Below are 112,599 nucleotides of genomic sequence, written 5' to 3'. Positions count from 1 at the left end.
CTCCACCTCGTGCACGAACGCCACGTCCAGCTGCCCGGCGGCCGTCATCCGCAGCAGCGCGTTGGCCGAGACGTCGACCACCAGCGACGTCTCCGTCTCCGGTGCGCGCAGGTGCAGCCGCCGCAGCCACCCCGGCAGGGCCCGGCTCGCCGTGGAGCCGATCCGCAGCCGCGGCCCTTGCGCCGCTGCCCGCGCCTCGGCGACCAGCGCGGCCATGTCCGCGAGCAGCGGCCGCGCCCGCCCGAGCACGGTGCGCCCGAAAGGCGTCGGCCGGCAGCCGGTCCGCTCGCGCAGGAACAGCTCGCCCTCCAGGGCCCGTTCGATCCGCCGCAGTTGCGTCGTCAGGGAGGGCTGGCTCACGCCGAGTTCCCGGGCGGCCTTGTGCAGGCTGCCGGCGTCCGCGATGGCACACAGCGCGCGCAGGTGCCTCACCTCGAGCTCCATGACCCGAGGGTAGGCGGGCCCGGGGGGCCCGCACCAGCCGCCGATAGCCGCCCGAATCCCGCCATTCTCCCGCTAGTTGACCAAGGTCTGTCCTGGCGCAACCCGCCCGATAACCCGGCGCTATCGGGTTCTGACATCATCCCCCGGCCCCTTCGGCTCCCGCAGACTCCGGTACCGGACGACCCATCCACCCCCCACCGCACCGGCTGAGTAGGAGCCCCCCACATGCGCCACTCCCGCAGGACCATGCTGTCCGCCGCCACCGTCGGCCTCGGCGTCGCCGCCGCCCTCGGCGGTGTCGTCCCCAGCGCCGGAGCCGCGACCACCGCCGCGGCCGGCACTCCGGCGAGCTACGCCGCGTACGAGCGCTCCCAGGAGAACGACGCCGCCACCCGGGCCTTCTTCGAGGCCGTGAAGCGCTCGGTCGCCGAGCAGAAGGCCGCGAACCCGGGCCTGCTCTCCGTCACCGTCACGTACAACACCCGCAGCGCGCCGAGCTTCCGTACGCAGATAGCCAACTCCACCCGCATCTGGAACAGCTCGGTCAACAACGTCAAGCTCCAGGAGGTGTCCTCCGGCGGGAACTTCTCCTACCGCGAGGGCAACGACTCACGGGGTTCGTACGCGAGCACGGACGGGCACGGCCGGGGTTACATCTTCCTGGACTACCGGCAGAACCAGCAGTACAACTCCACCCGCGTGACGGCGCACGAGACCGGGCACGTGCTGGGCCTGCCGGACCACTACTCGGGCCCGTGCAGCGAGCTGATGTCGGGCGGCGGCCCGGGCACCTCGTGCCAGAACGCCACCCCGAACAGCACCGAGCGGGCGCGCGTCGACCAGCTGTGGGCCAACGGCCTGGCCTCGGGCCTGGACGCCAAGAACTAAGACCCCGCGGGTACGCAGAGGACGCAGTCCGGGTTCCGGCAGGGACCCGGACTCCACTCGGGCACGAAGATCCCGAGGGACTTGCGCCTTCTGACCACCGTCTCCACGGGACGTCCGCAGGCCGGGCACACGTGCTGCTCGTGCCCGGCCCGCGGGGCGACCGTCTCGTGCTCCTCGTTCTGCTGCTCTTCACCGGCCATACCTCCACGGTAGGCCGGTTCTCCGCGTTCTGACGGGGGAAGAGCCGCCGGGCGGGTCAGCGCTTGACGTCGTACGAGGTGATGACCTGGCCGCCGCCGAGGGCGGTGCAGCCCGTCAGCACCAGGTCACGTACCCCGAAGCCGGCCCGGGACATCGGCATGCCGGTCCCGACGACGACCGGGTAGGTCTTGACGATGTACTCGTCGATCTCGTCCACCAGCTGGGCCGCGAGGTCGGCGCCGCCGCACAGCCAGATGCCGAGGCCGTCCCGCGCCTTCAGCTCGCGCACCTGGGCGGCGAGGTCGCCGCTGATCAGCCGCACCTGCGGGTCCGGCGACTCCGTGAGGCTGCGCGAGACGACGTACTGCTCGCGCATGTGCCCGTAGGGGCTGGTCATGCCCACCTCGAGGCCGGGCTCGTAGGTGTTGCGGCCCATGATCACCGTGTCGAAGCGCTTGGGCGCGGCGTCCTCGACGCCGAACTGCTTGCGGCCGGGGCCCGCGATCGTCTCCGGGTACTCGGCAGCCAGGTGCCCGATGAACTCCGGGTCCAGGTAGGCGTAGATGAAATCGGCATCGCCGTCCGGGGCCCCGATGAAGCCGTCGACGGTGGTGGCGATGAAGTACGTCAGCTTGCGCAAGCGATTCTCTTCCGTCCGGGAGTGCCGCCGCTCCGGGGCACGTCGATGAAAGTACTTCACTTGCAGTACTTTGCCAACCCCCCTTTGCTCGGAGCCGGCCCTCACCCCTGCGGCTTGCGCCACATCGGCCACATCAGGGGCCCCTCCGGAAGCCGCACCGCCTCGCCCGTGAACGCGAAGCCCAGCCGTTCGTACAGTCCCCTGCTGCGCTCGCTGCTCGCCTCCAGGTACGCGGGGACGCCGTCCCGGTCGCAGCGCTCCAGCACCGGACGGATCAGTTCGGTGCCCAGCCCCTCGCCCTGCCGGCCGGGCGCGACCGCGATCATCAGCAGGTACTCGTGCTCCTCGGCGGTGGGGTGTACCTCCCCCGTCAGCCGCCCGACCAGTTCGCACCGCTCGTTGTCCGGGTCGGCCACCGCGCGCATCTTCGCCGGCACGTCGTCCTCGGCGGCCTCGCCCTCCGGCTCGCCCGCCGGGATCCGCAGCCACAGCGCGGCCGCCGAGCCGTCCGCCGCGTAGTCGATCCGGCCCTCGGCCAGCGCGACGTCCACGAACACGCCGAGGAACCTGCCGTGCACGGCGGCCCGGTGCTCCGGGTCCGGGAAGACCCAGCTGCTCACCGGGTCGTTGCGGAAGGCCTCGTCCAACAGGCGCGCGACCGCGTCCCGGTCCGACTGATCCGCCTGACGTATCTCCAGCACCACGGGTCTTGCCCTTCACTCACGAGTCAACTACCGCGAGTGATCCTAGAGTTGCCCGCACCGGATCTCACGGGCCGCCCGCGAAAAGGCCCGTTCCGGCGCCCCGCAGCGCCGGAACAGGCCCTTCCGCGGCCCCGCGCGGGGGGCGGCCCGCTATTTCGTGCGCCGCGTGACGAACTCCGCGAGCGCCAGCAGCCCGCCCGCCGCGGCCAGGTCCGGCACCGCCCGGGACAGCTCCTGCACCGCGCGGCCCATCCGGTCGGCCGCGTGGGCCTGCGCCCAGTCGCGCCCGCCGGCCCGCTCGACCGCCCGGGCGGCCCGGGACACGTCGTCCTCCGCCAGGGGGCCCGCGTACAGGAGCGCGAGCTCCTCCCCCGCCTCGGTGCCCGAGGTGAGGGCGGCCACGACCGGGAGGGACTTCTTCCGGGCGAGCAGGTCGGCCCCGACAGGCTTGCCGGTGTGCCCGGGGTCGCCCCAGATGCCGATCAGGTCGTCGATCAGCTGGAAGGCCAGCCCCGCCTCCCGCCCGAAGGCGTCCATCGCCTCGACCTCCTCCGGCCCGGCCCCCGCGTACAGCGCGCCCAGCGCGCACGCGCAGCCCAGCAGGGCCCCGGTCTTGGCGGTCGCCATGGTCAGGCACTCGTCGAGCGAGACGTGCGCCCGTTCCTCGAACGCGCAGTCCGCCTGCTGCCCCTCGCACAGCTCGACGACGCAGGCCGCGAGCCGGGCTGAGGCCGCCGCCGAGGCCGGGTGCGGGTCCTCGGCGAGCAGCCGCAGCGCGAGGGCCATCATGGCGTCGCCGGCGAGGATCGCGTCCGGCATCCCGAAGACGGTCCAGGCGGTGGGCCGGCCGCGGCGCCGGACGTCCCGGTCGATGATGTCGTCGTGCAGCAGCGTGAAGTTGTGCGCCAGCTCCACGGCGGCCGCCGCCCGCACGGCGTCGCCTGCGGCGTCCCGCGACGCGCCGAGGGCCCGCGCCGAGGCGAGCACGAGCGCCGGCCGGATGGCCTTGCCGGCGCCGTCCGCCGCCGGGCTGCCGTCCTCGCGCGCCCAGCCGAAGTGGTACGCCGCCACCCGGCGCATCGCACCGGGCAGGCTCTCGACGGCCCGGCGCAGCTCCGGGTTGACCGTTTCTCTCGTGTCTTCCAGCAGGGCCGCCGCTTCCTGCCCCTCGCCCGTGACGACGGCGTTGGCGGTCATCAGCGCCAGCGGCCGATCTCGACGTTCTCCAGGACGCCGAGGGCGTCCGGCACCAGGACGGCGGCGGAGAAGTAGGCGGTGACGAGGTAGGAGATGATCGCCTGCTCGTTGATCCCCATGAAGCGCACGGACAGGCTCGGCTCGATCTCGTCCGGGATCCCGGGCTGGTGGAGGCCGATCACGCCCTGCTCGTCCTCGCCGGTGCGCATGCACAGGATGGAGGTCGTCCGGGCGTCGCTGATCGGGATCTTGCTGGAGGGGAAGATCGGCACGCCCCGCCAGGACGGCACCTTGTGCCCGGCGACCTCGACCGCCTCCGGGTACAGGCCGCGCTTGTTGCACTCGCGGCCGAACGCGGCGATGGCCTTGGGGTGGGCGAGGAACATCTTGGAGCCGCGCCTCATGCTGAGCAGCTGGTCCATGTCGTCGGGGCTGGGGGCGCCGTCGTGGGGCTGGATGCGCTGGTCGTAGTCGGCGTTGTGGAGCAGGCCGAACGCGGGGTTGTTGAGCATCTCGTGCTCCTGGCGCTCCCGCAGCGCCTCGACCGTCAGCCGCAGCTGCTGCTCGGTCTGGTTCATCGGGTGGTTGTAGAGGTCGGCGACGCGGGTGTGCACGCGCAGGACCGTTTGTGCAAGGGAGAGTTCGTACTCGCGCGGCCGGGGTTCGTAGTCGACGAAGGTGCCGGGGAGCACGGCCTCGCCGACGTGGCCCGCGGACAGGTCGATCGCGGCCTCGCCGTGGGAGTTGGTGCGCTGCTCGGGCTGGGTCCGTACGTCGTCCACGTGCGCCCGCAGCGAGTCGACCCGGTCGGCGAGCAGCTGGAAGTCCTGGCGGGACAGCACGAGCGCGGTACCGGGGGTGGCCGCGCGGGCGGTGTACTCCCAGATCGCCGCTTCGTCGGTGAGGGAGGAGTCGCCGAAGTACGCGCCGTCGGCGACGGTCCGCAGGACCGCGTCCTCCCCGTAGGGGCCGGGGCCGATGTGTTCGACGCGGCCGTGGGCGAGCAGGAAGACCTGGTCGGAGGGGCTGCCGAAGGAGGTGAGCTCCTCGCCGGCCTCGAAGTCGATCTGGCGGCAGCGCGCGGCGAGCTCGGTGAGGACTTCTTCGTCCCCGTAGTCGCGCAGCAGCGGCAGCTCACCGAGCTCGGCGGGGATGACCTGGACCTGGGAGCCGGTCTTGACGAACTCCACGATGCCGTTGCCGACGGAATGGCTGAGGCGGCGGTTGACCCGGTAGGTGCCGCCCTGCACCGAGACCCAGGGGAGCATCTTCAGCAGCCACCGCGAGGTGATCTCCTGCATCTGCGGCGCGGACTTGGTCGTGGTTGCCAAGTTCCGGGCGGCCGCGGTCCCGAGACTGCGTTGCGGTGTCCGGGATTCGGCTTCGGAACCTGCCTGGACCGACATGTCTTTCCTTTCGATCACTCCATGGTCTGCGGGACGGAAGCCTTCCAGCACCCCGTGTGACCGGACCACTACACAAAAGGGTGTGACTACTCCGTCCGGGGGATGGGAACCCTGAAAGGCCCAACGCATCGGACTTCCGCCCGCGGACCGGCCGGTTTCGGCCACCCGCTCTTAATTTGTATCTGCCATGCCAATTTCCTACGCTGCCCCCCATGCGGCTGACCCGATTCACCGACCTGGCGCTGCGCGTGCTCATGCGCCTGGCCGTCGAGGACACGGACCTCCCCACCACCCGCGAGGTCGCGGCGAGCATGGAGGTCCCGTACACCCACACCGCCAAGGTGGTGGCCAGGCTGCAGCATCTCGGGCTGGTCGAGGCGCGGCGCGGCCGCGGCGGCGGGCTCGCCCTCACCTCCGCCGGGCGCGCCGCGTCGGTCGGCGGGCTGGTGCGCGAGCTGGAGGGCGCGGGCGACGTCGTGGACTGCGACGGCGCGGCCCCCTGCCCGCTGCGCGGGTCCTGCGTGCTGCGCGGGGCGCTGCGCAGGGCGCAGGAGGCGTTCTTCGCCGCACTGGGCCCGGTCACCGTGAAGGAGCTGGTGGAGGCCCCCACGGGGCCCGTGCTCCTCGGTCTCACGAAGGCTGGCGGACGAGTGGCCGATTAGCCGCGCCCCCACCCCCTCCTTCGAACGGATTTCCGCATGACGGCGGGGCCGTCTCGAGCCCTTGAATACGACTCTGTCATGCCAATTAAGCGAGGAGCCCCCATGCTGTCCGAGAAGTCGACCGCGACCGTACGCGCCACCCTGCCCGCCGTCGGCGCCGCCATCGCGGACATCACGGAGCTCTTCTACGAGAAGCTCTTCGCGGCCCATCCGGCGCTGCTGCGGGACCTGTTCAACCGCGGCAACCAGAACGCCGGGCTCCAGAAGCAGGCCCTCGCCGGCTCCATCGCCGCCTTCGCCACCCAGCTCGTGGAGCACCCCGGCGTCCGCCCGGACGTGATGCTGGGCCGCATCGCCCACAAGCACGCCTCCCTCGGCGTGACCCGCGAGCAGTACGCGGTCGTCCACCGGCACCTCTTCGAGGCCATCGCGGAGGTCCTCGGCGAGGCCGTCACCCCGGAGGTGGCCGAGGCCTGGGACGAGGTCTACTGGCTGATGGCGAACGCCCTGAGCGCCATCGAGGAGAGGCTCTACGCCGAGCGGCAGGTCCTCGCCGGGGACGTCTGGCGGGAGTGGACGGTGGCCGCGCGGACCGAGGAGACGGCCGACTGCACCACCTTCCACCTCACCCCCGCCGACGGCACCCCCGCCCCCGGCTTCAGGCCCGGCCAGTACGTCTCGGTCCAGGTCGAACTGCCCGACGGTGCCCGCCAGATCCGCCAGTACAGCCTCTCCAGCGCCCCCGGATCCCCCGTCCGCACGATCACCGTCAAGCGCGTCCACGGCCCGGCCGCCGGCGGCGGCCCCGACGGCGAGGTCTCCCACCACCTCCACGCCCGGGTCCACGCCGGCGACACCCTGCGCGTCTCGGCGCCGTACGGCGACCTGGTCCTGCGCGACCACGCCTCGCCCGTCCTGCTCGCCTCGGCCGGCATCGGCTGCACCCCGATGCTGTCGATGCTGGAGCACCTGGCCGAGAGCGGGCACACCGCCCCGGTCACGGTGCTGCACGCCGACCGCTCCCCCGCCGACCACGCCCTGCGCTCGGACCACCGCGCCCTGACCCACAAGCTCTCCGACGCCACGGCCCGCTTCTGGTACGAGGCCGGAGCCGAGGCGGGCGACTCCACCGGCCTCCTCGACCTCACCGCCGTCCCGGTCGCCCCGGGCACCCGGGCCTACCTGTGCGGGCCGCTCCCCTTCATGCGGTCGGTCCGCGCCCAGCTGCTCGCCAAGGGCGTCCCGGCCGCCGACATCCACTACGAGGTCTTCGGCCCGGACCTGTGGCTGGCTTCGGCCTGACGGCTGGCCGAAAGACGCCCTAGCCGCGGAAGGGCCGCCTCCACTACACCGTTAAGTAATGGAATGAACACACACGGTGAAAGGAGGCGGTCATGGCCGCACCCATGTCCGCGGACCGCTTCATCCAGGCCCTGCGCGCCGAGGGCCTGACCGTCGTGGAGGTGGGCGCCTGGCGCACCCGCAACCGCAACCACAAGGGCCCCTGGGGGCCGGTCCACGGGGTGATGATCCACCACACCGTCACCCACGGCACCGCCTACACCGTGCAGCTCTGCCGCGACGGCGACTCCGCCCTCCCCGGCCCGCTGTGCCACGGCGTCATCACCAAGGACGGCCGGGTCCACCTCGTCGGCTACGGCCGCACCAACCACGCCGGCGCCGGCGACTCCGACGTCCTGGCCGCCGTCATCGCGGAGAAGCGCCTCCCGCCGGACCACCGCGCCGACACCGACGGCAACCGGTACTTCTACGGCTTCGAGTGCGAGAACCTCGGCGACGGCGACGACCCCTGGCCGCCGGTGCAGCTCGACGCCATCACCCGCGCGGCGGCCGCCGTCTGCCGCGTCCACGGCTGGGGCGCCCGCTCCGTGCTCGGCCACCGCGAATGGCAGCCCGGCAAGATCGACCCCGCCGGCTTCACCATGGACTGGCTCCGGGGCCGCGTCGCCGACCGGCTGAAGTGACGACAATGGTCGGGTGACCCGCCCCGAACTGCGCCCCCGCCCGCCGTCCCCCCTCGTCGAGGCGGCCGACGAGCGTTTCACCGCGCACGGGGTACGGCTCCTGCTCAAGCGCGACGACCTCGTCCACCCGGAGCTGCCCGGCAACAAGTGGCGCAAGCTCGCCCCCAACCTCCGGGCGGCCCTCGCGCAGGGCCACGACCGGATCGCCACCTTCGGCGGCGCCTACTCCAACCACCTCCGGGCCACGGCGGCCGCCGGCCGACTGCTCGGCCTGGGGACGGTCGGCATCGTCCGGGGCGACGAGCTGGCCGGCCGCCCCCTCAACGACTCCCTGGCCCGCTGCGCGGCGGACGGCATGCGGCTGCACTTCGCGACCCGCTCCGACTACCGCCGCAAGGCCGAGCCCGGGACCCGGGCCCGCCTCCTGGCCGCCGCCGGCGCGACGGGGGCGTACGTCGTCCCCGAGGGCGGCAGCAACGCCGCGGCCCTCACCGGCTGCGCCGAGCTGGGCCGCGAGCTGCGGGGCGTCTGCGACGTGGCGGCGGTGGCCTGCGGTACGGGAGGCACCCTGGCCGGCCTCGCGGCGGGGCTGGCCCCGGGCCAGCGGGCACTGGGCGTACCGGTGCTGGCCGGGGGCTTCCTGGGCGCGGAGATACGTTCCCTCCAGACCCTGGCCTTCGGCGGCCCGGCCGGCGACTGGTCCCTCGCGGAGGGCTTCGACCACGGCGGCTACGCCCGGGTCCCGGCGGCGCTCGACGCCTTCGCCGCCGACTTCGAGTCCCGGCACGGGGTCGCCGTGGAGCGGATCTACGTGGCGAAGCTGCTGTGGGCCCTCGCGGCGCTGACCGCGTCCGGGGCGTTCGCCCGCGGCACCACCCTGACGGCCGTCATCACGGGCAGCCCATAACCCCGGTCCTGCCCGCGCCTCAAACGCCTGCGGGGCTGGGTTGGGCACTCAACGGAGGGGTCGGGGGCGGGGTGGGGTGTCGTCCGGGACTAAAACGAGATGAATTCGGCGCGCCGTACCGCCCATCAGGCACACCCGGAACAGGCGCCGAACATCGAAGCCCGTCCCGGACGACACCCCACCCCGGGCCCGGCCCCGGCCCACGGCACCCCGCCACCCACCCCCCGCCCAACGGGCCAACACCGACACCCACACCCCGCCCGCCCAGGGCAAGGGTCAGGGCGACTTCTCCCGATACGCCGCCGCCTCCTCCAGGTCCAGGCGGCGCAGCAGCCCCCGCAGCATCTCGTCGTCGATCCGCCGCCGGTCCCGCAGCGTCACGAACACCTCCCGCTCCGCCTCGATCATCTCCCGCGCCAGCCGCCGGTAGACGTCGTCCGCCGACTCCCCCGTCACCGGGTTGACCTCCCCCAGCCGCTCCCACACCGCGTTGCGCCGCCGCTCCAGCACCGTCCGCAGCCGGTCCGCCAGCGGCGGCGGCAGGGTGCTGTTCGCCGGTTCCTCCAGCAGCTCCGCCAGCCGCTCCTCCGCCGCCCGCGAGGCCTCGCTCTGCGCCTGCGCCTCCGCCAGGGTCTCCGCCTGCGTGTCCCTCGGCGGCAGCTTCAGCACCCTGATCAGCGGCGGCAGCGTCAGCCCCTGCACCACCAGCGTCCCGATGACGGTCGTGAAGGTCAGGAACAGGATCAGGTTCCGGTGCGGCACGCCCATCGGCACGGAGAAGGCGATCGCCAGCGACACCACCCCCCGCATCCCGGCCCACCCCACGATCATCGGGGACTTCCAGTCGGTGTCGGGCTCCCGGTGCCGGATCCGCTCCGACACCCACCGCGGTACGAAGGTCGCCGGGAACACCCACACGAAGCGCGCCACCACCACCGCGAGGAACACCGCCACCGCGTACCAGGCCGCCGCCACCCCCTCGTACTCGTCCAGCCCCTTCAGCACCACCGGCAGCTGGAGCCCGATCAGCGCGAAGACCACCGACTCCAGCACGAAGGCGACCACCTTCCACACGGCCTCCTCCTGGAGCCGCGTCGCGAAGTCGACCTGCCAGTTGCGGTGCCCCAGGTACAGCGCCACGACCACCACCGCCAGCACCCCCGACGCGTGCACCCGCTCCGCCGCCGCGTACGCCACGAAGGGGATCAGCAGCGACAGCGTGTTCTGGAGCAGCGGTTCCCGCAGCCGCTTGCGCAGCTGGTGGATGGGGACCATCAGCAGCAGCCCGACGCCGACCCCGCCCACGGACGCCAGCAGGAACTCCACGATGCCGCCCGCCCAGCCGGCGCTCACCCCGACCGCGGCGGCCAGCGCCACGTTGTAGGCGGTGATGGCGGTGGCGTCGTTCACCAGGGACTCGCCCTGCAGGATGGTCGTCATCCGGTTCGGCAGGCCGAGCCTGCGCGCGATGGCCGTCGCCGCGACCGCGTCGGGCGGTGCGATGACCGCGCCCAGCACCAGCGCCACCGGCAGCGACAGCCCCGGCACCACCAGGTACGCCAGGTACCCGACGGCCAGCGTCGCGAAGAGCACGTAGCCCACCGACAGCAGCGCGACCGGCCGTACGTTCGCGCGCAGGTCCAGGTAGGAGCTGTCGACCGCGGCCGTGTGCAGCAGCGGCGGGAGCAGCAGCGGCAGCACGATGTGCGGGTCGAGGGCGTACGAGGGCACCCCCGGCACGTACGCCGCGATCAGCCCCGCGGCGACCAGCAGCAGGGGCGCGGGCACGGGTGTGCGCCGGGCCGCCCCCGCCACGGCGGCGCTCCCCGCCACCAGCGCCACCAGCGGCAATACCTCCATCGACGATCCACCCTCACCACATCGCGTACCCGCACCCTGGCCGTAACCTGGCCATCATGAGCGAGTGCACCCACGTTGCCGAACTGCCGCGCCCCGAGCCTGTCCCGCATGCGCTGACCTGCCCGGAATGTGAAGCGCTCGGGAGTCATCCCGTGCAGCTGCGGATGTGCCTGGGGTGCGGGTACGTGGGGTGCTGCGACTCGTCCCCGCACCGGCACGCCACCGCGCACCACCAGGAGACAGGGCACCCGGTGATGCGGAGCTTCGAGCCGGGCGAGACGTGGCGCTGGTGCTTCGTGGACGGCTCGATCGTCTGAGGCCCGCGGCTCGACCCCGTGTGGACGACACGTCGACCGTCGGAGGCCGACGGTTCGATCGTCCGGAGCGGGGTAGGTCAACCCTCCGCCGGTTCCCCCGATTTGGGCCCGCAGACCTCTAGCCACTGTGCGTACCCATGGACTTACCATGAGTCACCGCACGTGGCGGGTCGGCCCGGTCGCCCCCCAGTGGGCGCCACGAGGGGGTGCCGCGACACGATTGCCCGGATCGCGATAGCGTCACCGGCGAACAGAGCTCGTACCACCTTGGAGGTGAGGGTGTCCCAGATCGCAGGCGAGCCCGGGACCCAGGACTTCGTCGAAGTCCGGCTGCCGGCTGCGGGTGCCTACCTGTCTGTGCTGCGAACGGCCACGGCCGGTCTCGCGGCACGTTTGGACTTCACCCTCGACGAGATCGAGGACCTCCGCATCGCGGTGGACGAGGCCTGCGCGATCCTGCTCCAGCAGGCCGTGCCGGGCTCCGTCCTCAGCTGCGTCTTCCGGCTGATCGACGATTCGCTGGAAGTGACCGTCTCCGCCCCGACCACGGACGGGCGGGCGCCGGAGCGCGACACGTTCGCGTGGACGGTCCTGTCGGCGCTGGCCGGCAAGGTCGAGGCGACGGTCGAGGAGAACAGGACAGTGAGCATCAGCCTCTACAAACAGCGCGGCGCGGGGCCAGGCCCGGCGTGAGCGGCGGGGAGATCCCGGTGCGGGGCGGGGATCGGCCCCGGGTGAGGCACGAGGTCGACGGCGGCATCCCGGAGCAGCAGCACGCCCGGCCGCACCCGGCTGACGCGGATGCGGAAGACGGCTTTTTGGACTCGGCGGAGCGACGGGCGGGCCCTGTGAGCGAGAACCAGCACGACCAACCCCTGCCACCGGAGGCCGAGGCCCCGGAGGTGCCGGCGGTGCCCCTGGCGCTGCCGGATCCGCGGGACCGCAGCGGTGCGCGGGCCCTGTTCTTCGAGCTGCGCCGGCTGCCCGAGGGATCCCCGGAGCGGGCGGAGCTGCGCAACCGGCTGGTGCGGATGCACCTGCCGCTGGTCGAGCACCTGGCACGGCGCTTCCGCAACCGCGGCGAGCCGCTGGACGACCTCACGCAGGTCGCCACCATCGGCCTGATCAAGTCGGTGGACCGGTTCGACCCGGACCGCGGGGTCGAGTTCTCCACGTACGCCACCCCCACCGTCGTGGGTGAGATCAAGCGGCACTTCCGCGACAAGGGCTGGGCGGTACGGGTGCCCCGGCGCCTGCAGGAGCTGCGGCTCTCGCTCACCACGGCCACGGCGGAGCTGTCCCAGCAGCACGGCCGGTCCCCGACGGTGCACGAGCTGGCGGAGCGGCTGGGGATCTCCGAGGAGGAGGTGCTGGAAGGGCTGGAGTCGGCCAACGCCTACAGCACGCTCTCCCTCGACGTGCCGGACACCGACGACGAGTCGCCGGCGGTCGCCGACACCCTGGGCTCGGAGGACGAGGCGCTGGAGGGCGTCGAGTACCGCGAGTCGCTCAAGCCGCTGCTGGAGGGGCTGCCGCCGCGGGAGAAGCGGATCCTGCTGCTGCGCTTCTTCGGCAACATGACCCAGTCGCAGATCGCGCAGGAGGTCGGCATCTCGCAGATGCACGTCTCCCGGCTGCTGGCCCGCACCCTGGCGCAGCTGCGGGAGAAGCTCCTCGTCGAGGAGTAGGCCGGGTTCGGGCCGAGGGGTCGCGGGAGGGAGCGGGAGGCTATCGGGCCCGGTCCGCGGGCCCGATGCCCAGGGCCTCGGTCGCCGTCGGGTTCACCAGCAGTGCGGCGACGGCCACCGCGGCCACCGCCAGGGCCACGGCCGCGGCGGTCATCGCCCCGCCGGTGGTCCACAGGGTCCACGCCACCGGCAGCGCCATCAGCTGGGTGATCAGTGCCGGGCCGCGGCTCCAGCGGCGGCCCAGGCGCAGCCCGTTCGCCGCGATCAGCGGGAGCGCGGCGAGGGCGAGCAGGGTCAGCCCACCGGTCTCGGCCTGCTGCGGGGAGTCGGGGTCGCCGGCGATGCCGACGAACAGCAGGGAGACGCCGAGCCCGGCCAGGGCCAGGCCTTCGAGCGCGGTCAGTGCCGCGGCGGCGGTCAGCCGGCCCGGCAGCGCTGCGGGCTCGGGGGCGGCGGGGGCTTGGGCGGTCGGCTTCTTGCTCACCCCAGCAGGGTATCCCCGCGCCCTCGGGCCCGGACGGTACGGTCCGGTATGGGCGGCATGGAGAGGGGTGGGTACTCTGGCGCTCATGCGTGCACTTCTCGTGGCCAACCCAGCAGCGACGACGACCAGTGCGCGCACGCGCGACGTCCTCACCCACGCCCTGGCCAGCGAGATGAAGCTGGAGGCGGTGACCACGGAGTACCGGGGGCACGCCCGCGACCTGGGGCGCAGGGCCGCGCACGAGGGGGTCGACCTGGTGGTGGCCCTGGGTGGCGACGGCACCGTCAACGAGGTCGTGAACGGGCTGCTGCACGACGGCCCCGATCCGCAGGGGCTGCCGGGGCTGGCGGTGGTCCCGGGCGGGTCCACGAACGTGTTCGCCCGCGCGCTCGGGCTGCCGAACGACGCGGTCGAGGCGACGGGCGCCCTGCTGGACGCGCTGCGGGAGAAGCGCGAGCGGACGGTGGGCCTGGGGCTCGCGGCCGGCGTCCCGGGTACCGAGGACGAATCGGTTCCGGCGCGCTGGTTCACGTTCTGCGCGGGCTTCGGTTTCGACGCGGGCGTGGTGGGGCGGGTCGAGCAGCAGCGGGAGCGCGGCAAGCGTTCGACCCACGCGCTGTACGTGCGGCAGCTGATGCGCCAGTTCTGGGAGGAGCCCAACCGGCGGCACGGGACGATCACGCTGGAGCAGCCCGGCGCGGAGCCGGTGGCGGATCTGGTGCTGTCGATAGTCTGCAACACCTCCCCCTGGACGTACCTGGGCAACCGGCCCCTGTACGCCTCTCCGGAGGCGTCGTTCGATACCGCACTTGACGTATTGGCGCTCGACCGTTTGTCAACTCCGGCCGTCGCGCGCTACGCCACACAGCTCCTGACCTCGACTCCTGAGCGGGGCCCGCACGGCAAGCACGCGGTGTCTCTGCACGATCTGACCGACTTCACCTTGCATTCGAAGGTTCCGCTCCCTTTCCAGATGGACGGCGATCACCTCGGGCTGCGTACCAGCGTTCGGTTCACAGGCGTACGCCGTGCACTGCGTGTGATTGTGTGAGTGGAAGGGCCCAAAGTCCTTTCAGTCGAACGTTTACACGCCAGTCCACCCCCAGGAACTAGGGCTGTGACCTAGTAGACACCGACGAATCCAAAAAAACTTTCCGGAAGGGGTTGTATCCCCGTCCGAGGTTTGCGAATCTCTACATGGCGATCGGGACAGCCCGCACAACCCGGCACCCACACAGACCGCCAGAACCCCTCCACGAATCTTCGGACCGCACCAGGCGACTGGGCGTCGGCCCTTCCCTCACGGGGGGATTCGTGAAAGCGTTCACATTCACAAGCAACCTGTTCGCAATACAAGGAGATGGAGCAGCCATGGACTGGCGTCACAACGCCGTTTGCCGCGAGGAAGACCCGGAGCTCTTCTTCCCCATCGGCAACACCGGTCCTGCGCTGCTGCAGATCGAGGAAGCCAAGGCCGTCTGCCGCCGCTGCCCCGTCATGGAGCAGTGCCTGCAGTGGGCGCTCGAGTCCGGTCAGGACTCCGGCGTCTGGGGCGGTCTCAGCGAGGACGAGCGCCGCGCCATGAAGCGCCGCGCCGCCCGCAATCGGGCGCGCAACGCCACCGCCTGACATCGACTTTCGAGCCTCGAGCCGCAGCGCGTAGTACCCACACAAGCGCTCAGCAACGTGCTCTTGAGCCCCGGACCGGGAACCCCCGGTCCGGGGCTCAGTGCTGTGGGGGGCGCGGGCACCGACCGGCCCGTCACCCTCCGTGACGGGCCGTCGCGGCTACTTCTGCGGGCTGGCCGGGACGTCGAGGACGACCCGGGTGCCGCGCGGCTCGGCCCGGACCATGTCGAAGGTGCCGCCGAGCTCGCCCTCCACGAGGGTCCGTACGATCTGCAGCCCGAGGTTTCCGGCCCGCTGGGGGTCGAAGCCCTCCGGCAGGCCGGACCCGTCGTCCACCACGGTGATCAGCAGCCGGGAGTCGGCGCGGCCGGTGCCGGAGCGGCTCGCCGACACCTCGACGGTGCCGCCCTCCCCGTGGGTGAAGGCGTGCTCCAGGGCGTTCTGGAGGATCTCGGTCAGCACCATCGACAGCGGAGTGGCGACTTCCGCGTCGAGGATCCCGAAGCGGCCGAGGCGCCGGCACTCCACCTTGCCCGGCGAGATCTCGGCGACCATCGCGATCACGCGGTCGGCGATCTCGTCGAACTCGACCCGCTCGTCGAGGTTCTGGGAGAGGGTCTCGTGCACGATCGCGATCGAACCGACGCGGCGCACCGCCTCGTTGAGCGCCTCGCGGGCCTGGGGGGAATCCATCCGCCGGCCCTGGAGCCGCAGCAGGGCGGCCACGGTCTGGAGGTTGTTCTTCACCCGGTGGTGGATCTCCCGGATGGTCGCGTCCTTGGTGATGAGTTCACGTTCGCGACGGCGGAGTTCGGTGACGTCGCGGCACAGGACGAGGGAGCCGATGCGGGTGCCCTTGGGCTTGAGCGGGATGGCGCGCAGCTGGATGACCCCGCCGTTGCCCTCGACTTCGGTCTCGCGCGGGGCCCAGCCGCTGGCGAGCTTCACCAGCGCCTCGTCCACCGGGCCCCGGGAGGGGGCGAGTTCGGCGGTGGTGTTGCCCAGGTCCTGGCCGACCAGGTCGGCGGCGAGGCCGAGGCGGTGGTAGGCGGAGAGCGCGTTGGGCGACGCGTACGTCACCACGCCGTCGGCGTCGAGCCGGATCAGGCCGTCGCCGACGCGCGGGGAGGCGTCCATGTCGACCTGCTGGCCGGGGAAGGGGAAGGCACCCGCGGCGATCATCTGGGCGAGGTCGGAGGCCGACTGGAGGTAGGTCAGCTCCAGTCGGCTCGGTGTACGCACGGTGAGCAGGTTGGTGTTGCGGGCGATCACGCCCAGCACCCGGCCCTCGCGGCGGACGGGGATCGACTCGACGCGGACCGGTACCTCCTCGCGCCATTCCGGGTCGCCCTCGCGGACGATGCGGCCCTCGTCGAGGGCGGCGTCGAGGAGCGGGCGGCGGCCGCGGGGCACCAGGTGGCCGACCATGTCGTCCTGGTAGGAGGTGGGGCCGGTATTGGGCCGCATCTGCGCGACGGAGACGTACCGGGTGCCGTCGAGGGTGGGAACCCAGAGCACGAGGTCGGCGAAGGACAGGTCGGAGAGCAGCTGCCACTCCGAGACCAGCAGGTGGAGCCACTCCAGGTCGGTTTCACTGAGAGCGGTGTGCTGGCGTACGAGGTCGTTCATGGAGGGCACCTTGCGAGCGTACCCCGGGTACGGGGATGACTTTCCCCACGGCGAATACCCAGGAGTATCCAGGACGGCCACAGTCCGCGTACTGTTGGAGGAAGTGACGGGTCGGTAGGGCCCGCCATTGGATGGACAGGACAGATTGGTCTAGTCCACAATTGACTCAGACTTCCGCCCTCCCCGCACAGGAGGACGGAGCGAGGTTCCCGCGCGTTCTGCCCTGACCGCGCAGGCACCTCCCAACGGCCGCCGGGCACCGCACACCCTACGGCCGTGAGTACTCCGGGCTACGGTGCCGGGTGGGTTGAGGGTCCCGCCCTGCACCGTGGCCCAGAGGAATCCTTCTTGCGTGCGGATCTCCCCCCGCGGTGCGCGCACCGCCCGCGACTCCCGCCGCCCGCTCGCCGCGGCTCCGCCGCCCCGATCCGGCTCCCGGACATCACCCAGGCCTCCCGCGCCTCCGCTGCGCGCCCCTGCCGCGACCCCTTTGCGCGCGCCCTCTTCAGCGCCCTCTCCGGCCTGCCCCGTCCCGCCGGACCCCCCACCATGGAAGAGGGGCGGAAGGCCGCCTTCCGCAGGCGGGGCTCTGCTAGATTGGTCTATACCACAAGCGCCCCAACCCCTCCTCTCAGATCGGCAGGTCCAGCGTGGAAGTTGTCATCGTCCCGGACGCCAAGGCAGGCGGCGAGCTCATCGCGGAGGCCATGGCCGCCCTGCTCCGCCGCAAGCCCGACGCCCTGCTGGGCGTGGCGACCGGCTCCACCCCGCTGCCCGTCTACGAGGCCCTCGCCGCCAAGGTGGAGGCCGGCGCGGTCGACGCCTCCCGCGCCAGGATCTGCCAGCTCGACGAGTACGTCGGCCTGCCGGCCGGGCACCCCGAGTCCTACCGGGCGGTCGTGCTCCGCGAGGTCGTCGAGCCGCTGGGCCTGACCGAGGCCTCCTTCATGGGCCCCGACGGCTCCGCCGAGGACGTCCAGGCGGCCTGCGCGGCGTACGACCAGGCCCTCGCCGCCGCCGGCGGGGTCGACCTCCAGCTGCTGGGGATCGGCACCGACGGGCACATAGGCTTCAACGAGCCCTGCTCCTCGCTGGCCTCCCGCACCCGCATCAAGACGCTGACGGAGCAGACCCGCGTGGACAACGCGCGCTTCTTCGACGACGACATCGACCAGGTGCCGCACCACGTCATCACCCAGGGCATCGGCACCATCCTCGACGCCCGCCACCTGGTCCTGCTGGCCACCGGCGAGGGCAAGGCCGAGGCCGTGGCCCAGACCGTGGAGGGCCCGCTGTCCGCACTGGTGCCGGCCTCCGCCCTCCAGCTGCACCCGCACGCCACCGTCGTCGTGGACGAGGCGGCCGCCTCGAAGCTGAAGCTGGCCGACTACTTCCGCCACACCTACGCCGACAAGCCCGTCTGGCAGGGCCTCTAGCAGCCCCCGTACGCAGAGAAGGCCGGGCCCCCCTCCACGGGGGCCCGGCCTTCTCCCGTCCGCCTACCGCCCGGCGATGACCTCGGCGGCGGCCCGGCCGCACACGCGGGAGGCCCCGTGCGTGGCGATGTACAGCGCCCCGCGCGGCTCGGCGCGCGGCAGGCCCATCTCCACGACCACCGTGTCCGGCCTGGCCGCGACCAGCGCGTCGAGGATCCGCGTCATCCAGGGGTGGCGGTGCGCGTCGCGGACCACCGCGACGACCGTCCGGTCCCCCGCGGCCGCCAGCACGTCGGCGGCGGCGCAGCCCTCGGGGTAGACGCCCGCGACGGTCCCCGGCACCAGCTCGGCCAGCTCCGCGGCCACCCCCCACGGCGTCTCGTCGCCCACCGCGATGTTCGCGACGGGCGCGAGCGTGGCAACGTACGGCATGGACACCGCGGCCCGCCGGCCCGTGACGGCCAGTGCGCGGCGGGCCGCCGTGAGGCCGATGCCGGACGCGCCGCTCCCCTCCCGCGGCGCGTCCGGCCGGGACCGGCTGGTCCACTCGGCGAGGGCGCGCACCCGGGCGGCGGCGTCGACGAGCCGCTCCTCCGGGAGCACGCCCTCGCGTACGGCGGCGACCAGTGCGTCGCGCAGGCGCAGCACGGTCGCCTCGTCGGCGAGGCCTCCGCCGACGCAGATGGCGTCGGCGCCGGCGGCGATGGCGAGCACCGAGCCGCGCTCGATGCCGTACGTCCCGGCGATGGCGTTCATCTCCATGCCGTCGGTGACGATGAGGCCCTCGTAGCCGAGCTCCTTGCGCAGCAGGCCGGTGAGGATCTGCGGGCTGAGGGTGGCGGGGCGGGACGGGTCGAGGGCGGGCACCAGGATGTGGGCGCTCATCACGGCCTTGGTGCCGGCCTCGACGGCCGCCTTGAACGGGATCAGCTCGCGGGCCTGGAGGGTGTCCAGGTCCGCGTCGATGCGGGGCAGCGCGTGGTGCGAGTCGACGTTGGTGTCGCCGTGGCCCGGGAAGTGCTTGGTGCACGCGGCGACGCCGGCGGCCTGGAGCCCCTCGACGTACGCGGCGGTGTGCCGGGCGGCGAGCGCGGTGTCGGCGCCGAAGGAGCGGACGCCGATGACCGGGTTGTCGGGGTTGGAGTTGACGTCCGCGGACGGGGCCCAGTTGAGGTTGACCCCGCATTCGGCGAGGCGGCGGCCCAGCTCGCGGGCGACGTCGCGTGTCAGGGCGGTGTCGTCGACGGAGCCGAGCGCCAGGTTCCCGGGGAAGGAGGAGCCGCCGCGGACCTCCAGGCGGGTGACGTCGCCGCCCTCCTCGTCGATGGCGACGAGCACGTCGTCCCGTACGTCCCTCAGCTGCGCGGTGAGCGCGGCGAGCTGTTCGGGCGAGTCGATGTTGCGGCCGAACAGGCCGACCGAGGCCAGGCCTTCGCCGACCCGGCGCAGCAGCCAGGCGGGGGCGGTGGTGCCCTCGAAGCCGGGCTGGAGGACGGCGAGGGCGTCGCGGGTCAGGGCGTCGTCGGAACCGGACGCCGTGGCGCGGTGCGCAAGGACTGTCATGGGCCGTTATCCCTTCACGGCGCCGGCGGTCATGCCGCCGACGGCCTTGCGCTGGAGGAAGATGAAGATCACCAGGACCGGGAGGGCGAAGAGCGAGGAGGCGGCCATGGTGGCGCCCCAGTCGTTGCCGAAGGCGGTCTTGAACTGGGTCAGCCACAGCGGGAGGGTCTGCGCGGCCTTGTCCTTGTTGAGGATCAGGACCATCGCGAACTCGTTCCAGGCCGTGATGAACCCGAAGAGCGAGGTGGACATCAGCCCGGGGGCCAGCAGCGGGAAGATCACCTTGCGGAAGGCCTGGCCGCGGGTGCAGCCGTCGATCTGCGCGGCCTCCTCCAGGGTCACCGGGACGGCGGCGATGAAGCCGCGCAGGGTCCAGATGGTGAAGGGGAGGACCATCGCGAAGTAGATGGCGGTCAGCAGCGGGAGGCTGTTCAGCGTCTCGGCGTCGCGGGCGATCATGTACATCGCGATGACCATGACCTCCCAGGGGGCCATCTGGGCCATCATCACGCCGAGGACCAGGCCCTTGCGGCCCTTGAACTTCATCCGGGCGATGGCGAAGCTCGCTGCCAGGGCGACGAGCAGGGCCAGCAGGACGGCTCCGACGGTGACGACGATGCTGTTGGTGACGTACGTCCAGAAGAGGTCGACGCCGGTGGCCTTGGTGAAGTTGTCCAGGGTGGGGGTGAAGACGAAGACCGGGTCCTTGGTGAGGATCTCGCTGTTCGGCTTGAGGGCCGAGGAGAACATCCAGTAGACCGGGAAGACGAAGACGAGGGCGAGGAGCAGCGCGCCCAGGTTCTTGACGACGGCCGCGGGGCGCACCGGCCGGCGGGTGCGCAGCTGCTGCGCGGGCTTGTTCGGGGCGGTGGTCGTGCTCACTGCTCCTCCTCCTGCTTCAGGATCAGGCGGAAGTAGAAGGACATGACGACCACGAGGATCAGGATCGTCAGGACGGAGATCGCGGCGGCGAGGCCGTAGTGGGCCTGGCTCTGGCCCTCGACGTAGGCGAAGACGGGGAGGATCTCGGAGGCGCGGTCGGGGCCGCCCTTGTTCATCGCGTAGACCTGGGTGAAGGCCTTGAAGACCCAGATCACCTCGAGGAAGGTGGTGACCAGGAAGAACGGCTTGAGGTTGGGGAAGACGACCTTCCAGAAGGTCTGCCAGCCGTTGGCGCCGTCCATGCGGGCAGCCTCGTACAGCTCGGCGCCGACCGTGGTGAGACCGGCGTACATGTTGAGGGCGACGAAGGGGATCGAGCCCCAGACCACGAGGACGGTGACGATCGTCAGGGTGGACAGGCCGCTCTCGAACCAGTTGTGCTGCTCGTAGCCGGAGAAGCCGGCCGTGCGCATGACCCAGTTCATGATGCCGAACTGTTCGTCGAACAGCCAGTAGAAGACCTGCACGGAGGCGACGATGGGCATGGCCCAGGCCATCACCAGCGCCATCGACAGGACCAGGCGCATCCACTTGCCGAGCCGGTTCAGCAGGATGCCGACGAGGCTGCCGATCACCATGATCAGGACGACGTTGGCGAAGGTGAAGGCGAAGCTGCGGACGACGACGGTCCAGAAGGCGGAGTCGGTGAGCAGCTGGGTGTAGTTGGCGAAGCCCGCGAACGGGTACTTCCGCTGGATGAACTCGATCTTGTTGATGTCCTGGAAGGACAGGATCACGTTCTTGATCAGCGGGTACAGCAGGAGGACCGCGAGGGCGGCCACCGCCGGCAGCACCAGCAGGTAGGGCAGCCACCCCGAGGGGAGCGGCTTCCTGCCCCCGCGAGGAGGCGTGTCACCGGGGCCGGTCTTGGCGGCGGGCACCTCCGGCCGCCCGGCGGACGTGGGTGGTGCGTCCTGTGGAGCGCTGGTCGTCGCTCCCTGGGAGTGCACGGTCATGGCTTGGCTTCCTCGCGGTTGACTGTGGAGTCAAATGCGCGACCGGGGGCGCGGCGGGCGGCTGGGCGCCTGCCGCACCCCCCGGTGCGTTCACACTGCTGGGCTGTGCGGGACTGCGGGGCGGGGCTGTTACTTGTTGATGCGGTTCGCGATTTCCTTGTCCGCGTCCGCGCCCGCCTTGGCGGCGTCCTCACCCTTCAGGACCTTGGTCATGAACTCCTTGATGGGGTTCGGCTCGGTCTCGACGTTCGCCCAGCCCGCGGTCACCGGGGTGATCTTGCCGTTGAGGCCGGCCTTGGCCATGGCCTCGGCGAAGGAGCCCGCGGCCGGGGTGAAGTTGGCGCCGACCTGGTTGGGCAGCAGCGCGCCCTTGACCTCGGCGGCGTACTTGGTCATCTGGTCCTTGCCGGTGGCGAGGGCCAGCCACTCCTTGGCGAGCTCCTTGTTCTTGGAGCGCTCGGCCACGGCGAGGTTCGAGCCGCCGAGGAAGACGGTGCCGGACTTGTCGGCCGTCTTGCCCGGGATCGGGAAGTAGCCGAAGTCGGCTTCCTTGCCCGCGTCCTTCAGGGCCTTCTCGGCACCGCCGGCCTCCCAGCCGAGACCGATCCAGGAGGCGACGCCGCCCTTGGGGACGATGTCGGTGGACTGCTGCGGGGTGGCCTCGTCCTTGTCCTTGGGGGCGGTGGAGAAGGACTGGAGCTTCTTGTAGAAGTCCATCGCGGAGGCGGCCTGCGGGGTGGACAGCTGGCCCTTCCACTTGCCGCCGTCCTTGACGGCGAGGTCGCCGCCCTCGTCCCAGATGAAGCCGGCGAGGATGTACCAGCTCTGGCCGGGGAGGTAGATCGGCTGCGTGGACGGGTCGGCGGCCTTCAGCTTCTCCAGGCCGGCCACCCACTCGTCGCGGGTCTTCGGCGGGGTGACGCCGGCCTTCTCGAAGGCCTTCTTGTCGTAGACGACGACGCGGTTGGCGGCGTACCAGGGGGCGGAGTAGAGCTTGCCCTCGACCTCGGCCGAGGCGAGCATGCTCTTCTGCCAGGCGTCGGCGCCGAGCTTGGCCTTGTCCTTGGTCAGGTCGGCGAGGCCGCCGGTGACCGCGTAACCGGCGGTCTGGGTGTTGCCGAGCTCGAGGACGTCCGGCGGGGTGTTCTCGGAGAGGGCCGTGGTGACCTTCTCCTGGATGCCCGTCCACTTCTGCTCCTCGACCTTGACCGTGACACCGGGGTGCTTGGCCGAGAACTCCTGGTTGACCTGCTCGATCCACGCCTTGGGTGCGGAGCCGTCCATCACCCAGACGGTGATCTCCTTGGCGCCACCCGACGCGTCGGCCTTCGGCTTGTCGTCGCCGCCATTGCCGCACGCCGCGACTCCGACCATCATGCCCACGACACCGACCGCCGCAATGAGCTTGCGCTTCACGCCACCCTCCTCAGGGATGCTGCTGCACTTCCCTCGCCCGCCGCGGTGACGTACGTACCGAGTACTGACCGTCGGGCCGGGATCCGATCCATATTGGTGTAGACCAGTAACCGGGAGCTTGGCCTAGACCTTTAGGGGTGTCAAGGGTCTAATGAGCAGGCGCTCGGTCCGTTATCGGACCGACACCTGGGGGAGGGAGGAAGCCTGCCCTCCCGCCCGTGTCACCATGTGACCGCACATATCGGAGGAGCCGGTGACGGCAGCGAAACTGGAGTCGGGAAGGCGGGCGGCGATGGCCACCGAAGGGGCGACCACGGAGCCGGAAGGCGGGCCGGCCACTCGAACGGCACGTGTCCCCAAGTACTACCGACTCAAGCGGCACTTGCTCGACATGACCGAGACGCTCCCGCCGGGCACCCCCGTACCGCCGGAGCGCACGCTGGCGGCCGAGTTCGACACCTCCCGCACCACCGTCCGCCAGGCCCTCCAGGAGCTGGTGGTCGAGGGCCGGCTGGAACGCATCCAGGGCAAGGGCACCTTCGTCGCCAAGCCCAAGGTCTCCCAGCCGCTCCAACTCTCCTCCTACACCGAGGACATGCGGGCCCAGGGGCTGGAACCCACCTCCCAGCTCCTGGACATCGGCTACGTCACCGCCGACGACACCCTCGCCGGCCTGCTCAAGATCGCGACCGGCGGGCGGGTCCTGCGCATCGAGCGGCTGCGCCTGGCCAGCGGCGAGCCGATGGCCATCGAGACCACGCACCTGTCCGCCAAGCGCTTCCCCGCGCTGCGGCGTTCCCTCGTCAAGTACACCTCGCTGTACACCGCCCTGGCGGAGGTGTACGACGTGCGCCTCGCCGAGGCCGAGGAGACCATCGAGACCTCCCTCGCCACCCCGCGCGAGGCCGGGCTGCTCGGCACCGACGTCGGCCTGCCGATGCTGATGCTCTCCCGGCACTCGCTGGACGCCGACGGAGAACCGGTCGAATGGGTGCGATCGGTATATCGCGGCGACCGTTACAAGTTCGTAGCCCGTCTCCAGCGACCTGCTACGTGATCACCTGTTGACTGCCCCCGACCCTCGGTAGACGCTCGTACCGCTATACGGACGGGGGCTTACTTCCACCGGTCAAGCCCCCGTAGATTCCGTGCGCTTACGCAGGTGATCAACGAGGGGACGAGGATCATGCCGGAACCGGGAGCAACAGGGACAGAAGTGGCGAGTCAAGGCTCCGGGCCGGGCTCGCCGCCTCCGTCGGGCAGACTCACGCCGCAGTCGGTCGCCCTCTGGGTGGGCGTGGCCCTCGTCGGGGCCCTCGGCTGGGGCGTGCTGGCGCTGTCGCGCGGTGAGGAGATCTCGGCCGCCTGGCTGCTCGCCGCCGCGCTGGGCTCGTACGCCATCGGCTACCGCTTCTACGCGCGGTTCATCGCCCACCGCGTCCTGAAGGTCGACAAGACGCGGGCCACCCCCGCCGAACGCCTCGACAACGGTGTCGACTTCCACCCCACCGACCGGCGCGTGCTCTTCGGGCACCACTTCGCCGCCGTCGCCGGCGCCGGCCCGCTCGTCGGCCCGGTGCTCGCGGCACAGATGGGCTACCTGCCGGGCACCATCTGGATCGTCGCGGGCGTCATCTTCGCCGGCGCCGTCCAGGACATGGTGACCCTGTTCTTCTCCACCCGGCGCGACGGCCGTTCGCTCGGCCAGATGGCCCGCGACGAGATCGGCCCCGTCGGCGGGGCCGCCGCCCTCGTCGCCGTGTTCGTCATCATGGTCATCCTGCTGGCGGTGCTGGCGCTGGTCATCGTCAACGCCCTGGCGCACTCCCCCTGGGGTGTCTTCTCCATCGGCATGACCATCCCGATCGCCCTGTTCATGGGCGTCTACCTGCGCGTCCTGCGCCCGGGCCGGGTCACCGAGGTCTCCGTCATCGGCGTCGCGCTGCTCCTGCTCGCCATCGTCGCGGGCGGCTGGGTCGCCGACTCCTCCTGGGCGAGCACCTTCACCCTGGAGAAGGAGACGCTGGTCATCTGGATGATCGTGTACGGCTTCGTCGCCTCGGTGCTGCCCGTGTGGCTGCTGCTGGCCCCCCGTGACTACCTGTCGACCTTCATGAAGGTCGGCACCATCGCGCTGATGGCGATCGGCGTGGTCCTCGCGATGCCGACGCTGAAGATGCCCGCGGTCACCGACTTCGCCTCGCGCGGGGACGGCCCGGTCTTCGCCGGCTCCATGTTCCCCTTCGTCTTCATCACCATCGCCTGCGGGGCGCTGTCCGGCTTCCACGCCCTCGTCTCCTCGGGCACCACCCCGAAGATGATCCAGAAGGAGACCCAGGTCCGGGTCATCGGCTACGGGGCCATGCTCACCGAGTCCTTCGTGGCCGTCATGGCGGTGATCGCGGCGAGCATCATCGAGCCCGGCCTGTTCTTCGCGGTGAACTCCCCCGGCGGCGTCATCGGCACGACCGTCCAGACCGCCTCGGAGGCCGTGACGAACTTCGGCTTCGCCATCTCCCCCGACGCCCTCGCGCAGGCCGCGAAGGACGTCGAGGAGACCAGCCTGCTGTCCCGTACGGGCGGCGCGCCGACCTTCGCACTCGGGATGTCGGAGATCTTCTCGTCCGTCATCGGCGGCTCCGGGATGAAGGCGTTCTGGTACCACTTCGCCATCATGTTCGAGGCCCTGTTCATCCTGACCACCGTCGACGCGGGCACCCGCGTCGGCCGGTTCATGCTCCAGGACACCCTCGGCAACGTGCACAGGTCCTTCAAGGACGTCAGCTGGAAGCCGGGCGTCTGGCTGGCCAGCGCGGTCGTCGTCGGCGGCTGGGGCTACTTCCTGTGGGTCGGCGTCAAGGACCCGCTGGGCGGCATCAACCAGCTCTTCCCGCTGTTCGGCATCGCGAACCAGCTGCTGGCGGCGGTCGCGCTGGCCGTCTGCACCACCCTGCTGGTCAAGTCCGGGCGGCTCAAGTGGGCCTGGGTCACGGCCGTTCCGCTGGCCTGGGACGTGGCCGTCACCCTCACCGCCAGCTACCAGAAGGTCTTCTCCGAGGACGTGAAGGTCGGCTTCTTCGCGCAGCGCGACAAGTACCAGGCCGGCATCGACGCCGGGAAGGTGCTGCCGCCCGCCAAGAACATGGACGAGATGCACACCGTGGTCACCAACGCGACGGTCGACGGCGTCCTGTCGGTGCTGTTCGCGGTCCTGATCGTCATCGTGCTGCTGGACGCGGCCCGGACCTGCTTCCGGGCCGTCACCCACCCCGAGTCGGTGCGCCTGTCCGAGGTGCCGTGGACCGAGTCGAAGATCATCGCCCCGGCCGGGCTCATCGCGACGGCCGAGGAGAAGGCCGAGCTCGCGGCCGCCGGCCTCGACGGGGGCGGCGGCCGGGCCAAGGAGCCGGTCGCGTGAGCGGGGTGCGCGGGGCGCTGGCGAAGGCCCGGTTCTACGTACGGGAGTTCTCCGGCGAGGCCGCGTACGACCGGTACGTCGCGCACGCCCGCTCCCACGACCCGGGCGCCGAGGTCATGACCCGCCGCGCCTTCGAACGGGCCCGCACGGACGCCCGCGAGGCGGACCCCCGCGAGGGCTTCCGCTGCTGCTGAGCCCGTGCCGTGCGTACGGAGGGCCCCGCCACACCGGCGGGGCCCTTCGGCGTGGAAAAGGCCTTCGCCACACCGGTGCGGTCTCGCGCACACTCGGTGGCATGGACTTCGAGATCAGAACGGCCAGGACGGACGAGTACGAGCGGCTCGGCGAGGTCATCGGCGCGGCCTACACCGGGGACGGGCTGCTCGACCAGAACGAGGACGACACCTACCTGAACGTGCTGCGCGACGTCGCCGGTCGGGCCGGCGAGGGGGAGGTGCTCGTCGCCGTGCAGGACGGGCGGGTGCTCGGCGGGGTGACGTTCGCCGCACCCGGGAGCCCGCTCGCGGACGTGGCCGGCCCGCGCGAGGCCGAGTTCCGGATGCTCGCGGTGGCTCCCGAGGCGCGCGGCAAGGGCGTCGGGGAGGCCCTCGTACGGGCCTGCGCCGAGCGGGCCGGGGCGCTGGGGGTCACGGCCCTGGTGCTGTCCACGCAGCCGGCCATGCTGGGCGCCCGGCGGATCTACGAGCGGCTGGGCTTCGTACGGACTCCGGAGCTCGACTGGTCGCCGATCCCGGCCCTGAAACTGCTGACCTACCGTCTGGAGCTGTAGCCGCTCGGACACAACATGTGGGGGGTCGCGCATCGAGCGCCCCCCACATGTATGCTCATGCTCGCTGTCGCCGCAGGGGAATCCGGTGCGAATCCGGAACTGTCCCGCAACGGTATGAGAAGTCCGAGGACCTGCCGACAGTGCGCCCGGCTCGACCGAACCGGGTGCCGACACGTCCGGGTCTCGCGGTTGGGCCGGTGGACGCCGTGCGGTGTGACGCGTTCCGGCGCGCCCGCACGCGCCTCCCCGCGCCCCGAGCCGCCGACGACCGGGCCGAGTGAGGGAGAGCTCCCCCGTGACCATCGCGCCCGCCGCACCGCGCGCCGAGTCCGACCAGCCCACTGAGCGCAACGGATCCGGCGAAGGCCCGGGGGCCGCGCTGCTGCGTACTCTCACGGAGCTGACCGCCGACCTCCCCGACACCGACCCCGGCCGGGTCGCCGCCGCCGCCCTGCGCGGCCGCAGCGCCGCCGCCGACGAGGCCGAGCTGCGCGCCCTGGCCACCGAGGCCGCGGCCGGCCTGATCTCCGAGGACCCCGCCTACTCCCGCCTCGCCGCCCGCCTGCTGACGCTGGCCGTGGCCGACGAGGCCGCCGGCCAGGGCGCCACCTCCTTCGCCGAGTCCGTCGCCGTCGGCCACCGCGAGGGCCTGATCGCCGACCGCACCGCCGAATTCGTCGCCGCCCATGCCGCCCGCCTCGACGCCCTGGTCGACGACGCCCTCGCCGAGGGCGCGGACGACCGCTTCGGCTTCTTCGGCCTGCGCACCCTGCACAGCCGCTACCTGCTGCGCCACCCGATCACCCGCCAGGTGATCGAGACCCCGCAGCACTTCATGCTGCGCGTCGCCTGCGGCCTCGCCGCCGACGGGAGCGCCGCGGCCGTCGAGGAAGTGGCCTCGCTGTACCGGCTGATGAGCCGCCTCGACTACCTGCCGTCCTCCCCCACGCTCTTCAACTCCGGCACCCGCCACCCGCAGATGTCCTCCTGCTACCTGCTGGACTCCCCGCTGGACGAGCTGGACTCGATCTACGACCGCTACCACCAGGTCGCCCGCCTCTCCAAGCACGCCGGCGGCATCGGCCTCTCGTACTCGCGCATCCGCGCCCGCGGTTCCCTGATCCGCGGCACCAACGGCCACTCCAACGGCATCGTCCCGTTCCTGAAGACCCTCGACGCCTCCGTCGCCGCCGTGAACCAGGGCGGCCGCCGCAAGGGCGCCGCCGCCGTCTACCTGGAGACCTGGCACGCGGACATCGAGGAGTTCCTGGAGCTGCGCGACAACACCGGTGAGGACCAGCGCCGTACGCACAACCTCAACCTCGCGCACTGGATCCCTGACGAGTTCATGCGCCGCGTGAACGCCGACGCCGACTGGTCGCTGTTCTCCCCGGCCGACGTCCCCGAGCTGGTGGACCTGTACGGCGATGAGTTCGACGCCGCCTACCTCAAGGCCGAGGCGGCGGGCCTCGCCAAGAAGACCATGCCGGCCCGCGACCTGTACGGCCGCATGATGCGCACCCTCGCGCAGACCGGCCAGGGGTGGATGACCTTCAAGGACGCCTCCAACCGGACCGCGAACCAGACCGCGCTGCCCGGCACGGTCGTCCACTCCTCCAACCTGTGCACCGAGATCATCGAGGTCACCAACGACGGCGAGACGGCCGTCTGCAACCTCGGCTCGGTCAACCTCGGCGCGTTCGTCGCCGACGGAGAGATGGACTGGGAGCGCCTGGACGAGACCGTCCGCACGGCCGTGACCTTCCTCGACCGCGTGGTCGACATCAACTTCTACCCGACCGAGCAGGCCGGCCGCTCCAACGCCAGGTGGCGTCCGGTGGGCCTGGGCGCGATGGGCCTCCAGGACGTCTTCTTCAAGCTGCGGCTGCCCTTCGACTCGGCGGGGGCGAAGGCCCTGTCCACGAAGATCGCCGAGCGGATCATGCTGGCCGCGTACGAGGCCTCCTGCGACCTCGCCGAGCGCAGCGGCCCGCTCCCGGCCTGGTCCGAGACCCGCACCGCGCAGGGCGTCCTGCACCCCGACCACTACGGCGTCGAACCCGCCTGGCCCGAGCGCTGGGACGCCCTGCGCGCCCGGATCGCGAAGACCGGCATGCGCAACTCCCTGCTCCTCGCGATCGCCCCGACGGCGACGATCGCCTCGATCGCGGGCGTGTACGAGTGCATCGAGCCGCAGGTCTCCAACCTCTTCAAGCGCGAGACGCTCAGCGGGGAGTTCCTCCAGGTCAACGGCTACCTGGTGGAGGACCTCAAGAAGCTCGGCGTGTGGGACGCGCAGACCCGCGAGGCGCTGCGCGACTCCTCCGGCTCCGTCCAGGGCTTCGGCTGGATCCCGGCGGAGGTCCGCGAGCTGTACCGCACGGCGTGGGAGATCCCGCAGCGCGGTCTGATCGACATGGCGGCGGCCCGTACGCCGTACCTGGACCAGTCCCAGTCGCTGAACCTGTTCCTGGAGACGCCGACCATCGGGAAGCTGTCCTCGATGTACGCGTACGCCTGGAAGCAGGGCCTGAAGACCACGTACTACCTGCGCTCGCGCCCGGCGACGAAGATCGCCCGCGCCGCGTCCGGGGCCGCCGCCGTCCCGGCGGCCGCGACCCCCGCCCAGCTGCCCCAGGCCCTCGACGCCGAGGCGCTGGCCTGCTCCCTTGAGAACCCCGAGTCCTGCGAGGCCTGCCAGTAATGAGCTCCAACGACCAGAAGAACCTTCTCGACCCGGGCTTCGAGCTGACCCTGCGCCCGATGCGCTACCCGGACTTCTACGAGCGCTACCGGGACGCGATCAAGAACACCTGGACGGTGGAGGAGGTCGACCTCCACTCCGACGTCGCCGACCTCGCGAAGCTGACGCCGGCCGAGCAGCACATGATCGGCCGTCTGGTCGCGTTCTTCGCGACGGGCGACTCGATCGTCTCGAACAACCTGGTGCTGACGCTGTACAAGCACATCAACTCCCCGGAGGCGCGCCTGTACCTGTCGCGCCAGCTGTTCGAGGAGGCCGTGCACGTCCAGTTCTACCTGACGCTGCTCGACACCTACCTGCCCGACCCGGACGACCGCGCGGCGGCCTTCGACGCGGTCGAGGAGATCCCCTCCATCCGCGAGAAGGCGCAGTTCTGCTTCAAGTGGATGGACTCGGTCGAGAAGATCGAGCGGCTGGAGACGGCCGCCGACCGCCGCCGCTTCCTGCTGAACCTGATCTGCTTCGCCGCGTGCATCGAGGGCCTGTTCTTCTACGGCGCGTTCGCGTACGTGTACTGGTTCCGCTCGCGCGGCCTGCTGCACGGTCTGGCGACGGGCACGAACTGGGTGTTCCGCGACGAGACGATGCACATGAACTTCGCGTTCGAGGTCGTGGACACCGTCCGCAAGGAGGAGCCGGAGCTCTTCGACGACGCCCTCCAGCAGCAGGTCACCGACATGCTGAAGGAGGCCGTCGAGGCGGAGCTGCAGTTCGGCCGCGACCTGTGCGGTGACGGCCTGCCGGGGATGAACACCGAATCGATGCGCGAGTACCTGGAGTGCGTCGCCGACCAGCGCCTGGTCCGCCTCGGCTTCCCGCCGGTGTACGGCTCGCAGAACCCGTTCTCGTTCATGGAGCTCCAGGGCGTCCAGGAGCTGACGAACTTCTTCGAGCGCCGCCCGTCGGCCTACCAGGTCGCCGTCGAGGGCACGGTCGACCTGGACGAGGACTTCTAGGCCTCGGCCGCCGTCCGGTGTGCGGACGTCCCCGCCCGTGGATCACGGGCGGGGACGTCGTGCCGTGCGGTGCTACTTCTTGCAGGTGACGCTGGCGCTCGCCTGCCCCGTCTTCCCCTGCGAGGGGCCGCTGTCGACGACGAACTTCTGGCTGACCGTGGCCGTCGCGGACCCGGCCGGAACGGCCGCCTGGTCGGTGACCGTCTTGGTCCCGTCCCCTGCGAACTCGACGGTCCCGGACACCTTTCCGGAGGTCCGCTCCCAGTGGTACCGGACCGTGCCGGTGCCGGAGCCGACCAGGGTGGCGGTGAACCGGATGCCCTGGGCGCAGTCGGCCTCGCCGCTCGCCGGATCGGCCTTGACCTGGAGCTGGCTGACGACGACGTTGCGGGAGGCGTTGCCCTTGCGCCTGTCCTCCTCGCCCTCCTTCTTGCCCACCTTGCCGCCCTTGGCCTTGCCCTCCTTGAAGCCTTCCTCGTAACCCACCTTGTAGCCGTCCGCGAAGCCCTTGTCCTGCACGGCCTTGCACTCGTCGGCGGTCAGTCCGGGCCGCTTCTTGACGGCGTCGTCGTAGCTCTTGCGGTAGGTGTCCGCGAAGCCGTCCTCCCGGCCGTCCTTGAGCCCCTCCGTACGGCCCAGCCGGTACCCGGTGGTCTCGGCCTTCGCCCCGTCGCAGGCGGACGGCGCATCGATGATCGTGCAGGTGGTCGCGCGCCCGCCCGGTTCCAGCCCCTCCTTGGCGAAGAAGCCCACTCCGGCGCCGGGGGCGCCCTGGTCGGGGCGCAGGCCCACCGAGTGGGTGCCGTCGGCGGGGACCGTGCCGCCGCCGATGGGCTGGCCGTTGCGGTAGAAGTTGACGGCCTTGCCGGGTTCGAAGCCGGATCCCGAGATCAGGTAGTTCGACCCGTTGGGCCTGATGCTGCACTCCACGGCGGGAGCCGCCGCGGCGCTCGTCCAGGCGGTCAGGGGCCCTATCGCCAGGGCCGTCACCACGGGCACGATGCCGAGGGCCGTACGGCGTCTGCGGAGCATCGTCTCGCCTCCTTGCGCTGAGGAGTCTGCGGCGATGTCCACGCGGGATCGAGGTCGGCGGCATCTCCGCTCGGTCGGACGGCTCGGCCCGGGGCAGCCGGAGGGGAGCGGGAAGCGGGAATTCCCGGGCCTGCGGCCGGGGTCGGTGGTGCCGCCCTCTCTCCATGCCGGCCGGCCCGGGGGCGGTGTCGACCGCAGGCGGACCCCGCTCAGTGCGCGACGCGGCCCCGCCGCCAGGCGGTGGAGCGGGTGCCGGCCCGGTGGGGAGCGGCTGCGGGGCGGGGCGTCGCCGCCGAGCGCTCGCGGGCCGCCGCGGCGAGCTGACGCGCAGTGCGGCGGTCGTGCAGGGCTCCGTACAGGGCGGGGGCGAGGAGGAGGGCGGCCACGGCGAGGACGGTGAGGTAGTCGAGGAACGTGTTCATGACTCCAAGATCGCCCCGGCCGCCGGAACCGGACAGTGGCAGGACTGTCATGAAGGAGCGAATTACTGCCACACTGGTGCCATGCTGAAGAACGTGGCCGTGGCGCTCGTCGACGGAGTGACGCCCTTCGAGTTCGGGATCTTCTGCGAGGTCTTCGGGATCGACCGCGGCGACCAGGGGCTGCCCGTGTACGACTTCGCCGTCTGCGCCGCCGAGGAGGGCCCGCTGACCATGGCGGACGTCGGCTTCACCATCACACCGCCGTTCGGGCTGGAACGGCTGGAGGAGGCCGACCTGATCTGCCTGCCCGCCGACCGCCGGGCGCCGGTACGGGGCGACTACCCCGAGCCCTTCCTCGACGTCCTGCGCCGGGCCGTGGACCGGGGCGCGCGGGTGCTCAGCGTGTGCAGCGGCGCCTTCGTGCTCGGCGCCGCCGGGCTGCTGGACGGGCGGCGCTGCACCACCCACTGGCTGCACGCTCCGGCGCTGATCCGCCGTTACCCCGCGGCCCTGGTCGACCCGGACGTGCTCTACGTCGACGAGGGGCCGGTGATCACCGCCGCCGGGACCGCCTCGGGCATCGACGCCTGCCTGCACGTGGTCCGCCAGGCGCACGGCGCCGAGGTGGCCAACACCATCGCCCGGCGGATGGTCGTACCGCCCCACCGCGACGGCGGCCAGGCCCAGTACATCCAGCGGCCGCTCCCCCGCACCGCCTGCGACACGGTCGGCGAGGTGATCGGCTGGACGGCCCGGCACCTGGACGAGGAGATCACCGTCGAGCAGCTGGCGGAGCGGGCCCACATGTCGCCCCGGACCTTCGCCCGCCGCTTCCTCCAGGAGACGGGGACCACCCCCTACCAGTGGGTGCTGCGCCAGCGGGTGCTGCTGGCGCAGGAGTTGCTGGAGTCCACCGACGACACGGTCGACGCCATCGCGGGCCGCAGTGGCTTCGGCAACGCGGCGGCGCTGCGCCACCACTTCCTTCGGACCTTGGGCACCACCCCGAACGCCTTCCGCCGCGCCTTCCGCGGCCCCCGCGCGGCGGCCTGACCCCCGGGGCCCCAACGGCCGGTGAGAGTTCGTGACTTGACATTCGGGAGCCGCCGGTCTGGCCGCGGTCCGGCCGCGGTGATGTCATCCGGGTGCACCGCGCAGGGCGTGGCGCGCCCTGCGGGACCCCCCACACGAAGGCCCCGCTCCGGTTGCCGGAGCGGGGCCTTCGTACGGGTGGAGGTGCGGCGCGCGGGCCGTCAGTCGTTCGGGACGACCTCGTAGCGCGGGGTGTTCTCCGCCATCTGCCGCAGGGCGTCCTTGCGGTCGCGCTTCGAGAGGCGGTCGATGTACAGGTACCCGTACAGGTGGTCCGTCTCGTGCTGGAGGCAGCGCGCGAAGTAGCCCGTGCCGCGGACCTTGATCGGGTTGCCCTGCGCGTCCTGGCCGGTGACCTCCGCGTAGTCCGGGCGGGCCAGGGAGGCGTAGGCGGTCGGCACCGACAGGCAGCCCTCGTTCGAGTCGTCCAGCACGCGGGATCCGGCCGGCAGCTCGACGAGCTTCGGGTTGACCACGACGCCGGTGTGGCGCACGCCGTCGTCGTCGGGGCAGTCGTAGACGAAGACCTTGGCGTCCACGCCGATCTGGTTGGCGGCCAGGCCCACGCCCTCGGCGGTCTTCTGGCTGGCGAACATGTCGTCGATCAGCTGCGCCAGCTCGTCGCCGAACTCGGTGACGTCCTTGCACTCGCGGTGCAGCACCGGGTTGCCGACCACCGTGATCGGGCGGGAGGTACCGCGCTCGCGGTGGGCGAGTTCGCGCGCCTCACAGTCCTCGGTGTCCACGACGTACCCCTCGTCGTCGATCGGGGTCACCTGGTTCTCCTGCTGCGCCATGTCCGCCGTACGCCTTCCCTCAAGTCCGTGGTGTGCCCGTACAGCCTACGGCCCGGGCTCAGCAGACTTCCTCGAGATCCCGCCACTCCCGGCTGTCGGGGCTGTCGGCGACCCAGCCGTCGAGGAGCCCGCGCACCAGGCCGGCCGGCGCGGCGATGCCGCATTCGCGCTCGGGGACCCACAGCGAGCCGGATCCGGCGGTGCGGTGGCCCAGCGGGCCGGGGTGGCCCGGTTCGCTGTGGTCGTGCGGGTCGACGTGGTCGCCGTTGTCCTCGCCGCTGGGCATCGGGCTCTCCGAGCAGGTCCGGCACAGCAGCCGGACCGAGGAGGACCAGTCCTCGGCGGCGAAGCCGGCGTCCGAGGCCAGCTGCTCCAGGGCGTCGCGGTCGGCCTCGGTGGCCGCCTCCAGCAGCACCACCCAGGTCGGCACCGGCGAGGGCGCCCACAGCTCGATCTCGTCGAAGACCGGGTACGCGGGTCCGGCGGCGGTGATCCGCTCGCCGTTCGGCACCCCGTCGTGCAGCACGACCTCGCCCCAGCGCCGCCCCGAGGAGGGCAGCGGGATGGACAGCACCTCCATGCGGGCCGGATCGAGCCTGCGGCCCCACACGACCTCGGCCTCCCCCTCGGGGGACAGCCGCACGGCGGCGCTGCCGAGTTCCATGCCGACGGGCTCGCCGGTCCCCGCCGTGCTGTGCGGGTCACCGGGCACCTTCAGCCCGTACGCCTGCCAGGCCCGCCGGGCCAGCGGCCAGTCCTGCAGCGCGGTCGCGGCGATCCCGACGTTCCACCAGTCCGGTGCGCCCGCCTCCCGGTCGAGCAGGGCCACGGCGCGCAGCCCGGCGGCCCTGGCCTGCTCCCAGTCGTGCCGGAACTTGTGCAGCAGGGCCAGGTTGAACCAGGATTCGGACAGCCAGGGCTCCAGGTCCGCCGCCCTGGTCAGCAGCGCACCCGCGTCCTCGTACCGACCGTCACCGATCAGCGTGAACGCCCGGTCGGTGGCCTGCCGCCACGAGGCGGACGGCCGATGCCGTACCTTCCCGAAGATCCTCACGATTCCCGCCTGCCGGTCCAACGGTGCAGCCTTGCGGGCACCCTCACGGACACTCTTACTGCATCCAACCATGCCCGCTCGGACGGCCGCTCATTACCCATGGGTTACCCCGGCGGAACGGGTACGACTCCGCCCCGCCCGCCCCTGGCCAGAACCCTCGCCAGGGACTCCACGACCTCCGGCTGGTAGTCGCGGCCGGTGCCCAGGCGCAACTGCTCCAGGGCGGCCAGTGAGCCGCCCGGGTGACGGCTGCCGCCCGCCAGGTCGTCGTACGCGTTGACCGCCCGGACGATCCGGGCGGCGACGGGCTGCTCGCGGTACGGGTCCGCCTGGCGTTCCACGATCACCGCGACCTCCGCCGGCACCCCGGTCTGGCGGGCCACCTCTCCGCCCAGCTCGGCGATCCGGCGGGCCTCGGCGGCGGGCAGCTCCGCGGTGGCTCCGGCGGGGACCGGGTCGACGAGCGAGAGCTGGCCGATGTCGTGCATCAGCGCGGCGTACTCCAGCACCGTGAGCTCCCGCTCCGACAGTCCGAGCTCCCGGCCGACCGCGCAGCTCAGGGCGGCGACCCGGCGGGCGTGCCCGGGCGCGGTGTACCCGGCGATCTCGGTGGCGCGGGCGAGGGAGGTGATGGTCTGGCGGTAGGTCGTGCGGACGGCGGTGATGCGGTGGAAGGACATCTGGGTCAGCAGCAGCGGCACGCACAGGACCGGCAGGGCCCACAGGCCCGCCACGGCCACGCCGAGGGCCATCACCACCCCGGTGGCGCAGATCGCCGAGCCGACGCCGAGCAGGGCGCGCAGCTCGTCGCGCAGCAGGGGCCCGTACGGCCACCCGGTGCGGGCCCCCGCCGAGGCGGCTGCGAGCACGGCGTCGCACAGGGCGGTGAGGCCGAGCAGGAGCAGCAGGAACAGCACGAGGTACGGGCCCTGCCCGATCCGGTCGCCGAGCCGCCCGGAGTGGTGGAGCGGCTGGAAGCAGACGGCGGCGAAGGCCACGGTGAGGACGCGGCGGGCCACGTGGTCCAGGGCCGGGCCGTGGCCGCGGGCGATGTGCGGGACGATGCCGGCGAGGGCGGCCGCGACGACGACGGCGACGGTCTGGAGCACCCCGTGGTGGGTGGGGTGGCCGGCGTTCTGCCCGAGCAGGGCGTAGGCCAGGGCCCCGGCGGAGCCGAGCGGTGCGGGCTGGCGGTCCTGGGCGGGGAGGTGCCCGGCGCCGTCGGTGGAGCGGCCCGGTCGGGGGTCGCGGCGGGCGAGTTCGCCGAGCGTGACCAGGGTGCCGAAGGCGAGGGCCGTGCCGGGCTCGACGACGCCGGTCCACAGGGTGTGGGCCAGCCCGGCGGCCGTGAGCACGCCCGCGGCCGCGCGTACGGCCCATACGGCGACGGCCCTCACCGGCCGCCCCCGGCCGGGTCGCGGGCCGCCCCGCCCTGGGTGGGCATCGCGGCCGGCCCCGGCTGCGGTGCGGCCGGGGCAGCCGGGGCAGCCGGGGCGGCCGGGATGACCTGGAGGTCCGCGTCCGAGGTCACCACCGGGTGCCAGCCGTGCCGGCCGATGGCGTCGACGAGGGCCCGCACCATCGCCGGGTCGTACTGCACCCCCGCACAGCGCTCCAGCTCCGCCAGGGCGGTCTCCACGGGCCGGGCCCGGCTGTAGGAGCGGGTCGAGGTCATCGCGTCGAAGGAGTCGGCCACCGCCACCACACGGGCCAGCACCGGGATCTGCTCGCCCCGGAGCCCGTACGGGTACCCGCGGCCGTCGACCCGCTCGTGGTGGTGCAGGATCGCGGACCGGGCCTCCCCGAGGAATCCGATGCCCCGCACCATCTCGTGCCCGTACTCGGGGTGCAGTTCGATGATCCGCCGCTCCTCGGGCGTGAGCGGTCCGTCCTTGCGCAGCAGCCGGGTCGGCACGCCCAGCTTGCCGACGTCGTGCAGGATCCCGGCGATCCGGACCACTTCGAGGCGGTCGTCGCCCATGCCCAGCTCGCGGGCGATCATCGCGGAGGCCTGGCCCACCCGCTCGCTGTGTCCGCGCGTGTAGCGGTCCTTGATGTCGACGGCCTGGACGAGGGCCCGGATCGTGGCCCGGTGCGCGGCGCGCTCGCGGTGGTACTGGGCGAACACCCAGCAGGAGACGTACATCGGCAGCAGGACGAGCAGCGCGGCCGGCACCCCGTAGGGGCTGCGCCACATCACGGCCATCATCAGGCCGGCGAGCCCGTGCACGCAGTGCGGGACCAGGGAGCGGGCGGCGGTGCCCCGCCAGGCGGTGGCGGCGGGCCGGCCCTCGGCGGCGGCCAGGACGGCGGCGTCGAGGGCGGTGAGCACCAGGCAGAAGACGACGGCGGCGACGGCCGCGGGGAGCATCGCGTACGGGAAGCCGGCCACCCGGGCGGCGGGGTCGGTGCCCCGGCCGCCGAGCAGCCCGTACGCCTGCCCGGCCGCCCACGCCGCCGTCGTCTGCTGGGCGGCGTGCCAGACCCGGCGCACCCCGGCGGGCCGCTGCACGACGCTCTGGGCGAACCCGCCGGGCAGGGCCACGAGCGCGGCGGCCGACGGCGGCAGCAGGAACACGGCGGCCATCACCACCGGGAAGAAGCAGCCGGCCCCCTCGGGGGTTCGGCGGCCCGGGAACGGCCGGGTCCGCACCAGCTCGCAGCCGAGGTAGAGGAGGGCCAGCAGGGCCACGGCCGGCCAGGGCGTCGAGGCCCCGGCGAGGAGGGCGGGGGCGGCGCAGGCCGCGGCGGCGAGGACGGCGGCGACGACGCAGGCGCGCGCCGTCGGCGGAAGTACCCGCATGGCGCTCTCCTCCCGCAGGGGTCCTACAGACCGGGTACCGGATCGAAGCGGTACCGAGAGGGGGAGAATAGGTCGGCCCCCGAACGGAGCGGGGCACATTTTCGCATTGCGCCGTACGGACGCCCCCGGATTAGCACCTTCGGGTGAACGAAGTCGGTTTCCGGGGGCGGCAGTTCAGCGGTGGGTGAAGCCGGCTCTTCAGCCGGCCGGCGGCCCGGCGGTGATGTCACCCTCGGGCACGGCCTGACCCGAACGGATCAGTTCGATCCGTCCCATGACCTTGGAGCGGAGATCGGTCGGCACGTCGTCCGACCCGCAGCAGCGCTTGACCAGCTTCTTCACGGCCTGTTCCAGGCCGTACTTCTCCAGACAGGGATTGCACTCGCCGAAGTGCGTCTCGAACTTCGTGCAGTCACTGTCGGGCATCTCGTGGTCCAGGAACTCATAGAGATGGTCCAGGACCTCGGCGCACTCCGTCTCGTGCGGCTCTCCGCAGCTCATGAGCCCGAGCCTTTCAGGTCGTTCGACTCTCCCGCGCCGGCGGGAACCAGCCCGCGCTCACGGGCATAGTCCTCCAGCATTCCGCGGAGTTGACGGCGCCCACGATGCAGCCGCGACATGACCGTACCGATGGGTGTACCCATGATGTCCGCGATCTCCTTGTACGCAAAGCCCTCTACGTCGGCAAGATAGACCGCGATGCGGAACTCCTCCGGAATGGCCTGCAGCGCTTCCTTCACATCGGAATCCGGCAGGTGGTCGAGCGCCTGCGATTCGGCGGAACGCAAACCGGTCGACATGTGCGACTCGGCGCGCGCCAGCTGCCAGTCCTCGATCTCCTCCGCGGCGCTGCGCTGCGGCTCACGCTGCTTCTTGCGGTAGGAGTTGATGAACGTGTTGGTCAGAATGCGGTAGAGCCACGCCTTGAGATTGGTGCCCTCGCGGAACTGGTGGAAGGACGCGTACGCCTTCGCGTACGTCTCCTGGACCAGGTCCTCGGCGTCGGCCGGGTTGCGCGTCATGCGCAGCGCGGCGGAGTACATCTGGTCGAGGTAGCCGAGGGCGTCCCGCTCGAAGCGCGCGTTGCGCTCCGCGGTCGTCTCCTGTGCCTGGCCTTCGTCGGTCCCAGCGACAGGACCCACCTCCTCCGACAGCGTGGCGGCTCCGAAAGCGGATCCGCTCGAATCGGAGAATAGTCGACCATCCCGGCCCTCCGCCGCCCGAAGCGAGCCGCGCTTGGGGGCGGGCAGTACCGTCCAGTCCAGGTCAGCGGCCTGCGGACGGTTCTGGCTGATGACCTGGGTCATGCGCTCCCTCTCCTCCGACGTATTTCCCCTGCGTTCCGACACTCCCCACAACAGGCGGCCCCGGCAGCGCATTCCCGGGCGCGCCAAGGGGTTCGGGGATCCGCCGGGGGCCGCGCGGGGCGGGTGAGCCGGGTCACTCCGGAATCTGTCAGGTCCCGGTCCGGGCGGGGCGACGGCGGGCCGGAACCGGGCTCAGCCGATGAGCCGGGCGAGCCACGGGGCCACCGCGCCGGTGATCACCGCGAGGGCCTCCTCCTGGGTGGGTCCGGCCTTCTTCGGCACCGTGAAGCCGTGGTCGCCGAAGGGCACCTCCGTCAGTTCGTACGCCCCTTCGGGGAACTCCCCGGGCCGCCCGAACGGGTCCCGGCCGCCCTGGACCACCAGCGTCGGCAGCCCGGCGCCCAGCAGCTCCGCGGCGCGGGACCTCTCGGGGCGGCCCGGCGGGTGCAGGGGGAAGGCCAGCGCGAGCACCCCGGCCGCGCCCAGCGCGGCGGCGGTCCGGCAGGCCACCCGGGCCCCGGCGCTGCGCCCGCCGGCCACCACGGGCTGCCCGGGCCGTTCCAGGGCGGGCCACAGGGCGCGCCAGCCCTCGTCCAGCACCTTGGGCGCGGCGGCGACCTTCTTGCCGGCGACCCGCCAGGGCTGCTCGACGAGGGCCACGGTGACGTTCCGGGCGGGCAGGGCGGCGGCCAGGGCCTGGAGGTCGCGGGCCTCGATGCCGCCGCCGGCTCCGTGGCCCAGGGCCAGCACGAGCCGGGCGGAGGGGGCGGCGTGCCAGGTGATCCGGGCCTCGCCGGCCGGGGTGTCGACGCTCTCGGTGCGCGGGGTCATGGGCCCATCCTGCCGGGCGGGCGGCCCGCCCCGGCCGGTGGGACACGGCCGGAGGCGGTCCGGCGATCCCGGGCGGGCGACGCCGTGCGCCGACCCACCGGGGAGGCGGGACAGCCGTCAGAAGAGCGTGCCCTCCTCCGGCGCGGCCAGTTCGCCGAGCAGCTCCGGCCCGTTGTTGCGCACGTTGCTCACGGCCGTGGAGACGGGGTAGGCCCGCATCAGCCCGCCGGGCGGGGGCGCCAGCAGGTCCCGCAGGCCATGCTCGTCGGTGCGGGCGGGGTCGAGCCAGGCGTCCCAGCGGTCGGGGGTCAGCATCAGCGGCATGCGCGGGTGGATCTCCGAGAGCGAGCGCGGTCCCTCCGCGGGCGCGACCCCGAGCGGGGTGGTCTCGGCCTCGGCGGTGATCACCGAGCAGGTGGCCCACCAGGCCCGCGGGTGGTCGGCGGGCAGGGTCGCGTCGCGCCAGAACTCGTAGATCCCGGCCATCGCGAAGACGGAGCCGTCGGCGGGGAGCACGAAGTAGGGCTGTTTGCGGGCCCGCTTCTTCCTGCCCTCGACCTCCAGCTGCCGCTCGTCGTGCGCGGTGACCCACTCGTAGTACCCGTCGGCCGGGACGATGCAGCGGCGCTGTGCGAAGGGGCGGCGGAAGGAGGGCTTCTCGTGCAGGGTCTCGGACCGGGCGTTGATCATCCGGGCCGCGCCCTCGGGGTCCTTCGCCCAGGAGGGGACCAGGCCCCACTTCAGCGTCCGCAGCTGGCGAACCGGACGCGGGTCGCGCGCGTCTTTGAGGGGACGGTCGAGGACGACGTGGACCTCCTTCGTCGGCGCCACGTTCCAGTCGGGGGCGAGGGTCTCGCTCGGCTCCCACCGCTCGATCCCGAATATCCCCGCCAGCTCCTGGGGCGTCCGACTCGCCGCAAACCTTCCGCACATGGCTGACACACTGCCATGGCACCGACCCCCGACCGCAAGGAGCCAGCCACTCCATGGACAGCAGCACGACAGCCGGCCTGTGGGACCGGCTCACCGGAATACAGGCGCCGGCCCCCTGGTGGCTGGTGGTGGTGACGGGCCTGGCCGCGCTCGCGGCCGTCGCGCCCCGGGCGCTGTGGCTGCCGGCCCGCAACGCGATCACCATCGCGCACGAGGGCGGCCACGGGCTGGTGGCCCTGCTGACGGGGCGCAGGCTCTCCGGGATCCGGCTGCACTCCGACACCAGCGGGGTCACCGTCAGCTGGGGCAAGCCGACCGGGCTCGGGATGGTCCTGACCCTGGCCGCCGGCTACACGGCGCCCGCGCTGCTGGGTCTGGGCGGGGCGGCCCTGCTGTCGGCGCACCGCGTCACGCTGCTGCTGTGGGCGGCGACCGCGCTGCTGGTGGCGCTGCTGGTGATGATCCGCAACGCGTACGGGCTGCTGACGGTGGTGCTGACCGGCGGGGCGTTCCTGCTGGTGTCCTGGCTGGCCCCGGCAGCCGTGCAGGCGGCGTTCGCGTACGCGGTGGTCTGGTTCCTGCTGCTGGGCGCGGTGCGTCCGGTGTTCGAGCTCCAGGCCAAGCGCCGGCACGGCGGCGCGCCGGAGTCGGACGCCGACCAGCTGGGCCGGCTCACGCACGTCCACCCCGTCGCCTGGCTGCTCATGTTCCACACGGTCACCCTGTGCTGCCTCATCGGCGGCGGGCGCTGGCTGCTCGCCCTCTGAGACGGCGCCCCGATCCAGATCGGGGGCGGTGGGGAGCCACTAAAGTAAGGGCCATGACCGAGACCCCCGCGCTCCATGACCTCTGGCCCGCTCCGCTCGCGGACGGGGCCGTCCACGCCACCGTCACCGTGCCGGGGTCGAAATCGGTCACCAACCGGGCCCTCGTGCTCGCCGCCCTCGCGGCCGAGCCGGGCTGGGTGCGCCGGCCGCTGCGCTCCCGCGACTCCCAGCTGATGTCGGACGCGCTGCGCGCGCTGGGCGTCGGCATCGAGGAGACCGTCTCCTCCAGCTCCGCCGACGGCGACAGCGGCGAGGCCTGGCGGATCATCCCGGCCGCCCTGCACGGCCCGGCCACCGTCGACGTGGGCAACGCGGGCACGGTCATGCGCTTCCTGCCGCCCGTGGCCACCCTCGCCGACGGCGACATCCGCTTCGACGGCGACCCGCGCTCCTACGAGCGTCCGCTCGGCCAGGTCATCACCGCCCTGCGCACCCTCGGCGCCCGGATCGACGACGACGGCCGCGGCGCGCTGCCGATGACCGTCCAGGGCGGCGGGGCCCTGGAGGGCGGCACGGTCGAGATCGACGCCTCCAACTCCTCGCAGTTCGTCTCGGCGCTGCTGCTCTCCGCCCCGCGCTTCAACCAGGGCGTGGAGGTCCGGCACGTGGGCGGCAACCTGCCGTCGATGCCGCACATCCGGATGACCGTCGAGATGCTGCGCGCGGCGGGCGCCCAGGTCGACACCCCCGAGGCCGGCGGCGAGAAGGACGTGTGGCGGGTGACGCCGGGCGCGCTGCTCGGCCGCGACATGGTCGTCGAGCCCGACCTGTCGAACGCCCAGCCCTTCCTGGCCGCGGCCCTGATCACCGGCGGCACGGTCACCGTCCCGGACTGGCCGCGCCGCACCACGCAGCCCGGTGACGCGCTGCGCCGGATCTTCACCGAGATGGGCGGCTCCTGCGAGCTGACCGACGCGGGCCTGGTCTTCACCGGCACCGGGAAGATCCACGGCATCGACGTGGACCTGAGCGAGGTCGGCGAGCTGACCCCGGGCATCGCCGCGGTCGCGGCGCTGGCCGACTCGGAATCGGTCCTGCGCGGGGTGGCGCACCTGCGGCTGCACGAGACGGACCGCCTGGCGGCGCTGACGGCGGAGATCAACGGCCTCGGCGGCGACGTCACCGAGACCGCCGACGGGCTGCGCATCCGTCCGCGCCCGCTGCGCGGCGGTGTCTTCCACACCTACGACGACCACCGCATGGCCACCGCCGGCGCGGTGATCGGCCTGGCCGTGGCGGGCGTGCGGGTCGAGAACGTGGCGACGACCGCGAAGACCCTGCCGGACTTCCCGAAGATGTGGGCCGACATGCTCGGTCAAGCTCCGCGAGGCACGACGGGAGCGGGAGCGTAGGGGCCCGCCATGCGCAGGTACGGCAAGCACACCGACGAGGACGACATCCGCCAGCGCCCGAACCCCAAGGGCAACCGGGCCAGGACGAGCATCCGGCCCAAACACGAGGACGCCGCCGACGGCTTCGTCCTCACCGTGGACCGCGGCCGGCTGACCTGCCTGGTCGAGGACCGCAAGATCACCGCCATGAAGGCCCGCGAGCTGGGCCGCAAGGCGGCGGTCGTCGGCGACCGGGTGTCGCTCGTCGGGGACCTGTCCGGCAAGAAGGACACCCTCGCGCGGATCGTGCGGATCCAGGAGCGCAGGTCCGTCCTGCGGCGCACCGCGGACGACGACGACCCGTACGAGCGGGTGGTCGTCGCCAACGCCGACCAGCTGGCCATCGTCACGGCGCTGGCCGACCCGGAGCCGCGGCCCCGGATGATCGACCGCTGCCTGGTGGCCGCGTACGACGCCGGGCTGGAGCCGCTGCTGGTGCTCACCAAGTCCGACCTGACCTCCGCCGACAAGATCCTGGAGATCTACGCGACGCTCGGCGTGAACTACGTGGTCACCAACCGCGAGGAGCTGGCGGTGGGCGACGCCGCCGAGCGGGTGCGCGAGCGCCTGGAGGGCCGGATCACCGCCTTCGTCGGCCACTCCGGCGTCGGCAAGACCACCTTGGTGAACTCGCTGGTCGGTGCGGGCCGCCAGCGCGCCACCGGCCACGTCAACGCCGTCACCGGCCGGGGCCGGCACACCACCACCTCGGCGCTGGCCCTGCCGCTGCCCTCCGGGGACGGCTGGGTCATCGACACGCCGGGCGTGCGCTCCTTCGGCCTGCACCACGTGGACCCGTCCCGGGTGGTCCTGGCCTTCCCGGACCTGGTGCCGGGGACCGAGGAGTGCCCGCGCGCGTGCAGCCACGACGAGCCCGACTGCGCGCTCGACCAGTGGGTGGAGGACGGTCACGCGGACCCCGCGCGGCTGTACTCGCTGCGGCGTCTGCTGGAGACCCGCGAGCGGCGCGAGGGCGACTGAGGCGCCCCGCGGGCAGCGGGCCGGCCATCGGCGGGGTTTGCCCCGGGCCGCGTCTGGTAAATGCATAATCGCACCAAGTGACGCCGAGTCACCTGACGCGGGGAGGCATACGCCATGGCGTGGCTGCTGGTCGTGGTCGCCGGGTTCCTGGAGACGGGTTTCGCGGTGTGCCTCAAGCTGTCGCACGGGTTCACCCGGCTGTGGCCGACGATCGCCTTCGCGTGCTTCGCGCTCGGCAGCTTCGGACTGCTGACCCTGGCGCTCAAGAAGCTGGACGTGGGGCCGGCGTACGCGGTGTGGACGGGCATCGGGGCGGCCGGGACGGCGATCTACGGCATGGTCTTCCTCGGCGACCTGGTCTCCACCCTCAAGCTCGTCTCGATCACGCTGGTGATCCTCGGCGTCATCGGCCTCCAGCTCTCCGGCTCGGCGCACTGAGCAGCCCCAGCAGCTCCGCCCCCGCCGCCGGCTCCTGGCCCGGCTCCCCCGGCGCGACCACGTAGGACAGCGCGATCCGTACGGCGAGCTCGCATCGGCGCGCCGGCTCCTGCGGCAGCGCGGCGGCGGCCCGGTCGCGGGCCGCCCGGGTCAGCTCCCCCGGCCCGAGCGCCTGCCGGCTCCCCGCGGCGGGCGGCGCCGGCAGGGCCGGCCCCCAGGAACCGGTCAGCAGGGCCCGTACGAGAGCCCGCGCGCGGGCCGCCCGTACGGTCCACTCGGCGACGGCGGCGAGCCGCTCGGCGGAGCTGTGCGCGGCCGGGGCGGCCAGCGCGCCGTCCACCCCGTCCAGGTACCAGTCGGCGGCGCGCCGCACCAGGGCCCTGCCCAGGCCCGCCTTGCCGCCGAACTCGTTGTAGAGGGTCTGGCGCGACACTCCGGCGGCGGCCGCGACCTCGACCATCCGCACCGCCGGCCAGGGCCGCGCGGCCAGCGCGGCCTCGGCCGCCCGCAGCAGGGACTCACGGGCCGTCGCCATCGCCACCTCCCCGCGGGGATCGCCGTCCGGGCCTCCCGCCAGAGTTGACGGGCCGCCAGATCCTGTCAAGGGCGCGTCCCGGCCGCACTGTGGACCCCGTTCGCCGGGGGGCGGCGGTCTCGGTACTGTTCGGCCATGTCCACGTATGCCGATGACCTGCGCCTTGCCCTCGAACTCGCCGACGCGGCGGACGCCGCGACGATGCAGCGGTTCCGCGCCCTGGACCTCCAGGTCGAGACGAAGCCGGACATGACCCCCGTGAGCGAGGCCGACAAGGCCGCCGAGGAGGTCGTGCGGGCCGGCATCCTGGCCGCGCGGCCCGGCGACGCGATCCTGGGCGAGGAGTACGGGCTCAAGGGCGAGGGCCCGCGCCGCTGGGTCGTGGACCCGATCGACGGGACGAAGAACTACGTGCGCGGCGTGCCCGTCTGGGCGACGCTGATCTCCCTCATGGCCGAGGGCGGGGACGGGGTGTTCCGCCCGGTCGTCGGCGTCGTCTCGGCCCCGGCGCTGGGCCGGCGCTGGTGGGCCTCGCAGGGCGGGGGCGCCTTCGCGGGCGGCGCGCTGGGCGAGCCGTCCGGGCCGATCGGCGTGTCGAAGGTGGCCTCTCTGGGCGACGCCTCGTTCGCGTACTCCTCGCTGAGCGGGTGGGAGGAGCAGGGCCGGCTCCCCGGCTTCCTGGACCTGACGCGCGCCTGCTGGCGCACCCGGGCCTACGGCGACTTCTGGCCGTACATGATGGTCGCCGAGGGTTCGCTGGACCTGTGCGCCGAGCCGGAGCTGAACCTGTGGGACATGGCCGCCATCGCGGTCGTGGTCCAGGAGGCGGGCGGCCGGTTCACCAGCCTGGACGGCGTCGAGGGCGTGGACGGCGGCAACGCGGCGGCGTCGAACGGGCTGCTGCACGAGGAGATGCTCGGCTTCCTCAACCGCGACGCCTGAGCCGGCGCGCGTACGGGCGCCCCCGCGCGGCGCCCGTACGCGCCGAGCGTGCCCCCTTGATGACTTTCCGTGTGCGTGGGAATCTGAGGATCCCCCCGCTTGTGCGCTTGTGAACGGCTTCTCTAAGTGGAGGCCCACCACGCACCGCACCGACCCGGCGGGGGCTCACCCCAGGAGGTGGCTCCCTTCATGCTCGTCCGCGACGCCATGAGCACCGTGATCCTCACCCTCGGCCCCGCCCACTCCCTGCGTCAGGCGGCCTGCCTGATGTCCGGCCGGCGCGTCGGCGCGGCCGTCGTCCTCGATCCCGACCACAGCGGCATCGGCATCCTGACCGAGCGCGACATCCTGAACTCGATCGGCGCGGGCCACGACCCTGACCGGGAGTCGGTGGGCGCCCACACCACGAACAACGTCGTCTTCTGCACCCCCGACGCCACCGTGCAGGAGGCCGCGGAGGCGATGGCACACGGCGGGTTCCGGCACCTGATCGTGCTGGAGGACGGCGGCCCGGTGGGCATCGTCTCCGTACGCGACGTCATCCGCTGCTGGGTTCCGGCCCGCCGGGCCGTGCCCGCGTAGACCGGAGGGCCGGACCCGTCGGGGTCCGGCCCTTCAGCCCCGGCAAGGGAGCCTCAGCCGCGCAGGGCCTGGACCGCGACCTCGAGCCGCTTGCCGAAGTCTCCGTCCGCCTGACGGAAGTTGTCGATCGCACGCTCGACGATGTCGTCACGGGAGACCTTGGCTATGAAGCCGGACAGGTTCTCGATCAGACGGGTCTTCTCCTCCTCGGAGAACAGGCGGTAGAGGTTGCCGGCCTGGACGAAGTCGTCGTCCTCGGCGTGCGACGGCGTGGCGTGGTTGCCCGTGCCGCCGGTCACCGGGGTGGACTGCCACAGCGCGCGGTCCGTCTGGAAGGGGCCGCCGAAGCTGTTCGGCTCGTAGTTCTTCGCGCCCTTGTGGCGGCCGTCGTAGAGGAAGCCGTCACGGGAATTGGTGCGCGCCTCGGTGGCGTGCGGGCGGTTCACCGGCAGGTGGTCGGCGTTGATGCCGACGCGGTAGCGGTGCGCGTCGCCGTACGCGAAGAGACGGCCCTGGAGCATCTTGTCCGGGGACGGACCGATGCCGGGGACGAAGTGCGCCGGGGAGAAGATGGACTGCTCGACCTCGGCGAAGACGTTCTCCGGGTTGCGGTTGAGCTCCAGCTTGCCGATCTCGATCGGCGGGTAGTCCTCGTGCGGCCACACCTTGGTGAGGTCGAACGGGTTGAAGCGGTAGTCCGCCGCCTCGGCCGCCGGCATGATCTGGACCTGCACGGTCCAGGTCGGGAAGTCGCCCCGCTCGATGGACTCGCGCAGGTCGCGCTGGTGGGAGTCCGGGTCCTCGCCGGCGAGCCGGTTGGCCTCGGCCTGGGTGAGGTTCTTGATGCCCTGGTCGGTCTTGAAGTGGTACTTGACCCAGAAGACCTCACCGGCCTCGTTGTTCCACTGGAACGTGTGCGAGCCGTAGCCGTTCATGTGGCGGTAGGACGCCGGGATGCCGCGGTCACCGAACAGCCAGGTCACCTGGTGGGTGGACTCGGGCGACAGGCCCCAGAAGTCCCAGACGTTGTCCGGCTCCTGCGAGCCGGTGTACGGGTCGCGCTTCTGGGTGTGGATGAAGTCGGGGAACTTGATGGCGTCCCGGATGAAGAAGACCGGGGTGTTGTTGCCGACGAGGTCGTAGTTGCCCTCTTCGGTGTAGAACTTCAGCGCCCAGCCGCGCGGGTCACGGCGCGCGTCGGCGCCGCCGAGGCTGTCGGCGACGGTGGAGAAGCGCAGGAAGGTCTCGGTCTGCTTGCCGACCTCGGAGAGGAACTTGGCGCGGGTGTACCGGGTGACGTCGGCCGTCACCGTGAAGGTGCCGTAGGCACCGGCACCGCGGGCGTGCACCACGCGCTCCGGGATGCGCTCGCGGTTGAAGTGCGCGAGCTTCTCCAGCAGGAGCTGGTCCTGGACCAGAACCGGGCCGCCGGGACCGGCGGTCTCGCTGTTCTGGTCGTCGGCGACCGGCGCCCCGGCCTCCGTGGTGAGCGGTCCCTGCGTCACGTGCGCCTCCTGCGTCATTCCTGCGTGTCCTGTCCTCGCCGTGTGTTGTACCTGATCCTACGATGGACTTTGTCTAAGTCAAGCGCACATCCAAGTCCACACCGGTTCGGGATCTGCACCGAGTCCCCGCTGTTAGGCTGGCGTGTATGAGTGACCTGCTGGAACGACTTCGCGGACGCGGCTGGCGCATGACGGCCCAGCGCCGCGTCGTGGCCGAGGTGCTCGACGGTGACCACGTTCACCTGACGGCAGACGAGGTGCACGCACGCGCTGTGACCAAACTGCCGGAGATTTCTCGAGCCACGGTCTACAACACCTTGGGCGAGCTGGTCTCGCTCGGCGAGGTCCTGGAAGTCTCGACGGACCGGCGTGCCAAGCGGTACGACCCGAACGCCCACCGCCCCCACCACCACCTGGTCTGCGCCCAGTGCGGTGCCATCCGGGACGTGCACCCGGCGGGCGACCCGCTGGCGGACCTGCCCGACGGCGAGCGCTTCGGCTTCACGGTCTCGGCGGTCGAGGTGACCTACCGCGGGGTCTGCCCGAACTGCGCGGGCGCCTAGACACGACGCGGGACACGACGCGGGAAGGGCGGGAGGCTCCGGGCCTCCCGCCCTTCCCGCATGCCGTCTTCGCGATCAGAAACGACTCGAGGCCCGGATCCAGGGGATCCGGGCCTCGGGCCTTCAGTAGCGGGGACAGGATTTGAACCTGCGACCTCTGGGTTATGAGCCCAGCGAGCTACCGAGCTGCTCCACCCCGCGTCGGTAAACCCGACTCTACGGGAGGCCACCCGGCAGATGCAAATCAGTTGGCCGGCGCCCCGCACGGGGCGTTCAGGCGGACAGCTCCTCCGCCAGCGCGTCGCGCAGCCGGGCGGCGCGCTCGGACACCTCGGCCGGCCCCAGCTCCATGGCCCGTACGCACCACTTCTGCCCCTCCGCCAGATCGCCGTGCCGGGCCGCGAGCAGCCCCAGCCGCAGCGCGGCCCGGCCGTGCCCGGCCACCGCCGCGCGGGTCCACCACAGGGCCGCCTCGGGCTCGTCGCCCTCGCGGGCCAGCAGCAGCCCCAGGTTGAAGGCGCCGTTGCGCGAGCCCGCCTCGGCCGCCTCCCGGTACCACCGGGCGGCCACCGCGAGGTCGCCCCGGGCGGCGGCGAGCATGCCGACCCGCACCTGGGCCCGCCGGTGGCCCTGCTCGGCGGCACGCTCGTACCACTCCTCGCTCTCGGTGCGGGCCGCGCCGCCGACGGGCTCGCCGAGGGCCACCGGCTCCGGCGGCGGGGCCAGCGACTCCAGCAGGGACGCCAGGCGGAACGCCGCCTCCGCGCTGCCGCCGCCCGCCGCGCACCGCAGGTGCCGCTCGGCGGCCCGCTCCTCGCCGTCGCGCACCAGGGCGATCCCGACCTGGAGCGCGGCGTCGGTGTGCCCGGCCGCCGCGGCCCGCTCGTACCACTTCAGCGCGGAGCGGTCCTCGTCGCGGCTGGCGAAGAGGATCCCGAGGTTGAAGGCGGCGTCGACGCTGCCCGCCTCCGCCGCCTTGGAGAACCAGGGCTCGGCGCCCGCCGCGTCCCCGGCCTGGAGCAGCATGATCGCGAGCGCGTTGGCGGCCTCGCGGTGGCCGGCGTAGGCCGCCCGCCGGTACCACTGCTCGGCCTGCGCGGTCCGCTCCTGGGCGGCACAGAGGAGGGCGAGGTTGTAGGCGCCGTTGTGGTCGCCCGCGTCCATCGCGACCCGGTACCACTTCTCGGCCGTCTGGGTCTCGCCGCGGGCCGCGTGCAGCGCGCCCAGGGCGTTCGCCGCGTTGCCGTCGCCGTCCTGTGCCGCCCGGTGCCACCAGGCGGCCGCGCTGTCCTCGTCGCCGGCGTCGCGCAGCAGGAAGCCCAGGGCGCACGCCGCCCGGGCCTCGCCCTGCTTGGCGGAGCTCAGGTACCAGCGGCCGGCCTCCTTCAGCTCGCCGCGCGCCTCCAGCAGGGCGCCCAGGTGCAGACCGGCGCGCCGGTGTCCGCGCGCGGCGGCCTGGCGGTACCACTGCTCGGCCTCGGCCGGGTCGCCCTTGCGCAGATGGCGGGCGAGCCGGTACGCGGCCTCGCGGTGCCCCTGCTCGGCGGCGGCCCGGTACCAGCGCTCGATGCCCTTGTCCCCCCGGTGTTCCAGCAGGTCGGCCAGGCCGTACGCGCCCAGGGCGTGCCCGGACTCCGCCGCCTGGCGCAGCCAGTACTCGGCGGCGGGCTCGTCACCGCGCTCGCGGTAGTGGCGTCCCAGGGCGTGCGCGGCGGGGGCGGAGCCGGCGACGGCGGCGACCCGCCACCAGCCCGCGGCCTCCTCGGGGTAGCCCCGCTGGAGGAGCAGGACCCCGAGGTTGTTGGCGGCGGCGCGGTCGCCGGCGGCGGTGGCGCCGCGCAGGTAGGGCTCCGCCCCGGCGAGGTCGCCGCGGCGCAGCAGCAGCGCGCCGAGCACGCTCATGGCGCCCGGGTCGCCCTTGTCGGCGGCCACCCGGTGACGGGCCTCCAGCTCGGCGTCGGTGGCGCCCTCGGCGTCCCCGAACGCTTCTGCCGCGAAATCCGCATCGGTCAGTGCGGTCTGCGCGTTAACGGTCGGAGCGGCCTTGCCCGTTCCCGTGCCCGACTCGGCCTCCGCCCTCACAAACCGCCCTGTCTCCAGCAGAGTTGACCTGTCCCCCATAAATCCCATCGTCGCATCACCTGCTACCCGCGTACACCTGGTATGTCGCAGCCAGTGAGGTCACTACAGCGTTTTGTCGACATGCCCACAGAGAGACAAGTCAAACACGCTCATACCCCAACTCACCCGCCCCAGTGACCCCGTGTCCCCCAGCCGCGCCCGTTCGGCGGCTCCGGACATGACGAAGGCCCGGATCCCATGGGATCCGGGCCTTCGTCTTCAGTAGCGGGGACAGGATTTGAACCTGCGACCTCTGGGTTATGAGCCCAGCGAGCTACCGAGCTGCTCCACCCCGCGTCGGTGAAACCACAGTATCACGACGCGGGACGGAACCGTTACGGCGTTGTCCGCACCGCCTACCCGGCCGGCTTGGGCGCCGTCAGCTTCGCCTCGGCTTCGACCGCCCGCTTCAGCGCCGCCTGGAGGTCGCTCTGCGCCTTGCCGTACGCCGCCCAGTCGCCCGCCTTCATGGCCTTGTCGGCCTCCTCGACGGCCTTCTGGGCGTCGGCGAGGGCCGCCTTGACCGTCGGGTCCTGCGCGGTCGGCGGGGTGTTCGGGTTCGTCGGGGTGGTCGGCGGCGTCGGCGTGGTGGGCGTGGTCGGGGCCTCGGCTCCGAAGACCACGCTCAGCGCCTTCTCCAGGGTGTCCTCGAAGGCCGTCTGGCCGCCGTAGGTCACCAGCACCTTGCGCAGCAGCGGGTACTTCAGCCCGGAGCTGCGCACGTACACCGGCTCCACGTAGAGCATGCCGCCGTCCATCGGGACCGCGAGCAGGTTGCCGTACTCGATCTCCGAGTCGCCGCCGCGCAGCAGGCGGATCGACTCGGCGATCTTCGGCTCCGACTGGAACTTGCTCTGGACCTGGCCGGGGCCGTCCGGCGGCTTGCTGGTCGGCATCTTCAGGATGCGGATCTTGCCGTAGTCCTTGGTGCCGGGATCGGCGTTGACCGCCATGAAGGCGCTCAGGTTGGGCCGCTCGTTCGGCGTGAAGGTCGTCGTGAGCGAGAAGACCTGGTCCTTCTCCGGCTGGCCCGGCATCTTCATCGACAGGTAGTACGGCGGAACCGCCGTACCGGCCTTGGTCGTCGGGTCGTCCGGGACGGCCCAGGCCTCACTGCCGCTGAGGAAGGTCTGCGGGTCCGTGACGTGGTAGCGGGTCAGCAGCTCGCGCTGGACCTTGAAGAGGTCCTGCGGGTAGCGCAGGTGGTCCATGAGCGGCTTGGAGATCTCGCTCCTCGGCTTGACCGTGCCAGGGAAGGCCTTCATCCAGGTCTTCAGGACCGGGTCCTTGGTGTCCCACTGGTACAGGTCGACGGTGCCGTCGTAGGCGTCGACCGTGGCCTTCACCGAGTTGCGGATGTAGTTGACCTGGTTCTCCTGCGCCACCACCGCGCGCTGGCTGTTGGTCAGCGAGTCCGCGGTGCTCTGGCCCAGCGTGGTCCGCGAGGCGTACGGGTAGCCGTTCGTCGTGGTGTAGGCGTCGACGATCCACTTGATGCGGCCCTCGACGACGGCCGGGTACGGGGCCCCGTCGATGGTCAGCCAGGGCGCGACGGCCTCGACGCGGTCCTTGGGCGTGCGGTTGTAGAGGATCCGCGAACCCTCGCCGATGGCGCCCGAGTACAGGATCTGCGGCTCGCTGAAGGCGAGCGCGTACGCGGCCCGGTTGACGGGGTTGTCCAGGTTGACCCCGGAACGGCCCTCGTAACTGGTCTCCTTCTCGCCCCTGTCGTCCGAGTAGTCGAGCTCCTTCTGCGGACCGCCGACGATCGAGTACTGCTTCGTCTGCTCGCCGTAGTAGATGCGCTGCTCGAAGTCCGTGCCGAACATGCCCTTCGAGGGCAGGTCGGACTGGGTGAAGTCGGGGGCGCCGTCCTTGACGGTGGTGCCCTTGGCCGCGACCACGCCGTAGCCGTGCGTGTACTTGAAGTGGTCGTTGATCCAGTTGTTCTTCGGGATGCCGCCGATGTTCAGCTCGCGAAGCCCGATGACCGTGTCCTGGCCGTCGTACCGGTCGACCGCCAGCGTGGACGGGAAGCCGTAGTAGCCCTTGACCTGCTGGAGCTGCTGGAAGGCCGGCGAGACGATGTTCGGGTCGAGGAGGCGCAGGCTGGCCGTGCTGTCGGCCACCGGCCGCAGCTTGGTCCGGTCCTCGGTCTGCGGCACGCCCGGGTACTCCCCGACGTCCGCTCCCTCGATGCCGTAGGCGTCGCGCGTCGCCTTGATGTTCTTCTCGACGTACGGCGATTCCTTGGCCTGCTCGTTCGGCTGGACCTGGAACTTCTGCACGATCGCCGGGTACAGCCCGCCGATGAGGATCGCGGAGAGGACCATCAGGCCGAAGCCGATGACCGGTAGCTGCCAGGTGCGCCGCCACAGGGTGGCGAAGAACAGCACCGCGCAGATCGCCGCGATGGCGACGAGGATCGTCTTCGCCGGGAGGTAGGCGTTGGCGTCGACGTAGCGCAGGCCCGCCCAGTTGTCGGCGGCCTTGAAGTCGCTGGACTTCACGGCGAGGCCGTACCGGTCGAGCCAGTACGCGAGCGCCTTCAGGGTGACGAAGAGGCCGAGCAGAACCGACAGGTGCCCGGTCGCCGCGGCGGTGGCCCGGGCGCCCGGGCTGGTCACGCGCAGTCCGCCGTACAGGTAGTGCACGACGACGGCGGCGATCACCGACAGCACGACCGCGGCGAAGCCGAAGCCGAGCAGGAAGCGGTACCAGGGCAGGTCGAAGGTGTAGAACGACACGTCCAGGTGGAACTGGGGGTCCTTCTTGCCGAAGGGCACCCCGTTCACGTACATCAGCCAGGTCTTCCACTGGCCGGCCGCCGACGCGCCCGCGATCAGCCCCACGATCACGGCGATGGCGAGGAGCAGCCACTTCTTGTACGGGGCGACGCTCATCCGGTAGCGGTCGAGGCTCTGCTGCTCCATCGACATCGCGCTGAGCGGCGGCCGCAGCCGGTGCGCCAGCCAGATGTTCAGCCCGACGGCAGCGGCCATCAGCAGGCCGAACACCGCGAAGAGCCCGATCTTGGTCCACAGGGTGGTGGTGAAGACCGAGGAGTACTTGACGGAGCGGAACCAGAGCCAGTCCGTCCAGAACCCGGCGAACATGACGAACGCCATCGCCAGGACGGCAAGGACGCCCAGGGTCGTCAGAAGAGTCCGGGCACGCCGGGACGGGCGGCCGACTCTCATCCGTGGCCCGGAGGGGCCTCCGCCGCGGTCCGGCATCTGGAAAGCCAAGGTGCGCACCTCGAAAGTCGCTGTGTCTGGTCCTGGGCCCACGATCGTAGGGCCCACCCATGCAACTTACTGAGGCTTTAGTCAGTTCCCGGTATCGGGGGGAAAGGAGGCAGGATGTTGTCCATGTCCAACCTTTCGCCCTCCCCAGGCACCCCCATGGCGGCCGGTCCGCTCACCCGCGCCGTCCTCGAGATCGACGAGTACGCCTCCACCCTCGGCTGGGACAAGCCGGCCCGGCTGTTCGCCCTGGTCGACACGGCCCGGCTGCGCAGGCAGGAGCCCCGGCTCGCGGGGCAGCTCGGCCTCGACCAGGACGACACCGGCAAGAGCCAGCTCACCCCCATCGAGCAGGAGGAGGTGCCGGCCGGGACCCCGCTGGACAAGTTCCTGGGGACCATCGCCTGGCCCGACGCGGTCGTGGGGTGCGCGCTGACGGTGGAGCGGCTGATGCTGCCGCCGTCCGCGGAGGCCTCCGTACCGGCGGGGCTCAGCGACAAGCAGCTGACCCAGTGGGTCGCCGACCACCCCGAGCGGCAGGAGGTCCGCCTGACGGTGGGCGTCCTGCGCGACGGCTCGCGCGAGTCGGCCGTACGGCTGCGCGACAAGGACTCCTCGAGCGAGGTGCTGACCGGCGCGGGCCTGGTGCCGGGCCTGGCCGAAGCGCTGGCGGCGACCTTCCTCGGCTAGACGGCCCGGCGGCCGGGCCGCCGGCGGGGGCGGGGGCGGGGCGCGGTCAGGACGCCGAGCACTTCGGCAGTCCGGCCGTGTCCCCCTTGCCGATCTTCTCCAGGGCCTTCGTGGCGTCGCCGATGGTCGAGACCTTCACCAGGGTCAGGCCGTCGGGCGTGTGCGAGGCGGCGGAGGCGCAGTTCTCGGCCGGGGTGAGGAAGTACTCGGCCCCGGCCTTGCGGGCGCCGATGGTCTTCATCTGGATGCCGCCGATGGGGCCGACCTTGCCCTCGTCGTCGATGGTTCCGGTGCCGGCGATGAACTTGCCGCCGGTGAGGTCCTCGGGGGTGAGCTTGTCGACGATGCCGAGGGCGAACATCAGGCCGGCGCTCGGGCCGCCGACGTCGGCGAGCTTGATGTCGATCGGGAACGGGAAGGTGTGGTCGGTCCCGGCCCGGATGCCGACGATGGCGTGCCCGTCGTCCTCCGCCCTGCCCGCGGTGATGGTGACCTTCGACGTGGTGGTGGGCTCGCGGTTCGCCTTCTCGGCCTCGGCGGCCTCGGGGGCGGGCACGATGGTGAACACGACGGGCTCGCCGGGCTTGTGCTTGGTCACGAGCTTGGCGACGTCGCCCGGGGCGGTGACGGCGGCGCCGTCAACCTCCCTGATGACGTCCCCGGCGTGCAGTTTGCCCTCGGAGGGGCTGCCCTTGACGACGGTGGAGACGACGACGCGGGCGGAGACCGGGATGCCGAGCTGCTTGAGGGCGGCCACCTTGGCGCTCTCCTGCGACTGGCTGAACTCCTCGGCGTTCTCCTGCGTGGATTCCTTGTCCGTCTTGCCGTTCGGGTAGAGGTTCTCGTGCGGCACGACGATGTTGTCGTCGGCCAGCCAGCCGTACACCGCTTCCAGCAGGTTCATGTCGTAGTCGGCGCCGGTGACGCGGACCGTGGTCATGTTGAGGTGGCCGCTGGTGGGGTAGGTCTTGTGGCCCCCGATGTTGAGGACCGGCTCGCCGCGCGAGTCTCCCAGCGTGTTCACCGTCGGGCCCGGGCTCATCTCGGAGTAGGGGACCTTGATGAAGACGCCCGCGCAGAGCAGCGCGAACAGCACGAGGAAGGAAGCGAGCATCGTCGCGGTGCGGCGTGGCATGGACCGACAGTACGGGACGGCCCGACCGGGCGGCCCGTGGGGCCGGTCCGTACGGGGCCCGCGGGCGGAACTCTCACGGGATTCTCAGCCGGGGCCTGGTCAGCGGGCCTGTCGGGGACGGGAGGGGACTCACGGGACGCGTCAGACGGCGTCGGAACCGGAGTGTGCCTTTTCGTTCGTCCCGGACCGGTCGGCGCGGTCCATGGCCTCTCGGAACCTGGCGTAACCGGCCAGCTCGGATATGTCGCCCTGGGTGCGGTCGCGCGCCGCCCAGCTGCCCCATATCGCGGCCCCGATGGCGGCGAACAGCGGAATCAGCAGCCACACCAGTGATGCCATGGACGTGCCTCCCTGCCCCGAAAGTGCGTGTCGTTGGTGGCTTCAACGCTCGTGCCCGGGAGGGGGTTACGCAAATCGAGGGCGTGTTGCGCGGCCGAACGGGGGTGAGGCTACTCCCTGCGGGTGAGGGGCCGGAACCCGGCCCCCCGGTGGGGCGTACCGCCTGGTTCAGCAGGCGCCGACCCACTCCTCGGTGCCGTCCGCGAAGGTCTGGTGCTTCCAGATCGGGACCTCGTGCTTGAGGTCGTCGATCAGCATGCGGCAGGCCTCGAAGGCCTCGCCCCGGTGCGGGCAGGAGACGGCGACGACCACGGCCAGGTCGCCCACGGCCAGGTCGCCGATGCGGTGCACGGCCGCCAGGGCGCGGACCGGGTACTTCGCCACGACACGGTCGGCGATGCGGCGCATCTCGGCCTGGGCCGTCGGGTGGCAGGAGTAGCCGAGCGAGTCGACGTCGGCGCCCCCGTCGTGGTTGCGCACCGTCCCGACGAAGAGGGTGGTGCCTCCCGTGGAGTCGTCGCCGACGGCCTGGAAGACCTCGTCGATCGAGAGCGGGGTCTCACGGATCTCGAGCAGCCGGATGGGGTCCTGAGCGGCCTGCTCGCCGGGGTGGTCGAAGTGCGGTGCCATGGTCCCCATCGTGCCCTAGCCGCCGGTACGGCGGAATAGCCGTTTCGCCCGGGGCCCGCCGCCCCGGTTGGGAGCCTCCTACAGGCGCCGGGCCCCGTACCGGCCCGGGCCGGTACGGGGCCCGGGCCCGCGGGTCACAGGCCGCGGCGGCGCCGGGCGCGGCGGACCGCGGCGGCGGCGCCGAGCAGGGCCACCGTCGCGCCGGCGGCGCCGGCGGCCGTGGCGGCGTCCTTGCGGCCCAGGCGGCGGCCCACGACGGTGTGGCGGCCCGCCACCTCCTGGAGCAGCTCGGCCAGCACCTCCTCGTTGGTCCAGCGGGGCCGCCAGCCCGCCGCGTGCAGCCCGCTGACGCTGACCACCCACGGGTGCATGGTGTAGGCGAGGTCCCCGGCCGGGGAGGGCGTCAGGCCGATCCGGTGGAGCCGGGCCGCGGCGCCCAGGGCGACGGCGGAGGGCAGCTCCATGCGGCGGATCCCGCTGAGCTCCTCCACCTCCTCCTGCTCCAGCCAGCCCTCGCAGCCCACGGCGAGCTCCCCCTCGACCTTCTCCAGGGCCGCGTACTCCAGGGCGCTGACCAGGTCCTCGACGTGGCAGAACTGCCAGGTGGGCCGGGAGCCGGCGACGACGAGCAGCCGCGGGGACTCGAAGTAGCGGGTCAGGGCGGTGTCCGTGCCGCCGACCAGGACCGCCGGGCGGACGACCGTCACGTTCAGCCCGGGGTGCGCGCGGGGGGCACGGCGGCCCAGGCGCTCGATCTCCAGCAGGTCGCCGACGCCGGTGGCCTCGGCGGTGGCGCGCAGCTCGGAGTCCTCCGAGAGCGGGATGTCGTTGTCCGGCAGGGCCCCGTAGACCATCGCCGAGGTGCACAGCACGACGCGGTGCACCCCGGCCGCCGCGGCGGCCGTCAGGACGGTCTGGGTCCCGCGTACGTTGTACGCGGTCCGGGCCGCCGGATCCGTCTCCAGGTCGAGGTCCAGCGCCAGGTGGACGACGACGTCGGCGCCGCGCAGCTTCTCGGCGATCGCCGGGTCCCGTACGTCCAGGACGTGCCACTGCGCTTCGGCGCAGTCCCCACGCCGCTCGTCGATGGCCACGACCTGCTTGACCTCGTCGGAGGCGGCCAGGCGGCTCACCAGGGCGGCGCCGACCCCGGAGGCCGCGCCGGTCACCGCGATCACGGGGCTGCGTCGTCGGGGGCCGTCCTGGTTTCGCGGCTGGCGAACGCCGGAGGCGCTGTCGTCGTGCTCAGGGCGGTTTTCGGCGTCGTGCGGCGCGCGAGCCTGCGGATCTGGGGAACTCACCGGGCGTCTCCAGCGGTTGTCTTCAGTGAGGGCGCGCCGTGACGCGTACCCACCAGGTGATGTCCATCCTGCCGCAGCCCCGGACCCTGCGGAGCACCGAGCCCGTAAGCGGGAGGGGTGTCTACGCTGGGTGGTGTTGTCGGACCATCGCCCGTCGGCTCCCGCCGGCGGCCCTACGAGCCGAGGAAACCCGTGAGCGACACCCCATTCGGATTCGGCCTTCCGCCGGAGGAGCCGGAGGACGGCGACAAGGGCAAGAAGGGCGGCCAGGGCGGCCAGGACGGTCCCGCCAATCCGTTCGGGTTCGGCCCCGGCGGCCTTCCTGGCGGCTTCCCCGGCGGTGCGGACAACCCGTTCGCCGCGATGTTCGGCGCGATGAACCCGAACGACCTCGGCGCCGCGTTCCAGCAGCTCGGGCAGATGCTGAACTACGAGGGCGGTCCCGTGAACTGGGACATGGCCAAGGACATCGCCCGCCAGACCGTCGCGCAGGGCACCGCGGACGGCGTGAAGGACGCGAGCGTCGGCATCGCGGAGAGGTCCGCGGTCCAGGAGGCCGTGCGACTGGCCGACCTGTGGCTGGACGACGTGACCTCCCTGCCGTCGGGCGCCAACGCGGCCGTCGCGTGGAGCCGCGCCGAGTGGGTCGAGGCGACCCTGCCGGTGTGGAAGGAGCTCGTGGACCCGGTCGCCGAGCGCGTCGGCGCGGCCATGGGCAGCGTGCTCCCCGAGGAGATGCAGGCCATGGCGGGCCCGCTGCTCGGGATGATGCGCTCCATGGGCGGGGCCATGTTCGGGCAGCAGATCGGCCAGGCCGTCGGCACCCTGGCGGGCGAGGTCGTCGGCTCCACGGACATCGGACTGCCGCTGGGTCCGGCCGGGCGCGCGGCGCTGCTGCCGCTGAACATCGAGGGCTTCGGCAAGGACCTGGGCGTCCCCTCGGACGAGGTGCGGCTCTACCTGGCCCTGCGCGAGGCGGCCCACGCCCGTCTGTTCGCGCACGTCCCGTGGCTGCGCTCGCACCTGTTCGGCGCGGTCGAGGGGTACGCGCGCGGCATCAAGGTGGACACCTCGAAGCTGGAGGACGTGGTCGGCCAGCTCGACCCGACCAATCCCGAGCAGCTCCAGGAGGCCCTGCAGGGCGGCATGTTCCAGCCGCAGGACACCCCGGAGCAGAAGGCCGCCCTGGCCCGGCTGGAGACGGCGCTCGCGCTGGTCGAGGGCTGGGTGGACGCGGTCGTGCACGAGGCGGCCAAGCCCCGGCTGACCTCGGCCGACGCGATGCGCGAGACCATGCGCCGGCGGCGTGCCTCGGGCGGTCCGGCGGAGCAGACCTTCGCGACGCTGATCGGGCTGGAGCTGCGCCCCCGGCGGCTGCGGGACGCCTCGCGGCTGTGGGCCTCGCTGACCGACGCGCGCGGTGTGGACGGCCGCGACGGGCTGTGGGAGCACCCGGACATGCTGCCGACGGCCTCCGACCTGGACGACCCGGACGGGTTCGTGCACCGCGAGCAGCTGGACTTCTCGGAGATCGACAAGATGCTCGGCGAGGCCGCCCGGCGGCGTGACGAAGAGGGCGACGGCGAGAAGTGAGCCTGTACGAGGACGCCGTCGCGGTCCTGAAGCAGTACGAGGGCCCGGACGCACAGCAGGACGAGCTGCGCGGGGTCTACCTGGAGCACCTGGCCGCCCACCCGGACGGGGTCTACAAGCCCTGCACGGCCGGCCACGTCACGGGCAGCGCGCTGGTGGTCGACCCGGCCGGCGGACGGGTGCTGCTGACCCTGCACAGGAAGCTCGGCATGTGGCTCCAGATGGGCGGGCACTGCGAGCCCGGTGACACCACCCTGGCCGGGGCGGCCATGCGCGAGGCCGTCGAGGAGTCGGGCATCGGCTCGGGGCTGACCCTGGTGGCGGGCGGCCCGGTGCGCCTGGACCGGCACCCGATCCCCGCGCCGTGCAACTGGCACCTGGACGTGCAGTACGCGGTGCTGGCCCCGGCCGGCGCGGTGGCGGAGATCAGCGACGAGTCGCTGGACCTCCGCTGGTTCCCGTACGAGGAGGTGGCGGCGGTGGCCGACACCTCGGTGGTGCGGCTGCTGGAGGCGACCCGGGCGCGGCTGGGCGCCTGACGCCGGCGCGGCGGTGATGCGCCGGGAGGGGCGGGCCCGTGCGGGTCCGCCCCTTCCATCCGTGCGGTGCCGGTCCGGTCAGTTCCAGGCGTTGTTCTGGTTCTGGGCGTGGGCGCCGTGCTGGCCCATGCCGAACTGCGCGGCGACGCCCTGCCCGAGCTGGGCGTTCTGCGGCGGCAGCACCTCGCTGGGCTGCACCAGGGCGAAGCCGGTGCCGAGGAAGCTGAGCTCCCAGCCCTCGCCGGTGTTGCCGCGGCGCCGCCACACGCCGGTGGAGTGCGTCTGGGCCTGCATCTGCACGCGCAGCGAGGTGGACCAGGCGACGATCGCGTCGGCGTCGGCGTTGACGTACTTGTCGGGGGTGACCTGCATCATCAGCGGCTGCCCGGAGGTCATGAGGGCGACCTTGCCGCGGCCGGAGATGTTGAGCTGGTACTTGCCGGAGCCGGAGATCCCGTACTGGCTGTCGACGGCGATGACCTCGGTGTGCAGGGTGGAGTCCATGGCGAGGACGTAGCTGCTGTCGACGGTGAGGCCGTCGTGGTCCACGTCGACGACGTGCACGTACTGGGCGAGGTTGGCGAAGTAGACGGTGCCCTGGCCGGAGCAGCGCATGAGGTCCAGACCCTCGCCGGTGCGGCGGCGGGCGTTCCGCTGGTTGCCGCTCTGGTACTCGCCGTCGAAGTCCACGATCCCCTGGTAGGCGACCATGGCGCCCTTGCGGGCGAGCACGTCGTCGGAGCCGGTCAGGGTGACCCGCAGGAGCTGCGGGTTCTGGACGGTGTAGCGGTCCTGGGACTGCTGTTCGGCGTGGCCGAAAAGTGAGCTCTGCATGATGTGTCCGCTCCCCCTCAGCCCCGGGCCCGGAGCCGGTCGGTGCTGTCCTCGCTGGGCTGTACGACGACGACGCCCTGGCCGGAGAAGGCCATCTGGTAGGCCTCCCCGCTGCCCCGGCCGATCATCGACGAGGCCTTGAAGCTGCGCTTCCCCTTGACCTTGAGGTTCGGCGACCAGGCGACGAGCGCGTCCGGGTCGACGTACGTCTCGTCCTCGCCGCGGCCGCAGTCGACCACGATCGGGGTGCCGCGGGAGGTGATGGCGACCCAGCCGGTTCCGGCGACCTGGACGTTGAAGAGGCCCTGGCCGGCGAACTTCGCCATGCCCTTGACGCGTTCGACGCCCCACTGGAGGTGGGCGTCGAAGGCGAGGAGGTTGGTGCCGTTGACGGAGAGGGCGTCGTTGTTCAGGTTGATGCAGACGACGTCGGCGCCGTAGTCGGCCAGGTAGAGGAGGCCGTCGCCGGTGCACTTCATCAGGGGGGCGCCCTCGCCGGTCAGCCACTGCGAGGCCATCTGGCGGACGGCGGGCGGGTTGGGCTCGTACTGGACGAAGCCCTCGTAGGCGACCATCGAGCCGGTGCGGGCGAAGAGGTCCTGGCCGCTCTGCATGGCGACCTTGAGCATGGCCCGGCCGTGGTTCTCCATGCGGGCCGTGACGGGGGTCGGGGCGTAGCCCGCGAGCTGCTGGTTCATTGCGTTCATGGCGTTCATGTGGGGCTCCCTCAGACCTCGTACGGCTGGACGACGATGAAGTTGCCGGGGGCGCCGCGGAACTGCAGGTTCACGGTCTCCCCGCTGTGGCCCGGGTAGGCGTTGCGGCGCAGCCGGACCTGGCTGGAAATGATCACCTGCGAGGCGGCCGACCAGGCCACGATGGCGTTGCTGTCCGCGAAGGTGGTGGGGGTCACGGGCAGTACGACGGGCACGCCGTGCGTCTTGACGATGACCGTGCCGGAGCCCTGGAACAGCATGGTGAACAGGGCGCCGCCGGGGATGCCGTGGCCCTCGATGCGGCGGACCTCGTGCTGGAGGGACTCGTCGAAGGCGAGGACGCTCTCCGCGGAGACGCAGATCCCGTCGCCCTGGAGCTCGATGGCGTGCAGGTGGGCGCCGTTCTCGGCGAGGAAGACCTGGCCGCGGCCGGTGCAGCGCATCAGCTGCATCTCCTGGCCGGTGGCGTTGCCGACGATGCGGCCGGCGAAGCCCGCGCCCTTGTAGCTGAAGTCGACCTTGCCCTGGTACAGGACCATGCTGCCCTGGCGGGCGAGGACGGCCTGGCCGCCCATCGCGAGGTCGACCCGCATGAGCTGCTGGTTCTGCGGGGTCCAGCGGGCGCCGGTGGGGGCCTCCTTGTACGGCTGGAGGGCGGCGGCGAGCCCGGCGCCGGGCCCGGCGGCCTGCGGGGCCTGGCCGTAGGGGGGCGGGGGCTGCTGGCCGTACGCGGGCTGCTGGCCGTAGGGGGGCTGGGCGCCCGGCTGCTGGCCCGGGATCTGGCCGTACGAGGGCTGCGGCTGCCCGCCGTAGGGCGCGGGGGCCGGGGCCGGGGGCGGGACCTGGCCGCCGTAGGAGGGCTGCTGCCCGAACGAGGGCGGGCCGGGCTGCTGAGGGGGGTGGGGCGGCTGGCCGTACGGGGCCGCGGGGGCGGGCGCGGCCAGCGGGGCGACCATGGTCGGGGCCGAGTGCACGGGCGCCGGGGCCGGGGGCTGCGGGGCAGGCGCCTGCTGCTGCGGCTGTGGCTGCTGCGGCGGGGCGTACGGCGCGGGGGCGGGCGGCTGCTGGACCGGGGCGCCGAAGGAGGGGGCCGGGGCGGCGGCCTGCGCGGGCGGGGCGAAGCTCGGCGCTCCGGCCTGCGGCTGGGCCGGGGCCTGCGGCTCGGGCTGCGCCTCGTCCTCGGCGACCTCGCCGCCGAAGTGCTCCAGCAGGGCGGCGAGTCCGCCGTCGAAGCCCTGTCCGACGGCGGCGAAGCGCCACACGTCCTTGCGGTAGAAGTCGCCGATCATCAGGGCGCGTTCGGTGCTGAACTCCGCACCGGTGAAGGAGTACCGGACGACTTCCTCACCGCCGGCCACGACCCGGATGTAGCCGGGTCCGATCTGCGACATCTGCCCGGCGCCGTCGAGGGTGGCGGTGAAGGACAGCTTGTGGATGGCCGCGGGCACGCGGTCGAGGGTCACCCGGAAGGATTCCGTGTCACCGGCCTGCGCGCCGAGCTGCTGGACGGACTCCTCGGGCGACTTCGGCTGGTTGAAGAAGACGAAGTAGCGGTCGTCCGACAGCCGCTCGTCGGCGTCGAGGCCGAAGCAGCTGATGTCGAAGGTGAGCCCCGGCCCGGAGATCTGGACGCCCACGTACAGATCGGTACCCGCCGTCAGATCACTGATCTTGGCCTTGTGGCCGCGTTGGAATTCCCTGGCCATGTGTCCGACCGTCCCCCATCCCGACTACGACTGCGTGCACCGCCGGATGCGTGCTGCTCGATGTGTGCCGCTCAGGCTAACGGCTCCTGCCGACATCCGGCCAAGCCGGTACCGACCCGGTACACACTCACTCTCCGTGACGGAAGGTCATTCCCCGCGGGCGGCCGGGACCCGGGGCAGGCGCTCCGCCGCGGCCACTCCCTCGAGGAATCCCCGGGCCCGCTCGGTCTTCGGGTACGCCTCCAGCAGCTCCCAGAAACGGGGGCCGTGGCCGGGCACCAGGAGGTGCGCCAACTCGTGCAGCAGCACGTAGTCGACGACGTACTCCGGCATTCCCTGGAGGCGGTGGGACAGCCGGATGCTGCCCTCGGCGGGGGTGCAGGAGCCCCAGCGGGTGTTCTGGTTGGTGACCCAGCGGACCGACCGCGGGCGGGCACGGCCGCTGAAGTACTGCTCGGACAGACGCCCGGCGCGCTCGATCAGTTCCGCGTCGCCGAGGGTGCGCTTGCTCTCCTGGGCGGCGAGCTTGTCGAGCATGACGCCCACCCAGCGCCGCTCTTCCGCCTCGGACATCCGGGCAGGGATCAGGACGACCGTCCGCTCGCCCTCACGGTAGGCGGACACGGTCCTGCGGCGGCGGGCGCTCCGGCGGACTTCGACGGCTCGCTGCGGGGGCTCGGCTGACACGCTTTGACGTTACCCGGTCGCCGTGGTGGAAGTCCCGCGCGTCCGAGGTTCGAACATGATCGGTTCGCCGGCGGTGTCCGAAGCACTCTCGTTCTTCATCTCATATGCCCAATACCCCTTGCCTGTGGACAAATCTGCGCACGCGATCCCGTGGCCGGGCATCGTGGCGGAGACGCGGAAACACAGAACCGCAGAACCGCAGGAACGCAGAAGCGCAGGAGTGCTGGAGCGCAGTAGCGCTGGGGCGCGGTGGCGCAGGAGCCGGGAGACCGGCGAGAGGGGAGTCGGGATGTATCCGAAGGTGAAGCCGGCGCTGGCGCGGGCGTGGCGGGACCTGCAGACGGTCCAGTTCGGGGTGACGCCCGCCCACGCGGTGGTGCTCGGACCGCTGGACACGGCGACCGGATCGTTGATCGACCGGATCGACGGGACGCGGGGCATGGAGCTGCTGCGGGCCGAGGCCGCCGCGACGGGGCTGCCGGAGGGGCAGGCGGACGGGCTGGTCAGGCGGCTCGCGGAGGCCGGGCTGCTGGACGACCTCACCGCCGGGGGGCCTCGGGCGCAGGCCTTGCGGCGCCGGCCCGAGGTGTTGGAGCGGCTGGGGCCCGATCTCGGCTCGCTCTCGCTGGTGCACCGGGAGCCGGGAGGGGACCTGCGGGGCATCGCCGCGCGCAGGGCGTTACGGGTCCAGGTGCGCGGGAGCGGCCGGGTGGGGGCGGTGATCGCCGCCGTACTGGCGGGGGCCGGGGTGGGCCGGGTCGAGGTCCTCGACGGGGGCCGGGTGGAGGTCGCCGACGTGGCGCCGGGCGGGCTGGATCCGGGCAGCGTGGGCCGGCTGCGGGCCGAGGCGGCGGCCGCCCTCGTACGGGAGTCGGCCCCGGGGCGGGCTCCGGGTGCCGGTGATCCCGACGGGCCGGGGCCGGGGCTGGCACTGGTGGTGGTCGCGCCGCGGGACGGCCTCCAGGCGTGGGCGCCCGATCCGGCGACGGCCGCCGACTGGGTGGCGACGGGCACCCCGCACCTGTACGCGGGGGTGCTGGAGGGGACGGGGCTGGTCGGGCCCCTGGTGCTGCCCGGGTCCACGGCGTGCGCGGGGTGCATGGAGCGCGACCGCGTCGACCGGGATCCGGCCTGGCCGCGGATGCTGGTGCAGTGGCGCTCGGCGCACCGCCGCCGCGGGGCGGGCGCCTGCGACCTGGGGCTGTCGACGGCGGTGGCCGGCCTGGCGGCGGCCCACGCCCTGGCCTTCCTCGACGGCCAGCTGCCCGCTTCGACGGCCGCTCGCTGGGAGGCCGCCCTGCCCGGGCTGCACTGGGAGCGCTCCGCGCTGCGGCCGCACCCGGACTGCCCCTGCGCCGCGGCGGCCCCGGCGGCGGTCGCGGCGGGGCCGGTCCTGGCGGGGCCGGTGCCGGCCGTGGGCTCCGGGGAGGTGCCCTCGTGAGCGGGCGGACTCCCGCCGGATCCGGGGCAGGTGCCCCGCTCCGGGGGATCGGGGGGGCATGGCAGGATGCGACGGGGGCCGAGCCGCGCCTCGAACCGCCGCTCGCGGCACAGCAGTCTGTGAACTGGAGGGGCTCATGTCTGATCTTCCCCGGAAGGCGGTCACGCGCACCGTCAAACTGGCCGCGCTGCCGCTCGGCATCGCGGGCCGGGCCACCTGGGGCCTGGGCAAGCGGATCGGCGGCAAGTCCGCCGAGATCGTGGCCCGCGAGCTCCAGCAGCGCACCGCCGAGCAGCTGTTCCGCACGCTCGGGGAGCTGAAGGGGGGCGCGATGAAGTTCGGGCAGGCCCTTTCGGTCTTCGAGTCGGCGCTGCCCGAGGAGGTCGCCGGCCCCTACCGGGCGGCGCTGACCAAGCTTCAGGAAGCGGCCCCGCCGCTGCCCGCGGCGCGGGTGCACGAGGTGCTGGCGCAGCGGCTCGGCGAGGACTGGCGGGAGCTGTTCGAGGAGTTCGAGGACAAGCCGTCCGCGGCCGCCTCGATCGGGCAGGTCCACCGTGCGGTGTGGCACGACGGACGGCAGGTGGCGGTCAAGGTCCAGTACCCGGGGGCCGGGGAGGCGCTGCTGTCGGACCTCAAGCAGCTCAGCCGGTTCGCCGGCCTGCTGGGTCCGCTGGTTCCGGGCATGGACATCAAGCCGCTGATCACCGAGTTGCGCGACCGGGTCGCGGAGGAGCTGGACTACGAGCTGGAGGCCGAAGCCCAGCGCACCCACGCCGACGCCTTCGACGCCGACGAGGACGTCCTCGTCCCGGACGTCGTCCACCAGGGCGACCAGGTGCTGGTGACCGAGTGGATGGAGGGCACCCCGCTCTCGGAGGTGATCACCGACGGCACGCAGGAGGAACGCGACCGCGCCGGACAGCTGCTGGCCCGCTTCCTCTTCTCCGGGCCGGCCCGCACCGGGCTGCTGCACGCCGATCCGCATCCGGGCAACTTCCGGCTCGTGGCCGGGGCGGACGGCCGGATACGGCTGGGCGTGCTGGACTTCGGCACCGTGGACCGGCTGCCGGGCGGCTGGCCCAGGCCCATCGGCCGGTCACTGCGGATGACCCTGGACGGCGACGCCGAGGGGGTCTACGGGCACCTGCGCGCCGAGGGGTTCGTCAGGGAGAGCATCGAACTCGACCCGGACGCGGTGCTCGACTACCTCAAGCCGATCATCGAGCCCGCCGAGGCCGACGAATTCACCTTCACCCGGCCGTGGTTGCGCGGGCAGGCGGCGCGGATCGCCGATCCCCGCTCCCCCGCCCACCAGTTGGGGCGGCAGATCAACCTGCCGCCGTCCTACCTGCTGATCCACCGGGTGACGCTGAGCACCATCGGCGTCCTGTGCCAGCTCGGTGCGACGGTACGGCTGCGCGACGAACTGGAGGAGTGGCTCCCCGGGTTCCTGCCCGAGGACTGACCGGACGGGGCGGACCGCACCGCGGCGGCCGGGAGCGCGTCACCACCAGGAGGAGTCGAGCCGACCTTCGATGGCACGCAGGTTGGCGCGCGCGCAGTCGACGCAGAAGTACTGTCTGGTGCCGTTCTCCACCGAGCACGTCCAGGTGGGCGGCGGCGGGCCGCCGCCCGGTGAGCGCGTACCGCAGCGCGCGCAGACGACGGGCTGGGCCTCGGGCCCCGGCGGGGTGGGGTGGGGGGTCGGCTGGTCCACCACCAGACGATATCCCTGCGGGGCCGCGGCGGCCTCCGCAACGCACCGGGGGGACCGGTCCGTTCGGACCGGTCCCCCCGTGAGCTCGGATGCTCAGTGCATGACGGCCATGGCCAGCGCGCGCCGGGCGCGCATGGAGACGCGCTCGGCCCGTCGCTGCATGCGCCGGGCGGCGACCAGGCGCAGGGCGTGACGCTCGGCGTCCGCCTCGCGCATGCGGTCGTCCATATGGGCACGGGCCATGGCTTCTGGGATGAGTTGCATTTCTCGGGTCCTGTTCTGACGCGAGGTGATCGCGCCGGCGGTGATGAAGTCTGCGGTGGCGGAGCCGTGCGGCTGCTCGCTCGTGGTGGTGTAGGGGGACATGGGGGCCTGCTTCAAGGGGTCGTGCGTGAGGGGGCGGTCGATGGTTCCGATGGCGGTCATGCCGCTGCAACCGGGTTCTTGCGCGGACGGCCACGGGGCCGCTTGCGGGCCACGACCACGCCCTGGACGAAGAGCTCTCCGCCCCAGACGCCCCAGGGCTCGCGGCGCTCCTTCGCACCGGCGAGGCAGGCCTCGACCAGCGGGCAGGTGCCGCAGAGGGACTTGGCGTACTCGACGTCCGCCGGGGACTCGGCGAAGAAGACCTCGGGGTCGAAGGTGCGGCAGGGGACGGGTACGCCGAGGTTCTCGATGGCGTCGTCGAGCGCGGTGAGCGCGGTGAGGGGGGTCAAGGCGGGGTCCTCCGGGACTGCGGGCGGGGAGATCGTTTGGGTCTGCGGTACGGACGGGGCGTGCGCTTCGAGTTGCACGGTGTTTTCTTCCTCGTCTTGTTCGGCTAGTCGTTCCGGCCGGTCGGCCGGGTGGCGGCTGGTTGCTGGTCCTGCCAGTCCCGAGGCCCCTTCGCTCCGCCGTCCCCGGTCGGGGACAAACAGAAGGGCCGCGGATCCCGGGTGGGGTTCCGCGGCCCTGAAGGCGCCGGCCTGATCATGCGATCAGGCTGGATCACTCCAGGGTTCGAGCCCGCGGAAGGCCCACATCAGGTGGTGCTGCTGCTTCGTCTGCGTCTGAATTCCGGCACCGGCCGCGGCCGCGAAGCCATAGGCGCCATGCGCCGCGCGGGCTTCCGCTACTGCCACCAGTGCCTTGGTCGGTCGCTCATTGCGCTCGCTGACCGGAAGGGTCGCCAGCAGGGCGGGGCTGTCGGCGGAGACCGCGGACAGACCGGTGCCCAGGAGGGAGACGGAACCGAGCAGGCAGGAAGCGTCGACCGAGCGATCGGTCATTTTGGTGAAGGTCATGAAGCTGGCCACTGGTCTCGCCTCCTCTCGGCGTCTCGGGGACCCGGCCCGAAGGCCTGTCCCATGCGTATTCGGATAAGTACAGCACGGATCCCGGGCTTCGGAGAAGCCACCGTTTCCGTTGCTAAGAACCTATGGGGCTTCGCCGGGCATGTGCAAACTATTTTTCCGACGAGTTTCTACGCGTCGTCAGGATCCTCGCCCCCAGGCTCCTGACCTGTGCAGATGGCCAGGACGTCGGCGCCGTACCGCTCGAGCTTGCGGCCGCCCACGCCGGAGATCATCGAGAGCTCCCCCGGCTCGGAGGGAGCGGCCTCCGCGATCGCCATCAGCGTCTTGTCCGTGAAGACGCAGTACGCGGGCAGACCCTGGAGCTTCGACTGGCCGGCGCGCCACTCGCGCAGCCGCTCGTAGAGGCCCTCGTCCATGTCCGACGGGCAGTCGCCGCAGCGCATCAGCTTGATGTCCCCGGCCTCCGTCAGCGTCCGGCCGCAGACCCGGCACAGCACCGGCCCGCGGCGACCGCGCTTGCGGGCCGCCCCGCCCCCCTCCGGGGCGCCCGGGCGGCTGCCGGGGGCCGCGGAGCCGGGCCGCAGGCCGTTCAGGAAGCGGCTGGGCCGGCGGGAGGCCCGCCCGCCCGGAGCGCGGGAGAGCGCCCAGGAGAGCGTCAGGTGGAGCCGCGCGCGGGTGACCCCGACGTAGAGCAGCCGCCGCTCCTCCTCGACCTGCTCGTCCGTCTTGGCGTAGGTGATGGGCACCATGCCGTCGGTGAGGCCGACCAGGAACACGGCGTCCCACTCCAGGCCCTTCGCGGCGTGCAGTGAGGCGAGGGTCACGCCCTGGACGGTCGGCGCGTGCTGCGCGGCCTTGCGCTCCTCCAGTTCGACGGTGAGCTCGGCCAGGCCGGCGCCGGGGCGGGCCCGGGCGAAGTCCTCGGCGAGGCGGACGAGGGCGGCCAGGGACTCCCACTGGTCGCGCACGGCGCCGGAGCCGGCGGGCGGCTCGGCGGTCCAGCCGGTGGAGCTGAGCACGGCCCGGACCTGGGAGCCCAGTTCGACGATGTCGTCGAGGAGCGGGTCGTTGCCGGCGGAGCGGGCGGCTCCGCGCAGCGCGAGGACCGCCTTCTGCACTTCGGCGCGCTCGAAGAAGCGCTCCGCCCCGCGCAGCTGGTACGGGACCCCGGCGTCGGCGAGGGCCTGCTCGTAGACCTCGGACTGGGCGTTGATGCGGTAGAGCACGGCGATCTCGCCGGCCGGGACGCCGGCCGCGATCAGGTCCCTGATCCGGCGGGCCACGCCCTCGGCCTCGGCGGGCTCGTCGGGGTACTCCGCGTACGCCGGGTCGGGCCCGGGCTCGCGCTGGGACACCAGCTCCAGCCGGTGTTCGGCGGCCCGGCCCCGGGCCTGGTTCAGCAGGCCGTTGGCGAGGTGGACCACCTGGGGGGTGGAGCGGTAGTCGCGGACCAGCTTGACCACGGTGGCCTGCGGGTAGCGGTCGCGGAAGTTCAGCAGGTGGTCGGGGGTCGCGCCGGTGAAGGAGTAGATGGTCTGGCTGGCGTCGCCGACGACGCAGAGGCTGTCGCGGTCGCCGAGCCACAGCTCCAGCAGCCGCTGCTGGAGCGGGCTGACGTCCTGGTACTCGTCCACCACGAAGTGCTGGTACTGGGTGCGGATCTGCTCGGCGATGTCGTGGCGGTCCTGGAGGATGCCGACGGTGAGGAGCAGCACGTCCTCGAAGTCGATCATTCCGCGGTCGCGCTTGAGTTGTTCGTACGTGCCGTAGATCTGGGCGATCTCGGCGGTGTCGCGGGGGGCCTCGCGGCCCGCCTTGAGGGCGGCGGCGGGGTAGTCGGCGGGGACGGTCTGGGTGACCTTGGCCCATTCGATCTCGCCGGTGACGTCGCGCAGCTCGTTGCGGTCGAGACGGACGCGGCAGCGGGCGCCGGCCTCGGCCACGAACTGGATCTTGCGCTCGAGGAGGCGGGGCACCTCCCCGCCGACGGCCCGGGGCCAGAAGTACTGGAGCTGGCGCAGGGCGGCCGAGTGGAAGGTGCGGGCCTGGACCCCGCCCGCGCCGAGGGCCCGCAGGCGGCCGCGCATCTCTCCGGCGGCGCGGTTGGTGAAGGTGACGGCCAGCACGCTGGCGGGCATGAGCTGGCCCGAGCGGACGCCGTAGGCGATGCGGTGGGTGATCGCCCGGGTCTTGCCGGTACCGGCACCCGCCAGCACGCACACCGGCCCGCGCAGGGTCGTGGCGACCTCGCGCTGCTCGGGGTCGAGGCCCTGGAGCACGGCGTCGGGGTCGACGTCGGCGCCGCCGCCGGCCGGTACGGATGAGGAGTGCGTTGCTGCTGTCACCCTGCCATGCTGCCAGGTCCGGTGGGCCGGACGGGAAACTTGTCCACAGGCCCATGGCATCCGTCACACCGGCCGCCGCCCGTGGATCAGCCGGTCCCCAGCCCCGGATCGAGAGCACGGGATCGAGCCCTGCATGGAGCCCTGCATGGAGCCCTGCATCGAGCCCTGCATCGCGCGCTGCATCGGGAGTGGACCGAGAGTGGACCGGCGGGCGGTCGAATCGGTCACACCGCGGATCCGGCCGGGAATGGCCGGGCGGCACGGGACGTTCCATTCCCCGGATCACCCGGCACCGCGATCCACCGAGACTCACAGAGGAGCGAGCATGCAGGACACGGGCACCGTCACGATGTACAGCACCACCTGGTGCGGCTACTGCCGCCGGCTGAAGACCCAGCTGGACCGGGAAGGCATCGCGTACAACGAGATCAACATCGAGCTCGACCCCGAGTCCGCGGCGTTCGTGGAGAAGGCCAACGGCGGCAACCAGACCGTCCCCACCGTGCTCGTGAAGTCCTCCGCCGGCAACGAGTCCGTCATGACGAACCCGAGCCTGGCCCAGGTCAAGCAGGCCCTGGCCGTCTGACCCGCGCGCTCCCGGAAACGGCCCCCGCCCCGGCGGGGGCCTTCTGCGTTTCCCTCGGGCCGTCGGGCTCAGGCGGCCGCCGGCTCCTTCGGCAGCGGCTGGCCGTACCAGAGCTCGATCAGGCGGGCCGCGATGGAGATGCCGGACGGGGCCAGTACCTCGCCCGCCTCGATCGCGGCGCGGTAGTCCTCGCGGGAGAACCAGCGGGCCTCCTGGATCTCCTCGCCGTCGACGGTGATCTCCGAGCTGACGGCGCGGGCGTTGAAGCCCAGCATCAGGCTGTACGGGAACGGCCAGGGCTGGCTGGCGACGTACTCGACCTCGCCGATCCGCACCCCCGCCTCCTCCCACACCTCGCGGATCACCGACTGCTCTATGGACTCGCCCGGCTCCACGAAACCGGCCAGCGTGGAGAAGCGGCCCTCGGGCCAGTGCACCTGGCGGCCCAGCAGCGCGCGGTCCTGCTCGTCGGTGACCAGCATGATCACGGCCGGGTCGGTGCGCGGGTAGTGCTCGGCGCCGCAGCCCGGGCAGCGGCGGATGTGGCCGGCCGCCGCGACGACGGTGCGCTCGCCGCAGCGGGAGCAGAAGCGGTGCATGCGCTGCCAGTTCTCCAGCGCCACCGCGTGCACCATCAGCCCGGCGTCGCGCGGGTTCAGCAGCAGCCCCGCCTCGCGGAGCCCGGCCGGGCGGGCCGACTGGTCCATGCGGCCCGGCAGCGAGTCCTTCTGCAGCGCGAAGTACCGTACGCCGTCCTCGTCCGTACCCAGGAAGTACCGGTGGGTCTCGGTGACGGGCGCCTCGAAGGCCGGGGTCATCACGATGCCCGTCCCGCCGTCGGGGGTGTCGTCGATCAGCACCTGGCCGCCGGAGACGACGAAGACGCGGGTCGTGGGGTGGCTCCAGGCCGCGGCGAGCCACGCCTCGTCGAGGCGGTGGTGCGCGGCGCGGTCGATGTCGCTGGGCGCGGTGAGCGAGAGAGGACGCTCGGTATGGGTGCTCACAGGTACTTCCAACTCCCCCGGTGGTGGGACAAGGCAGGCGTACGGAACGTGCTTCGGCTTCAGGTGGTGGCGGGCGACCAGTTCTCGGCGAGGTCGCCCCACAGGTAGGCGGCGGTCTCCACGCCCTTGAGGAGCAGGTCGAGCTCGACCTTCTCGTTCGGCGAGTGCCAGCCGTCGGACGGTACGGAGATCCCCAGGAACAGGACCGGCGCGCCCAGCACGTCCTGGAGGTCGGCCGCCGGGCCGGAGCCGCCCTCGCGGGTGAAGCGGACCTGCTGCCCGAAGGCGCGGCCCATGGCGCGGACCACGGACTGCAGCGCGGGATGGTCCAGCGGGGTCAGACAGGGCCGGGTGGGTGCGCCGAAGACGATGCGGTGCCGGATCCCGGCGGGGACGCGGGCCGCGACCCAGTCCCGGACGGCCGCCTCGACCTCGTACGGGTCCTGCCCGGAGACCAGTCGGAACGACAGCTTCAGGTGGGCGGAGGCCGGCACGATGGTCTTGCCGCCGGGGCCCTGGTACCCGCCGCCGATGCCGTTGACCTCGGCGGTCGGCCGGGCCCAGACCCGCTCCAGCGTCGAGTAGCCCGCCTCGCCCGCGGCCGCGTACGACTTGGCCGTACGGAGCCACTCGGCCTCGTCGAAGGGCAGCTCGGAGATCAGCCGGCGCTCGGCGTCGGTCAGCTCGGCGATGCCGTCGTAGAAGCCGGGGATCGTGACCCGCTCGTCCTCGTCGTGCAGCGCCGCGACGAGGCGGGCGGCGACGGTGGCCGGGTTCGGCACGGCTCCGCCGAAAGCACCGGAGTGGATGTCCTGGTCGGGCCCGTGGAAGTCGATCTCGCAGTCGGCGACGCCGCGCATGCCGGTGCAGACGGTGGGGGTGGTCTCGGACCACATGCCGGTGTCGGAGACGATCACGACGTCGGCGGCGAGCTCCGCGGCGCGGTCCTCGACGAGGTCGCGGAAGTTCGGGGAGCCGGACTCCTCCTCGCCCTCGACGAGCAGCTTGAGGTGCACGGCGGGGGCCTCGGCGCCCGTCGCGGCGAGGTGGGCGCGCAGGCCCAGGGTGTGGAAGAACACCTGGCCCTTGTCGTCGGCCGCGCCGCGCCCGTACATCCGGCCATCCTTGACGACCGGCTCGAAGGGCTCGGTGTGCCAGCCGTCGGCGAGGGCGGCGGGCTGCACGTCGTGGTGGCCGTAGACGAGGACGGTGGGGGCGGCCGGGTCGGCGGCCGGCCAGTGCGCGAAGACGGCGGGGGCGCCGCTTCCCCCGGCGGTCTCCCAGACCTCGGCAACCGGGAAGCCGGTCTCCTTGAGCTTCGCGGCGAGCCAGTCGGCGCTGCGGCGTACGTCGTCCGCGTGCTCGGGCTGGGCCGAGACGGAGGGGATGCGCAGCCACTCGGCGAGGTCGTCGAGGAAGGCGGCGCGGTGCGTGTCTATGTACGTGCGGACGACGCTGTCCGGGGTTTCGCTCATGGCCACGAGCCTAACCGTCCGCCCGGGAGGCCCCGGCCGTGCCCGATTCGCCTTGGAGGATCCGCTCAAGGCGGTCCCGGCCGGGGAGGTCGCGCGGCCGGATCACGCGGCCGCTGCGGACGTGCAGGAAGGCGGCCGAGACCCGGTCCAGGGGGGTGCCGGTGGCTTCGGCCCAGGCCAGGCGGTACACGGCGAGCTGGAGGGGGTCGGCCTGGGTGGTGCGGCCGGTCTTCCAGTCGACCACCTCGTACGAGCCGTCGGGCTCGCGGTACACGGCGTCGATGCGCCCGCGGATCACCCGGCCGGCGAGGGTCAGCTGGACCGGGGCCTCCATCCGGTACGGGGTGCGCTCGGCGTACTCGCTGCGCTCGAAGGCGGCCTTGAGGGTGGCGAGGTCGGCCTCGTCGGCGACCTCCTGGTCGGAGCCGGGCAGGTCGGTCGCGGGGTCGAGGAGGTCGTCGAGGAGGGGCAGGGGCAGCTCGTCGAAGCGGGACTCGACCCAGGCGTGGAAACGGGTGCCCTGGCGCGCCGCGGGCTGCGGGGGCTTGGGCATGGGGCGGGCGAGATCGCGTACGAAGCCCTGCTCGTCGGCGGCGAGGCGCAGGAGCTGGCTCGCGGACAGGGCGGAGGGCAGCTCGACGTCCCGGACGGCTGCGCGGGCGCGGCGGAGCTCGCCTTCGAGGGCGTCGAGGTCGCGGTCCCAGGAGGCGACGGTGCGGGCCTCCTCGGGGGTGAGCCGGTCGCCTGCGGCGGGCTGGGCGGGGGCGTGCGGGTGGGGCTGCGCCGGGTGCCCGGGCCGTCCGGCGGGGGCGTCGGCGGGTGCCGCCGGTTCGCCGGCCCAGAGGTCGTCCGGGTCCCCGGCCGGGTCGCCTGCGGCGGGCTGCGCCGGGGGCTCCTGGCGGGCGGCGGGGTCCGAGGGGAGGTTCTCTTCCCCCACCCCGCCCCTTCCCGAAACCGGGGCTCCGCCCCGGACCCCGGCGGGGACGGCCCCGGCGGGGTACGCGGGGGTCACAGCCCACGGGTCGGCCGCGTCCTCGCCCGCCCAGAGGTCGGCGTCCCCTGCGGGGGACCCCGGCCGGGGGCTGGTCGCGGCCTCGGCCGCCCAGGGGTCGGCGTCCGCTGCGGCGGGCCCCGGCCGGGGATCCATCGCCTCGGCCGCCCAGGGGTCGGCGTCGGCTGCGGCGGGCCCCGGCCGGGGATCCATCGCCTCGGCCGCCCAGAGGTCAGCGTCGGCTGCGGCGGGCCCCGGCCGGGGATCCATCGCTTCGGCCGCCCAGAGGTCGGCGTCCGCTGCGGGGGGTGCCGTGCGGGGGCCTGGTACGGCGTCCGGCCAGTCGTCGTCCGGCAGGCCGGGCTCGTCGGCGTAGGACGGGTCCTCGCAGTGCGGGGGCCACAGGTACGGGTCGTCCGCCCCGTCCGGTGGCGTGGCCGGGGACGGGATGCGGCCCCGCGCCGTCAGGTGGGATTCGACCATGGCGGCCGCCTCGCGGCGCAGGGCCAGGGAGGCCGGGTCCAGGGGCAGGGGCCAGGAGTGGTCGGGGGTGGAGTCGGTGGCCAGCGCCGGGTTCTCGGCGTCGGCGGCCGGCTCCTCCGCCCAGACTTCGATCTCGCCGGAGCCGGAGGCGCAGTGGTCGTGGAGGGCCGTCAGGAAGGACGACGGGCCCCGCCGGCGCTTCTGGGTGGGGCCCCACCAGTGGCCCGAGGCCAGCAGCAGGGAGCGGGGCCGGGTGAAGGTGACGTAGCCGAGGCGGAGCTCCTCCACGGCCTTGTGGTCCTTCAGGGCCGTCCTGAAGGACTTCAGGCCCGCCGAGGTCCACTCCGGGTCCCCCGGCAGGGTCGGGGCGTCGCCGCGCAGGGCGTACGGGAGGACCTTCGGGTACGAGGTCCAGGCCTCCGGGGCCTTCTCCTTCGGGAAGGACCCCGCGCAGAGGCCGGGGACGACCACCACGTCCCACTCCAGGCCCTTGGACTTGTGCGCCGTCAGGACCTTGACCGTGTTCTCCCCGCCCGGCAGGGCGTGGTCGAGGCCCTTCTCGTACTGGGCGGCGGTGCGCAGGAAGCCCAGGAACGCCAGCAGGGTCGCCTCGCCGTCCAGCGCCGCGAAGCCGGCCGCGACGTCCATGAAGTGGGAGAGGGTCTCGCGCCGGCGGGCCGCCAGCGCGTGCGGGGAGGCCGACAGCTCCACGTCCAGGCCGGTCGTGGCCAGGACCCGGTGCAGGACGTCCATCAGCGGGTCGGAGAGCGAACGGCGCAGGTCCCGCAGCTCCTGCGCGAGGTGTGCGAAACGGACCCGGGCGGCCGCCGAGAACGGCAGGTCCTCGGCGGCGGAGCCGTCCAGGAACGTCTCCAGCGCGTCGGCCAGGGAGACGACCTCGGCCGGGTCGACCCCCTCGACCGCCGCCGCCAGCCGGCCGTCGGGCCCGGTGTCGGCGCCGGGGCGGGCCACCAGCTGCCGGGCCCGGCGCCCGAGCAGCGCGAGGTCGCGGGCGCCGATCCGCCAGCGCGGGCCGATGAGCAGGCGGACCAGGGCGGCGTTGGCGCCGGGGTCCTGGAGCACCTCGCAGACGGACACGAGGTCGGCGACCTCCGGGAGGTGCAGCAGGCCGGACAGGCCCACGACCTCCACCGGGACGTCCCGCTCCACCAGGACGGCCTGGATCTGCGCGAAGTCCGCGGCGGACCGGCACAGCACCGCGATCTCGCCCGGCTCGGTGCCCGTGCGCACCAGGTGCGCGACGGAGTCCCCGAGCCACTCCAGCTCTTCGGCGTGGGTGTCCAGCAGCGCGCAGCGGACGACGCCGTCGCGCTCGGCGCCGGGCGCCGGGCGCAGCGCCTCGACGCCCTCGTGCAGGGCGCGCAGCGGCGCGGCGAGGCCGTTGGCCAGGGCCAGCAGGCGGCCGCCGCTGCGCCGGTTCTCGCTGAGCGAGAGGCGGGTGGCGGGGCGGCCGTCGGCGTGCGGGAAGTGCTCGGGGAAGTCGTCCAGGTTGGCCACGGACGCGCCGCGCCAGCCGTAGATGGCCTGGCAGGGGTCGCCGACGGCGGTCACGGCGTGCCCGGTGCCCGCGCCGAAGAGGCCGGAGAGCAGCAGCCGCTGGGCGACGGAGGTGTCCTGGTACTCGTCCAGCAGGACCACCCGGAACTCCTCGCGCAGCAGGGCGCCGACCTCGGGGCGGGTGGTGGCGAGCTGGGCGGAGAGGGCGATCTGGTCGCCGAAGTCGAAGAGGTCGCGGGAGCGCTTGGCGGCGCGGTAGCGGGAGACCAGTTCCAGCAGCTCCAGGCGGCCGCGTACCGCCTCGGGGACCTTGCGCAGGTCGTCGTTGGTGAGCTTGGCGCCGGCCAGTTCGTCGAGCAGCGCGGTGTCGTACGCGCGCAGCGCGGCCGGCTCCACGAGGTGCTCGGAGAGCTCGGCGTCGAGCGCGAGGAGGTCGCTGACCAGGTCGGGGACGGATTTGGTGAGGGCGGGGTAGGGGCCGGGGGCCTCGCGGAGCACCTTCGCGGCGAGCTGGAAGCGGGTGGCGTCGGCGAGGAGGCGGGCGCTGGGCTCGAGGCCGATGCGCAGGCCGTGGTCCTTCAGGAGCTGGCCGGCGAAGGCGTGGTAGGTGGCGATGCGGGGCTCGCCGCCGGCCGCCCCGGTCTCGACGTCGGCCGGGGTGGGGGTCCCCCCAGCGAAGCTAGGGGGAGGGTCCGGGTCGGTGATGCCGGCCCGGGCGAGGGCCTTGCGCACGCGCTCGGCCAGTTCCCCGGCGGCCTTGTTGGTGAAGGTCAGGCCGAGGACCTGCTCGGGGGCGACCGTGCCCGTGCCGACCAGCCAGACCACGCGGGCGGCCATGACGGTGGTCTTGCCGGAGCCGGCGCCCGCCACGATGACCTGGGGGGCGGCCGGGGCGGCCGCGCAGGCCAGCTGTTCGGGCGTGAACGGGATCCCGAGGAGCTCCTTGAGCTGCTCGGGATCGTCGAGGACGGGGGCGCGCCCGGTCACGTACGCGGTCACCTCAAAAGGCTAGCCGCACCCGCCGACAGTCCCGGCCGGCGTCTCACTCCACGGTCTGGCGGCCCTCGGGCAGGGCGCTGCACGCGCTGCGGAAGGTGCAGCGGGTGCAGTGTTCGCCGGTGGCGGGGGCGAACCGTTCGTCCAGTACCCGGCCGGCGGCGGTCGCCAGCAGGTCGCCGACCCACTCCCCGGAGGTGCCGCCGGACAGGGCCTCCTGGGCCTGGATCCTCGGGACCTGGTCGCCGCCGTCGCGCTTCGCGGCGCCCTGGCGCAGCTGGACGAGTTCGGCGCCGCCCGGTTCGGGGCGCCGGCCGTCGAAGACCTCGTCGACGGCTCCCTCGCGGACGGCGAGCTGGTAGACGGCGAGCTGCGGGTGGCGGGCGACCTCGTCCCTGGTCGGGGCGCCCTTGCCGGTCTTGAAGTCGACGACGTAGGCGCGGCCCTGCGGGTCGGCCTCGACGCGGTCCATGGAGCCGCGGATCCGTACGGCGTACTCGCCCGCGTCGAGGGTGACGTCGAAGTCGTGCTCGGTGGCCACGGCTGTCCGGCCGCCGCGGTCGGTGGTGTGCCAGCGCAGGAAGCGTTCGAGGGCGGCGCGGGCGTTGTCCTTCTCCTGGCGGGACTTCCAGGGCGCGTCGAAGGCGAGGGCGTCCCAGACGGAGTCGAGGCGCTCCATGAGGACGGCCAGGTCGGCGGGGGTGCGGCCGGAGGCGACCTCGTCGGCGAGGACGTGGACGACGTTGCCGAAGCCCTGGGCGGCGGTGGAGGGGGTGTCGGCCTTGACCTCGCGGCCGAGGAACCACTGGAGGGAGCAGGTGGTGGCGAGCTGCTCCAGGGCGCTGCCGGAGAGGGCGACGGGCCGGTCCCGGTCGCGGAGCGGGACGGCGGAGCGGGTGGGCTCGTACAGGCCCCACCAGCGCTGCGGGTGCGCGGCCGGCACCAGCGGGCGGTCCTCGTCGTCGGTGAGCGCGGCGAGGCGGGCGAGGCGCCGGGCGGCGGCGTCGCGCAGGGCGGGCGAGGCGTCGGGGTCGACGGTGGTGGCGCGGAGTTCGGCGACGAGCGCCGGGACGGCGAGGGGGCGGCGGGGGCGGCCGGTGACGTCCTTGGGGGTGACGCCGAGTTCGGTGAGGAAGCGGGAGGGCTGGTCGCCGTCCTCGGCGGGGGCCTTGACGGCGGTGACGACGAGGCGGTGGCGGGCGCGGGTCGCGGCGACGTAGAAGAGCCGCCGCTCCTCGGCGAGGAGGGCGCCGGGGGTGAGGGGCTCGGCGAGGCCGTCGCGGCCGATGCGGTCGGCTTCGAGGAGGGAGCCGCGGCGGCGCAGGTCGGGCCAGAGCCCTTCCTGGACCCCGGCGACGACGACGAGGCCCCACTCGAGGCCCTTGGAGCGGTGCGCGGTCATCAGCCGTACGGCGTCGGGGCGTACGGCCCGGCCGGTGAGCGTGTCGGCGGCGATGTCCTCGGCCTCCAGCTGCTCCAGGAAGTTGAGCGCGCCGCGGCCGCCGGTACGTTCCTCCGCGCGGGCGGCGTTGTCGAAGAGGGCGCAGACCGCGTCGAGGTCGCGGTCGGCGTTGCGGCCGGCGGTGCCGCCGCGGCGGGCCTGGCGTTCGAGGCGCTGCGGCCAGGGGGTGCCGTCCCAGAGGGCCCACAGGGCCTCTTCGGCGGTGCCGCCGCCCTGGAGGAGCTCGCGGGTCTTGCGCAGCAGCAGGCCGAGGCGCTGCGCTCCGCGGGCGTAGGCGGGGTCGTGCGCGGTGAGCCGCTCGGGCTCGGCGAGGGCGCGGGCCAGCAGGACGTCGGACGGCGCGGGGACGGTGACCCCGGCGGCCCGCTCCTCGTCGCGCAGCGCCCGCCCGAGCCGGCGCAGGTCGGCGGCGTCCATCCCGCCGAGCGGCGAGGTGAGCAGCAGGAGCGCCCCCTCGACCCCGACCCACCCTTCGCCTGCGGCGGTGGTGTCGGCCCCCTCGGAGTCCGCGCCGGGGGAAGCGCCGTCGCCTCCGGCGGTGGCCTCGGCGCCGGGGGCCGGGGGAAGGTCCCGCCCGTCCGCTCCGGGCGTGCGAGCAGGCTCGCGCACCCCGGCGCCTGCGGCGCCGGCCCCCTCCGGGGCTTCCTCGCCCGGAGCGGGGCCGCCCGCGTCCCCCGAGGACGCGGACTCGGCGGCCTCCGGCAGGACGGCCGACACGGTGGGAGCACCCGGCAGGGCGGAGGCCGAGACGCCCGCGCCGGGCGCAGCGGCCTCACCCGCGGCCGCCGACCCGGCCGCCGACGCCGGGACGGCAACCCCGCCCGCACCCGCGCCGGGCAGGGCACCGGCTGCCGACTCCGGCTCCGACTCCGGCTCCGGCTCCGGCTCCGGCTCCGACTCCGACCCCGGCTCCGGCTCCGGGAGGGCAACCCCGTCCGCGTCCGGCCGGGGACCGGCCGTCGGCTCCGGGGCGGCACCCCCGTCCTCGTCCGCGCCCGGCAGGGCGGTGGCCGCCGTCGCCGTGAGGCGGAGGGCCGTCAGGAGGGGGGCCACCGCGGGCTCGTGGCGGAGGGGGGTGGACGCGGCGTCGGTCTCCGCGGGGACGCCCGCCGCGATCAGGGCGCGGCGCATCGCCGGCAGGGTGCGGCCGCCGGCCCGGACCAGGACGGCCATGTCCCGCCAGGGCACCCCGTCCTCCAGGTGCGCCCGGCGCAGGATGTCGGCGATGTTGTCGAGCTCGGCGCCCGCCGTCGGGTACGTGTACGCCTCGACCCGCCCGCCCTCCCGGGCGGGCTCCAGCGCGCGGTGGGCCCGGACGGCGGCGGCGGGCAGGCGCGGCACCGGCATGCGGGTGGTGAGGAGGCGGGTGGCGGCCAGCAGGGCGGCGCCCGAGCGGCGGCCGACCGTCAGGGCCCGTACCCGCGCGCCCGGGAAGGCCGACTCGAAGTCGAGCACGTTGTTGATGTCGGCGCCCCGGAAGGCGTAGATGGACTGGTCGGGGTCGCCGAAGGCGACCAGCGTCCCGGCGGGGCCGTTCAGCGCGCGCAGCAGCCGCAGCTGGGAGGCGTCGGTGTCCTGGTACTCGTCCACGTAGATCACGTCGTAGGCCGAGGCCAGGGACGGGGTGGTCTCCGCCAGCAGGACCGCGCGGTGCAGCAGTTCCGCGTAGTCCAGGGAGCCCTGGAGGTCGAGGACGTCGAGGTACTCGGAGAGGAACGCGGCGGCCGCCTTCCAGTCGGGGCGCCCGATCCGCTCGGCGAAGGAGGCCAGCGCCTCCGGCCCCAGGCCCAGCTCGCGGGCGCGGGCCAGGACGGCGCGGACCTCGTCCGCGAACCCGCGCGTGGTCAGCGCGGCCCGCAGGTCGTCCGGCCAGCGGATGGAGTTCAGCCGGCGCTGGCCCTCCAGCAGGGTGCGGACCATCACGTCCTGCTCGGGTCCCGACAGCAGCCGCAGCGGGTCGGCGAAGAGCTCGTGGTCCTGGTGGGCGCGGACCAGGCCGTAGCAGAAGGAGTGGAAGGTGGTGGCCTGCGGGGCGCGGGCGCCGCCGAGCCGCAGGGCGGCGCGGTCGCGCAGCTCCACGGCGGCCTTGCGGCTGAAGGTGAGGATCAGGATCCGGGCGGGGTCGGTGCCGGCCTCCACCCGGGCGGCGGCCGCCTCGACGAGGGTGGTGGTCTTGCCGGTGCCCGGTCCGGCGAGCACCAGCAGCGGTCCCCTGGTGTGGTCAACCACCGCGCGCTGCGCTGCGTCCAGCACAGGGATGACCACCTGCTGCGGCCCGGTCCGCACCAGGCGGTACGCGTCAGGGGTCCGCGTACGCCGCTCGGAGCGGCCGGGAGAAGAGGTGATCACGTGGGGTGCCGGTCCTGGTGGGTCTGCGGTTGCTGCGGTCGGGCCGGCGGCCGCGAAGGTCGGGAGGACCACGGCCGCGTACGCCGAAGAGGCAACGCTACGCCAACCGCGCCGGCTGCCGCAGTCCGTCCCGCCGGGGCCCGGCGTCGCCCCGGAGGCCCCCGGTGTCGTCCTCCGTACGGGCCTTCGACCGCCCGTCCGCACTCCGGATGGCCGAAGCTGTCAGATGTGAGCCTCGTCGCCCCCGTCCCCCGCGCCGCGCCCGTCCCAGCGCGCCCTGCGCATGGCCAGCCGCGGCTCGCCGGAGGGCGTCTCGCGCAGCGGCGTGCCCTCGGTCCGGTAGTGCTCCAGGGCGCGCCGCTCGCTGCCCGGCAGGGGCACGCCGTCCGCCCGCACCACCCGCCACCAGGGCACGGCCGCGCCGTACAGGGCCATGACACGCCCGACTTGGCGCGGGCCGCCCTCGCCGAGCCACTCGGCGACGTCCCCGTACGTCATCACCCGGCCGGGCGGAATCCGCTCGGCCACCTCCAGTACCCGCTCCGCGTAGACGGGCAGCTCTTCGCTCATTCGGCACATGGTGCCGGACGCTCCGGACGGTCCGGTGGAAGCCTTCCTTCCGTACCGGCGCGCACCCTGCTGCCCCGCACGGACGTCGGTCCGTGCCACCATCTTCCGGGCGGTGACTGGTGATACGTGATCAAGAAGAGACGGATGTGACGGCGAAGGAGCGGGTTGTGAGCCCTCCGGACGGCGCGGCGAGGGGCGATGACGCGCGCCCGGACGAGCCGCACCCCGACGACCCGCCCGGCCACACGCCGACGGCGGCCGACCGCGTCGAGGTGGACGAGCCGCTGCTCGCCGCCCGCGTGCACCGGCCCTCCGACCTCGTACGCCTGCTGGCCGGGATCCTCGGCGTCGCGGTCGTGCTCGGCATCGCCGCCTTCGCCCACGGGACCACCGCGGGCCTGGAGCAGGACATCACGCAGGGCACCGGCCAGGCGCCCGACGTGCTGATCAAGGTCGCGGGTCTGGTGTCCAGCATCGCGGTGCTCCTCGTACCGGTGGCGTTCGCCATCGAGCGGCTGATCAAACGCGACGGACTGCGCATCGCCGACGGCGTCCTCGCGGCCGTCCTCGCGCACGGGGTGACCCTCGCGACCGACCTGTGGGTCTCGCAGGCTGCCCCCGAGACCATCCAGGACGCCCTCACCCGCGCCACGGGCACGGCCGGCGCCTCCACCGACCCGGTGCACGGCTACCTCGCGCCGGTGATCGCGTACATGACCGCGGTGGGGATGACCCGGCGGCCGCGCTGGCGGGTCGCGCTGTGGGTGGTCCTGCTGCTGGACGCCTTCGCGATGCTGGTCAGCGGGTACACCACACCGTTCTCGATCATCCTGACGGTGCTGATCGGCTGGAGCGTGGCGTACGGGACCCTGTACGCGGTCGGCTCGCCGAACGTCCGGCCCACCGGGCAGAACCTCCTCGCCGGGCTGCGCCGCGTCGGCTTCCAGCCGGTGAGCGCGATGCGGGCGGAGCCGCCGGACGGGGACAGCGCGGAGACCGGCGACCGGGGCCGGCGGTACCACGTGACGCTCGAGGACGGGCCTCCGCTGGACGTCACCGTCGTGGACCGCGAGCAGCAGGCGCAGGGCTTCTTCTACCGGGTCTGGCGACGGATGACCCTGCGCGGGATCACCACCCGGCGCAGCATCCAGTCCCTGCGCCAGGCGCTCGAGCAGGAGGCCCTGCTCGCCTACGCGGCGATCGCGGCCGGGGCCAACGCGCCGAAGCTGATCGCCACCTCCGAGCTCGGCCCGGACGCCGTGATGCTCGTCTACGAGCACCTGGGCGGCCGCCACCTCGACGCCCTCCCCGACGAGGAGATCACCGACGAGCTGATCCGCAACGCCTGGGAGCAGGTGCGGGCCCTCCAGTCGCGCCGGATCGCGCACCGCCGGCTCACGGGGGACGCGCTGGTGGTGGATCGTTCCGGCACGGTGATCCTCACGGACCTGCGGGGCGGTGAGATCGCCGCCGGCGACCTGGTGCTGCGCATGGACATCGCGCAGCTGCTGACCACGCTCGGCCTGCGGGTCGGCGCGGAGCGGTCGGTGGCCTCGGCGGTGTCGGTGCTCGGGCCGGACGCGGTGGCGGACTGCCTGCCGCTGCTCCAGCCGATCGCGCTGAGCCGCTCCACCCGGGCGACCCTGCGCAAGCTGGCCCGGGAGCGGGCCGACCGGCAGCGGGAAGCCGTACTGGAGTCCTCGCGTGCGGCCAAGGCGGCGCGCGAGGCCGGCGCCGGGCCCGCGGCCGCCACTCCGGCCGCTGAGCGCAAGGCCGAGAAGCGGGCGCTGGACGACGCGCTGGAGGACGCCCGCGAGGAGGACCTGCTGAGCCAGATCCGCCAGCAGGTGCTGCTGATCCGCCCGCAGGCGCCGGTGGAACCGGCCCGGCTGGAGCGGATCCGCCCGCGCACGCTGGTGTCCTTCATCGCGGGCGCCCTCGGTGCGTACTACCTGCTCACGCAGCTGGCCCACGTGGACTTCGCGACCATCGTCGGGGAGGCGCAGTGGGGCTGGGTCGGGGCGGCGCTCGCCTTCTCGGCGCTCAGCTACTTCGCGGCGGCGATGAGCCTGCTGGGCTTCGTACCGGAACGGGTGCCGTTCCTGCGGACGGTGGTCGCACAGGTCGCGGGGTCCTTCGTGAAGCTGGTCGCCCCGGCGGCGGTGGGCGGCGTGGCGCTGAACACCCGGTTCCTGCAGCGGGCCGGGGTCCGACCCGGGCTCGCCGTGGCGAGCGTCGGCGCGTCGCAGCTCTTCGGGCTGGCCAGCCACATCCTGCTGCTGCTGGCCTTCGGCTACCTGACGGGCACCGAGAAGACCCCGGAGATGACCCCGTCCAGGACGGTCATCGCCGGTCTGCTGACGGTGGCGGTGCTGGTGCTCGTCGTCACGGCCGTGCCGTTCCTGCGGAAGTTCGTGGTGACGCGGGTGCGGGCGCTGTTCGCGGGGGTGGTGCCGCGCATGCTGGACGTGCTCCAGCGACCGCAGAAGCTGATGACCGGCATCGGCGGGATGCTGCTGCTGACCGGCTGCTTCGTGATGTGCCTGGACGCCTCGATCCGCGCGTTCGGGGGCGGGGAGGCCATCAGCTACGCGAGCGTCGCCGTGGTCTTCCTGGCGGGCAACGCCCTGGGCTCGGCGGCGCCGACCCCGGGCGGCATCGGCGCGGTGGAGGGCACGCTGACACTGGGCCTCGTCGCGGCGGGCCTCCAAGGCGACGTCGCCTTCTCGGCGGTCCTCCTGTTCCGCGTCATGACCTTCTGGCTGCCGGTGCTCCCGGGCTGGCTGTCCTTCAACTTCCTGACGCGCAAGGAAGCGATCTAGCTCCGCCGGCTTTCCCGGGACACGCCGCGCCCCACCGGACTCCGGCCGTCGAGCCGGGAACGCGCCGCGGGGCCCGGGCGGCCGGGTCGCGGACGGGCCGCGGGGCCCGGGCGGTCGGAACGCGGACGGGCCCCGGGGCCCGGCGGACGCGGCGGGGCTGGAGCGGCGTGAGCCGGTCCGGATGCCTCGTGAGGTCCGGGGCGCGGGCCCCGGGTCCCCCGGACGGGTCAGCTCGGGGGCGGGGGCGGGGGCGGGCGCACAGGATGGGGGCATGCCGAGAAACGTCCTGCGGGCCACGACCGCCGCCGCGCTCGCCGCCACGCTGCTCACCACCGGCGCCTGCTCCGACGGCGGCGGCAGCGGCGCGAAGAGAACCGGAGCCGGAGCCGCCAAGCCGGCGAAACCCCTCTCCTGGGGCGGGTGCAGCGCTCCCACGGCCGCCCAGGGCGGCGGACAGGCACCCGGCCAGGACTGGGAGTGCGCCACGCTCGACGTGCCGCTCGACTACGCCCAGCCGGAGGGCGAGACCATCCCCATCGCCCTGATCCGCGCCAAGGCCCGCAAGAAGGCCGAGCGGCTCGGCTCGCTGGTGTTCAACTTCGGCGGGCCCGGCGGGTCCGGCATCTCCACCCTGCCCGGCGCCGCCAAGGAGTACGAGGCCCTGCGCGCCCGGTACGACCTGGTGAGCTTCGACCCGCGCGGGGTCGGCCGCAGCGTCCCGGTGCTGTGCGAGAGCGACCGGCAGCTGGACGCGTACTACGCCCAGGACTCCTCCCCCAGCACCCCGGCGGAGGAGAAGGCCTACGTCGACGGCATCCGCACGTACCAGAAGGCCTGTCAGGCGAGGTCCGGCAAGGTGCTCCCGTACGTGGGCACCGACAACGCCGCCCGCGACCTGGACCGCATCCGCCAGGCCCTCGGCGACGAGAAGCTGAACTACTTCGGGATCTCCTACGGCACCGAACTCGGCGGGGTCTACGCCCACCTCTTCCCGAAGAACGTCGGCCGGGCCGTCTTCGACGCCGTCGTGGACCCCACGAAGGACGCCCAGCAGAGTGCGCTCGGCCAGGCGAAGGGCTTCCAGCTGGCCCTCGGGAACTTCGCCCAGGACTGCGTGAACCGCGGCGACGAGTGCCGGCTCCAGGGCAGCACCGTCAAGGAGATCGAGGCGAACGTCACCAAGCTCCAGAAGGACCTGGCCGCCAAGCCCATCCCGGGCATCGGCGGCCGCCGGCTCACCGAGTCGCAGGCCACCAACGGCATCGCGCAGGCCCTGTACTCCAAGGAGCTGTGGCCGCTGCTGGAAGAGGGGCTCGACGAGGCGGACGGCGGTCAGGGGCAGCTGCTGATGGCCCTGTCCGACGCCCTCAACGGCCGCGACCAGAACGGCCGTTACAGCAACATCGGCGCCGCCAACACCGCCATCAACTGCGCCGACTCCAAAGAGCGCTACACCCTGGCGCAGACCAAGGCCAGGCTCCCGGAGTTCCGTTCGGCCTCGCCCGTCTTCGGGGACCTCCTCGGCTGGGGGATGCTGTCCTGCACCGGCTGGCCGGTGCCCGGCGCCTGGAAGACCCCGGACGTCTCCGCCCCCGGAGCCGCGCCCATCGTCGTGATCGGCAACACCGGTGATCCGGCGACCCCGTACGAGGGCGCGCGCAAGATGGCGGAGCGCCTCGGCAAGGGCGTGGGCGTGGAGCTCACGTACAAGGGCCAGGGCCACGGCGCGTACAACGGCGGCGACACGTGCGTCCAGGGCGCGGTGAACGCGTACCTGCTGGACGGGAAGGTGCCGCGCGCGGGCACCGTCTGCCCGGCGTCCTGAGCCCGGCGGCAGCAGAAGCGGCACGAGAGACGGCACGAGAGACGGCACGAGAAGAGGGCCGCACCCGCCGAGCGGGTACGGCCCCCTTCCGGGACTTCCGGAAACCTCCGGGAACGCCTAGTAGACCGGCTTCTCGGGCTCGATCTGGTGGACCCACCCGATGACGCCGCCGCCGACGTGCACCGCGTCGGAGAAGCCCGCGGACTTCAGGACCGCGAGGACTTCCGCACTGCGGACACCCGTCTTGCAATGCAGGACGATGCGCTTGTCCTGCGGCAGGTCCTGGAGGGCGGTCCCCATCAGGAACTCGCCCTTGGGGATCAGCTTCGCGCCGGGGATCGAGACGATCTCGTACTCGTTCTTCTCACGGACGTCGATGATCTCGATCTTCTCGTCCGCGTCGATCCACTCCTTGAGCTGCTTGGGAGTGATCGTCGAACCGGCGGCCGCCTCCTGGGCCTCCTCCGACACGACGCCGCAGAAGGCCTCGTAGTCGATGAGCTCGGTGACGGTCGCGTTCGGACCGCAGACCGCGCAGTCGGGGTCCTTGCGGACCTTGACCTGGCGGTACTGCATCTCCAGGGCGTCGTAGATCATCAGGCGGCCCACGAGCGGCTCGCCGACACCGGTGAGGACCTTGATCGCCTCGGTGACCTGGATGGAGCCGATGGACGCGCAGAGCACGCCCAGCACGCCGCCCTCGGCGCAGCTGGGGACCATGCCCGGCGGCGGGGGCTCCGGGTACAGGCAGCGGTAGCAGGGACCGTGCTCGGACCAGAAGACGGAGGCCTGGCCGTCGAAGCGGTAGATCGAACCCCACACGTACGGCTTGTTCAGCAGCACGCAGGCGTCGTTGACGAGGTAGCGGGTGGCGAAGTTGTCCGTGCCGTCGACGATGAGGTCGTACTGGCTGAAGATCTCCATCACGTTCTCGGCCTCGAGCCGCTCTTCGTGAAGGACCACGTTGACGTACGGGTTGATGCCCAGCACGCTGTCGCGGGCGGACTCGGCCTTCGAACGGCCGATGTCCGCCTGGCTGTGGATGATCTGGCGCTGCAGGTTCGACTCGTCGACCTCGTCGAACTCCACGATGCCCAGGGTGCCGACGCCGGCCGCGGCCAGGTACATGAGGGCGGGCGAGCCGAGGCCGCCCGCGCCCACGGCCAGCACCTTGGCGTTCTTCAGGCGCTTCTGGCCGTCCATCCCGACATCCGGGATGATCAGGTGGCGGGAGTACCGACGGACCTCGTCAACGGTGAGCTCAGCAGCTGGCTCTACCAGGGGTGGCAGCGACACGGGGACTCCGTAGATGGGTAAGTCGAACGGTGGTTCTTCCCGTAACACTGCCACGCCCTTCTTCATTCCGAGACACCCGGTCCGATACGTGAGACGATTTCGTCCCAGTACGCGGGCATTGACGCCCACGGGTCCCGGTCGCCGGATCCGCGCCGGTCGGTGAACCAGATCGTCCCGGCGCCCTGCCAGCGGGCGATGCGGACCGCCTCCTCCAAATGGGTGCGGGGCACGCTGTGAACCAGGTGGCAGAAGCGCTCGGGCGGGTGGTCGGCCGTCCACTCCGCCACCTGCGACCAGCGGTAGGCGGCCCAGGCCCCCGAGAACGTCACCAGCTGGTCGGCGGCCTCCGCGTAGCCCTCGTACGGGTGCGTGCCGTGGCCCAGCACGATGCGCAGGCCCGTCCCGAGGCCGCGCAGGGCGTCGGTCACCCGGCGGACGGCGGCCAGCTCCGCCCGGTCGGCGGGGGCGCCGGCCAGGTAGAAGCCGCCGACGCCGTACCAGTCGCGGAAGCGGTGCGCGTCGGAGAGCAGCTCCCCGAAGGAGCGGGAGCCGTCCCGCAGGGCGAGATGCCCGAGGACGACCCCGCCCGCGCCCCGCAGCTTCGCCGCCGCCTCGGTGCAGTGCGGGTCGGGCCGGCCGCCCGGCCCGTCGGCGACGTTGAGCACGGCCCAGTGCAGCGGCGTCCCGGGCCGGGTCAGCTCGGCCCACTCCACCGGGGCGACCAGCGGGTGCGCGTAGCCGGGGATGCCCAGGCCGAGCCGGCCGGCCTCGGTCGCGGCCGTCGCCGTCACCCCCGGCGGGGTGGTCAGATGCGGCACGCCGCCTCCATCCAGATGTCCGCGAGGGACTCCTCCAGGTTGATCCGGGGGCGCCAGCCGAGCCGGTCGCGGGCGGTGCGGACGTCCGCCTGCTGCCAGACGCCGCAGCCGTCGGGGTACGGGTACGCCTGGGGAGTCGCGGCGAGCTGCTCGGCGGTGGCCTCGGAGCGGGGCGAGCCGATGGCGGACAGACCCTGCGGCCGCCCGCCGAGGCTGTGCCCGTGCCGGTCGCCGTGCCGGTCGCCGCCGTGCGGTACGTCCAGCTCGTGCAGGGCGCCGCCGTATCCGGCGACCCGCGCGAGGACGGACGCCGCGTCGCGCAGCCGGACCGCCCGGCCGGTGCCGATGTTCACGACGCCCTGCGCCGCGGACAGGGAGGCGGCGTGCACGGCCCGGGCGACGTCCCGTACGTCGACGAAGTCCCGCTGTACTCCGAGGCCGCTCAGCTTGAGCTCGGCGTCCCCGGACTGCATGGCCCGGCGCATGGCCTCGGCGAGCCTGCCCAGCGGCGAGCCGGCCGGGGTGCCCGGTCCGACGGGTGAGAACACCCGCAGCACGACGGCGTCCAGTCCGGAGCCGAGGACCAGCTCCGTGGCGGCGAGTTTGCTGACGCCGTACGGTCCGCCGGGTCTCGGCACGGCGTCCTCGGCCGTGGAGGAACCGGGCTGGCTGGGCCCGTACTCGGCGGAGCAGCCGAGCTGGACGAGCCGGGCCCCGCAGCCGCTGCGGCGCAGGGACTCGCAGACGGTGGCGACGGCGACGGTGTTGTGCCGGGTCAGCTCGCGGGCCCCGCCGCGGGTGGCGCCCGCGCAGTTGATGACGACGCCCGGGTGGACGGCGTCCAGGAACCGGGTGAGGGCGCCGGGGCTGCCGGTGGCGAGGTCGAACCGGACGTCGGCGTCGTCACCGCGGCCGAGCGCGGTGAGCTGCACGGCGGGGTCGGCGAGCAGCCGGTCCGCGACGTAGCGCCCGAGGTAACCGTTGGCTCCGATCAGCAGCACCCTCATCGCGCAACCCCTTGGTCGATTGGCTGGCCGGTCATCCTGTTTCTCCTTGGTGTCGGTGGGGTCGGGGACGCGCGTGTGCAGAGGCACGGGACAGCGCGAGGAAGGCGTGTACGAGGAGTCCCGCCGCGGCGGCTGGCACCGCCGCCGGGACCGGGACCAGGGCGCACGCCAGGGCCACGGCCACCGGCACGCGGTGGGCGCCGTGGCGCAGCAGCAGCCGGGCCAGGAACAGCAGCACCGCGAGCGGCACGGCCGTCGCCGGGGCGGCCGCGGTGAGCGCGGCCGTCGCCGGGGCGGCCGCGGCGAAGAGCAGCAGGACCCCGGCCAGCAGCGGCCGCGCCCCGGCGGCGAAGTCCTCCAGGGCCCGGCTCCCGGCGAGCCGGCGGCGCGCCCGGGCGGCGTAGAGGACCGCGGCGAGGTGTCCGGGGGCCACGGCCAGCGCGAGGGCCGCACCGAGGGCGGGCCCGTGCCGGTGGACGGCCCAGCCGACGGCGGCCGCCGCCAGCAGGTGGGCGGCGTGGGGGAAGCGCCCCCCGGCGCTCCGCCCGGGCCACACCAGCGCCGCGGCGGTGAGGAGCGCCGCGAGGGGTCCGGCCCCCGGTGTCCCGGTGGCGGCCGCGCCGAGGGCGAGGGCGCCGGGCAACAGGGCGTAGCCGAAGCCGCGCACCGTCCGGGCCCCGGCCGGCGGCCGCGCGGGCGCGGCGTCGGGGGTGACGCCGCGCGGGGTCCGCGCGTACAGCTCCTCGGCGAGGGTGAAGACGTCCCGGTGGCGGAAGCGCGCCGCGGTGCGGTCGGTGATGCCGTGCGCCTCCAGCCCGGCGGCGATCTCCAGCGGGTCGACGGCCCGTTCGCAGAGCTCCCGGTGGCGGTGCAGCAGTGCCTTGACGGGGTCCCCGCCGGGCTTGCGGCGGGCCTTCTCCGCCGCGCCGGCCCACGCCGCTTCCGCTGCGGGGCCGCCGTGGCCGGCGGTGGCCGCATGGGGCAGGGTCTTCGGCAGCGGCGCCGCGCCCGCGGTGTCCGAGGTGGTCATGCCGTCGCCTCCGCGGCCGGACCCGGCTCCGGCGCCCGGGCGATCCACGGCCCCGGCACCCGCGCCTCCGCCGGACGGGCGAACGGCACCCTCTCCTGCGCCGGCCGGCCGAACGGCTCCTCCCCCGCGCCCGGTGAGGTACCGAGGGCCAGCAGCCGCAGGTAGCTCTCCCCGAAGGCCTCCACGTTCTGTTCGACGGTGAACAGCTCCAGCGCCCGGGCCCGCGCCGCCGCACCGAGCCGCTGGGCCCGTTCTGGGTCCTCCAGCAGGGCGAGGCAGGCCTCGGCCAGCGCCCGCGGGTTGCGCGGCGGGACGACGAGCCCGGTGCCGCCGATGACCTCGCGGACGGCGCCGACGTCGGTGGAGACGGTGGCCCGGCCGCAGAACATGGCCTCGGCCAGGGTGATGGGGAAGCCCTCGATGACCGACGACAGCAGCACGAGCCGTCCGGCCCCGTAGGCGTCGGCCGCCGTGGGGGCCTCCGGCCCGCCGACCTCCTCGAAGCTGACGGGGCTCTCCCCCACCGTCCGCGCGTCGGCGGCCTCGTCGGGGAAGAGCTGCGCGGCCAGCGAGCGGCAGTCGGCGAGGTATCCGGGGGCGGCGGCCGTGGCGAAGATCCGCAGCCGGGTGTGCGGGGCGGCCCGGCGGACCTCCGCGAAGGCGTGCAGCAGGGCGATCAGGTCCTTGGCGGGCTCGATCCGCCCGACCCACACCAGCGTGTCCGGGTCTCCCCGCCCCGTGTCCTCGCCGACGGCGGCGAATCGGTCCGCCTCCATGCCCGGGTACACGGTCCGCAGCCGTTCCCGGGGCGCCCCGCACCGCTCCTGCCAGCGGCGGGCGTGCGCGTTGCCGGGGGTGAGCAGGTCGGCGCGGGCGTAGATCTCCCCGGCGAGGCGGATGTGGAAGGCGGCCAGCAGGGCCCGTACGGCGGGCCGGGTGGCGGCGGGCTGCTCCAGATAGCGGGCGCGCAGCTGGACCCCGTACTCGGTGACCAGCAGCGGGACCCCGCAGAAGCGTTTGGCCAGCAGCCCGGGCACGGCCGCGACCCCGCCGGACGCGGCGTGGCAGACGTCGGCCCGGCCGAGGCCCGCTTCCTCGTGCCAGTCGAGGGACAACGGCCGCAGCGCCCGCTCCAGTTCGTCCACGAACTCCAGCAGGTCGGGGACGCGCGCCGCCTGGACGGTACGGCTCGCGCCCGGCGCCCGGCAGCCGCCCTCCACCGCCCGCACCGCCGTCTCCGAGCGCAGGGCCGCGTACGTCCCGCCCTGCTCGCGGGCGAGTTCGGCGAGCCCGTACAGCCCGGCGGCGAAGGCGCCCGGGGCGTCGGGCCCGTCGGCGCAGATCCCGCGCACCAGCTCCGCGAAGCAGGCGGCGAAGCGGCGGCGCTCGCGGCGGGAGTACGTCCGCCCGTCATCGGCGGGGGCCCACAGCGGGGCGGTGCGCACGCGGGTCACCTGCGGCGGGAGCGGGACGCGGCCGCGCTCCTCCTGCCCGGCGGTGCGGCTCAGCGCGTAGAGCTCGAACTCGTGCTGCGGCAGTCCGCGCACGAGCCGGTCGCACCAGAGCCTCGCCTCTCCCGCCGCATACGGATAACCACCTTCCGTGACCAGTCCGATCCGCACCAGTGGCACCCCCGATCTCCCGTTCCGGGCGGCCGTCGTCGGTCCGGCGACCCGCCGCGGGAGAACTCAAGCGGATGCGCCGGTGGCGCGACGGACGGTTGTCCGTCGCGCCACCGGAAGGGGTGAAGAGTCGTAACTTTCCCGTACGGTTCGCGTTCGAGCGCGCTAGGAAGGGCGTGACCCGGTCAACCCCCGGGGAACACCCACGGGTTGGGCTTGCAGGAGATGTTGTCGATGTCGAGCGACTTCGTCTGCTGCTGCATGATCGGCGCGAGCGCGCCCGGGGTCTGGCAGTTCACGTGCCCGTGGCCGAGCCGGTGGCCGACCTCGTGGTTGATGAGCATCTGCCGGTAGGCGAGCATCTGGTCCGCCCCGTAGGTCTGCGAGCCCTGGCCCCAGCGGAAGGCGTTGATCATCACGCGTTCGGTCGCGGCGGAGTCGCAGGAGACGTTGTCGACGGTGGTGTCCAGCCCGGACTTGGCGCACCAGACGCCGGTGGTGCCGGGACTGGCCAGGGTGATCACGAAGTCGGCCTCGCCGCCCGGCACCCGCTCGAAGGTCATCGCGTCGCCGTGGGCCCAGCTGCGCGGGTCGTTGAGGGTGCGCTGCACGGCCTCGGCGAACAGCTGCGGGTCCATGCCGAGGCCCTGCTCCACGTCGACCCGGTAGCGCACCCGCTTCCCCTTCCCCGGGGCCTTGGCGATACCGGGCACCGTGTCGAAGGTCCCCGGCCCGGTGAGCTTCGCGTCGACCGGCAGCTGCTGCGCCATCTGCTGCTCGAACGTCGCCGGCTGCGCGGCCGGGGCCGCGGGGACGTTGGGGGTGGCGCGGCCGTCGGAGCGGGAGGCCGGCGACCGGTCGGCCTGGGTGCGTGCGGGGACGTCGTCGCCGGCGGCGCGGGTGGCGGCGGTGTCGGAGTCGCTGTCGGCGGCGACCTGCCCGGCGACGACGACGGCGAGCACGGTGGTGACGGCCGCCGCGGCAATCCCGGTGTACGTACGGATCTTCGTGCCGCGGCCCCCGCTCGCGGCGGCGGGCTCCTCGGGCCGCCGGGGCCCGGGGACACGGCGGTGCGAGCCGGTCGTGGTGAGGGGGTCGCGCGGCGGGAGGGGCTCGGCGGCCCGGGGGGAGCCGGCCGCGGGGGTTCCGCGCCAGTCCCCGTACACGGCGGCGGGCGGCGGGGCCGGGGCGGTGCCCCGGGCGCCGCCGCCCTCGCGCTGCTCGGGGTGGCCGCCGGGGCGCACGGGGCGGGCGGAGGGCGCGTACCCCTGGTGGACGACGGTGGGCTCGGGGGCCCGGCGCCGGCCGGTGGGCTCGGCGCGGGGCGGGGGCTCGTACGGGTCGGCCCCGTACGGGCGGGGTGCCCGCGGGGCCGGCTCGTACGGACGTGCGGCGCGCGGGGCGGGCGCGCGGGGGCCGCCCTCGCGGGGGCCGGCCTCGTACCGGCGGGCCCCCTGCGGGGCCGGCTCGTACGGGTCCGGCGCGTACAGGCCGTCGCCGTAGGGGCCGGCCGCGTACTCCTGCCGGCCGGAGGGCGGCAGCGGCTCGGGCTCCGGCTGCGGCTCCGGCTGCGGGCGGGCCGCGATGGGGGCCTTGCGACTATGTCGTCCCACGTCCTCAGCCCTTGCCGTTCTCGGTACTTCGGCCGGTTTCCCGGCCGGTGGTGTCGCGCAGCAGGTCCCGGAAGGCCACCGCCACGACGTCGGGGTACTCCATCATCGCCACGTGTCCGGCCTCGGGCAGGCACAGCAGCCGCGAGCCGCGGAAGGCCGCGGCGGCCTTGCGCGCCATACGGTACGAGACCAGGAGGTCGCGGCCGCCGTAGACCAGCAGGGTCGGCGCGAGCACGCGCTGCGCCTGCCGCCACAGTCCGTGCTGGCCGCCGAGGGTGTAGGCGTCGACGATCCCGCGCGAGGAGCGGGTCATCGCGTCCCAGAAGTAGGGGAGGGCCATGCGCCGCTCCATCTCCTCGACGGCGGCCTGGAAGCCCTCCGCCGTCACCCGTGAGGGGTCTCCGTAACAGAGGTCCGTCACTCCCCGGGTGCGCCGTTCGGCCGTCAGGTCGCGCGTGAGCCGCCCGAAGAGGGCGGCGACGCCCGGCAGGGCCAGCAGGGCGGTGGGCACGGCCGACCGCTGCACGCGCAGCTCGGGCAGCGCGGGCGAGACCAGCGTCAGGGTGCGCACCAGATCGGGCCGGACGGCTGCGACGCGGGTGGAGACGGCCCCGCCGAGCGAGTTGCCGAAGAGGTGCACGGGCCCGCGCCCGGCGGCGTCGAGGTGCCGGATGACGGCGCGGGCGAGCGCGGTCACCGAGTAGTCCCGGTCGGCGGGCGGCGGGGACCAGCCGAATCCGGGCAGGTCCAGGGCCTCGCCGTCGACGGTGTCGGCCAGGTGCCGCATGAGGTCCGACCAGTTCTGGGAGGAACCGCCGAGTCCGTGGACGAACAGCGCGGGCGGCAGCCCCTCCCGCAGCGGTGGCCGGACGCGTACGTTCATCTCGAGGCCCGGCAGCGCGACGGTGCGCAGCTGCTCCCCTTCGGCCACCCGTACGGCGCCCGCCTGGGGGGCCGCTCCGGCGGTGGACCGTACGCCCGGCGGCTCGGTCGAAGACATGGGCCAATGTTACGAGAGGATCACGCCCGGCCCCTGGTGTTCTCTTGTGTCGGCGGTCACAAGACCGCCTGGCGGTGCCTGCCCGATCCTCCTAGTCTCGTAGTGAGTACGAGCGAAGGCGAGGGGAGCGCGATGACTGTCGATCCTGCGGAACCGGACAGCTTCCGGGAGAAGATCCGGGAAGGCCTCGGAAGCGAGGCTCCGGAGGCGGACGCCGCCGAGCAGCACACCGAGATCCAGCCGCAGGAGGACGACCCGCTCGTCGGCCTGGATCCGGACGAGGCGCCCGAGGCGGACGCCGCGGAGCAGGCCCGGGTGGTCCCCCTGGACGAGGAGGACTACCGCTAGTCGCTCCGACGGCCCCTGACCAGCGTGTCAGGCGTGTGTCCGGGTGGTCCGTACCGCGAGAAAACTCGGCTCGAACCCACCAGATTCGGTTACCGAAAAGTACGATGGCGGCGCGGCGCAGAGCGCACTGTGTTCTTAGAGAAAGTGGGAGGCGGCGTGACAGCCATCGAGCAGACCGAGGCAGCGCGTCCGCGGGGCACGCGACTGCCGCGCCGTGCCCGGCGCAACCAGCTGCTGGGCGCGGCCCAGGAGGTGTTCGTCGCGCAGGGCTACCACGCCGCGGCGATGGACGACATCGCCGAGCGGGCCGGCGTCAGCAAGCCGGTGCTGTACCAGCACTTCCCCGGCAAGCTCGACCTCTACCTGGCGCTGCTGGACCAGCACTGCGAGCACCTGCTGCAGTCGGTGCGCGGGGCGCTGGAGTCCACGAGCGACAACAAGCTGCGCGTGGCGGCGACGATGGACGCCTACTTCGCGTACGTGGAGGACGAGGGCGGCGCGTTCCGGCTGGTCTTCGAGTCGGACCTGACGAACGAGCCGGCAGTGCGCGAGCGCGTCGACCGGGTCTCGCTCCAGTGCGCGGAGGCGATCTCGGACGTCATCGCCGAGGACACGGGCCTCTCGAAGGACGAGTCGATGCTGCTGGCCGTGGGCCTCGGCGGGGTCTCGCAGGTGGTGGCCCGGTACTGGCTGTCCAGTGAGAGCCCGGTCGCCCGGGACACGGCGGTGGGGCTGCTGACGTCGCTGGCGTGGCGCGGCATCGCCGGTTTCCCGCTGCACGGCTCGGAGGCCTGACCGGCGGCTGTTCGCTGCGAGCGTGTCCGCCGCGAGCCGATCGTGTCCCCTCTCCGGGCTAATGTGGACCGGGTACGGCGCGGCTGATCGCGCGAACCGGACCGTCGGAGGGACAAAGCCGTGGAGGTCAAGATCGGCGTGCAGCACGCACCCCGGGAGATCGTGCTGGAGAGCGACCTGAGCGCCGAGGAGCTGGAGGCCATCGTGGCCGCCGCGCTGTCCGGCACGGCGCCGCTGCTGAGCCTGACCGACGTCAAGGGCCGCAAGGTCCTCGTGCCGTCCGACCGCCTGTCGTACGTCGACCTGGGTGAGCCGAGCGTGCGCAAGGTCGGTTTCGGGGCGGCGCTCTGACGCTCTTCGAGGCACCGTGAAGCGAAGGCGAACGGCCCGGCGGATGGATCCGCCGGGCCGTTTCCCTTTCTTCCGCTTCGGGTAGGAGCGCTGTGACCCCGATTGCCCTGACGCATGGGAGTGACCAGATGCTGCTGATGGAGGCGCTCGGCTCCGGTCTGCTGGGCCTCGCTCTGGCCGGAGCGGCCTCGCGGAAACTCGCGAAGCGGCTGCCCTCCACCAGAACGGTCCTGGTCAGTGGGGTGGCCGGCGCCCTGTTCGGTGCGTACCTGACACACATGTCGCTGGGCCCGGGACACAACAGCCTGTTCGCGACCCTGCTGGGCGGGGCCGGTGTGTCCGCCGTCGTGCTGTCCCTGCTGCTGCGTCCCGCGGCCGGTTCCCGGAGGTCTCCCCGGCGCGCTCCGTTTTCGCTCTCGTCGGGGGGATGACTGACGCTCGCGCCGCGCTGGAGCGGGGCGCGAGCTTTCGTCTGCCGCGGGAGGAGTGTCAGGCGGCGAGGCCGAGGGCCGCCATGCGCTTGGTGTGCGCCTTCGTGATCCGCGTGAACATCTCGCCGACGGCCGCCAGGTCGAAGCCGGCCGCCATCCCGTCGACACCGCCGACCAGCATGGTGGACAGCGCGTCGCGCTCGGCGACCACCCGCTGTGCCTGGGAGAGCGCCTCGCCCATCAGCCGGCGGGCCCACAGCGCGAGCCGGCCGCCGCAGCGCGGGTCGGCCTCGATGGCGGCGCGGACCTTCTCGACGGCGAAGCCGCCGTGGCCGGTGTCGTCGAGGACGCCGACGACGAGGGCGCGGGTGTCGGTGTCGAGGTGGGTGGCGACCTCACGGTAGAAGTCGCTGGCGATCGAGTCGCCGACGTACGCCTTGACCAGGCCCTCCAGCCAGTCCGAGGGGGCGGTCTGGCGGTGGAAGTCGTCCACGCCCTTCGCGAAGGGCTCCATCGCGGCGGTCGGCTCGGCGTCGATGGCCGCGAGCCGGTCCCGCAGCCGCTCGAAGTGGTGGAATTCGGCGGAGGCCATCTTCGCCAGCTCGGCCTTGTCACCCAGCGTCGGCGCGAGCTTCGCGTCCTCCGCGAGGCGCTCGAAGGCCGCCAGCTCCCCGTAGGCCAGCGCGCCGAGCAGGTCCACGACGGCGGCCCGGTACTGCGGGGACGCGGAGGCCGTGGCCCAGTCCTGGGCGGCGATGCCCTGCGCCGGTTCCGGGGCGTTCTCGTCGGCGGGAGATGCGTTTTCTACGGTCGACATGCTCCGCACAATAGCCCGCCGAAAGGGCGCACAAGTCACCACACCTGAACGGTGCCCGTGCGTGTAAACACGCCTACCCGGTGAATTCACCCGACACAGCTGCGCGATTCCGGGGTACAGTGGTAATGCGCCTGCCGGATACTCGGCGGGCCATCCGAATGAGGATGCCCGGTCGGTGGCCCGATCGGCTCCAACCGACCGCCCTCGGTGTGGTGGTACGTCCATGCGTACCTGCCCGCACGAGGGGCCCCCTCAGCGGCAGAAGCGCTTGAGCGAAGGCCAGTGGTCCCGCGCAGCTCTGTACGACTCGCCCGAACATGGGCGCAGTACTGCAAGCCCGGCACGGTAGGACCCCCTCGCCGCCTCGCGCCGCGTCTCACAGAAGAGGCAGCACCCTGACTACGTTCCGTGACCTCGGGATCTTCCCCGAGACGGCCGAGGCCCTCGAAGCCGTCGGCATCGTTTCCCCCTTCCCCATCCAGGAGATGACCCTCCCCGTAGCCCTCTCCGGCTCGGACGTCATCGGCCAGGCCAAGACCGGAACCGGCAAGACGCTCGGTTTCGGCCTTCCGCTGCTGGAGCGGGTCGTCGTCCCCGCGGACGTCGAGGCCGGCCGGGCCAAGCCCGAGCAGCTGACCGACGCTCCGCAGGCCCTCGTGGTGGTTCCGACCCGCGAGCTGTGCACCCAGGTCACCAACGACCTGCTGACCGCGGGCAAGGTCCGCAACGTCCGCGTCCTCGCCATATACGGCGGCCGCGCGTACGAGCCGCAGGTCGAGGCGCTCAAGAAGGGCGTCGACGTGATCGTCGGCACCCCGGGCCGCCTGCTGGACCTGGCCGGGCAGAAGAAGCTCGACCTGTCCCGCGTCAAGGCCCTCGTCCTGGACGAGGCCGACGAGATGCTCGACCTGGGCTTCCTGCCCGACGTCGAGAAGATCATGGGGTACCTGCCCCCCAAGCGTCAGACGATGCTGTTCTCGGCGACCATGCCGGGCGCGGTCATCGGCCTGGCCCGCCGTTACATGTCGCAGCCGACGCACATCCGCGCCGTCTCCGAGGACGGCGAGGGCGCGACCGTCGCCAACATCACGCAGCACGTCTTCCGCGCCCACAACATGGACAAGCCGGAGCTCGTCTCCCGCATCCTGCAGGCCGAGGGCCGTGGCCTCGCCATGATCTTCTGCCGGACCAAGCGCACGGCGGCCGACATCGCGGAGCAGCTGGAGAAGCGCGGCTTCGCCTCGGGCGCCGTCCACGGCGACCTGGGCCAGGGCGCCCGCGAGCAGGCGCTGCGCGCGTTCCGCAACGGCAAGGTCGACGTGCTGGTGTGCACCGACGTCGCCGCGCGCGGCATCGACGTCGAGGGCGTGACGCACGTCATCAACTACCAGACGCCCGAGGACGAGAAGACCTTCCTGCACCGCGTGGGCCGCACCGGCCGCGCGGGCAACAAGGGCATCGCCGTCACCCTGGTCGACTGGGACGACATCCCGCGCTGGCAGCTGATCAACAAGGCGCTGGAGCTGGACTTCCACGACCCGGTGGAGACGTACTCCACGTCGCCGCACCTGTACGAGCAGATGAACATCCCGGCCGGCACCAAGGGTGTCCTGCCGCGCGCCGAGCGCACGCGGGCCGGCCTGAAGGCCGAGGACCTCGAGGACCTGGGCGAGACCGGCGGCCGTGGCGGCCGCGGTGGACGCGGCGGCGCCGCCGCTGCTGCCGTGGTGACCGAGGAGCGTCCCGCGCGTACCCGTACGCCGCGCCAGCGCCGCCGCACCCGTGGCGGTACCGAGCTGGGCGCCGAGTCCGAGACCGGCACCGCTGCCGTGGCGCCGGCCGCCGGGGCTCCCGCCGAGGCGGCCGTGGCCGCTCCGGCTGAGGACGAGACGCGCCGGCCGCGCCGCCGCCGGACCCGGGTGACCGCTTCGGCCGTCGCCGAGGCCGCCGTGGTCGAGGCTCCGGCCGCGGTCGAGGCCCCGGTCGTGGCCGAGGCTCCGGCCGTGGTCGAGGAGGCTCCGGTCAAGCCGAAGCGGACGCGGACCCGCAAGGCCGCCGCCGCCGAGGCCCCGGTGGCCGAGGCCCCCGCCGCCGAAGCCCCCGTGGTCGAGGAGACCCCCGAGGCCCCCGTGGCCGAGGAGGCCCCGGTCAAGCCGAAGCGGACGCGGACCCGCAAGGCCGCCGACGCCGTCGAGGCCCCCGTGGCCGAGGCCCCGGCCGCCGAGGCGGCCCCGGTCAAGCCGCGCCGGGTCCCGACCCGCAAGGCCGCGCCGACCCCGATCCCCGACGTGGTGCGCGGCGTCGTCGCCGACGCCCCCGCCCCGGCGCGGCGGACCCGGACCCGCAAGGCGGCCGCCGCCCCCGCCGCGGCGGAGCCGGACTTCCAGATGGCCCCGGTGGCCGAGCCGGTCAGGACGACCCGCCGGTTCCGCTGACCCGGCCGGGCGCACGCCCGTACGACGGCCCCGGTCCCCTTTCGAGGGGGCCGGGGCCGTCCTCGTACCCGGACCTACGGACCGGTAACCTCGGGCCATGAGCAAGCCTCCGCGCCTCACCCTGCCGCCCGCCGCCCGCGCGTACCGCCTGGCCACCGCCCGCGGCGCCTTCGCCGTGCACGAGGCGGGCGAGCCCGTGCGCGGGACGGCCCTGCTGGTCCCCGGGTTCACCGGCAGCAAGGAGGACTTCATCGCCCTGCTGGAGCCGCTCGCCGCGGCCGGCTACCGGGCGGTCGCCGTCGACGGGCGCGGCCAGTACGAGACCTCCGGCCCGCGCGACGAGGCCGCGTACGGGCTGGAGGAGCTGGCCCGCGACGTGCTGGCGCAGGCGGAAGCGCTGGGCGGGGGGCCGCTGCACCTGGTCGGCCACTCCCTCGGCGGGCTGATCTCGCGTGCCGCGGTGCTGCGCGACGCCGCGCCCTTCGCCTCCCTCACCCTGATGAGCAGCGGCCCCGCCGCGATCGCGCAGGAGCAGCAGGCCCGTACGAAGCTGCTGGTCGCGGCCCTGGAGGCGCTGCGGGAGGACATGCCGGCGGTGTGGGCGGCCATGCGGGCCCAGGACGCGCCGGACTCCGCGGCCAACTCGCCGGAGCTGACGGCGTTCCTGCGCGAGCGCTGGCTGGCCACCGTCCCCGAGCAGCTGATCGCCACCGGGCGGGTGCTGATCTCGGAGCCCGACCGGGTGGCGGAGCTGGCGGCGGTGCCGCTGCCGAAGCTGGTGCTGTCCGGGGTGGTGGACTACGCCTGGCCGGTGCCGCTCATGGATGAGATGGCCGTCCGGCTGGCTGCTTCCCGGGTGGTGGTGGAGGGGGCGGAGCACTCCCCGAACGCGGAGAACCCGCAGGTCACGGCGGGTGCACTGGTGGGCTTCTGGGAGTCGGCGCGTGGGCGGTAGTTAGCCAGGGAAAAAATTTCCTTAGCGTAGGGAATGTTTCTGGTGTGTCCTCCGTTGAACCCTGTGCAAGGAGAACACCGACGAAGGGAGAAGCCGTGCGCTTCGAGATTCTGCGCCTGGACGATGTCGACGGAACCGCCGTGGACAGCACCGTCGTGGACGCGGCCTCCGTCAACCGGATCGTGCAGCAGGCGGCCTCGATCGGCCAGCGCATCCTGATCCGACCGGCCGAGAGTGCGTCCTCCTGATGCTTCCCGAAACGCCCCCGCACCGAGCCGGTGCGGGGGCGTTCGCATGTGTGCGCTCGGCGGGCCTCAGGCGCTGCGGATGACCTGGAGGACGCCGTTGATGATCTGCTGGACGGCGATGGCCGACAGCATCATGCCCGCGAGCCGGGTGACGAGGACCACGCCGCCGTCCTTGATGACCCGGATGATCACCAGCGAGTAGCGCATGGTCAGCCACAGCACCACGTGCATGGCGGCGATGGCCGCCCACACCGAGACCTGGCCGCTGAACCCGTCGGCCTTCTGCACCGCCAGGATCACGGACACGATCGCACCCGGACCGGCCAGCAGCGGCATGCCCAGCGGGACCAGGGCGACGTTGACGTCCTTGGTCTGCTTGGGCTCGTCGGTCTTGCCGGTGAGCAGGTCCAGCGCGATCAGCAGGAGCAGCAGGCCACCCGCGATCATCAGCGCCGGCACGGACACGTGCAGGTAGTCCAGGATCTGCTGGCCGCAGATGCCGAAGACGGCGATCACCCCGAAGGCCACGCAGACGGCCTGCCAGGCCATGCGGCGCTGCACCTTCGCGGGACGGCCGGAGGTCAGGGCGAGGAAGATCGGCGTGATCCCCGGGGGGTCCATAATCACAAAAAGCGTGAGAAAAAGGGATCCGAAGACGGCGAAATCAAACACAGTGATGCCTTGCAGTGAGGGGTGTTACAAAAAACGGGAGGGGGACGGGTGGAGCGCGGCGCTTACGCGCGGGCGTCTCCGCCGGCGCCGGGCACGGGGAAGGCCCCCGCCGCGCGACGCGTGATCTCGCCGTAGATCTCGGGGTCGGTCGTGTACTCCCCGAGACGACAGGTCTTGCGGCTGCCGTGGTAGTCGCTGGAGCCGGTCGTCAGCAGTCCGAGGTCCCCGGCCAGTCCGCGCAGCCGGGCGCGGGTGGCGGTGTCGTGGTCCATGTGGTCCACCTCGATGCCGTCGAGGCCGGCGGCCGCGAGGGCGGCTATCGCGGACTCGGGCACGCAGGCGCCGCGCTTGACGGCGGCGGGGTGCGCGAAGACGGTGACCCCGCCGGCCGCCTTGACGAGGCGGATCGCGTCGAAGGGGTCGAGCTCGTGCTTCTCCGCGTACGCGCGGCCGCCGTCGGCGAGCCAGTCCGAGGTGAACGCGTCGGACACGGTGGGGACGACGCCCAGCTCGACCATGGCGGTCGCAATGTGCGGGCGGCCGACGGAACCGTTCCCCGCGATGCGGGCCACCTGCTCCCAGGTGATGTCCACGCCCAGCGCCTGGAGCTTGCCCACCATGGACTGGGCGCGGGGGGTCCGGTCGTCCCGTACGAGCTCCCGCTCGCGGGCGAGCTCGGGCTCCTCGGGATCGAAGAGGTACGCCAGCATGTGCAGCCCGACGCCGTCGAGGCGGCAGGACAGCTCGGCGCCGGTGACCAGCGTCAGCCCGGCCGGCAGCGCGGCGATGGCCTCGGCGTATCCCCCGACGGTGTCGTGGTCGGTCAGCGCGACCACGTCCAGCCCGGCGGCGGCGGCGTTGCGCACCAGCTCGGCGGGGGTGTCGGTGCCGTCGGAAGCGGTGGAGTGGGCGTGCAGGTCGATGCGCACAGCCGGACTCCAGAGTTCACGCGGACGGGGGACACTCCAGGGTACCGCCCACGGGGCAGTGGACCGGTCCCGCCGGGCGGGGGTCGGCGGTTGCCGGTGGGAGGTGAGCGGTATCCCCTTGGGCGGTCTCAGGGCTGGTTCGGGGGTTTCCCGTCAGTCCCATCGTCATTCCGGTTCGGGCCGGTCCCTCAAGGGCGCTCCTTCGTCGCGTCGCTACGCGATTTCGCTGCGCTCAACCCTTGACCGACCGACCCGCCCCGGAAAGCCGAAAGACTGCCGGGAAGCCCCCAAAAGAACGGTCACCGGGCACACATCACAGAGCGGGTCCCTCAGGGACGAGACGAGGGGCAAGGGCCATGACCCGCCCGGGCATCCGAGCCCCATGCCCAGCGATCGGCTCTGGGGCGGGCCTACCCGCACCAAACAGCGACCAGAGCGAGGCAAGGAGCCCCCAGACGCGACAGATCGCTACGCGCTTCTCCGGTCTCGGCGTCCGACGACCGCCCGTGGCTGATACCCGCACCGAACGTTGATCAGAGCGCTGGAGGTAGCGGACGGACGCATCGCATCGGTCTCCGCGTCAGCGGATGGGTTGGGCCACTCGGGCGAGCAGAGTCGCCGACTCCTCCGGCGCGAGGGCGTGATCGTAGACGACCTCGCCGGTCATCCCGGGGAAGAAGCGGCCGGCGGGCCAGCTCCGTTGGTACGCGGGCGGGTCGAGGACGACGAGCCGGACGCCGTCCACGACGGGGATGTCCGCCGGTTTGCCCTCGTTCCAGATCCACTCACCGTCGGCGCCGACCAGGTTGAAGGAACCCGTGGTCGGCACCATCCCGGCCTGGTCGCGGCAGCAGGCGACCGCCTCACCCGATGGCGCCTCTCCCTGCACGAGGCCACGGCCGATCAGGGCATCGGCAAGGAGCGTGTGCAGCTGGAAGTTGTCGCCGATGCCGGAGGCGCGCAGCGCGAAGCCGGCGCCTGTGGCGCGATCGAGCACGACGAACGGCTCGTCGTCGAGGACCGCGAGTGCGTACGCAAGACACTTGAACGGCTCACCCGACAGCTCCGCCACCCGCGCGACGGCGGCTGCCAACTCCTCGCGACCGGGGACCTCGCGGCGTACCCGGGGGGAATTGAGCATGGCCACACAGGCCATTTCGAACTGTGGCAGCGACTGCCAGGCTACGAGGGGCTCGAAGCCGATCCGCTCGAAGTCGGCCTCCTCCAAACCCTCGCCCTCGTGGTCGGGCAACTCGCCCCTACCCTGAGCCGCCCATCGCTCGCAGAAGACGGCCGCCTGCTCGAAGGCGTCCCGGGCGCCCGCGAACACGGCGGGAGCACAGGCCGACGGGTCGGCCCCCCGCTCGACACATGCCCCGGTCAGCACAGCCGCGACTGCTCGCGGCCCGGGCGGCAGCTGCCCGAGCAGGGCGGAGAGCCGAGGCCCCCCTGCTTGCAGGTCGGCGTCCCCCGCCTTGCCGAAACCCTGCGTCAGCCGCTCGAAGGCACGCTCCGCCGCGTCGGCGTCCTGAGCATGTACGGCTGCCTCGAAGGTCCCGAGGGCAGCGCGAAACCGGCCATGTCCGAATATCATTCGCGCACCCTAGCTGACACCGCAGACAGCCCTCGCGCGTCAGTCCGGCTTCCTCGCCACTAGGCGTCGAAGTCGTACTCCAGGACATAGGAAGCGGAGTCCAGGGTCATGTCGTTGACCTCGACGCACCGCCCGTCCTCGGTGAAGGCGGTGCGGACGATCTGGATGACGGGTGTCCCCATGGACAGGGCAAGGCGTTCGGCCTCGTCGGCGGAAGGCATGCGGCACCGAACCTCCTCGCGGAAGTGGACGGGCTTGTGGCCCAGTTCGGCCAGCCTGGCGTACGTCCCACCAGGCCCGGTGTCGGATCGGGTGATGGCCGAGTCGGCCACGACGTCTGAAGGCAGATAGGACGTCGCGAAGAGCACTGGCTTGCTGTCCAGGACGAACCGGCGGCTGCGCACCCAGACCGGAGAATTGTCCGCAATTCCCAGAGCTGCGGCGATCTCGTCGTCCGCCGGCTCTTCACGTACCTCGACCTGGTCGACGATGACCTCTCGGTCTTCGCTGTCCGTCGACCAGATGGAACGTCCCGAACCCCACTGCTCCTGCGCGAGGCGCTGGATGCCGTGCCGTCGCAGGGGCCTGAAGGCCCGGACGAAGACGCCAGCACCCTTCCTCGCTTCCGCAAGGCCCTCGTTCTGGAGCACGCCGAGGGCCTGACGTGCGGTCATCCGCGCGACCTCGTAGGTGGCCATGAGGTCGTTCTCGCCGGGCAGACGGTCGCCCGGGCCGTACTCGCCCGCCCGAATCGCCGCCTTCAGCGCGTCAGCGATCCGCTGGTACTTCGGCTGGCGAGTGCCGCCCTGGCTGGTCATCGAACGATCACTCCTTCTCCTCTCTAGACACCCTAGGGCCAGAGGTGGGGCTCTAGAGATCTATTGGCGGGCGTTGAGGGCGTGCTCATGGCCGTGATCAACGAGAACGTCTCCGACACCGGCATCGAGCACTGGATGGAGCTCGCCTACATCCGCAACGCCTCCCGCCGCGAGTCACCACCGCCGCCACGAACCTCGAACCCGCTCAGACCAGCCCCAGGCGGCCGTCAGTCGCCGAGATCAGAGACGTGTGTAGCGATCCCACGCGCCTGTCGGCTTCCCGCAGTCCTCTGATCAGCTTTCGGTGCAGGTATCAGCCACGGGCGGTCGTCGGACGCTGAGATATGGGTCGCGCGTAGCGGTCTGCTGCGTCTGGGTGCTCCGCAGGGGGCTCTGGTCAACCTTTCGTGCAGGTAGCCGCGCCCCCGACCCTGGGGGTGGTACAGGGGGCTCGGATGCCCGGCAGGCCATGACCCTGGTCCCTCGCCTCGTCCCTGAGGGGCCGCTCCTCGTCCCTCTCCCCATGACCGTTCTTTTGGGGCTTCCCGGCAGTCTTTCGGCTTTCCGGGGCGGGGCGGTCGGTCAAGGGTTGAGCGCAGCGAAATCGCGGAGCGACGCGACCGAAGGGAGCGCCCTTGAGGGACCGGCCCGAACCGGAATGACGATGGGACTGACGGGAAACCCCCAAACCAGCTGTGATGCGGTCCGAGGGGATACCGCTCACCCCCCCACCGGCCCGCACCCGGGGAGGCGGGTGGGCGAACGCCGTCCGGCCCCCACTCCTCGACGGGGAGATAGCGGGCCCGCACCGCAAACCGCGTACGCGCCCCCTTACCCCATGATCCGCGGGCTCAGCGCGCCGCACGGGAGGAGCTCGACCTCCGAGCCCGCGTCGCGGAGGTCCGTCAGGACCAGCTCGTCGTACATCAGGAGGCCCGACTGTTCCGGCCAGACGATGGCCCACAGCCACAGGCCCCGCGCCTCCCCCGCGAAGACGGCCCGGTCGTCCGGGGCGTTCGAGACGTGCCAGAGCGGCGTCGGGCGGCCCGCGGCGACGACCTTGGCGTGGGGCGCGGACGCGACGTCGATGTACGGGCCGGGGTCGGGGGCGTCGATGCCGGCGAAGCGGGAGCCGAGGCCGACGCCGAGCTCCTCCGCGATCAGCAGCAGCTCCCCGAGGCCGCCCAGGGGGCCGGGGCCCGTGCAGGCCACGGCGGTGGCCCGGCCGCCGCTGCGGTCGTCCCCGGCGCTGGCGACCCCGGTGAAGAGCCACCCGACCGGCAGCGGCCACGGCATCCACACCGGCACGTTCGCCCGGTTGACGACCACCTCCAGCCCCTCGACGCTGGGCGGGATCACGGGCTGTAGCGGGTGGACGGCGCCGTGCGCCGCGCACTGCCAGGAGTCGGAGAAGAGGCCGGGTGCGCGCACCCGGCCACCGCACTTCGGGCAACTCGGTTCGCCCCTCATATGAAGCACGCTCCTCCCCGCCCGGGGCGTCGTCAAGACGCGATCACCCGTCCGGGCTCAGTCCAGTGCGACGGCCGTACGCAGAGGGTCCCGCAGATCCGTCCCGCGCGCGAGCCAGCGTTCCTGGAGCGCGGCCGCGCCGTGCACCCGCTTCCAGGCCGCCTCGTTCGCCGTCATGGGGAGCAGCGGCAGGAAGCGGACGGGGTCCAGGGGCTCGTCCAGTTCCAGGTCCTCGACCAGTCCGCCGGGCTCCGCGACGAGGACGGAGGTGAACGGCGCCCCGTCCCAGAGCGGTTCGCCCACGTCGAGCGAGGCGCCGGGGGCCACGACCAGCCCTTCGACCATCGGGGAGGCCGCCAGCACCGCGAGCGGCCGCAGCAGCTTGTCGGTGGGGGCCAGTCCGGCCCGTACGGTCAGCACCAGTTCGGCGCGCGGGCCGCGCACCGGGTCGGCGACGACCGCGGTCGGGTCGGTCATGGGGTGGGCGGACATGCCGAGGGTCGCGTACCGCACGAGGTCGCCCTCGGTGAAGCGGAGGACCTCGATGCGGTCGGTGCCCAGGAAGGTGACGGAGGCGCGGGCGTCGGGTTCGCCGAGCGCGCTGCGCAGCCGGGCTTCGACGAGGGCCAGAATTTCTGCCATGGAGCGAGCATAGAACTCCTATCCGGCGGGTAAAGGGCGGCCCCTGACCATCCGTCGGCTGATAGTGTTGACAGCTGGTCGGGGCCGCACGCAGAAGCGTTGTTTCAGGGCTCTCGGCGACAGGACGTCCCCCACGGGGGACCGGCCGGAGGAGGTGGGGCTGCGATGGACCGAAGTCGATCGTGCAGTACCAATCGCTCTTCGGCGTCCGTCAAGGGCGGCTCCCGCCTCCTTTGATCTTCTGATCAGCAGAAGAGCGACGGCAGAACTTCGTCCTCCCGTCCTGTTTCCCTCCGTCGGTCCCGGGCTGCCCGCCCCCGGCCACAGGGGGCCTCCCACCCGTACGGCCCACGGCCGTGCGCGAGAAGGAGCCTGCCATGTCGATGCTGCCCTACCTCCGTGCCGCCGTCCGTCCGGCACTGCGCAGGTCCACCCCGGTACAGCCCGGCTACGACACCACCCGCGACCCGTCCGCCAGCAGCGCGGTGGTGGACTGCGCCGTCTACCGCGAGGGCCGGCGCGTGGAGGGCTCGGTCTGCCTGACGCCGCATGAGGCGCTGCGGCGGGTCCGCGAGGACGGCGGCTTCGCGTGGATCGGCCTGCACGAGCCGACCGAGGCGGAGTTCGCCGGGATCGCCGCCACCTTCGGTCTGCACCCCCTCGCCGTGGAGGACGCGGTGCACGCGCACCAGCGGCCGAAGCTGGAGCGCTACGACGAGACCCTCTTCACCGTCTTCAAGACGATCCACTACGTCGAGCACGCCGAACTGACCGCCACCAGCGAGGTGGTGGAGACCGGTGAGGTCATGTGCTTCACGGGCCCCGACTTCGTCATCACCGTCCGGCACGGCGGCCAGGGCTCGCTGCGGAGCCTGCGCCACCGCCTCCAGGACGACCCGGAGCTGCTCTCGCGGGGCCCCTCGGCGGTGCTGCACTCCATCGCCGACCACGTGGTCGACGGTTACATCGCGGTCGCGGCGGCCGTGCAGGACGACATCGACGAGGTGGAGAGCGCGGTGTTCGCCGCTCCCGCCAAGGGGGTCGCCCGGGGCGGTGACGCGGGCCGCATCTACCAGCTCAAGCGCGAGGTGCTGGAGTTCAAGCGGGCGGTCTCGCCGCTGCTGCGGCCGATGGAGCTGCTGAGCGAGCGGCCCATGCGGCTGGTGGACCCCGACATCCAGAAGTACTTCCGGGACGTCGCCGACCACCTCGCCCGGGTGCACGAGCAGGTCATCGGCTTCGACGAGCTGCTGAACTCCATCCTCCAGGCGAACCTGGCCCAGGCCTCGGTCGCGCAGAACGAGGACATGCGCAAGATCACCTCCTGGGCGGCGATCATCGCCGTGCCCACGATGATCTGCGGCGTGTACGGGATGAACTTCGAGCACATGCCGGAGCTGCACTGGCGCTACGGCTATCCGCTGGTGATGGCCGCCATCGTCGGGAGCTGCTTCGCCATCCACCGGACCCTGCGCCGCAACGGCTGGCTGTAGCGGCCGGGCGCCGTCTGCGGGCGGCCACCGCCTACCCTGTGCGCATGACTCTCAGCGCACTCGACCTGGCCCTCGTCGAGGAGGCCTCCAAGAAGTCCGGCCTGATCTGGGTCCGCGGCAGCGGTGCCGACCGGGCCCTGTGGCACGCCTGGGTGGACGGCGCCGCGCACGTACTCGGCGACGGGCCGGGCGAGCAGCCCTTCCCCGGGCTCCCCGACGGCTCCTCGGCGGAGGTGACCGTACGCAGCAAGGACAAGGGCGGCCGTCTCGTGGCGTGGACCGCGGCCGTACGGGAACTCGTGCCCGGCAGTGAGCCGTGGGAGGCCGCCGTGTCCGAGCTGAAGGGCAAGCGGCTGAACGCGCCCGACTCGGAGGAGATGCCGCGGCGCTGGGCCCGGGAGTGCCGGCTGCTGCGGCTGGAGCCGGTGGCGGTGGCCGGGCAGCTGCCGTCCGGTTCGCTGGCCGCGCAGCCCCTGGGCTCCCCGGCCGTCACCCGCCGGCCGGTGCCGGCGGCCCTGCCGAAGCTGCTGCTGAAGCGGAAGAGGGCGAAGGGCTGAGACCGGGCCCGTACGGTCAGCCCGTGGCCGGGTCGGAGCCCTGGCCGGAGGACTTCGAGGGGGCCGGGCCGGCGGAGGGGCCGGCGCCCTTGCCGTCCTTGGTGCTGGGCAGCTGGCTGCCGTAGTCCACGGTCTGGTCCTGCGCGGGTGCCTCCAGCGGGAAGGGCTTGCCCCACTCGGACAGCTCCACGCGGCCCGCGCCGCCCGCGCGTTCCATCAGCAGCGGGTACGGGGTCCCCTCCAGGGACACCGTCAGCTTGCCGCCCTTGCCCGCGTCCGCCGAGACCGGCACCGCCCGGGTGTGCCCGACCGTGGTGTAGGCGCCCTTGCTGAGCTTGCCCTGGAGGCCGAGCAGCCCGTCCAGCAGGACGTGCATGTCGGTGAACCCGCGGAACTGCTTGTAGGAGGGGTCCCCCTCGGGCACCTTGACGTACTTGTCACCGAGCTTGCCGGCGGAGTCGGACTTCCCCCAGAAGGCGGCGCTGGCCTTCAGGTAGAGCTGCTCGCCGACCCGCAGCAGCTGGAAGGTGTCCTGCGCCGACTTCACCTCGCCGGAGCCGCCGTCCGCCTTCAGCCGCATGTCGAGGGTGAAGGTCTTGCCGCCGGTGACGAGCGTGCCGGAGAGGTGGACGGAGTTCGCCGCGGTGGCGGCCGCCTTCGCCTGGCCCTCGATCTTGTCGGCGCCGAGCTTGCCGACCCCGTTGGTGCCCTTGTCCGGGTCCGTCTTCTCCGCGCAGCCCGTCCCGGCGACGGCGAGGCCCGCGCACAGGGCGCCGATGAAGGCTGCCCGTCGCAGCCGTACTGCGGGGGTGTGGGCGGTCACGGGCGGATGCCTCTCGTCGGGGGTCTGCGGGCAGCAGGCAGCGTACCCGCCCGTGGGTCGGGCCCCGGCGGACCCCCGGACACACCCCGGGCGGACGGCCCCACCAGGACGCCTTCCGCCGTCACGGGCTAGCCTGAGGCACGGCATGACGGTTGACGGACGCTCTAGGAGGCGCACGGATGGTTGCAGGCGCCCCGCGGATCTTCGTCTCACATCTGTCGGGTGTGCCCGTCTTCGACCCCAACGGCGACCAGGTCGGCCGGGTCCGCGACCTCGTCGCGATGCTGCGGGTCGGCGGCCGCCCGCCGCGGCTGCTGGGCCTGGTGGTCGAGGTGGTCAGCCGGCGCCGGATCTTCCTGCCCATGACCCGGGTGACGGGCGTGGAGTCCGGCCAGGTCATCACCACCGGCGTCGTCAACATGCGGCGCTTCGAGCAGCGCCCCACCGAGCGGCTCGTCCTCGGCGAACTGCTGGACCGGCGGGTGCGCCTGGGCGCCACCGGCGAGGAGGTCACCGTCCTGGACGTGGCCATCCAGCAGCTGCCGGCCCGCCGCGACTGGGAGATCGACCGGATCTTCGTACGCAAGGGCAAGGGCGGCGCGCTGCGGCGGCGCGGCGAGACGCTGACCGTGGAGTGGTCGGCGGTCACCGGCTTCTCCCTGGAGGAGGAGGGCCAGGGCGCCGAGAACCTGGTCGCGACCTTCGAACAGATGCGCCCGGCGGACCTGGCGAACGTCCTGCACCACCTGACGCCGAAGCGGCGCGCCGAGGTGGCCAACGCCCTCGACGACGACCGGCTCGCGGACGTCCTGGAGGAGCTGCCCGAGGACGACCAGGTGGAGATCCTCGGCAAGCTCAAGGAGGAGCGCGCCGCCGACGTCCTGGAGGCGATGGACCCGGACGACGCGGCCGACCTGCTCTCCGAGCTGCCGGAGGAGGAGAAGGAGCGGCTGCTGACGCTGATGCAGCCGGACGACGCGGCCGACGTGCGGCGCCTGCTGTCGTACGAGGAGAACACCGCGGGCGGTCTGATGACCACCGAGCCGATCGTGCTGCGCCCGGACGCCACCGTCGCCGACGCGCTGGCCCGGGTGCGCAAGTCGGACCTGTCGCCGGCGCTGGCGGCGCAGGTCTACGTCTGCCGGCCGCCGGACGAGACGCCGACGGGCAAGTACCTGGGGACGGTGCACTTCCAGCGGCTGCTGCGCGACCCCCCGTTCACCCTGGTCAGCTCGCTGGTGGACGCGGACCTGCCGCCGTTGCGGCCGGACGCCTCGCTGCCCGCGGTGACGAGCTACCTGGCCGCGTACAACATGGTCGCGGCGCCCGTCGTCGACGAGAGCGGCTCGCTGCTGGGCGCGGTCACCGTCGACGACGTCCTGGACCACCTGCTGCCCGACGACTGGCGGGAGACGGACTTCCACTCCGAGGAGGCCCTGCGTGGGCACTGAGCGCGGGCGCGGCGATGCGGCGCGCGAACGGCGCCGGGAGCGGCGCGAGCAG

Annotated in this window: 103 protein-coding genes, 2 tRNA genes, 1 pseudogene and 1 riboswitch (1 of these 107 only partly in view); of the genes and pseudogenes, 44 read left to right on the top strand and 62 right to left on the bottom strand. The window is 72.9% G+C overall.

Annotated features, from left to right (window positions below; translation table 11 throughout):
- Positions 1–444 carry the 5' end (the start) of a LysR family transcriptional regulator gene (locus tag ACZ501_RS08900; protein WP_361608695.1) on the bottom strand. It extends 489 nt beyond the left edge of the window, so the window shows 444 of its 933 coding nt (coding positions 1–444); it begins with the start codon at positions 442–444; its stop codon lies off the left edge, out of view.
- A 225-nt stretch (positions 445–669) separates the two neighbouring features.
- Here ACZ501_RS08900 and snpA point away from each other — a divergent pair, with 225 nt between their 5' ends.
- Positions 670–1,332: a snapalysin gene (gene snpA, locus ACZ501_RS08895; RefSeq protein ID WP_362465740.1), complete on the top strand. Its 663-nt coding sequence runs from the start codon at positions 670–672 to the stop codon at positions 1,330–1,332.
- Here the strand turns inward: snpA and ACZ501_RS08890 are convergent.
- From ACZ501_RS08890 to ACZ501_RS08870, 5 genes are all read right to left on the bottom strand, one after another.
- On the bottom strand, positions 1,329–1,532 hold the full coding sequence (locus tag ACZ501_RS08890; protein WP_468793515.1) for a hypothetical protein: 204 nt from the start codon (positions 1,530–1,532) through the stop codon (positions 1,329–1,331). The genes snpA and ACZ501_RS08890 overlap by 4 nt on opposite strands.
- Before the next feature lie 56 nt (positions 1,533–1,588).
- The gene (locus ACZ501_RS08885) at positions 1,589–2,173 is read right to left on the bottom strand and encodes a dihydrofolate reductase family protein (RefSeq protein WP_468793512.1); all 585 of its coding nucleotides are present in this window, start codon (positions 2,171–2,173) and stop codon (positions 1,589–1,591) included.
- A gap of 101 nt (positions 2,174–2,274) precedes the next feature.
- Positions 2,275–2,877, bottom strand: coding sequence for a GNAT family N-acetyltransferase (locus tag ACZ501_RS08880; protein WP_361608703.1), 603 nt, complete (start codon positions 2,875–2,877; stop codon positions 2,275–2,277).
- 150 nt (positions 2,878–3,027) lie between these two features.
- A complete protein-coding gene (locus ACZ501_RS08875) occupies positions 3,028–4,074 on the bottom strand; it encodes a family 2 encapsulin nanocompartment cargo protein polyprenyl transferase (RefSeq protein ID WP_468793509.1) in 1,047 nt (348 codons plus the stop codon).
- Complete coding sequence (locus tag ACZ501_RS08870; protein ID WP_361608707.1) at positions 4,074–5,480, bottom strand: family 2B encapsulin nanocompartment shell protein; 1,407 nt, start codon at positions 5,478–5,480, stop codon at positions 4,074–4,076. Before ACZ501_RS08870 ends, ACZ501_RS08875 begins: the two co-directional genes overlap by 1 nt.
- A 212-nt stretch (positions 5,481–5,692) precedes the next feature.
- Here ACZ501_RS08870 and ACZ501_RS08865 point away from each other — a divergent pair, with 212 nt between their 5' ends.
- The 4 genes from ACZ501_RS08865 (at position 5,693) to ACZ501_RS08850 (ending at position 9,034) form a co-directional block, all read left to right on the top strand.
- Entirely contained in the window at positions 5,693–6,142 is a 450-nt protein-coding gene (locus tag ACZ501_RS08865) for an RrF2 family transcriptional regulator (protein WP_468793507.1), read from the top strand.
- 102 nt (positions 6,143–6,244) lie between these two features.
- Positions 6,245–7,444: a globin domain-containing protein gene (locus tag ACZ501_RS08860; protein ID WP_468793504.1), complete on the top strand. Its 1,200-nt coding sequence runs from the start codon at positions 6,245–6,247 to the stop codon at positions 7,442–7,444.
- A gap of 92 nt (positions 7,445–7,536) precedes the next feature.
- Positions 7,537–8,127: an N-acetylmuramoyl-L-alanine amidase gene (locus ACZ501_RS08855; RefSeq protein ID WP_361608713.1), complete on the top strand. Its 591-nt coding sequence runs from the start codon at positions 7,537–7,539 to the stop codon at positions 8,125–8,127.
- 13 nt (positions 8,128–8,140) lie between these two features.
- On the top strand, positions 8,141–9,034 hold the full coding sequence (locus ACZ501_RS08850) for a 1-aminocyclopropane-1-carboxylate deaminase/D-cysteine desulfhydrase (RefSeq protein ID WP_361608715.1): 894 nt from the start codon (positions 8,141–8,143) through the stop codon (positions 9,032–9,034).
- A 276-nt stretch (positions 9,035–9,310) separates the two neighbouring features.
- Here the strand turns inward: ACZ501_RS08850 and ACZ501_RS08845 are convergent, their stop codons facing one another.
- Positions 9,311–10,894, bottom strand: a complete 1,584-nt coding sequence (locus ACZ501_RS08845) for a Na+/H+ antiporter (protein ID WP_361609796.1) — start codon at positions 10,892–10,894, stop codon at positions 9,311–9,313.
- Positions 10,895–10,950: 56 nt separating this feature from the next.
- Here ACZ501_RS08845 and ACZ501_RS08840 point away from each other — a divergent pair, with 56 nt between their 5' ends.
- The 3 genes from ACZ501_RS08840 to ACZ501_RS08830 all read left to right on the top strand — a co-directional run bounded on the left by ACZ501_RS08840 (position 10,951) and on the right by ACZ501_RS08830 (position 12,899).
- Positions 10,951–11,211, top strand: a complete 261-nt coding sequence (locus ACZ501_RS08840) for a UBP-type zinc finger domain-containing protein (protein ID WP_361609798.1) — start codon at positions 10,951–10,953, stop codon at positions 11,209–11,211.
- Positions 11,212–11,490: 279 nt separating this feature from the next.
- Complete coding sequence (locus ACZ501_RS08835; RefSeq protein WP_030012703.1) at positions 11,491–11,904, top strand: ATP-binding protein; 414 nt, start codon at positions 11,491–11,493, stop codon at positions 11,902–11,904.
- 41 nt (positions 11,905–11,945) lie between these two features.
- The gene (locus tag ACZ501_RS08830; protein ID WP_468793501.1) at positions 11,946–12,899 is read left to right on the top strand and encodes an RNA polymerase sigma factor SigF; all 954 of its coding nucleotides are present in this window, start codon (positions 11,946–11,948) and stop codon (positions 12,897–12,899) included.
- Positions 12,900–12,939: 40 nt separating this feature from the next.
- On the opposite strand, the gene ACZ501_RS08825 is transcribed toward ACZ501_RS08830, so the two are convergent.
- Complete coding sequence (locus ACZ501_RS08825) at positions 12,940–13,383, bottom strand: hypothetical protein (protein WP_361609803.1); 444 nt, start codon at positions 13,381–13,383, stop codon at positions 12,940–12,942.
- Between the two features lie 85 nt (positions 13,384–13,468).
- On the opposite strand from ACZ501_RS08825, the gene ACZ501_RS08820 reads away from it, so the two are divergent.
- Positions 13,469–14,434 (top strand): diacylglycerol/lipid kinase family protein, encoded by a 966-nt coding sequence (locus ACZ501_RS08820; RefSeq protein ID WP_361609805.1) that lies wholly within the window; start codon positions 13,469–13,471, stop codon positions 14,432–14,434.
- Between the two features lie 320 nt (positions 14,435–14,754).
- On the top strand, positions 14,755–15,012 hold the full coding sequence (locus tag ACZ501_RS08815; protein WP_004937597.1) for a WhiB family transcriptional regulator: 258 nt from the start codon (positions 14,755–14,757) through the stop codon (positions 15,010–15,012).
- Between the two features lie 159 nt (positions 15,013–15,171).
- On the opposite strand, the gene ACZ501_RS08810 is transcribed toward ACZ501_RS08815, so the two are convergent.
- Positions 15,172–16,641: a sensor histidine kinase gene (locus ACZ501_RS08810; protein WP_361609807.1), complete on the bottom strand. Its 1,470-nt coding sequence runs from the start codon at positions 16,639–16,641 to the stop codon at positions 15,172–15,174.
- 650 nt (positions 16,642–17,291) lie between these two features.
- Here ACZ501_RS08810 and nagB point away from each other — a divergent pair.
- Entirely contained in the window at positions 17,292–18,077 is a 786-nt protein-coding gene (gene nagB, locus ACZ501_RS08805) for a glucosamine-6-phosphate deaminase (protein WP_361609809.1), read from the top strand.
- A gap of 63 nt (positions 18,078–18,140) precedes the next feature.
- Here nagB and ACZ501_RS08800 read toward each other — a convergent pair whose 3' ends face one another.
- The 4 genes from ACZ501_RS08800 to ACZ501_RS08785 form a co-directional block, all read right to left on the bottom strand.
- The gene (locus tag ACZ501_RS08800) at positions 18,141–19,640 is read right to left on the bottom strand and encodes a glycoside hydrolase family 3 protein (protein WP_468793498.1); all 1,500 of its coding nucleotides are present in this window, start codon (positions 19,638–19,640) and stop codon (positions 18,141–18,143) included.
- Between the two features lie 6 nt (positions 19,641–19,646).
- On the bottom strand, positions 19,647–20,483 hold the full coding sequence (locus ACZ501_RS08795; RefSeq protein ID WP_361603549.1) for a carbohydrate ABC transporter permease: 837 nt from the start codon (positions 20,481–20,483) through the stop codon (positions 19,647–19,649).
- 35 nt (positions 20,484–20,518) lie between these two features.
- Complete coding sequence (locus ACZ501_RS08790) at positions 20,519–21,538, bottom strand: carbohydrate ABC transporter permease (RefSeq protein WP_361603495.1); 1,020 nt, start codon at positions 21,536–21,538, stop codon at positions 20,519–20,521.
- 129 nt (positions 21,539–21,667) lie between these two features.
- Positions 21,668–22,954 (bottom strand): extracellular solute-binding protein, encoded by a 1,287-nt coding sequence (locus tag ACZ501_RS08785; protein ID WP_361603498.1) that lies wholly within the window; start codon positions 22,952–22,954, stop codon positions 21,668–21,670.
- Between the two features lie 292 nt (positions 22,955–23,246).
- Here ACZ501_RS08785 and ACZ501_RS08780 point away from each other — a divergent pair, with 292 nt between their 5' ends.
- The 6 genes from ACZ501_RS08780 (at position 23,247) to ACZ501_RS08755 (ending at position 30,882) form a co-directional block, all read left to right on the top strand.
- On the top strand, positions 23,247–24,011 hold the full coding sequence (locus ACZ501_RS08780; protein ID WP_007266450.1) for a GntR family transcriptional regulator: 765 nt from the start codon (positions 23,247–23,249) through the stop codon (positions 24,009–24,011).
- Positions 24,012–24,140: 129 nt separating this feature from the next.
- Positions 24,141–26,372 (top strand): carbon starvation CstA family protein, encoded by a 2,232-nt coding sequence (locus ACZ501_RS08775; protein ID WP_362459787.1) that lies wholly within the window; start codon positions 24,141–24,143, stop codon positions 26,370–26,372.
- Complete coding sequence (locus ACZ501_RS08770) at positions 26,369–26,566, top strand: YbdD/YjiX family protein (protein WP_361603504.1); 198 nt, start codon at positions 26,369–26,371, stop codon at positions 26,564–26,566. Before ACZ501_RS08775 ends, ACZ501_RS08770 begins: the two co-directional genes overlap by 4 nt.
- Positions 26,567–26,667: 101 nt before the next feature.
- Entirely contained in the window at positions 26,668–27,162 is a 495-nt protein-coding gene (locus ACZ501_RS08765; RefSeq protein ID WP_361603507.1) for a GNAT family N-acetyltransferase, read from the top strand.
- 64 nt (positions 27,163–27,226) lie between these two features.
- A riboswitch (adenosylcobalamin-variant (AdoCbl-variant) riboswitch) is annotated at positions 27,227–27,303 on the top strand.
- A gap of 154 nt (positions 27,304–27,457) precedes the next feature.
- On the top strand, positions 27,458–29,866 hold the full coding sequence (locus ACZ501_RS08760) for a ribonucleoside-diphosphate reductase subunit alpha (RefSeq protein ID WP_468793495.1): 2,409 nt from the start codon (positions 27,458–27,460) through the stop codon (positions 29,864–29,866).
- On the top strand, positions 29,866–30,882 hold the full coding sequence (locus ACZ501_RS08755) for a ribonucleotide-diphosphate reductase subunit beta (RefSeq protein ID WP_361603510.1): 1,017 nt from the start codon (positions 29,866–29,868) through the stop codon (positions 30,880–30,882). Before ACZ501_RS08760 ends, ACZ501_RS08755 begins: the two co-directional genes overlap by 1 nt.
- A gap of 72 nt (positions 30,883–30,954) precedes the next feature.
- On the opposite strand, the gene ACZ501_RS08750 is transcribed toward ACZ501_RS08755, so the two are convergent.
- Both ACZ501_RS08750 and ACZ501_RS08745 read right to left on the bottom strand, forming a co-directional pair.
- On the bottom strand, positions 30,955–31,914 hold the full coding sequence (locus ACZ501_RS08750) for a hypothetical protein (RefSeq protein WP_468793492.1): 960 nt from the start codon (positions 31,912–31,914) through the stop codon (positions 30,955–30,957).
- Positions 31,915–32,123: 209 nt separating this feature from the next.
- Positions 32,124–32,336 carry a hypothetical protein gene (locus tag ACZ501_RS08745; RefSeq protein WP_361603516.1) on the bottom strand — a complete coding sequence of 71 codons (213 nt, stop codon included), beginning with the start codon at positions 32,334–32,336 and terminating at the stop codon, positions 32,124–32,126.
- A gap of 81 nt (positions 32,337–32,417) precedes the next feature.
- Here ACZ501_RS08745 and ACZ501_RS08740 point away from each other — a divergent pair, with 81 nt between their 5' ends.
- Positions 32,418–33,389, top strand: coding sequence for a helix-turn-helix domain-containing protein (locus ACZ501_RS08740; RefSeq protein ID WP_361603519.1), 972 nt, complete (start codon positions 32,418–32,420; stop codon positions 33,387–33,389).
- 200 nt (positions 33,390–33,589) lie between these two features.
- Here the strand turns inward: ACZ501_RS08740 and def are convergent, their stop codons facing one another.
- The 8 genes from def to ACZ501_RS08700 form a co-directional block, all read right to left on the bottom strand.
- On the bottom strand, positions 33,590–34,225 hold the full coding sequence (def, locus tag ACZ501_RS08735) for a peptide deformylase (RefSeq protein WP_361603522.1): 636 nt from the start codon (positions 34,223–34,225) through the stop codon (positions 33,590–33,592).
- A gap of 58 nt (positions 34,226–34,283) precedes the next feature.
- Positions 34,284–35,279 carry a tetratricopeptide repeat protein gene (locus tag ACZ501_RS08730; RefSeq protein WP_361603525.1) on the bottom strand — a complete coding sequence of 332 codons (996 nt, stop codon included), beginning with the start codon at positions 35,277–35,279 and terminating at the stop codon, positions 34,284–34,286.
- A gap of 104 nt (positions 35,280–35,383) precedes the next feature.
- The gene (locus tag ACZ501_RS08725; protein WP_468793489.1) at positions 35,384–36,676 is read right to left on the bottom strand and encodes an HD-GYP domain-containing protein; all 1,293 of its coding nucleotides are present in this window, start codon (positions 36,674–36,676) and stop codon (positions 35,384–35,386) included.
- On the bottom strand, positions 36,673–38,082 hold the full coding sequence (locus ACZ501_RS08720; protein WP_468793486.1) for an HD-GYP domain-containing protein: 1,410 nt from the start codon (positions 38,080–38,082) through the stop codon (positions 36,673–36,675). The genes ACZ501_RS08725 and ACZ501_RS08720 overlap by 4 nt, the downstream gene beginning before the upstream one ends.
- 198 nt (positions 38,083–38,280) lie before the next feature.
- Positions 38,281–38,583, bottom strand: a complete 303-nt coding sequence (gene rsrA, locus ACZ501_RS08715) for a mycothiol system anti-sigma-R factor (protein ID WP_361603531.1) — start codon at positions 38,581–38,583, stop codon at positions 38,281–38,283.
- Complete coding sequence (locus ACZ501_RS08710) at positions 38,580–39,224, bottom strand: sigma-70 family RNA polymerase sigma factor (protein WP_007266438.1); 645 nt, start codon at positions 39,222–39,224, stop codon at positions 38,580–38,582. Before ACZ501_RS08710 ends, rsrA begins: the two co-directional genes overlap by 4 nt.
- Before the next feature lie 357 nt (positions 39,225–39,581).
- The gene (locus ACZ501_RS08705; protein WP_361603534.1) at positions 39,582–40,220 is read right to left on the bottom strand and encodes an alpha/beta hydrolase family protein; all 639 of its coding nucleotides are present in this window, start codon (positions 40,218–40,220) and stop codon (positions 39,582–39,584) included.
- A 117-nt stretch (positions 40,221–40,337) separates the two neighbouring features.
- Positions 40,338–41,153: an SOS response-associated peptidase gene (locus ACZ501_RS08700; protein ID WP_361603537.1), complete on the bottom strand. Its 816-nt coding sequence runs from the start codon at positions 41,151–41,153 to the stop codon at positions 40,338–40,340.
- 53 nt (positions 41,154–41,206) lie between these two features.
- On the opposite strand from ACZ501_RS08700, the gene ACZ501_RS08695 reads away from it, so the two are divergent.
- The 4 genes from ACZ501_RS08695 to ACZ501_RS08680 all read left to right on the top strand — a co-directional run bounded on the left by ACZ501_RS08695 (position 41,207) and on the right by ACZ501_RS08680 (position 44,790).
- Complete coding sequence (locus ACZ501_RS08695) at positions 41,207–41,920, top strand: M50 family metallopeptidase (protein WP_361603540.1); 714 nt, start codon at positions 41,207–41,209, stop codon at positions 41,918–41,920.
- A 53-nt stretch (positions 41,921–41,973) separates the two neighbouring features.
- Entirely contained in the window at positions 41,974–43,332 is a 1,359-nt protein-coding gene (gene aroA / locus ACZ501_RS08690) for a 3-phosphoshikimate 1-carboxyvinyltransferase (protein WP_468793483.1), read from the top strand.
- 9 nt (positions 43,333–43,341) lie between these two features.
- Entirely contained in the window at positions 43,342–44,352 is a 1,011-nt protein-coding gene (rsgA, locus tag ACZ501_RS08685; protein WP_468793480.1) for a ribosome small subunit-dependent GTPase A, read from the top strand.
- 114 nt (positions 44,353–44,466) lie between these two features.
- On the top strand, positions 44,467–44,790 hold the full coding sequence (locus ACZ501_RS08680; protein ID WP_351879369.1) for a DMT family transporter: 324 nt from the start codon (positions 44,467–44,469) through the stop codon (positions 44,788–44,790).
- Here ACZ501_RS08680 and ACZ501_RS08675 read toward each other — a convergent pair.
- On the bottom strand, positions 44,756–45,325 hold the full coding sequence (locus tag ACZ501_RS08675; protein ID WP_362459816.1) for a TetR/AcrR family transcriptional regulator: 570 nt from the start codon (positions 45,323–45,325) through the stop codon (positions 44,756–44,758). The genes ACZ501_RS08680 and ACZ501_RS08675 overlap by 35 nt on opposite strands.
- Before the next feature lie 135 nt (positions 45,326–45,460).
- Here ACZ501_RS08675 and hisN point away from each other — a divergent pair, with 135 nt between their 5' ends.
- Both hisN and ACZ501_RS08665 read left to right on the top strand, forming a co-directional pair.
- The gene (gene hisN / locus ACZ501_RS08670) at positions 45,461–46,267 is read left to right on the top strand and encodes a histidinol-phosphatase (protein ID WP_361610815.1); all 807 of its coding nucleotides are present in this window, start codon (positions 45,461–45,463) and stop codon (positions 46,265–46,267) included.
- A gap of 189 nt (positions 46,268–46,456) precedes the next feature.
- Positions 46,457–46,849, top strand: coding sequence for a CBS domain-containing protein (locus tag ACZ501_RS08665; protein ID WP_361610817.1), 393 nt, complete (start codon positions 46,457–46,459; stop codon positions 46,847–46,849).
- Positions 46,850–46,902: 53 nt separating this feature from the next.
- Here the strand turns inward: ACZ501_RS08665 and ACZ501_RS08660 are convergent, their stop codons facing one another.
- Positions 46,903–48,372, bottom strand: a complete 1,470-nt coding sequence (locus ACZ501_RS08660; RefSeq protein ID WP_468793478.1) for a catalase — start codon at positions 48,370–48,372, stop codon at positions 46,903–46,905.
- 128 nt (positions 48,373–48,500) lie between these two features.
- Here ACZ501_RS08660 and ACZ501_RS08655 point away from each other — a divergent pair, with 128 nt between their 5' ends.
- Positions 48,501–48,917 carry a Fur family transcriptional regulator gene (locus tag ACZ501_RS08655; protein ID WP_361610820.1) on the top strand — a complete coding sequence of 139 codons (417 nt, stop codon included), beginning with the start codon at positions 48,501–48,503 and terminating at the stop codon, positions 48,915–48,917.
- 127 nt (positions 48,918–49,044) lie between these two features.
- On the opposite strand, the gene ACZ501_RS08650 is transcribed toward ACZ501_RS08655, so the two are convergent.
- From ACZ501_RS08650 to ACZ501_RS08635, 4 genes are all read right to left on the bottom strand, one after another.
- A tRNA-Met gene (locus ACZ501_RS08650) sits at positions 49,045–49,118 on the bottom strand.
- Positions 49,119–49,190: 72 nt separating this feature from the next.
- Entirely contained in the window at positions 49,191–51,047 is a 1,857-nt protein-coding gene (locus ACZ501_RS08645) for a tetratricopeptide repeat protein (protein WP_468793475.1), read from the bottom strand.
- Positions 51,048–51,261: 214 nt separating this feature from the next.
- A tRNA-Met gene (locus ACZ501_RS08640) sits at positions 51,262–51,335 on the bottom strand.
- A gap of 59 nt (positions 51,336–51,394) precedes the next feature.
- Positions 51,395–54,274: a UPF0182 family membrane protein gene (locus ACZ501_RS08635; protein WP_361610527.1), complete on the bottom strand. Its 2,880-nt coding sequence runs from the start codon at positions 54,272–54,274 to the stop codon at positions 51,395–51,397.
- Positions 54,275–54,400: 126 nt separating this feature from the next.
- Between ACZ501_RS08635 and ACZ501_RS08630 the strand changes: the two genes are divergently transcribed.
- On the top strand, positions 54,401–54,973 hold the full coding sequence (locus ACZ501_RS08630; RefSeq protein WP_361610520.1) for a PPA1309 family protein: 573 nt from the start codon (positions 54,401–54,403) through the stop codon (positions 54,971–54,973).
- A 46-nt stretch (positions 54,974–55,019) separates the two neighbouring features.
- Here the strand turns inward: ACZ501_RS08630 and ACZ501_RS08625 are convergent, their stop codons facing one another.
- The 4 genes from ACZ501_RS08625 to ACZ501_RS08610 all read right to left on the bottom strand — a co-directional run bounded on the left by ACZ501_RS08625 (position 55,020) and on the right by ACZ501_RS08610 (position 58,378).
- Positions 55,020–56,108 carry a YlbL family protein gene (locus tag ACZ501_RS08625; protein WP_468793473.1) on the bottom strand — a complete coding sequence of 363 codons (1,089 nt, stop codon included), beginning with the start codon at positions 56,106–56,108 and terminating at the stop codon, positions 55,020–55,022.
- Between the two features lie 141 nt (positions 56,109–56,249).
- The gene (locus tag ACZ501_RS08620) at positions 56,250–56,447 is read right to left on the bottom strand and encodes a hypothetical protein (protein WP_361610523.1); all 198 of its coding nucleotides are present in this window, start codon (positions 56,445–56,447) and stop codon (positions 56,250–56,252) included.
- A 168-nt stretch (positions 56,448–56,615) separates the two neighbouring features.
- A complete protein-coding gene (locus tag ACZ501_RS08615; protein ID WP_361610525.1) occupies positions 56,616–57,077 on the bottom strand; it encodes a molybdenum cofactor biosynthesis protein MoaE in 462 nt (153 codons plus the stop codon).
- Positions 57,078–57,211: 134 nt separating this feature from the next.
- Positions 57,212–58,378: an SDR family oxidoreductase gene (locus ACZ501_RS08610; protein WP_361601394.1), complete on the bottom strand. Its 1,167-nt coding sequence runs from the start codon at positions 58,376–58,378 to the stop codon at positions 57,212–57,214.
- Between the two features lie 192 nt (positions 58,379–58,570).
- Here ACZ501_RS08610 and ACZ501_RS08605 point away from each other — a divergent pair, with 192 nt between their 5' ends.
- Together ACZ501_RS08605 and ACZ501_RS08600 are read left to right on the top strand one after the other, a co-directional pair.
- The gene (locus ACZ501_RS08605) at positions 58,571–59,971 is read left to right on the top strand and encodes a zinc-dependent metalloprotease (RefSeq protein WP_361601397.1); all 1,401 of its coding nucleotides are present in this window, start codon (positions 58,571–58,573) and stop codon (positions 59,969–59,971) included.
- Positions 59,968–60,510 (top strand): NUDIX hydrolase, encoded by a 543-nt coding sequence (locus ACZ501_RS08600; RefSeq protein ID WP_361601400.1) that lies wholly within the window; start codon positions 59,968–59,970, stop codon positions 60,508–60,510. The genes ACZ501_RS08605 and ACZ501_RS08600 overlap by 4 nt, the downstream gene beginning before the upstream one ends.
- Before the next feature lie 78 nt (positions 60,511–60,588).
- Here the strand turns inward: ACZ501_RS08600 and ACZ501_RS08595 are convergent, their stop codons facing one another.
- From ACZ501_RS08595 to ACZ501_RS08580, 4 genes are all read right to left on the bottom strand, one after another.
- The gene (locus tag ACZ501_RS08595; RefSeq protein WP_361601403.1) at positions 60,589–61,344 is read right to left on the bottom strand and encodes an AIM24 family protein; all 756 of its coding nucleotides are present in this window, start codon (positions 61,342–61,344) and stop codon (positions 60,589–60,591) included.
- A 17-nt stretch (positions 61,345–61,361) separates the two neighbouring features.
- Complete coding sequence (locus ACZ501_RS08590) at positions 61,362–62,042, bottom strand: AIM24 family protein (protein WP_361601461.1); 681 nt, start codon at positions 62,040–62,042, stop codon at positions 61,362–61,364.
- 29 nt (positions 62,043–62,071) lie between these two features.
- On the bottom strand, positions 62,072–63,766 hold the full coding sequence (locus ACZ501_RS08585) for a TerD family protein (protein ID WP_468793471.1): 1,695 nt from the start codon (positions 63,764–63,766) through the stop codon (positions 62,072–62,074).
- 147 nt (positions 63,767–63,913) lie between these two features.
- Positions 63,914–64,453 (bottom strand): M48 metallopeptidase family protein, encoded by a 540-nt coding sequence (locus ACZ501_RS08580; RefSeq protein ID WP_361601409.1) that lies wholly within the window; start codon positions 64,451–64,453, stop codon positions 63,914–63,916.
- 289 nt (positions 64,454–64,742) lie between these two features.
- On the opposite strand from ACZ501_RS08580, the gene ACZ501_RS08575 reads away from it, so the two are divergent.
- Together ACZ501_RS08575 and ACZ501_RS08570 are read left to right on the top strand one after the other, a co-directional pair.
- Complete coding sequence (locus tag ACZ501_RS08575; protein ID WP_468793469.1) at positions 64,743–65,894, top strand: ThiF family adenylyltransferase; 1,152 nt, start codon at positions 64,743–64,745, stop codon at positions 65,892–65,894.
- A 136-nt stretch (positions 65,895–66,030) separates the two neighbouring features.
- A complete protein-coding gene (locus ACZ501_RS08570; RefSeq protein ID WP_361601415.1) occupies positions 66,031–67,359 on the top strand; it encodes an ABC1 kinase family protein in 1,329 nt (442 codons plus the stop codon).
- A 39-nt stretch (positions 67,360–67,398) separates the two neighbouring features.
- Here the strand turns inward: ACZ501_RS08570 and ACZ501_RS08565 are convergent, their stop codons facing one another.
- The 5 genes from ACZ501_RS08565 to ACZ501_RS08545 all read right to left on the bottom strand — a co-directional run bounded on the left by ACZ501_RS08565 (position 67,399) and on the right by ACZ501_RS08545 (position 71,311).
- The gene (locus ACZ501_RS08565; RefSeq protein ID WP_361601418.1) at positions 67,399–67,611 is read right to left on the bottom strand and encodes a hypothetical protein; all 213 of its coding nucleotides are present in this window, start codon (positions 67,609–67,611) and stop codon (positions 67,399–67,401) included.
- A 93-nt stretch (positions 67,612–67,704) separates the two neighbouring features.
- Positions 67,705–68,037, bottom strand: a complete 333-nt coding sequence (locus ACZ501_RS08560) for a hypothetical protein (protein ID WP_361601421.1) — start codon at positions 68,035–68,037, stop codon at positions 67,705–67,707.
- A complete protein-coding gene (locus ACZ501_RS08555; protein ID WP_351879426.1) occupies positions 68,034–68,405 on the bottom strand; it encodes a WhiB family transcriptional regulator in 372 nt (123 codons plus the stop codon). Before ACZ501_RS08555 ends, ACZ501_RS08560 begins: the two co-directional genes overlap by 4 nt.
- 183 nt (positions 68,406–68,588) lie before the next feature.
- Entirely contained in the window at positions 68,589–68,906 is a 318-nt protein-coding gene (locus ACZ501_RS08550; RefSeq protein ID WP_468793467.1) for a hypothetical protein, read from the bottom strand.
- A 167-nt stretch (positions 68,907–69,073) separates the two neighbouring features.
- Positions 69,074–71,311 carry an ATP-dependent DNA helicase UvrD2 gene (locus ACZ501_RS08545; protein ID WP_468793465.1) on the bottom strand — a complete coding sequence of 746 codons (2,238 nt, stop codon included), beginning with the start codon at positions 71,309–71,311 and terminating at the stop codon, positions 69,074–69,076.
- Positions 71,312–71,576: 265 nt separating this feature from the next.
- On the opposite strand from ACZ501_RS08545, the gene ACZ501_RS08540 reads away from it, so the two are divergent.
- Positions 71,577–71,837, top strand: coding sequence for a mycoredoxin (locus ACZ501_RS08540; protein WP_031151539.1), 261 nt, complete (start codon positions 71,577–71,579; stop codon positions 71,835–71,837).
- A gap of 68 nt (positions 71,838–71,905) precedes the next feature.
- On the opposite strand, the gene nudC is transcribed toward ACZ501_RS08540, so the two are convergent.
- From nudC to ACZ501_RS08515, 5 genes are all read right to left on the bottom strand, one after another.
- Positions 71,906–72,853 (bottom strand): NAD(+) diphosphatase, encoded by a 948-nt coding sequence (gene nudC / locus ACZ501_RS08535; protein WP_361601425.1) that lies wholly within the window; start codon positions 72,851–72,853, stop codon positions 71,906–71,908.
- 47 nt (positions 72,854–72,900) lie between these two features.
- Entirely contained in the window at positions 72,901–74,316 is a 1,416-nt protein-coding gene (locus ACZ501_RS08530) for a dipeptidase (RefSeq protein ID WP_468793463.1), read from the bottom strand.
- A gap of 10 nt (positions 74,317–74,326) precedes the next feature.
- Complete coding sequence (locus ACZ501_RS08525) at positions 74,327–78,307, bottom strand: UvrD-helicase domain-containing protein (RefSeq protein ID WP_468793461.1); 3,981 nt, start codon at positions 78,305–78,307, stop codon at positions 74,327–74,329.
- Positions 78,308–78,350: 43 nt separating this feature from the next.
- On the bottom strand, positions 78,351–82,112 hold the full coding sequence (locus ACZ501_RS08520; protein WP_468793837.1) for an ATP-dependent helicase: 3,762 nt from the start codon (positions 82,110–82,112) through the stop codon (positions 78,351–78,353).
- A gap of 225 nt (positions 82,113–82,337) precedes the next feature.
- Entirely contained in the window at positions 82,338–82,685 is a 348-nt protein-coding gene (locus ACZ501_RS08515; protein WP_361601437.1) for an MGMT family protein, read from the bottom strand.
- Positions 82,686–82,804: 119 nt separating this feature from the next.
- Here ACZ501_RS08515 and ACZ501_RS08510 point away from each other — a divergent pair, with 119 nt between their 5' ends.
- Both ACZ501_RS08510 and ACZ501_RS08505 read left to right on the top strand, forming a co-directional pair.
- Entirely contained in the window at positions 82,805–85,507 is a 2,703-nt protein-coding gene (locus ACZ501_RS08510) for a lysylphosphatidylglycerol synthase transmembrane domain-containing protein (RefSeq protein WP_361601440.1), read from the top strand.
- A gap of 271 nt (positions 85,508–85,778) precedes the next feature.
- A complete protein-coding gene (locus tag ACZ501_RS08505; RefSeq protein WP_468793459.1) occupies positions 85,779–87,332 on the top strand; it encodes an alpha/beta hydrolase in 1,554 nt (517 codons plus the stop codon).
- Between the two features lie 117 nt (positions 87,333–87,449).
- Here ACZ501_RS08505 and moeZ read toward each other — a convergent pair whose 3' ends face one another.
- From moeZ to ACZ501_RS08470, 7 genes are all read right to left on the bottom strand, one after another.
- Positions 87,450–88,628 (bottom strand): adenylyltransferase/sulfurtransferase MoeZ, encoded by a 1,179-nt coding sequence (moeZ, locus tag ACZ501_RS08500; protein WP_361601446.1) that lies wholly within the window; start codon positions 88,626–88,628, stop codon positions 87,450–87,452.
- Positions 88,629–88,690: 62 nt separating this feature from the next.
- Positions 88,691–89,446, bottom strand: coding sequence for a spherulation-specific family 4 protein (locus tag ACZ501_RS08495; RefSeq protein WP_468793457.1), 756 nt, complete (start codon positions 89,444–89,446; stop codon positions 88,691–88,693).
- Positions 89,434–90,453 (bottom strand): NAD-dependent epimerase/dehydratase family protein, encoded by a 1,020-nt coding sequence (locus ACZ501_RS08490; RefSeq protein WP_468793455.1) that lies wholly within the window; start codon positions 90,451–90,453, stop codon positions 89,434–89,436. The genes ACZ501_RS08495 and ACZ501_RS08490 overlap by 13 nt, the downstream gene beginning before the upstream one ends.
- A 31-nt stretch (positions 90,454–90,484) precedes the next feature.
- A complete protein-coding gene (locus tag ACZ501_RS08485) occupies positions 90,485–91,483 on the bottom strand; it encodes a hypothetical protein (protein ID WP_468793453.1) in 999 nt (332 codons plus the stop codon).
- Positions 91,480–93,105: a DUF3492 domain-containing protein gene (locus ACZ501_RS08480; RefSeq protein ID WP_468793451.1), complete on the bottom strand. Its 1,626-nt coding sequence runs from the start codon at positions 93,103–93,105 to the stop codon at positions 91,480–91,482. The genes ACZ501_RS08485 and ACZ501_RS08480 overlap by 4 nt, the downstream gene beginning before the upstream one ends.
- A gap of 185 nt (positions 93,106–93,290) precedes the next feature.
- Positions 93,291–94,718, bottom strand: coding sequence for a DUF3152 domain-containing protein (locus ACZ501_RS08475; protein WP_468793449.1), 1,428 nt, complete (start codon positions 94,716–94,718; stop codon positions 93,291–93,293).
- 4 nt (positions 94,719–94,722) lie between these two features.
- Positions 94,723–95,718, bottom strand: coding sequence for an alpha/beta fold hydrolase (locus tag ACZ501_RS08470; RefSeq protein WP_361610570.1), 996 nt, complete (start codon positions 95,716–95,718; stop codon positions 94,723–94,725).
- Positions 95,719–95,850: 132 nt separating this feature from the next.
- Here ACZ501_RS08470 and ACZ501_RS08465 point away from each other — a divergent pair, with 132 nt between their 5' ends.
- From ACZ501_RS08465 to ACZ501_RS08450, 4 genes are all read left to right on the top strand, one after another.
- Entirely contained in the window at positions 95,851–96,066 is a 216-nt protein-coding gene (locus tag ACZ501_RS08465; RefSeq protein ID WP_361610568.1) for a hypothetical protein, read from the top strand.
- A gap of 156 nt (positions 96,067–96,222) precedes the next feature.
- Positions 96,223–96,861 carry a TetR/AcrR family transcriptional regulator gene (locus ACZ501_RS08460; RefSeq protein ID WP_361610566.1) on the top strand — a complete coding sequence of 213 codons (639 nt, stop codon included), beginning with the start codon at positions 96,223–96,225 and terminating at the stop codon, positions 96,859–96,861.
- A 120-nt stretch (positions 96,862–96,981) separates the two neighbouring features.
- Positions 96,982–97,212: a DUF3107 domain-containing protein gene (locus ACZ501_RS08455; protein ID WP_361610564.1), complete on the top strand. Its 231-nt coding sequence runs from the start codon at positions 96,982–96,984 to the stop codon at positions 97,210–97,212.
- Positions 97,213–97,340: 128 nt separating this feature from the next.
- Positions 97,341–97,643, top strand: coding sequence for a hypothetical protein (locus ACZ501_RS08450; protein WP_361610572.1), 303 nt, complete (start codon positions 97,341–97,343; stop codon positions 97,641–97,643).
- A gap of 58 nt (positions 97,644–97,701) precedes the next feature.
- On the opposite strand, the gene ACZ501_RS08445 is transcribed toward ACZ501_RS08450, so the two are convergent.
- On the bottom strand, positions 97,702–98,460 hold the full coding sequence (locus tag ACZ501_RS08445; RefSeq protein WP_361610562.1) for a ferritin-like fold-containing protein: 759 nt from the start codon (positions 98,458–98,460) through the stop codon (positions 97,702–97,704).
- Between the two features lie 317 nt (positions 98,461–98,777).
- Here ACZ501_RS08445 and ACZ501_RS08440 point away from each other — a divergent pair, with 317 nt between their 5' ends.
- The 3 genes from ACZ501_RS08440 to ACZ501_RS08430 all read left to right on the top strand — a co-directional run bounded on the left by ACZ501_RS08440 (position 98,778) and on the right by ACZ501_RS08430 (position 102,098).
- Positions 98,778–100,895, top strand: coding sequence for a DEAD/DEAH box helicase (locus ACZ501_RS08440; RefSeq protein WP_468793447.1), 2,118 nt, complete (start codon positions 98,778–98,780; stop codon positions 100,893–100,895).
- 97 nt (positions 100,896–100,992) lie between these two features.
- A complete protein-coding gene (locus ACZ501_RS08435; protein ID WP_468793445.1) occupies positions 100,993–101,850 on the top strand; it encodes an alpha/beta fold hydrolase in 858 nt (285 codons plus the stop codon).
- Between the two features lie 95 nt (positions 101,851–101,945).
- A complete protein-coding gene (locus ACZ501_RS08430; RefSeq protein ID WP_183067205.1) occupies positions 101,946–102,098 on the top strand; it encodes a hypothetical protein in 153 nt (50 codons plus the stop codon).
- Between the two features lie 66 nt (positions 102,099–102,164).
- Here the strand turns inward: ACZ501_RS08430 and ACZ501_RS08425 are convergent, their stop codons facing one another.
- From ACZ501_RS08425 to ACZ501_RS08410, 4 genes are all read right to left on the bottom strand, one after another.
- On the bottom strand, positions 102,165–102,770 hold the full coding sequence (locus ACZ501_RS08425) for a MarC family protein (RefSeq protein WP_361603154.1): 606 nt from the start codon (positions 102,768–102,770) through the stop codon (positions 102,165–102,167).
- 62 nt (positions 102,771–102,832) lie between these two features.
- On the bottom strand, positions 102,833–103,699 hold the full coding sequence (locus ACZ501_RS08420; RefSeq protein WP_362461649.1) for a PHP domain-containing protein: 867 nt from the start codon (positions 103,697–103,699) through the stop codon (positions 102,833–102,835).
- A 580-nt stretch (positions 103,700–104,279) separates the two neighbouring features.
- Positions 104,280–105,029, bottom strand: a complete 750-nt coding sequence (locus ACZ501_RS08415) for a hypothetical protein (protein WP_468793443.1) — start codon at positions 105,027–105,029, stop codon at positions 104,280–104,282.
- Between the two features lie 323 nt (positions 105,030–105,352).
- Entirely contained in the window at positions 105,353–106,111 is a 759-nt protein-coding gene (locus ACZ501_RS08410; RefSeq protein ID WP_468793441.1) for a GntR family transcriptional regulator, read from the bottom strand.
- Between the two features lie 63 nt (positions 106,112–106,174).
- On the opposite strand from ACZ501_RS08410, the pseudogene ACZ501_RS08405 reads away from it, so the two are divergent.
- Positions 106,175–106,367: pseudogene (locus ACZ501_RS08405) on the top strand (hypothetical protein).
- A 575-nt stretch (positions 106,368–106,942) separates the two neighbouring features.
- On the opposite strand, the gene ACZ501_RS08400 reads toward ACZ501_RS08405, so the two are convergent.
- Together ACZ501_RS08400 and ACZ501_RS08395 are read right to left on the bottom strand one after the other, a co-directional pair.
- Positions 106,943–107,581 carry a DUF6758 family protein gene (locus ACZ501_RS08400; protein WP_361603163.1) on the bottom strand — a complete coding sequence of 213 codons (639 nt, stop codon included), beginning with the start codon at positions 107,579–107,581 and terminating at the stop codon, positions 106,943–106,945.
- Positions 107,582–107,638: 57 nt separating this feature from the next.
- The gene (locus tag ACZ501_RS08395; protein ID WP_361603166.1) at positions 107,639–108,223 is read right to left on the bottom strand and encodes a suppressor of fused domain protein; all 585 of its coding nucleotides are present in this window, start codon (positions 108,221–108,223) and stop codon (positions 107,639–107,641) included.
- 377 nt (positions 108,224–108,600) lie between these two features.
- Between ACZ501_RS08395 and ACZ501_RS08390 the strand changes: the two genes are divergently transcribed.
- A complete protein-coding gene (locus ACZ501_RS08390) occupies positions 108,601–109,716 on the top strand; it encodes a magnesium and cobalt transport protein CorA (protein WP_361603169.1) in 1,116 nt (371 codons plus the stop codon).
- 44 nt (positions 109,717–109,760) lie between these two features.
- A complete protein-coding gene (locus tag ACZ501_RS08385) occupies positions 109,761–110,273 on the top strand; it encodes a hypothetical protein (protein ID WP_468793439.1) in 513 nt (170 codons plus the stop codon).
- Positions 110,274–110,289: 16 nt separating this feature from the next.
- Here the strand turns inward: ACZ501_RS08385 and ACZ501_RS08380 are convergent, their stop codons facing one another.
- Positions 110,290–111,096 carry a hypothetical protein gene (locus ACZ501_RS08380; RefSeq protein ID WP_361603175.1) on the bottom strand — a complete coding sequence of 269 codons (807 nt, stop codon included), beginning with the start codon at positions 111,094–111,096 and terminating at the stop codon, positions 110,290–110,292.
- Positions 111,097–111,275: 179 nt separating this feature from the next.
- On the opposite strand from ACZ501_RS08380, the gene ACZ501_RS08375 reads away from it, so the two are divergent.
- Positions 111,276–112,547 carry a magnesium transporter MgtE N-terminal domain-containing protein gene (locus ACZ501_RS08375; protein WP_361603178.1) on the top strand — a complete coding sequence of 424 codons (1,272 nt, stop codon included), beginning with the start codon at positions 111,276–111,278 and terminating at the stop codon, positions 112,545–112,547.
- Positions 112,548–112,599 lie beyond the last annotated feature (52 nt).

The organism is Streptomyces sp. NPDC034085 (assembly GCF_055575555.1).
The sequence above is the reverse complement of the archived record's forward strand: the minus strand, read 5'-3'. Positions and strand labels throughout refer to the sequence as shown.

Coding starts and splice junctions, on each gene's coding strand:
- snpA (WP_362465740.1), top strand. CDS start 670: ATGCGCCACTCCCGCAGGACCATGCTGTCCGCCGCCACCGTCGGCCTC.
- ACZ501_RS08890 (WP_468793515.1), bottom strand. CDS start 1,532: ATGGCCGGTGAAGAGCAGCAGAACGAGGAGCACGAGACGGTCGCCCCG.
- ACZ501_RS08875 (WP_468793509.1), bottom strand. CDS start 4,074: ATGACCGCCAACGCCGTCGTCACGGGCGAGGGGCAGGAAGCGGCGGCC.
- ACZ501_RS08870 (WP_361608707.1), bottom strand. CDS start 5,480: ATGTCGGTCCAGGCAGGTTCCGAAGCCGAATCCCGGACACCGCAACGC.
- ACZ501_RS08865 (WP_468793507.1), top strand. CDS start 5,693: ATGCGGCTGACCCGATTCACCGACCTGGCGCTGCGCGTGCTCATGCGC.
- ACZ501_RS08860 (WP_468793504.1), top strand. CDS start 6,245: ATGCTGTCCGAGAAGTCGACCGCGACCGTACGCGCCACCCTGCCCGCC.
- ACZ501_RS08855 (WP_361608713.1), top strand. CDS start 7,537: ATGGCCGCACCCATGTCCGCGGACCGCTTCATCCAGGCCCTGCGCGCC.
- ACZ501_RS08845 (WP_361609796.1), bottom strand. CDS start 10,894: ATGGAGGTATTGCCGCTGGTGGCGCTGGTGGCGGGGAGCGCCGCCGTG.
- ACZ501_RS08840 (WP_361609798.1), top strand. CDS start 10,951: ATGAGCGAGTGCACCCACGTTGCCGAACTGCCGCGCCCCGAGCCTGTC.
- ACZ501_RS08820 (WP_361609805.1), top strand. CDS start 13,469: ATGCGTGCACTTCTCGTGGCCAACCCAGCAGCGACGACGACCAGTGCG.
- ACZ501_RS08815 (WP_004937597.1), top strand. CDS start 14,755: ATGGACTGGCGTCACAACGCCGTTTGCCGCGAGGAAGACCCGGAGCTC.
- ACZ501_RS08810 (WP_361609807.1), bottom strand. CDS start 16,641: ATGAACGACCTCGTACGCCAGCACACCGCTCTCAGTGAAACCGACCTG.
- ACZ501_RS08800 (WP_468793498.1), bottom strand. CDS start 19,640: ATGACAGTCCTTGCGCACCGCGCCACGGCGTCCGGTTCCGACGACGCC.
- ACZ501_RS08790 (WP_361603495.1), bottom strand. CDS start 21,538: ATGACCGTGCACTCCCAGGGAGCGACGACCAGCGCTCCACAGGACGCA.
- ACZ501_RS08780 (WP_007266450.1), top strand. CDS start 23,247: ATGGCCACCGAAGGGGCGACCACGGAGCCGGAAGGCGGGCCGGCCACT.
- ACZ501_RS08775 (WP_362459787.1), top strand. CDS start 24,141: ATGCCGGAACCGGGAGCAACAGGGACAGAAGTGGCGAGTCAAGGCTCC.
- ACZ501_RS08765 (WP_361603507.1), top strand. CDS start 26,668: ATGGACTTCGAGATCAGAACGGCCAGGACGGACGAGTACGAGCGGCTC.
- ACZ501_RS08755 (WP_361603510.1), top strand. CDS start 29,866: ATGAGCTCCAACGACCAGAAGAACCTTCTCGACCCGGGCTTCGAGCTG.
- ACZ501_RS08750 (WP_468793492.1), bottom strand. CDS start 31,914: ATGCTCCGCAGACGCCGTACGGCCCTCGGCATCGTGCCCGTGGTGACG.
- ACZ501_RS08745 (WP_361603516.1), bottom strand. CDS start 32,336: ATGAACACGTTCCTCGACTACCTCACCGTCCTCGCCGTGGCCGCCCTC.
- ACZ501_RS08740 (WP_361603519.1), top strand. CDS start 32,418: ATGCTGAAGAACGTGGCCGTGGCGCTCGTCGACGGAGTGACGCCCTTC.
- def (WP_361603522.1), bottom strand. CDS start 34,225: ATGGCGCAGCAGGAGAACCAGGTGACCCCGATCGACGACGAGGGGTAC.
- ACZ501_RS08720 (WP_468793486.1), bottom strand. CDS start 38,082: ATGCGGGTACTTCCGCCGACGGCGCGCGCCTGCGTCGTCGCCGCCGTC.
- rsrA (WP_361603531.1), bottom strand. CDS start 38,583: ATGAGCTGCGGAGAGCCGCACGAGACGGAGTGCGCCGAGGTCCTGGAC.
- ACZ501_RS08705 (WP_361603534.1), bottom strand. CDS start 40,220: ATGACCCCGCGCACCGAGAGCGTCGACACCCCGGCCGGCGAGGCCCGG.
- ACZ501_RS08700 (WP_361603537.1), bottom strand. CDS start 41,153: ATGTGCGGAAGGTTTGCGGCGAGTCGGACGCCCCAGGAGCTGGCGGGG.
- ACZ501_RS08695 (WP_361603540.1), top strand. CDS start 41,207: ATGGACAGCAGCACGACAGCCGGCCTGTGGGACCGGCTCACCGGAATA.
- aroA (WP_468793483.1), top strand. CDS start 41,974: ATGACCGAGACCCCCGCGCTCCATGACCTCTGGCCCGCTCCGCTCGCG.
- rsgA (WP_468793480.1), top strand. CDS start 43,342: ATGCGCAGGTACGGCAAGCACACCGACGAGGACGACATCCGCCAGCGC.
- ACZ501_RS08680 (WP_351879369.1), top strand. CDS start 44,467: ATGGCGTGGCTGCTGGTCGTGGTCGCCGGGTTCCTGGAGACGGGTTTC.
- ACZ501_RS08675 (WP_362459816.1), bottom strand. CDS start 45,325: ATGGCGACGGCCCGTGAGTCCCTGCTGCGGGCGGCCGAGGCCGCGCTG.
- hisN (WP_361610815.1), top strand. CDS start 45,461: ATGTCCACGTATGCCGATGACCTGCGCCTTGCCCTCGAACTCGCCGAC.
- ACZ501_RS08665 (WP_361610817.1), top strand. CDS start 46,457: ATGCTCGTCCGCGACGCCATGAGCACCGTGATCCTCACCCTCGGCCCC.
- ACZ501_RS08660 (WP_468793478.1), bottom strand. CDS start 48,372: ATGACGCAGGAGGCGCACGTGACGCAGGGACCGCTCACCACGGAGGCC.
- ACZ501_RS08655 (WP_361610820.1), top strand. CDS start 48,501: ATGAGTGACCTGCTGGAACGACTTCGCGGACGCGGCTGGCGCATGACG.
- ACZ501_RS08645 (WP_468793475.1), bottom strand. CDS start 51,047: ATGGGATTTATGGGGGACAGGTCAACTCTGCTGGAGACAGGGCGGTTT.
- ACZ501_RS08635 (WP_361610527.1), bottom strand. CDS start 54,274: ATGCCGGACCGCGGCGGAGGCCCCTCCGGGCCACGGATGAGAGTCGGC.
- ACZ501_RS08630 (WP_361610520.1), top strand. CDS start 54,401: ATGTTGTCCATGTCCAACCTTTCGCCCTCCCCAGGCACCCCCATGGCG.
- ACZ501_RS08625 (WP_468793473.1), bottom strand. CDS start 56,108: ATGCCACGCCGCACCGCGACGATGCTCGCTTCCTTCCTCGTGCTGTTC.
- ACZ501_RS08620 (WP_361610523.1), bottom strand. CDS start 56,447: ATGGCATCACTGGTGTGGCTGCTGATTCCGCTGTTCGCCGCCATCGGG.
- ACZ501_RS08615 (WP_361610525.1), bottom strand. CDS start 57,077: ATGGCACCGCACTTCGACCACCCCGGCGAGCAGGCCGCTCAGGACCCC.
- ACZ501_RS08595 (WP_361601403.1), bottom strand. CDS start 61,344: ATGCAGAGCTCACTTTTCGGCCACGCCGAACAGCAGTCCCAGGACCGC.
- ACZ501_RS08590 (WP_361601461.1), bottom strand. CDS start 62,042: ATGAACCAGCAGCTCGCGGGCTACGCCCCGACCCCCGTCACGGCCCGC.
- ACZ501_RS08585 (WP_468793471.1), bottom strand. CDS start 63,766: ATGGCCAGGGAATTCCAACGCGGCCACAAGGCCAAGATCAGTGATCTG.
- ACZ501_RS08575 (WP_468793469.1), top strand. CDS start 64,743: ATGTATCCGAAGGTGAAGCCGGCGCTGGCGCGGGCGTGGCGGGACCTG.
- ACZ501_RS08570 (WP_361601415.1), top strand. CDS start 66,031: ATGTCTGATCTTCCCCGGAAGGCGGTCACGCGCACCGTCAAACTGGCC.
- ACZ501_RS08560 (WP_361601421.1), bottom strand. CDS start 68,037: ATGACCGCCATCGGAACCATCGACCGCCCCCTCACGCACGACCCCTTG.
- ACZ501_RS08545 (WP_468793465.1), bottom strand. CDS start 71,311: ATGCCATGGGCCTGTGGACAAGTTTCCCGTCCGGCCCACCGGACCTGG.
- ACZ501_RS08540 (WP_031151539.1), top strand. CDS start 71,577: ATGCAGGACACGGGCACCGTCACGATGTACAGCACCACCTGGTGCGGC.
- ACZ501_RS08530 (WP_468793463.1), bottom strand. CDS start 74,316: ATGAGCGAAACCCCGGACAGCGTCGTCCGCACGTACATAGACACGCAC.
- ACZ501_RS08515 (WP_361601437.1), bottom strand. CDS start 82,685: ATGAGCGAAGAGCTGCCCGTCTACGCGGAGCGGGTACTGGAGGTGGCC.
- ACZ501_RS08505 (WP_468793459.1), top strand. CDS start 85,779: ATGCCGAGAAACGTCCTGCGGGCCACGACCGCCGCCGCGCTCGCCGCC.
- ACZ501_RS08490 (WP_468793455.1), bottom strand. CDS start 90,453: ATGAGGGTGCTGCTGATCGGAGCCAACGGTTACCTCGGGCGCTACGTC.
- ACZ501_RS08485 (WP_468793453.1), bottom strand. CDS start 91,483: ATGACCACCTCGGACACCGCGGGCGCGGCGCCGCTGCCGAAGACCCTG.
- ACZ501_RS08470 (WP_361610570.1), bottom strand. CDS start 95,718: ATGTCTTCGACCGAGCCGCCGGGCGTACGGTCCACCGCCGGAGCGGCC.
- ACZ501_RS08465 (WP_361610568.1), top strand. CDS start 95,851: ATGACTGTCGATCCTGCGGAACCGGACAGCTTCCGGGAGAAGATCCGG.
- ACZ501_RS08450 (WP_361610572.1), top strand. CDS start 97,341: ATGCTGCTGATGGAGGCGCTCGGCTCCGGTCTGCTGGGCCTCGCTCTG.
- ACZ501_RS08445 (WP_361610562.1), bottom strand. CDS start 98,460: ATGTCGACCGTAGAAAACGCATCTCCCGCCGACGAGAACGCCCCGGAA.
- ACZ501_RS08440 (WP_468793447.1), top strand. CDS start 98,778: ATGGGCGCAGTACTGCAAGCCCGGCACGGTAGGACCCCCTCGCCGCCT.
- ACZ501_RS08435 (WP_468793445.1), top strand. CDS start 100,993: ATGAGCAAGCCTCCGCGCCTCACCCTGCCGCCCGCCGCCCGCGCGTAC.
- ACZ501_RS08410 (WP_468793441.1), bottom strand. CDS start 106,111: ATGACCAGCCAGGGCGGCACTCGCCAGCCGAAGTACCAGCGGATCGCT.
- ACZ501_RS08400 (WP_361603163.1), bottom strand. CDS start 107,581: ATGAGGGGCGAACCGAGTTGCCCGAAGTGCGGTGGCCGGGTGCGCGCA.
- ACZ501_RS08395 (WP_361603166.1), bottom strand. CDS start 108,223: ATGGCAGAAATTCTGGCCCTCGTCGAAGCCCGGCTGCGCAGCGCGCTC.
- ACZ501_RS08390 (WP_361603169.1), top strand. CDS start 108,601: ATGTCGATGCTGCCCTACCTCCGTGCCGCCGTCCGTCCGGCACTGCGC.
- ACZ501_RS08385 (WP_468793439.1), top strand. CDS start 109,761: ATGACTCTCAGCGCACTCGACCTGGCCCTCGTCGAGGAGGCCTCCAAG.
- ACZ501_RS08375 (WP_361603178.1), top strand. CDS start 111,276: ATGGTTGCAGGCGCCCCGCGGATCTTCGTCTCACATCTGTCGGGTGTG.